Here is a 114,646-nt window from a genome sequence, read left to right on the forward strand (position 1 = left end):
CCGTATTCTCGAGCGCTTCTACGGGGTGTTGGGCACAACGTAGCTGACGCGCGAGACCTGCATGACCTCGTATGCGTCGATCAGCTTCGCCGTGCCGGGGAAGGAGGTCATGACGTTCAGCTGCGCAGGAGCGCCGGCACCGGTTCTGGCCTGCACGACGAACGTGAACGTCTTCGTCGCACCTGGGGCGAGAGACGGCACGCTGCAGTGTTCATCGAGGTTCGTGGCAAACGGGCAGCTGCCGTCAGACGGCATCGCTGCTACCGAGACCATCGAATACCCGGAGAGGTCAAGGTCCAGATCGGTCGGGAGGTCGACAGAGTTGGTATTCGTTGCGTCGACTCGCAGAAAATACTTTCCGCTCGAATAGGGAACGGGCGTCAGCGACCCTGTTGTCACGACTTCATTAGTCGTCGGGGTGGGGGAGGGAGTGCCGGGAAGCGCCATCGGACCGGCGGGGACAAGCTCGCTGGCCTTACTGGTTTGTGGCACGGCCTCGACGTTCCATCCCCCTGAACACGTGCCAGTCGAGATCAGACGCACGCCTGGGCCGCCACTCATGCCTCCAATCAACAACGTGCTGTCATTAAAGACGATCTTGTACACGATGCCGGACCTGTTCAGGATCACTTGTCTGGAGCCCACAAATGCACCATTGCGGTAAAACTCGGTGACTTGCATTGGCATACGGTATGAACCGCGAAACCAGTCGCTTTCGTAATATGAATACGAGGTTATGAGTCCGTGGTCGTAGAAGTCATCGGGAATGACCGGTGGGATTGCGCCCGCTGGACAATATCCGTCCGGCACGGTCTGCCCCGATCCTGGGGTCGTTACCGGGTGATACCCAATGCCTGATCCCATTCCTCCGCCGCCGATGCCTTGGCACGTGACACCGTCTCGCCCAGTTCCGATGTATGCGTACAGCCCCGGCCCGCCGTACGTGCAGTCGATCGCGAGCGCCGAGGCGCTCGTCGCCGGCAGCACGATGAGTGCTCCGATCGTGGCGACGAGGGCGAGAACGGCGGCGAGTCTGCCCTTACGTCGCCCTCGCCTCTCTGTGATCATTTCGGTCATTGTGATCTCCAATCGGTTGAGAGCGATGTCGCCAAGGCTCAAACGAAGCGTTCTTACACTTCGTAGAGACTCGAGAACGCGCTCTTCATTACGCGAGATCTGCAACACCGGTCGGCGCAGAGGCGGAGATCTGAGTTGCGCTAGCTCTGGCAGTGCGGGCACCAGTACGTGTCACGCAGCGACAGCTCGTTCGCGCCGAGCTTGCCGCTCTCGATGCGGCTTCCGCAGCGGCGGCAGGGCTGGCCTGCGCGGTTGTAGACCCAGACCTGCTTGCCCGGCCGGGTGTCGCCGGTTGTGGTGCGTTCGACGCGGTCCCGGTTCGCCGTGATGAGGCGGTGCGCCAGAGCCACGACCTTGTCGAGCTGGCCAACATCGCCCACGGGTCTGTCGGGGCGCACGCCGCGCAGAAAGCACAGTTCGTTCACGAAGACGTTTCCGAGGCCCGCGAGGTTGCGTTGGTCGAGCAGTGCGACGTCGATCTCGCGGGCCGGATCGACGGCGAGACGGCGCTCGGCCTCGGCGGCGGCTTCGGGCCCCCAGCCGGCGCCGAGCAGGTCGGGCCCCAGATACCCGACGACGTCGTCTTCGTCGTCGCGTCGCAGCACCTCGAGCAGGCCGAGTTCGAACCCGACAGCCGTGTGCTCCTGCGTCTTCAGCACCGCGCGCGCCTGCCAGGCCGGTTTGCGCCAGCGGGTTCCGGGCTTGTAGATGTGCCAGGTGCCCTCCATTTTGAGGTGCGAATGGATGCTGAACTCGCCGATTCGCATCAGAATGTGCTTGCCGCGGCTCACCACGTCATCGACGGTCTCGCCGCTGAGGTTGACCGTGGCGAACTTCGGCACCCGGATGTCGCACCCGGTCAGCTCCCGCCCCGCCAGCACGGCGTTGAGGTGCTCGGCGGCGCGGTAGACGGTGTCGCCTTCAGGCACTGCGCAACCTCAGCCCCCGGGGGGTGTTATTGAAGCCGGCGTCTTCGAGCATCCGCCCGACCGGCGTGCCTACCGAGAACTCGCCGTCGATCTTCTCGATGGTGAGCCGGTCGACCTGCGCGTTCGTCACAGCGTGGGCGAGGGATGCCGCTGCCGACTGCAGCACGTCGTCGTCGGTGCTGAACGACAGCACGGTTTTTCCGCCGCGCTCGACGTACAGCACGAGGTGCCCGTCGACGAGAACGACGAGCGCGCCCGCCTTACGGCCCGGACGATGCCCCTCGCCCTGCGGCCACGGCAGAGCGGCGCCGAACGGATTCGCCGGGTCGCTGGCCGCGAGCGTCAAGGTGCGAGGGCGGGCGTCGCGAGCCCCGCGCGCGTGCGAGTCGACCCGCGAGCTGGAGCTCCCGCTGCCCTCGGCGGCGCTGCCCCCGCGCCTGGTACCGCCCTCGCCCGAACGCCCCTCATTCCCGCCGCCCGTGCCACTCGTCCCGTCGTCGAGGATGTCGGCGGCGAACGAACGCAGCCGGTCGACGGTGCCGCCCGTGGCGAACTGCGCGGCGCCGAGCCCGTCGATGAAGTACCCGCGCCGGCACCGCCCGGTCTCTTCGAACTGGCTCAGCACGCGGTACGCGAGCGCGAACCCGCCGGGCTGGTGTTCGCTGACGACGGATCCGCGAGTGACGACGCCGTACCGGTCGAGCAAGAACTCGGCCATGGCGTGCGCCCGCAATGTCGGGTCGGATTCCGCGCGGGGCAAGAGCGACCAGCGCCCACCGACGGTCGGCGGCCCGACCCGTGTCGCCATCGTGGGTCGCGAATACGCTCGACCGCGGTAGAGCCGCGACCGCGGCGCTTGCCGCTTGGCGGAGTGTGCCGCGTGCCCACTGCCGCCGCCCGTCAACGTACGAAGCGGCGCGAGAGTGTCGTTCGTGATGCGGCCGGCCCACACCAGATCCCACAGCGCGGTGACGAGTTGCTCGTCAGTGAAGAACCCCGTGTTGTCGATGGTCGCGGGGGCGGCAGCCGGCGATGTGGATGCCCGGGAACCAGTGCCTCGGTCGGCATCGTCACCGCTCGAACCTGTCACCAGCGCCGCGATCGCGGAGGCGTGCATCCGCTCGCCCACCGTGTCGGCCAGGTTGCGAAAGAAGTACGCCCCGCCACCCGCCAAGGCGTCGAGTACGGCTGCCTGCAGCGACGTCGGCTCGAGCTCTACCTGCTCGGGCAGGGTGACGCGAACCGTGTCGGCGAGGTGCAGCGCGACCCAGCCGTCGCTGCCGGGGAGCGATCCGTTTCCCGACCAGACGATCTCGCCCGAGGCCGTGAGTTCGTCGAGCATGGCCGGGCTGTAGTCGCGTACGCGAGAGGGCAGCACGAGCGTCTCCCATGCCGAAGCCGGCGCAGGCACCCCGGCCAGCTGCTCGATCACGGTCAATACCCCGTCGACACCACGAAGCTGGCCGTCGACGTGCTGCCACACGGGCAAGAAGCGCGCGAAGGCGGCCTGATCGACGGGCTCGACCTCGTGCCGCAGAGCAGCAAGCGAACGAGCGCGCAGCCGGCGCAGAACCTCGGTGTCGCACCACTCGCTGGCCGCTGCCGCGTGGTCGAAGGGCGAGGCGTCGCCGGTCGGCCGGAACTCGCCCTCGACGACGCGCCGCACCCGCTCCAGGCGTTTGAGCGTCTCGTGCACGACCGCCGTGCCGAGTCCGAGCCGCACACCGACCTCAGCCGCGGTGAAAGGCCCATGTGTGCGCGCATAACGCCCGACGAGGTCGCCCAGCGGATCGTCGACGGGCTCGATGAAGGCGTCGGGCACACCGAAAGGAATCGGCACCCCGAGCGCGTCGCGCAGCCTGCTCGCGTCTTCGATGGCGGCCCAGCGCGGCTCACCGGCGATCGTGACCGCGAGCACTCGCTTCGCCCGCAACAGCTCGTCGAGGTACGCGGGTGCGCCCGACACTTCGGTGCCGACCGAGCCTTCGGTGCCGACCGAGCCTTCGGTGCCGACCGAGCCTTCGGCGCCGACCGAGCCGGCCGCGTCGCGGACCGCGGCAGCGACAGTGCCCGCTGCGTCTGCACTATCGGCGGTGCGCGCCGAGGCGGGGGCGCCGGTGGCCGCTGCGTCTGCACTATCGGCCGCTGCGTCTGCACTATCGGCAGTGCGCGCCACGGCACCGGCATCGGTGGCCGCAGTCGAAGCGCCCGCCGCATCCACGCCGGCCACTGCCCCCGCAGCCGGCCCGGCACCTGCCGCACCACCGTCGACGAGACGCTCAGCTACTTCGGCGGTCGACAGCGGGCCGAGCATCCGCACAAGATCGGCAACGCCCTCCAGACCGTGGGCCTGGCGGCCCGGCGCGAGGCGCTGCAGTTCGCGTTCGGTCTGGGCGATGACTCCGGGGTCGAGCAGTTCGCGCAATTCTGCGCGGCCGAGCAGCTCGGCCAGCAGGGTCGGGTCGAGCGACAGCGCCGCCGCCCGCCGCTCGGCGAGCGGGCTGTCACCCTCGTAGACGAACGACGCGACGTAACCGAAGAGCAGCGAGCGCGCGAACGGCGACGGCTCGGGCGTCTCGGTCTCGACGATGCGGATGCGTCGGCTCTCGATCTCGCCGGCCAGGGCTTTGAGTGAGGGCAGGTCGTAGACGTCTTGCAGGCACTCGCGAACCGTCTCGAGAATGATCGGAAACGTCGGATACCGCCGGGCAACCTCGAGCAGTTGCGCCGAACGCTGCCGTTGCTGCCAAAGCGGTGACCGTTTGCCGGGGTTCTGCCGCGGCAGCAGCAGCGCCCGGGCGGCGTTCTCACGAAAGCGCGACGCGAACAACGCCGACCCACCGACCTCGGTGGTCACGATGATCTCGAGTTCGTCGGCGCTGAACACGAACAGCTCGGCTCCGGGCGGGTCGATCTCGGTGTCGGGCAGGCGCACCACGATGCCGTCATCGCTGGCAACCACACCGCCGTCGACGCCGAAACGCTCGCGAATGCGAGCCCCGATGGCCAACGCCCACGGCGAATGCACTTGCATGCCGTACGGGGAATGCAAGATCACCCGCCAGTCGCCCAGTTCGTCGCGAAAGCGCTCGACCACGAGCGTCTGGTCGCTGGGTACGTGCCCGGTGGCCTCGCGCTGCTCGCCGATGAACGTGATGAGGTTACTGCTGGCGTTCTCGTCGAGCCCCGCACTCTCGGTCATCTGCAGCGCGCGAGCAGCGGATGCCCCACCGATCTGTCTCGTGAACGCACCGATCGCGCGCCCCAACTCGGCAGGTCGCCCCAGCCCGTCACCGCGCCAGAACGGCAGCCGCCCGGGCTCGCCGAACGCCGGAGTCACTCGCACCTGATCGTGGGTGATCTCTTGGATGCGCCAACTCGTGGCGCCGAGCGCGAACACGTCGCCCACGCGTGATTCGTAGACCATCTCTTCGTCGAGCTCACCGACTCGTGAGGCCGTTTCGCCGACCATGAACACGCCGAACAGTCCGCGATCGGGAATGGTTCCGCCGCTCGTGACGGCCAGGCGCTGAGCACCGGGACGCCCGGTGATGGTGCCGGCGTCGCGATCCCACACGATGCGCGGGCGCAGTTCGGCGAACTCGTCGGAGGGGTAACGCCCCGCGAGCAGGTCGAGCGTCGCCTCATATGCCGATCGAGGCATGCTCGAGAACGGCGCGCTGCGCTTGACCGTGTCGAACCACTCTTCGACGTCGATCGCCTCGAGTGCGCACGCTGCGACGGTCTGCTGGGCCAGAATGTCGAGCGGATTCTTCGGCACGGCAAGCGCCTCGATGAGCCCGTCGGTCATGCGCTGCGCGGCCACGGCCGAGTGGATGAGGTCGGCCCTGTGCTTCGGGTAGATGACGCCGCGCGACACCTCGCCGACCTGGTGCCCGGCGCGCCCGACACGCTGCAGCCCGCTCGCCACCGACGGCGGGGACTCGACCTGCACGACCAGGTCGACCGCGCCCATGTCGATGCCCAGCTCGAGGCTCGACGTGGCCACCACGCAGCGCAGCTTGCCCGTTTTGAGGTCGTCTTCGATGATGGCGCGCTGCTCTTTGCTCACCGAACCGTGGTGAGCCCGGGCCAGAAGCGGCTCTGCGCCCTCGGTCTGGCCGCTCTGCGCCATCACTTGCGCAGGTGGTCTGACGGTGTCGCGTTTCGACGGTGGCTGGCCCGTTCTCCCCAGCACGCTGCCGGAGCCGCTGCCGCGGGTCTCGCCAATGCCTGCGGCACCAGCGATCGTCGCGGCATCGTCCGCCGATCGCCTGCTGCCGCCCCGTGACTCGTCCGGCCGACTGCGGTCGCTGCCCGAGAGCCGCACCGCGTGCGCCAGAGCGGCTTCGGCGGAGTCGAACTCGCCACCCGATTCGGCGTTCAGCCGCTCGGCGTAGATCTCGTTGAGCCGCGCGGTCAGCCGCTCGGCCAGCCGCCGCGAGTTCGCGAATACAATCGATGACCGGTGCTGCAGTATTCGGTCGACGATGCTCTCTTCGACGTGCGGCCAGATCGACCCCTGCTGCGGTGTCGCCGCGGCGGCCGACCCTTCGAGCGGGGGAGCAGCTCCCAGGTCGGCCATGTCTTCGATGGGAACGACCACACGCAGGTCGAACTTCTTCGTCGAAACGGGAGCCACGATGGTGACGGCCGCCCCGCCGGCCAGAAACCGGGCCACCTCTTCGGGTGGGCGCACGGTAGCCGAGAGGCCGATTCGTTGCGCCGGGGTGTCGAGCAGGGCATCCAGTCGTTCGAGGCTCACCGCGAGGTGCGCGCCGCGCTTGGTGGCCGCGACCGCGTGCACCTCGTCGATGATAACCGTCTGCACCGAAGTGAGCGTTTCGCGGGCGGCAGAAGTGAGCATCAAGAACAGCGACTCAGGCGTCGTGATGAGAATGTCGGGTGGGTTCTTGATCATGGTGCGACGGTCGGTCTGCGTGGTGTCGCCCGAGCGCACGCCCACGCTGATGTTCGGCGGAATGGTGCCGAGCCGCTTGGCCGTCTGCGTGACACCGACGAGCGGCGCGCGCAGGTTGCGCTCGACATCGACGGCGAGAGCCTTCAGCGGTGAGATGTAGAGCACTCGGGTGCCGACCGGCCGGTCTTTACCGTTCTCGTCTTTCGTGGGCATGGGTTTGGGCGCCGTGATCAGCTGATCGATGGCCCAGAGAAACGCGGCGAGCGTCTTGCCGGAGCCGGTGGGCGCGACCACGAGAGCGTGTGACCCCTCGGAAACGGCCTGCCAGGCGCCCAACTGGGCCTCGGTGGGCGCGGCGAAGGCCCCGCCGAACCACTCGCGGGTGGCGGGAGAGAACTTGGTCAGAACGTCGGTTTCGATTCATCCATCCTCGCTCATGCCACCGACACTGCGGCGGGCCTTGCGCTCATCGCCGAACCTCTGCCAGATGTAGGTAAGAATGAAGCATGAGCGTTCGCACCCCTGACCCGAACCCCGGCTGGCTGAGTGACCAGGAGCTTGACGAGATCAGGAGGCGCCTGCCGCTGCTCTACGTGGAGGCAGTGCCCGTTCGGGTCGACGGTCTCGGCCAGGTCACCGAGGTCGGCGTGCTGCTGCGGGTTTCGCCGAGCGGCTCGATGACGCGCACCATCGTGTCGGGCCGCGTGATGTACGGCGAGACGCTGCGAGACGCCCTTTTTCGGCACCTCGAGAAAGACCTCGGGCCGATGGCCTTTCCGCAGCTGCCGACCAGCCCGATTCCGTTCTCGGTGGCCGAGTACTTTCCGCTGCCCGGTGTCAGCTCCTTCACGGATGATCGGCAACACGCGGTCTCGCTGGCGTACGTCATCCCGGTCACGGGTACGTGCGACCCGCGCCAAGACGCCCTCGAGCTCACCTGGATGACGCCGCAAGAGGCCGTGAGCGACAGCATCCACGCCGAGATGGAGGGTGGTCGCGGCGCTCTTCTGCGCGCCGCCCTCGCGTCGGTGGGCCGGCTGTACTGACCCGGCGTGCCGCGTCAGCCCGGGTGCTGCGTCAGCCCGGGTGCTGCGTCAGCCCGGCGGTCCGCGTCAGCCCGGCGGTCCGCGTCAGCCCGGCGGTCCCGCGCCAACCCGGCGTGCTGCGCCAGCCCGGCGTGCCGCGCCAGCCCGGGTGCTGGCGCTTCAGGGTCGTGCGGAAGTGATTTCGTAGGAGATTTCGTGCGCGAGAGGCCTATCCAGGGTCACCGTGCCGATTTTACCTACGTTTTCGCAGGATCCGGGCCGTTCGGGGTGGCTGCCGTCAGGCGAGGGTGGCGATCGTACTGAGGTAGAGGTCGACGTACCGCTGGGCATCCACTTCGAGGGCGACCTCGGTGAGGCCGGATCTTGCCACCAGCCCGTGCATCGAGTCTTCGCCCGGAAAACGGCGGCGGTCGACGACCGTCTGGCCGCGGGTGGCGCCCGCCAGCTCGACGAAAACAGGTACGAGCTCGGTTCGCAGGGCATCCGGGTCGACCAGGGCGCACAGCGCACCGGCATCGCCGATCAGCCCCGTGTACACCGGCTCTTTGCCGGCGCCCACACCCATGCGGTGAGAAATCAGCTGGCCGGCGAGCCTCTCGGCCCGCCTCGTGCTGGATTGCAGCGATACAGCCTTCTCGAGCTCAACAGCGACCCGGTTGAACACATCGAGCCCATACATGAAGGTCGCTACCCCCGAGTCAAGCACGATGGCCGCCGCTTCGGGGTCGTGCCACACGTTGAACTCGGCGACCGCAGTCGCGTTGCCGACGCTGGCCGACCCGCCCATGAAGAGCACACGCTCGATCTTCGAGACGACCTCGGGGTAGGCCCGCAGCAGCAGCGCGAGGTTTGTCTGCGGAGCGAGCGCCACGATCGTGACCGGCTCGTCGCTGGCCAGCAGCATCTGCCGCATCATCTCGATGGCGGCAACCGGATGCCCGTCGACCTCGTACGTCGCACGAGTGGTCGGTGCGAGCTCGATGCCGCCCAGGCCGTCGGCCCCGTGCACGTGTGAGGCGTCGCGGGCCGGGTTGATGAGGGGCCGATGTGCGCCCCCGGCCACAGGAACGGGTGCAGCGCCGGCGGCGTCGAGCACGCCGAGCGTGTTCTGCACCACCTGCGGCAGCGCTGCGTTGCCCGCGACGCAACTGATGCCGAGCAGACGGATGCCCGGGTGCGCCACAGCGAACAGAATCGCCAGCGCGTCGTCGACCCCCGTGTCGACGTCGAGCAGCACGGGAATCGGGTGAGGAGAAGGAGCCATGAGACAAAAATATCCGCTGGGCGACGGTGTCGGAGCCAGATCGAAGATCTGTGCACAACACCGCCACCGAGCGGACTGTGGAAACTACTCGCCAGCGTCGTGGCCACGGGCGCCACGGGCGCCGCGAAGCGAAAGCGATGTCTCCGGACGAGAGCGACCGCCGGGGCGGCTCATCTCGTCCGAAAAAGTCACACTCGCCGAAAAGCTGCGTGCGAGGCCGGCTGCGCCTAGCCCTGCGCGCGGCGCGGGCCCTGGCGACGGGCGCGAGGAGCCGACGCGGGAGCCGATCCGCCGGTGCTCGACCACGCGACGGTCGAACCGCCGCTGCGGCCGGCGCCACCCGACGAGTGACCACCCGTCGTGCTGCCGCCCGAGTTGCCGCCACGACGGGCTCCGCCCGAGGCGCCCGCGCCGGCACCCTGTGCCGAGCGGTCGCGACGGGGCCGGTCGGAACCGTAGCCGCCGCCGGTCGGACTTGAGGTGCCCGCCGACGAACCGCCGTCACGAACAGCGCGCTTGCGCTGGGCGTTGGCACCCTGCGATCCGCCCTGCGAACGCGAGCCCGAGCCCGAGCCCGAGCCCGAGCCGCCACCGTTGCCGCCGCGCGATCCGCGACCGCCGCCGTTGCCGCCACCGTTGCCGCGCGACGCGCCGCCTCCGGTCAACGTCACAGGAGCATCCGACGGCTTCACATACGCCGCAACTTCGCCGACGAGTGCGTCGACCGAGGGAGACGACAGGCTGACACGCTCGGGCGTGACCTGGATGGCCGCCTTACGCATGAGCTGATCGAGGTCTTTGCGCTGAGCGGGCAGGATGATCGTGACCACATCACCCGCGCTGCCGGCCCGCGCGGTGCGGCCTGAGCGGTGCAGGTACGCCTTGTGCTCGGCCGGCGGATCGACGTGGATGACGAGCTCGATGTCGTCGACGTGCACACCACGAGCCGCAACGTCGGTCGCGACGAGAACGCTCACGTCGCCGGCGCTGAAGGCGGCGAGGTTGCGGTCACGGGCGACCTGCGAGAGGTTGCCGTGCAGGTCGACGGCCGGGATGCCCGCGTCGATGAGCTGGCGAGCGAGCTTCTTGGCGTGGTGCTTGGTGCGCATGAACAGAATGCGGCGGCCGGTGCCCGAAGCGAGCTTCTTCACGAGGGCGGTCTTGGCCTCGGCGTCGTTGACCTCGAACACGTGGTGGGTCATCGCTGCGACGGGGGAGTTGGCCTCGTCGACCGAGTGCAGAACCTCGTTGTGCAAGAAGCGCTTGACGATCTTGTCGACGCCGTTGTCCAGCGTCGCCGAGAACAGCAGACGCTGCCCGTTCTCAGGGGTCTTCGCGAGAATGCGGGTCACGACGGGCAAGAAGCCCAGGTCGGCCATGTGATCGGCTTCGTCGAGAACAGTGATCTCCACCGCATCCAGCGACACGAAGCCCTGCTTCATGAGGTCTTCGAGACGGCCGGGGCAGGCCACGACGATGTCGACGCCGGCCTTGAGCGCGGCGACCTGGCGCTGCTGCGAGACGCCACCGAAGATGGTGGTCGACTTGAGGCCGTATGCGTCGGCGAGCGGCTGCAGCACGGCAGAGATCTGGGTGGCGAGCTCACGCGTCGGCGCGAGAATGAGGCCGAGCGGGCGGCCCGGGCGGCGCTTGCCGCCGGCGAGGGCTCCGCCGAGGCGGGCGACCATCGGCAGCGAGAAGGCCAGGGTCTTTCCCGAGCCCGTCTTGCCGCGGCCGAGCACGTCGCGCCCGGCGAGAGTGTCGGGCAGGGTGTCGACCTGGATCGGGAACGGCGAGTCGATGCCCGACGCGCTGAGCTTCGCGACGAGCGGCGCGGGAACACCGAGTGCGGCGAAGGTAGTGGTGGTTTCGAGTGTTGAATCGAGAGTCATGGAGGTTTCGGTGCCTTTCGGGGCATCGGTTCCACTCGAGAAAGACGCGCACGTGCTACAGCGGGGTGGCACGCGCTGCTGGCAGCACATGCCGGCGCACACGTGACCGTTCAGGCCCGGTGCGAACTGCGTCGGCGCAATCTCATTCCGTAGGCCTGCTGTGCGGCGGTGACGCTGCCGGGGCAGATACGGATTCCGGTGGAAATCTGGCGAAGGTGGCGGTGGCCACATCCGTTCGCCGTGAGAAAGTTTCGTGCTCGGCCGTTCTGATTCGGCTCGCACGATGTGCGTTCTACGACGCAGGGAGCGCGCGTTTGCGCTCGCAAGTACCCCAAGCCTATCACGGTGCGCCGCCGGGCGACCGAACACCCGGGTGCCCGTCAGCTTGCGGTGAGGTCGTAGACGGTCTGGGCGCCGACGGTGGTGGCGGTGTAGGTGGACTCGACCCAGGATTGGATGGCGCTCGCGGTGCTTGTGCTCCCGCCGGCGGCCCCGCCTGCGCCACCGCCCGCGCCGCCCTGACCGCTGACGATGTAGTAGCCGATGTCGCCGGCCGCGACATAGGCCTGAAACTCAGCCAACGTCGGGGTGGGGTCGTCGCTCCAGCCGCCGATCGCCATGACGGCGGCTCCCGAGCTGAGCTCGAGTGTCGCTGCCGACTGCGACCCGTCGACCGCCGCCGCCCACCGCGCCGGAGAGGCTGCGAGTAATGCGTCGAGGTCGGCACTCGAGGTCGTGCCCGCGGTGCCGGTTCCGGCGTCATCGGTGGTTCCGGATGCACTGCCGCCGCCACTCGTCGCGTCGCCCTGAGCCGTTCCGGTCGTGGCGGAGCCGCCGGTCGTGCCCGAGCCCGCGGTGGTGCCGGAGTCTGTGGTCGTGCCCGAGCCATCGGGAGGCGTGCCGCCCTGGCCGCCACTGCCATTCGGTGGAGTGCCGCCGTCGGCACCCGTCGTGCCGGTCGTGCCGGTCAATCCGCTGCCCGCAGCTCCTCCACCCTGTCCGCCTCCAGCGCCGTTACCGCCAGCTCCTCCGCCGCCGCCCGACGCACTGGCCGACCCGACCGTCGGGATCGATCCGCTGTGCGCTACCGACGCCGTCGCGACCGCATACGCGGCCGTGCCGTCAAGCCCGAACAGCGCTCCGCCGATGACGGCGACGGCCGTCAGGCGCCGCGCCCATGCGCCGACCCCGACCCGACCCGCCTCGGCTCCGCGGCGACCCGCCGTAGCCGACGCTCGCGGGGTGAGCGCGGTGCCCACCACGTACCCGGCGGCAGAGAGCACCGACCCGACCACGAGCATCCACCGCAGCCACGGCAGCCACGTGGCGTTCTCGCCCAGAAGCACAAACGCCCACACCCCGGCCGCGATCATCAGCGAAGCCAGCCCGAGCCGGCCGAGCCACGTGTGCCGTTCGCGCCAGAGCGCGACCGCTCCGAGCGCCACGAGCCCGCCGATGGCCGGCGCGAGGGCGACCGTGTAATACGGGTGGATCGTGCCGCTCATAGAGCTGAACACCAGCCCCGTCACGACGAGCCAGCCGCCCCAGAGCAGAAGGCCCGAGCGCAGCGGATTCGTGCGCCCGCCCCGCCGCGTCACGATGAGCCCGAGCACCAGCGCGATGATCGCCGCCGGCAGCAGCCAGGAGATCTCGAGCCCCATCTCGCTGCTGAACAGGCGCTGCAGTCCGGTTGCGCCGCCGAAACTCGATCCTGAGGCGCCGGTGCCGCCGCCCGCGCCACCTCCTCCGTTGCCCGAGCCCCCGAAGATGCGACCCAATCCGTTGTAGCCGAACACGAGGTCGAGCACGGTGTTGTTGGTGGATCCGCCGATGTACGGGCGAGCATCCACCGGCCACAGTGCCACCGCGAGCACCCACCACCCCGCTGTGACCACCAGAGCGCCCGCGGCGACGAGCAGATGCACGAAGCGCTTCCAGAGCGCGGTCGGCGCGGCGACGAGATAAACGAGGCCGAAGGCGGGCAGCACCAAGAGTCCCTGCAGCATCTTGGTCAAGAATGCGAATCCGAGGGCGACGCCGGCCAGGGCGAGCCATTTGTAGCTGGCGCGCGGCAGAGCGCGAACCACGAAATACGCGGCAGCCGTCATGAGCAACGTGAGCAGAGCATCCGGGTTGTCGAAGCGGAACATCAGCGCCGCCGCCGGAGTGAACGCGAGAATCGTGCCCGCCAGCAGGCCGCCGATGACGCTGGACTTCGGGCCGGCCGCCACCAGACTGCGTCGCACGGCACCGTACAGCAGGGCGACGGATGCCACGCCCATCAGCGCTTGCGGAACCAACAGGCTCCACGCCGAGAACCCGAAAAGCCGCGCCGACAGCCCCATCACCCAGAGCGAGGCGGGCGGCTTGTCGACGGTAATGAAGTTCGACGCATCGAGCGAGCCGAAGAACAGCGCTTTCCAGCTCTCGGAGCCGGCCTGCACTGCCGCCGCGTAGAACGTGTTCGCGAACCCGCTTGCGCCGAGATTCCAGAGGTAGAGCGCCGCGGTGACGACAAGTAGAGCGATCAGGCCGGGCCGCGCCCACACGGGGGAGGTGCGGTCGCCGACCAGCAGGCGCCGTGCGGCGCGGCCGCGACGTGAGGGCGGGTTCGCTGCGGTGCCTGAATTGAGCACGGGGGTCGTGGCCATGGGGCGCCTTTCGTCGAAGAGCCTTCAGTCTCTGCGTGTGCACTATGCGCGCACTTGGCACCTGCTCTGCGGTTTCTATGAATCGATCGAGGGGCGCCGAGCACGGTGGGGCGGGCCGCGCGGGGGTGTGGGCTCGGCCGGAGCGGAGCGGAGCGGGGTTGGGCTCGGCCGGAGCGGAGCGGAGCGGCTTGGGCTCGGCCGGGGCGGGGCGGGCTTGCCCCGAACACCCTCCGACCGTCAGGCTGAGCGGATGAACGAAGCCGACGTCAAAGCCACCCTCCTCACTTACCTGCAGAGCGGCCGCGATGCTCTGCTCTGGAAGCTCGAGGGCGTGTCAGAGTACGACGCCCGGCGGCCACTGGTGCCGACCGGAACCAACCTCCTCGGCCTCGTCAAACACGTCGCGGGCACCGAGGCCGGGTATCTCGGCGACGTGTTCGGCCGGCCGTTCGACGGAGCTTTGCCATGGATGTCCGACGACGCCGACGACAACGCCGACATGTGGGCCACCGTCGACGAGTCTCGCGACTCGGTCGTCGACCTGTACCGGCGCGTCTGGGCGCACTCCGACGCTACGGTTGCCGAACTGCCGCTCGATGCCGCGGGCACCGTGCCGTGGTGGCCGGAAGAGCGGCGTACTGTCACCCTTCAGCGCATCGTTGTGCACATGATCGCCGAGACGCACCGGCACGCGGGCCACGCCGACCTGGTGCGTGAACTCGTCGATGGTGCCGTCGGCCTGCGCGCAGGCAACGAGAACGTTCCACTCGGCGACGCCGCGTACTGGCGGCAGCACTACGACCGCGTAGAGAAAGCTGCCCGCGCCGTCGGCGGCGCCTGAGCTCCCGCTGCTCGCCCGCCGCCCCCTGCCTCGACGCCGCCCGCGGCTCGGCCGCCGCCCGCTGCCTCGACGCCGCCCGCTGCCTCGACGCCGCCCGCTGCCTCGACGCCGCCCGCTGCTCGCCGCCGCCCGCTGCTCGCCGCCGCCCGCTGCTCGCCGCCGCCCGCTGCTCGCCGCCGCCCGCTGCTCGCCGCCGCCCGCTGCTCGCCGCCGCCCGCTGCTCGCCGCCGCCCGCTGCCTCGACGCCGCCCGCTGCTCGCCGCCGCCCGCTCCTCGACGCGCCATAGTTTGGCTCATCCGCGGTAGTTCGAACCACCGCCGATGCGCCAAACCGCAGCGCGCACCCCGCCCGGCGCTAGCGACCCTGCGCCCTCGCGGCCCGGCGCCTTTCCTGCGACCGCGACACCTGCGGACGAGGGCGACCGGCGCGCCTCTCGCTCTCGTCCGCGACGGTCGCGGTCGCGCGGCCGGGCCAGCCGCCCGCGCCTCAGTGGTACAGCTCACCCACCGGAATCTCGGCCGCGACTCGATTGCCGAGCGGAGCCAGCGGGCACGCCCAGGCCGGGTCGTACGCGCACGACGGGTTGTAGGCGAAGTTGAAGTCGAGCACGAGGCTGCCCGGCTCCTGCCCCTCACCGAGATGCGCCCCCTTGATCGTGTCGAGCAGGTAGCGCCCGCCCCCGTAGGTGCGAGCACCGGATGCCCGGCCCCCGGCGCTCGCCAGGGCATCCCGAACCGGAACGAACAACCCGCCACCATACGATTGCAGCCGCCAGACGTCAAGCGACCCCACCCTCGGCACCCGCGCCCGCCCCACCAACTCGAACGGAACAACCCCGTCGGTACCCGTCTCGAAGTCGAACCGCGCGGGTTCGTCGGGAGCCTCCAGCACCACCTCGAACCGCCAGGCCTCGTCGTACTCGGCCACGGGCAGCCCCGCGAACCCGGCCCGGTCTTCGGGCAGCAGAGGCGTCTGCGGATGCGCCGCGAACAACTCGTCGCGCGCTTCGCGCCAATACCCGTGCGCTTCACGCGGGTCGTGGATGCTCATCCGCCGCACCCCGGAGTACATCCCGAACACCCGCTGTCGCCAGTCGGCCACCTCGATGGCCGTGCGGGCCGCCCCCTCGGCCATCACTCGGCCGCCAAGTCGGGCTCGGCGCGCCGCGCCGCCCGCGCCGCCGTCGCTTTCGCGTCTCCGCTGAACTCCGGATCGAACGCCCACGTCGGCGCCAGCTGCTGCAGCCGAACCCCGCGCAGCTGCCAGAACGCCCAGAGGCTCGCCCACAGCGCGGGTGTCAGCGCCCCCGCCTTCACGATCAGCCGGTCGCGGTACAGCGTCTTGCCTGTTCCTGCGGGGTCGGCCGCCACCGCCATCCGGTGATCCCATGTGGTCGCCACCTTCAGAGCCCCGCTGACCCCGCGCCCCTTGTCGTGCACGATGCGCACCCCCGCGTGCTGCGTTCGCGAGCGGTCGATGTCCACGATCTGGATGCCCAGCGGCACCAGCCCGAGAGCCTCGATCTCGACGCGATTCTCGCCTTCGGGCCAGACCGTCTGAAACCCGCCCGGCTCGCGCGAAGAAACCTTCAGCAGCGGGGCCGACACCTCCCGGAACACCGTCGGACTCTGCAGCGCGCGCCACGCTGCCTCGGGCTCACAGTCGAGAACGAACTTCAGCAGTACCTTCATGCTCCCATCCTCCCCGCTCGCGCGCCGTTTGTCGTCGCCTTGACGCCGCTCGCCTGTCGCTTTGCGAATTACTAAGGAAATGCTCGATGTCGAACCGATATATGGTTCGACATCGAGCATTTCCTTAGTAATCACGCGCGTCGACTGCGCCCGGCGCCCGAATACGATGAGTGGATGACCGAAATACCCCCGCCCGACGCCCAAACCCACTACCAGGTGCGGTTCGGCCGGGGCATCGACGGGTTGCGTAGTGTCGGCGGCCATGCCGACGTCGTCATCTGGGTCGACGCACTGCCGGAGCAGGGCACCGCGACCGGGCGCGCTACCGCTTCTGCGGGCAGGCAGCGAGCGGCGAGACGCGCCGAAGACGCGCACGCGCACGGCTGGCCGGAGTTCGTGGGGGCCCCGATCATCCACGCGGACCTCACGAATCGCAGCGACGCGGCGAGATGGATGCTCGAACAACAGGTCGAGGCCGGTGAACGTGTATCGGTTGCGGTTGTGGCCGCGAGCGACGGAGTTGAAGACACCCTCGCCGCGGGTGCCGTGATCGATGCCCTTGCGGCGCTCGGAATCGACTTCAGCTCGCCCGAAGCCGCGGTGGTCTGCGCCTCGTTCACCGGGCTGGAACGTGCCGTCGCGCATCTCTTCTCCGCCTCGATCGCGGGCCGAGCGCTGATCGCCGACGGGTACGCCGACGTTGTGTCGGGCGCAAGCGGTATCGATTCCGCCAGCGCGGTGGTTGCATAGAGAGTCGGCCGTTCGCCGCCGGCACTCGATCTCACTGGAGGACACCATGAAGGCTGTAGTGAATGGCACCGTCATCGCAGAGGCGCCGAAAGAAGACCTGATCGCCATTGAAGGCAACTGGTACTTTCCGCCCGAGAGCGTCAACAAGGACTACCTCGTCGCGAGCGCGACGCCCTACACCTGCCCGTGGAAGGGCGAATGCCAGTACTTCAGTGTGAAAGACGGCGACGCTACGCTGAAGGATCGCGCGTGGAGCTACCCGACGCCTTACCCGTCGGCCTTCGACCGGGTCGGCAAAGACTTCAGCAACTACGTCGCCTTCTGGAAAGAAGTGAACGTCACCGACTGATCGCTCGGGTCGCGCCGCGATAGGTCGGGCGGCAGCGGATCGGGCCACGGCGAGCCGCTCAGCCGGCGCCCGAAACCTCGTCTCACCGTGCGCCCGACCGTCGCGCAACCGCGCGCTGCCGCCACTCGATGACGAAGCGCGGGTCGAATCGGCGTGAGCACACGCCGCACGCCGACGGCCTCGTGGGTTTGCGGTAGCGGTAGTGCTGATGGCCGTTCGGGCAGACGCCGACCCAGGGAGCGAGTTCGCTCGCTGTCTCGCCGTGATGCAGGCGCCCGCCCTCATAACCGAGGTCGGCAGCGATCGTGCGCCATTTCGGCCCGTGGCCGGCCTTCACGCCGGCGATGGCGTGGGCGACCTCGTGCAGCAGAATCTGGTGGATCTCGTCGTCTTCATAGCGGGAGGCCAGGTATTTCGACACCGAGATGTGCTTCGTGGTGTGGTTGCAGAGCCCGGCCCGGGTCTTGGCATTGTCGAAGCCGAACGACCACACCGCAGGGTCGAGGTAGAGCGCGATGAGGGCGTTCGCCCAGCCGCGAACACGGAGTAGATCAGCCACCTTCGAAGCCTATTTCACAGGGCCGACAGCGGGCCGGAGTTATCCACAGGCGCGTCGTGAGCCCCGGGCATCCGGTCGCCGTGCGTCGCCCCGAACATGACGCCGCGCCGCCGCAGGGCACGCGCCTACGCGCCTGCGTACGCCTCGACCACGCCGATCGCGATCATCGAGCTCTCGAGCTGGTCGATGGATGCACCGCTCTTCTCCCACAAGAACACCGCCCCTTTAAAATCGGCCAGGGCTTCTTTGTACTCGTGCAGATCGAAGTGCACCTTGCCTCGGTTGTGCAGCGCGGTCGCCTCGAGCGATCCCCACTCGTGACCGCGCGCCTCTTCTACACAGATCGTGAGATCGGTGAGCGCTGGCTGCAGCTTTCCCTGGTATTGCTGCACCTGGGCACGACGGATGCGCGCGGCCAGCCCCGTCTCGCGGTCGCCGGAGAAGCGAGCCTGACGCAGGGCTTCGTTCGCGATATCGAAGGCCTCGTCGGCTCGGCCCAGCAGCCGAAGCAACTCGACCTTCTCGTTCAGGGCCGAGAGGCTGCGCAGAGTGCCGAGGTCGGCGAGCCGCTGCTCTGCGGCCTCGACATCGATGGTCTCGCGCAGCGTCTTCGGATCGTAGCCGGTGATGATGCTCAGGGGAACCGCTCCAGAACTCGAACTGACCGCAACCCTGAACAGGGTGTGCGAGGTGGTGCAGTAAGTTTACGTCTCGCGAGACTGAAGGCCCACGAGGCACGCCCGCGAATCGCGGCAGTATCAGCGGTCGGCTCCCGGCTTCACCTGAAAGATGCTGCGGGCCGGCGGCGGTGACGGTACGGCGGTCTGGTCGGTGACCACTGGGGCGTCTGCGATGAACTCGGCGAGCTCCGCCCCCGCGACCACCTTCGCCGGTACCGGATCGCTCGCCACCAACCGCGGCAGCCGGTCGAACGGCAGTAAATCGTCAGAAGCGAACATCACCACGTTGCCGAACCTCCTCGACTTCAGAACCTGCGGGTCGACCACAAGCGCCACATTCCCGAACACCGCAGAGAGCGTCGCAGCCTGGCGCCGGGCGAAAGCGAGCCCCGCTCCGTCGGCGACATTGGCCGCGAGGATGCCCGTGGGTTTCAGCAGCGCGGCGAGCTGCGTGTAGAACTCCATACTGGTCACGTGCGCCGGGGTCCGCGCGCCCGAGAACACGTCGACCACGACCACATCCACCGTGCCCTTCAACCCCAGCGGCAGCTTGGCGAGCACCGCGCGGGCGTCGCCGTGCCGAATGCGCACCTGGGCATCCTTCGGCAGCGGAAGGTGCTCGCGCACGAAGTCCACGAGGTCGGTCTCGAGTTCGACGACCTGCTGCCGGGAGCCGGGACGGGTCGCGGCGATGTACCGGGGCAGCGTGAATGCTCCACCGCCCAGATGCACGGCCGTGATCGGCTCGCGTTCGGGCGCTACGAGATCGATGCCGTGGCCGATGCGGCGCACGTATTCGAAAGACAGGTATTCGGGGCTCTCGAGTGACACATGCGATTGCGGCGTGCCGTCGACCACGAGGGTGAACGCTCCCGGCTGGTGCCGGTCGGCCTCGATGACGGCCCGGTACCCGTTGCTGAGCGTGACCGATGGATGCTCAGCGGCACCCTTTCGGTCGGCTGCGCTGCGGGCGTTTCCTGCGCCGTCTCGCCGCCGCCCCTTACTCTCGTTCACCCTCCGACCCTACCTCCGCGCTGATTTTCCACATCGGCGGGGCGGGAATGGCGGGAGAGCGGCGGGCGTTATACCGGAAGACGCAAAAATGGTCAAGAACAGACTAGACACAGGGGCAAAGAACGCATATAGTTGTTCTTTGCGCTCCCAGTACTCCTATGCCTTCATATTGCGGTTGGCTCGCGCTGCAGATTCTTCTTCGTCAGAAGTCTCCGCAGCATCACTCTAGAACGTCTCCGACATATTCCGGTCATTGACTTCTATTCGAGGGTCTGGCGAGTTCTCGACCAAATATAAACCCAGTACTGAGACCCGACGGGGTCCACGGAGGTTATTTCCTTGGCTGCTGCGAGCAACGCAACCACCACCACACCCAAGAACGGTCGCGGAGCATCGCGACTCTCGTTCGCCAAAATTACTGACAACCTGACGGTTCCCGATCTGCTTGCATTGCAGACCGAGAGCTTCCACTGGCTGGTCGGCGACGACGCGTGGAAGGCGCGTGTGGCCGAAGCCAAGCAGCAGGGTCGTCAAGACCTTCCTGAGCACTCCGGCCTCGATGAGATCTTCGAAGAGATCTCTCCGATCGAAGACCTCGGCGAGACCATGCAGCTCAGCTTCACGAGCCCGTTCCTCGAGCCCGAGAAGTACACCATCGACGAGTGTAAAGAGCGTGGCAAGACCTACGCTGCTCCGCTGTACGTCGAGGCCGAGTTCATGAACCACCTCACCGGTGAGATCAAGACCCAGACCGTGTTCATGGGCGACTTCCCGCTGATGACCGAAAAGGGCACGTTCATCATCAACGGCACCGAGCGTGTCGTCGTGTCGCAGCTCGTGCGTAGCCCCGGTGTGTACTTCGACCGCCAGCTCGAGAAGACTTCCGACAAAGACATCTACTCCGCGCGCATCATTCCGAGCCGCGGCGCCTGGCTCGAGTTCGAGATCGACAAGCGCGACCAGGTCGGCGTTCGCATCGACCGCAAGCGCAAGCAGAGCGTCACCGTCTTTCTCAAGGCCCTCGGCCTGACCAGCGAAGAGATCCTCGAGCAGTTCAAGGGCTACTCGTCGATCGAGGCCACTTTGGAGAAGGATTCGATCCTCACCAAAGAAGAGGCGCTCAAAGACATCTACCGCAAGCTCCGCCCGGGCGAGCAGGTCGCCGCTGAAGCCGCACGCGCGCTTCTCGACAACTTCTACTTCAACCCGAAGCGTTACGACCTCGCCAAGGTGGGTCGTTACAAGATCAACCGCAAGCTGGGCATCGAGAGCGAGCTGTCGAACTCCGTTCTGACGAACGAAGACATCATCGCCACCATCAAGTACCTGGTCGCTCTGCACGAGAACCAGACCACGCTGCCCGGTCGCCGTAACGGCAAGGCCGTCGACATCCGTCTCGACATCGACGACATCGACCACTTCGGCAACCGTCGCATCCGTGCCGTCGGCGAGCTCATTCAGAACCAGGTTCGTACGGGTCTCTCCCGTATGGAGCGCGTGGTTCGCGAGCGGATGACCACGCAAGACATCGAGGCCATCACCCCGCAGACCCTGATCAACGTGCGCCCCGTCGTCGCCGCGATCAAGGAGTTCTTCGGTACCTCGCAGCTGAGTCAGTTCATGGACCAGAACAACCCCCTCGCGGGTCTGACGCACAAGCGTCGACTTTCCGCGCTGGGCCCGGGTGGTCTGAGCCGTGAGCGTGCCGGTGTCGAGGTTCGAGACGTGCACCCCAGCCACTACGGCCGTATGTGCCCCATCGAGACTCCGGAGGGCCCGAACATCGGTCTGATCGGCTCGCTGGCGTCGTTCGCCCGCATCAACTCGTTCGGTTTCATCGAGACCCCGTACCGTCGCATCGTCGACGGCGTGGTCACCGAGATCATCGACTACCTGACCGCGAGCGAAGAAGACGAGTTCGTCGTCGCTCAGGCCAACGCGCCTCTGACGAAAGACAACCGCTTCGCCGAGCCCCGCGTGCTTGCACGTCAGAAGGGCAACGAGGTCGACCTGTTCCCGATCGAGCAGATCGGCTACATGGATGTCTCGCCGCGCCAGATGGTGTCGGTTGCTACGTCGCTCATTCCGTTCCTCGAGCACGACGACGCCAACCGCGCCCTCATGGGTGCGAACATGCAGCGCCAGGCTGTGCCGTTGCTCATGAGCGACAGCCCGCTGGTCGGCACCGGTATGGAGGGCTTCGCGGCCGTCGACGCCGGTGACGTGGTGACTGCACTCAAGGCCGGCGTAGTCCAGGAAGTCTCTGCAGACTTCGTGACCGTCGCGCTCGACGAGGGTGGCACGCAGGATTACTACCTGCGCAAGTTCGACCGCTCGAACCAGGGCACGAGCTACAACCACCGTGTCATCGTGAACGAGGGCGACCGCGTCGAGGTCGGAGAGGTCATCGCCGATGGCCCCGCCACCGAGAACGGCGAGCTCGCGCTCGGCAAGAACCTGCTCGTGGCGTTCATGCCGTGGGAGGGTCACAACTTCGAAGACGCCATCATCTTGAGCCAGAACCTGGTGAAAGACGACGTGCTGTCGAGCATCCACATCGAAGAATACGAAGTGGATGCCCGTGACACCAAGCTCGGCAAAGAGGAGATCACCCGTGACCTCCCCAACGTCAGCCCCGAGCTGCTCGCCGACCTCGACGAGCGCGGCATCATTCGCATCGGAGCCGAGGTTCGCCCCGGCGACATTCTCGTCGGAAAGGTCACGCCCAAGGGCGAGACCGAGCTGAGCGCCGAAGAGCGACTGCTGCGCGCCATCTTCAACGAGAAGAGCCGCGAGGTTCGTGACACGAGCCTCAAGGTTCCTCACGGTGAGCGCGGAACCATCATCGCCGTCAAGGAGTTCTCTGCCGAGAACGACGACGAACTGGGTTCGGGCGTCAACCAGCGCGTAGTCGTGTACATCGCCCAGAAGCGCAAGATCACCGAGGGTGACAAGCTCGCCGGCCGTCACGGCAACAAGGGTGTCATCGCGAAGATCCTTCCGGTCGAAGACATGCCGTTCCTTGCAGACGGTACTCCCGTCGACGTGGTGCTCAACCCGCTCGGTATTCCGGGCCGAATGAACTTCGGCCAGGTGCTCGAGATCCACTTGGGCTGGATCGCCAAGCAGGGCTGGCAGGTCGAGGGCAAGGGCAACAAGTGGGCCGGGCGACTGCCCGCAGAGGCTCACCAGGCCGCCCCGAACACCAAGGTGGCGACGCCGGTGTTCGACGGTGCGCTCGAAGAAGAGATCGGCGGGCTGCTCGATTCGACGCTGCCCACCCGTGACGGCGACCGCCTGGTCGACGGCACCGGTAAAGCCACGCTCTTCGACGGTCGCTCGGGTGAGCCGTTCCCGCGCCCCATCTCGGTGGGCTACATGTACATCTTGAAGCTGCACCACTTGGTCGACGACAAGATCCACGCACGCTCGACGGGCCCGTACTCGATGATCACGCAGCAGCCGCTGGGTGGTAAGGCGCAGTTCGGTGGCCAGCGCTTCGGTGAGATGGAAGTGTGGGCGCTCGAAGCCTACGGTGCCGCTTACGCGCTGCAGGAGCTTCTGACCATCAAGTCCGACGACATTCTCGGCCGCGTGAAGGTCTACGAGGCGATCGTCAAGGGTGAGAACATCCAGGAGCCCGGCATTCCCGAGAGCTTCAAGGTGCTCATCAAAGAGATGCAGTCGCTCTGCCTCAACGTCGAAGTTCTTTCGGCCGACGGCACCGCGGTCAGCCTGCGCGACACCGATGACGAGGTCTTCCGTGCCGCTGAAGAGCTGGGTATCAACATCTCCACGCGCTTCGAGAACTCGTCGATCGACGACATTTGATCGGATGCCCGGCCAGTTGACTCTGGCCGGGCGCCCCACAACGACAGAACTGTAACTTCCTAATTTCAGGAGAATATAAATTGCTCGACGTTACAACTTTTGACGAACTGCGAATCGGTCTGGCTACGGCCGACGACATTCGCAAGTGGTCACACGGTGAGGTCAAGAAGCCCGAAACGATCAACTACCGCACGCTCAAGCCCGAGAAAGACGGTCTCTTCGGAGAACAGATCTTCGGCCCGAGCCGTGACTGGGAGTGCTCGTGCGGCAAGTACAAGCGAGTGCGCTTCAAAGGCATCGTCTGTGAGCGCTGTGGTGTAGAGGTCACGAAGTCGTCGGTGCGCCGTGAGCGCATGGGCCACATCGAACTCGCCGCCCCGGTCACTCACATCTGGTACTTCAAGGGTGTTCCGAGCCGTCTGGGCTACCTGCTCGACATGGCTCCGAAAGACCTCGAGAAGGTCATCTACTTCGCTGCCTACATGATCATCTCGGTCGATGTGGATGCTCGTCACGAAGACCTTCCCGGCCTCGAGAACGAACTGCGTCTCGAGATCAAGGCCCTCAGCGACCAGCGTGACTCACGCATCGCAGACCGTCTCACCAAGCTCGAAGCCGACCTGGCTGCCCTCGAGGCAGAAGGCGCCAAGAGCGACCAGAAGCGTCGCACCAAAGACGGCGCCGAGAAGGAGATGGGGCAGGTTCGCAAGTCGTTCGACGAGCAGATCGCCCAGCTCGAGCGCGTGTGGGAAGACTTCCGCAGCCTCAAGGTCGGTGAGCTCAAGCCCGAAGACAGCGTCTTCCACGAGCTTCAGGATCGCTACGGACAGTACTTCGAGGCCTACATGGGCGCCGAGGCCATCAAGAAGCGCCTCGAGGCCTTCGACCTCGCTGCCGAGTCCGAGCTTCTGCACCTGCAGATCTCAGAGGGCAAGGGCCAGAAGAAGATCCGCGCCATCAAGCGGCTGCGCGTCGTCAACTCGTTCCTGATCACCGGCAACTCGCCGGCCGCGATGGTGCTCGACGTGGTCCCCGTGATCCCGCCGGAACTTCGCCCGATGGTGCAGCTCGACGGTGGCCGCTTCGCGACCTCCGACCTCAACGACCTGTACCGCCGCGTGATCAACCGCAACAACCGCCTTCGTCGTCTGCTCGACCTCGGTGCTCCCGAGATCATCGTGAACAACGAGAAGCGCATGCTGCAAGAGGCCGTGGATGCTCTGTTCGACAACGGTCGTCGTGGCCGCCCCGTCACGGGTACCGGCAACCGCGCCCTGAAGTCCCTGAGCGACATGCTCAAGGGCAAGCAGGGTCGGTTCCGCCAGAACCTGCTCGGCAAGCGCGTCGACTACTCGGGTCGTTCGGTCATCATCGTTGGCCCGCAGCTCAAGCTGCACCAGTGCGGTCTGCCCAAGCAGATGGCTCTGGAGCTGTTCAAGCCGTTCGTCATCAAGCGCCTCATCGATCTGAGCCACGCTCAGAACATCAAGGCCGCGAAGCGTATGGTCGAGCGCAGCCGTCCCCAGGTGTGGGATGTTCTCGAAGAGATCATTCGCGAGCGCCCGGTGATGCTCAACCGCGCACCGACGCTGCACCGTCTGGGCATCCAGGCGTTCGAGCCTCAGCTCGTCGAGGGTAAGGCCATCCAGCTGCACCCGCTCGTCTGCACCGCGTTCAACGCGGACTTCGACGGCGACCAGATGGCCGTTCACCTTCCGCTCTCGGTCGAGGCTCAGGCCGAGGCGCGCATCTTGATGCTCGCCTCGAACAACATCCTGAAGCCGTCGGATGGCCGCCCCGTGACCCTGCCTACTCAGGACATGATCATCGGTCTGCACCACCTCACGACGCTGAAGGAGGGTGAGGTCGGTGAAGGCCGCGCCTTCTCGAGCATCGCCGAGGCCATCCTGGCCATGGATCAGCACACGCTCGACCTGAACGCCAAGGTACGCATCCGCTTGGAGAACATCACGTTCGCCGAGGGTGAAGCGCCCGAGGGTGCCGTTCTCGACGAGAACAACCGCGCCGAAGGTGTGACCCTGGTCAACACCACGCTCGGTCGCGCGCTGTTCAACGAGACGCTGCCCGAGGACTACCCCTACGTGGAGGCCGTGGCCGACAAGGGCCAGATCTCGGCGATCGTCAACGACCTCGCCGAGCGCTACCCGAAGGTCGAAGTCGCTGCCGCGCTCGACCGCATCAAAGACGCCGGTTTCCACTGGGCTACCCGCTCCGGTGTGACCGTTGCTCTCTCTGACATCTTGACCCCGCCGAACAAGCGGGAGATCGTTGCTCAGTACGAGAAGCTCGCGGCCAAGGTGCAGTCGCAGTACGAGAAGGGTCTGACCACCGACGCCGAGCGTCGTCAGGAACTGATTCAGATCTGGACCAAGGCGACCGAAGATGTCGCCGAGGCGATGCAGGCGAACTTCCCTGCCGACAACACGATCAACCGCATGGTGACATCGGGTGCTCGTGGTAACTGGCTGCAGGTTCGTAACATCGCCGGTATGCGAGGGCTGGTGAACAACCCGAAGGGTGAGATCATCCCGCGCCCGATCATCTCGTCGTACCGTGAAGGTCTGTCGGTGGCCGAGTACTTCATCGCCACCCACGGTGCTCGTAAGGGTCTGGCCGACACGGCTCTGCGTACCGCAGACTCGGGTTACCTGACGCGTCGACTCGTCGACGTCTCGCAGGATGTCATCATTCGTGAAGACGACTGTGGCACGACCAAGGGTCTCGACCTGCCCATCGCTGCGCTCGACGCATCCGGTGTGCTCGTCAAAGACTCGAACGTCGAGAACTCGGTGTTCGCCCGGAGCCTCGCTGCAGACGCAGTGGATGCCTCGGGTACCGTCATCGCCGAAGCCGGCGAAGACATCGGTGACGTGCTGATCGACAAGCTGGTCGAGGCCGGTGTCGAGAACATCAAGGTGCGCTCGGTTCTGACCTGTGAGTCGGCCGTCGGTGTGTGTGCTGCCTGCTACGGCCGCTCGCTCGCCACCGGACTGCTCGTGGACATCGGAGAGGCCGTCGGCATCATCGCCGCACAGTCGATCGGTGAGCCCGGCACCCAGCTGACCATGCGTACCTTCCACACGGGTGGTTCTGCATCGGCTGACGACATCACGCAGGGTCTGCCCCGCGTTCAGGAGCTCTTCGAAGCGCGTACCCCCAAGGGTGCGTCGCCCATCGCTGAAGCTGCTGGCCGCATCACCATCGAAGACACCGACCGCAGCCGCAAGCTGATTCTCACGCCCGACAACGGCGACGAGCCCATCGCTTACCCGGTGCTCAAGCGTGCCAGCCTTCTCATCGAAGACGGCGACCACGTCGAGCTCGGTACGCAGCTGCATGTCGGCGCGATCGACCCGAAAGAGGTTCTGCGAGTGCGTGGCGTTCGCGCCGTGCAGGAGCACCTCGTCGGCGGTGTGCAGGGCGTCTACCGTTCGCAGGGTGTTCCGATCCACGACAAGCACATCGAGGTCATCGTTCGTCAGATGCTCCGCAAGGTGACTGTCGTCGACCACGGTGACACCGACCTGCTGCCCGGTGAGCTCGTCGACCGCCAGCGTTACAACATTCTCAACCGCGAGGCACTGACCGAGGGTCGCAAGACCGCTTCGGCCCGTCAAGAAGTCATGGGTATCACCAAGGCTTCGCTCGCGACCGAGTCGTGGCTGAGTGCCGCGTCGTTCCAGGAGACCACGCGTGTTCTCACGCAGGCCGCCATGGAGGGCAAGAGCGACCCGCTGGTCGGCCTGAAGGAGAACGTCATCATCGGTAAGCTCATCCCGGCCGGAACGGGCTTGCAGAAGTACCGTAACGTCACCGTCGAAGCGACCGAAGAGGCCAAGGCCGAGCGCTACCCGAACCGCATCTTCACCGATGACGCCGTGTTCAGCGAAGCCGACCTCTCGTTCGTCGACTTCGACAGCTTCTCGAGCGACGACTACACCCCGGGCACCTACAACTAAGCTCCGCTTGGTTCGAAGGTGACCCTCGAAAAGGGCTCCTCTGCTTCGGCAGAGGGGCCCCTTTTGTTGCGCGCGCGTGTCTCGTCGGTTTGTCTGCGCGCGTGTGTCTAGATTGTTATTTCCGTCGGGTAGAGCGTCACCGTCGTCCGCGGCCCGAGCCGGCCGAAAGCGGCTTCTTCGATCGGCCCCAGACGGCGACGGGTGCGCGCCTTGCCGAGCGCGACGACGGCCCCGGTGGCCGGTTCCTTGCCGCTCAACAGGGCTACGTCGAGCCCGGCAACGACCATGGCGTCGGCAACGGTGTGCACAAACTCATCGGTCAAGTGGCAAGGAAGCAGCACCGCGAGGTTTCCCGTCGTGCCGAGGAGAGGGCTGCAATCGGCAAAAAGATGCGCCAGTCGGGGAGTGTGGTAATCGTTGTGAACGGCGTCGGCCCGCGGAGCCGCATCGAGCATGAGCGGGCTGGCCTGTAGATCGATGACCACATAGTCATACCAGGCCCATTGTGCGACCGTATCGAGGGCAGAGCTGAGGTTGCCCCGTATCACGGTGAGTTGAGCATCCTGAGGCAGCGGGTACTGTGCCAATACGACCTCAGTCACCTCGGCGCGGTCGTCAATGGCAACCTGAATCGAATCCGGCCTCGTCGCGGCGATATGCCGCGCGAGTGTCAGGGCGCCAGCCCCGGCGTGCAAGACAGTAACCGGGTCGCCGACCGGTCGGCTTGCATCCAGGAGCGTCGCCAGCCGTCGCAACGAAGCTGACTTCATCCTGGACGGGTAGCGCGTAAAGAGGTGTGCGACGGGCAGATCGTCGACTATCAGCGTCATACCGGCGTCAGGGTTGCGCTCGGAGGATTCCGGAAAGTACTCATCATCGCCGTCATCGGGCCGGAACAGCACGCGAGGCGTCCCGCAATTTGGTTCCACAATAGGCACCGCACAAGTCTAGAACTGACTCGCTCTCAGTAATATGCAGCTTATCCGCTCGCTCGGCGAGCGGCGAGAGCGATGCTTGCGGACGAGAAGAGCCGCCGCGGCGGTCGCTCTCGACCGGAATGGTCGCACTCGGCCGCGGTCGAGCTGCGCGAGAGTGGATGCGGCGGCCGCCCTCCCGGCCGCCGCGCCCCATCCCGTCGAGACGCAGCTCGGGCGCTCTCATTTCGCGGGTAATCCCGCGTCGACGGGCAGCTATTTGGCCAGGAACCCCGCATCCACGGGCAGTGTGACACCGGTGACGTACCGCGCCTCGTCGCTGACGAGCCAGGCGATGGCGTTGCTGATGTCGATGGGCTGAACGAGCTCCACCGGCAGCAGGTTCTGCAGGGCTGCACCCATCTCCGGGTTCGCGTTCAAGAACGCCTGCATGGCGTCGTTGACGACCATCGGAGTGTTCACCCCGGTCGGGTGAACCGTGTTCACCCGGATGCTCTGCGGTGCCAGCCAGTTGGCGAACGTGCGCATGAGGCCCACGACGCCGTGCTTCGCGGCCGCATAACCCGACGTTGCTCCGGTGCCATCGCCGCCCGCACCGGAGAGGCCCTGCGTCGAGCTGGTCAGCACGATCGCGCCGCCCTGGCCCTTCTCGATCATCGACGGCACAGCGGCGATCACGGTGTTGTAGACGCCGAACAGATTCACCTCCACCACATCGCGAAAGGCCTGAGCGTCGACGGTCTTCGTGCCTTGCGGGGCGATGCCGGCGTTCGCCAGAATGATGTCGATCGGGCCGAGTTCTGCGACGCCCTTCTCGGCGGCGGCCACCAGAGCGTCAAGGTCACGCGTGTCGCCCTGAACGGCCACGATGCGGCGGTCGAGAGCTTCGATGCTCGAGACGGTCTCGGCCAGATCATCCGGCGTCGACATCGGATAGGGCACGCTATCGATCTGCCCGCACAGATCGACGGCGATGATGTCGGCGCCTTCTTGCGCAAGCCGGATCGCATGGCTGCGACCCTGTCCACGTGCCGCACCGGTGATGAAGGCGACTTTGCCCTCGAGTTTTCCCATTGTCTTGTTGTCCTTATCGCTCACGGAGCAGACCGACATCGGGGCGAGCGGTCATTGCTCCTATTCGGCACTCGGTGCCGAATACAGGCAGGCTAGTCCCGCGACCTGCGATGCACAAGAGCGAGCAGAAGGCGTGATGGGGAGGCAGAATGAGGGGAGGTGCGGTTCGGCGCAGCTCGTCAGACGGGCTCCGGATGCTCGATCTGCTGCAGAGCATCCAGTACCTGAACCGCCACCAGCCGGCCCGCCCTATTGGCGCCGATCGTCGACGCCTGAGGTCCGTATCCGGCGAGAAAGACGCGGCCGTTGCGCCCGGCGCGACCCTGCTCGACCCGAATGCCACCGGCCTGTTCGCGTAGCTTCAGCGGGGCGAGGTGCGCCAGATCGGCGCGAAAGCCGGTCGCCCAGATGATGGCGTCGGCCGGCTCGAACGATCCGTCGGCGAACCGCACGCCGCCGTGCTCGATCGAGGTGAACATCGGGTGCGCGACGAGTAAGCCGCGCTCGACTCCGGCGAGGTTCTTCGGGGTGGCCGGCAGACCGGTGCCGCTGATGATGCTCGGCAACACGCGCCCCGCTTTGGCGGCCTCGTCTTGCTGCGCCACTGCGGCGAGGCGCGACTCGAGGCCGACGGCGGCCTGAGCGTCGGCCGGCGGCACGGCGAGAACGGATGAACTGCCAGAGCCCGCACCGTCGGCGAACGTCGAGGCGCGAGCCTGCGCCCCCGGCTCGCCGAACTCGACGGGTCGGCGCGTGACCCAGAAGGTGGATGCGGCGACCCCTTCGAGCTCGAGCAGAAACCCGACGGCAGACGTGCCGCCGCCCACCACGATGACGCGCTTGCCCGCGAAATCGTGCGCCGAGCGGTATTCGGGAGTACTGATCTGCAGGCCGCGGAACGTCTCGCCGCCTTTGTAGAACGGCCGAAAGGGCGTCGCCCAGGTGCCGCTCGCGTTGACCACGACCTCGGCGCTGATGATCTCGATGCCGGTGCCGGTGCCGGTGCGAGTGCCTGTGCCTGTGCTGCCGCGCGTCGCGCTGACCAGGAGGTCGCCCCCGGGCATCCGTTCTCGTACCGCCGTCACGTCGACGGGCCGAAAAACCTGCAGCCCGAAGTGCTGCTCGTAGAGTTCGTAATACTCGGCCACCACGTCACGGGCGGCCCGGGTCTGGTCCGCGGTCTCGAAACTCAGACCGAGGTCGTGCAGGCCGGGCAGATCGCTCACGCGATGAGCGGTGCCGAGACGCAGCGATTCCCAGCGGAACTGCCAGGCTCCGCCCGTGGTCGGCCCACGATCGACGATGACAAGATCGCTGCCGGGCGTGAGTCCGCGGCGCTGCAGATGATAGGCGACCGATAGCCCGGCTTGGCCGGCGCCGACGATCACGACGCGGGCCGAGTGCGGGAGGGTGGTGGCTTCGTCAGGCGCCGACTCGGGCATCCGTCACCACCGTCGCGTCGCCGATGAACTCCGTCAGATGCTCGGGAGGCACCGTGCCGCTCGGGTGCGGGCCTTCGGCCGCGAGCCGGGGGAGCAGGCTCAGCATGCCGGGATTCCGCGAGCCGACGAGCACGGCGTTGCCCTCGGCGCGGCCCTCGACGAGGTCTTTGGAGCTGAGCACGACGACGTGCTCGAGCACCGCCGCAAGGGTCGCGGTCTGCGCCCGCACCAGCGCGAGGTCAGCGTCGTCGGCGACATTCACCACGAGCAGCCCGTCGGAGTCGAGCAGGGCAGCCAGTTCGGCGAAGTACTCGACAGTGGTCAGGTGAGGGGGAGTGGATGATCCCGAGTACACATCGACCACGATGAGGTCGAACGGGCCGAACGTGGCGGCCCAGGTGAGCCCGCGCCTGGCGTCGTCGGTGCGCACGGTGAACTCGGCGCCGGCCGGCAACGGGAGGTTGTCGGTGACGAAGTCGAGCAGATTGCCCTCGGATTCGAGCACGAACTGGTGCGACTCGGGCCGAGTGAGCGCGATGTAGCGCGGCAGGGTGAGGGCACCCGCGCCGAGGTGCAGAACCGCGATCGGTTCACCGGCGGGCGCGAACAGGTCGACGACATTCGCGATGCGCTGCACGTAGTCGAACAGCAGGTGCACCTGATGCTCGACGAACACGTGCGACTGCGGTTCGCCGCCGATGTAGAGCGTGAACCCGTCGTCGGAGTACTGGTCGGGCCTGATCTGCGCCACCAGACCGCTCGGGCCCAGAACGCAGGTCGGGAACGTGGTCACGCGGTCGATCCTACTGGCGGGCACTGGGCCGGCGCCGTGTGCGGTGGCGCAGGCGCCGAGAACGGCGCGCCGAGGGCATACCGGCCACGCGCGACGCGGGCGCGAGCATCCGTCAATTACCCGGGGATTCGGCCCCGGCGTTGTTAGAGTGTGCCTGCGGCGGACTCTCGTCGCAGCAGTGCGGCCGACGTGGTCGGTCGCCGTAGGTCGGGCCCGAAGCGTGGCCCGTGAAGGAGCAGCATCATGAGCGACGAGCGCACCACCGGCGACCCGAACGCGCCTCAGTACGATCCCGCGCCGACGAGCGAGACCGTCGCCGAGCATGAGGGTGCCGAGCAGGAGAGTGCTGCGCAGGGGAGTGCTGCGCAGCAGGGTTCCGAGCAGCAGAGTGCCGAGCAGCAGGCTGCCGCCGGCCCGGCGGTCGACTTCGGTGCGCCGGCCGAGCAGGCGGTGGATGCTCCGGCCGTTGTCGACCCGCAAACCGCAGTCGCTCCGAGCGAACTGGCTCCGGTCGACACGGCGGCTCCCGGTGAGGGCGCGGCCGTCGACGCCGAAACAGCGGCGCCCGCAGCCGAACTGCCGCCGGCCGCTCCGATCGCCGAGCCGCTCACGCCGGCATCTGCCGTGTATGACGTGCCCGAGACGCCCCAGCCCACGCCGACGTGGGCGGCTCCCGCCGCCGAGGCAGCTGCCGTCGCGCCGACGGTCGCAGAACCGGCTTCTGCTCCTATCGTGGCCGCCATCACTCCGGCCGAACTCGGCGCGCCCGCGAGCGAAGCTGTCGCATACCCAGCGGCGGCATTCCAGACGCCGACACCGTACACCGAGCCCGCCGCCCCCGCCGGCGATGCGGCTCCTGGCGTCGTGGCCGGAGCGGTGCTTGCGGCCCCTGGCGCCGCGGCCGTCGCCGCACCCGCGGCCTACCCGCCGGGCACCTACCCGCCTGCCGGGTACCAGCAGGCGCCCGGCGCCCCGGGCTACCAGGGTTATGGTGCGCCCGCGGCGGTCGTCGTGCCGGTGCTCACGCCGCCGAAGAAGCGCGGCAACCGAGGCATCGGAATACTCATCTCGCTCGTCGGAACGGTGATCTACGCGGTGTTGTTCGCGGTCGTCGCCGCGGTCATTCTGGCGTTCAACGTGCCTGCCTCCCGCCTGGGCGGGGTCGTCGGCGATTTCGTCTCCAGCCCCGCATATTACGTACCTGTCATCTTCTTTGCCATCGCTCTGATTCTGGTCGTGCTGATCGTGAATCGGGCCGGCTGGTGGGCGTACGTGCTCGGTGGCTTTCTGGTGGCCGTCGTCGTGTACGGCGCGGCCATTCTCGGGGCGCTTCTTGCGGTTCAGGCGTGGAACTTCTCTTCTGCAGACCTGACCACGTTCATCCGGAGCCTCGTGATGGACCCGCTGACGCTCGCCGCAGCGATCGTGGCACGCGAGGTACCGATTTGGATCGGTGCCTGGATCGCCTCGCGCGGCCGCAAGCTCAAGGCGAAGAACGCCGCCGATCGTGAGGAATACGAGCGTAAGCTCGCCGAGACGCCGGTGGCGACATACCCGGCAGCGCCAGCAGCACCCGCCATTTGACCGAAGGCGTTACACCGCGTAATATTCTCTGGGTGTGCGCTTTGTCGTGCTCGCGTGCCGTCAAGCATTCTTCTGAATAGTTTCGGGGCATCGGGCCGCGCCTGATCATACAAAGCAGGGTTTCACCGCTCACATCGAGCGGCTGGCCCCCACGGCATACCTGCCCCCGACGAGCCCCCTGCGGCTTGCAAGCAGGTCCGCGTTCGAATGCGAATATGCAACCAACTGTCACCGTGCAGTAAACACAAGGAGTTACGTTAGTGCCTACCATTCAGCAGCTGGTCCGTAAGGGCCGAACGCGCAAGGTCACGAAGACCAAAGCGCCTGCTCTCAAGTCCAACCCGCAGCAGCGCGGCGTGTGCACCCGTGTGTACACCACCACGCCCAAGAAGCCGAACTCGGCCCTGCGTAAGGTCGCCCGCGTCAAGCTGTCCAACGGCACTGAGGTGACCGCCTACATTCCCGGTGAAGGCCACAACCTGCAAGAGCACTCGATGGTGCTCGTGCGCGGCGGTCGTGTGAAAGACCTGCCCGGTGTTCGTTACAAGATCGTTCGCGGCGCCCTCGACACCCAGGCCGTCAAGAACCGCAAGCAGGCTCGCAGCCGCTACGGCGCGAAGATGGAGAAGAAGTAATGCCTCGTAAAGGTCCCGCTCCCAAGCGCCCCGTCGTCGCAGACCCCGTCTACGGCGCACCCATCGTCAGCCAGCTCGTCAACAAGATCCTGCTCGACGGCAAGAAGGGTCTCGCCGAGAAGATCGTCTATGACGCACTCGAAGGCGTATCGAATAAAAACGGCGCCGACGCTGTTGTAACTCTTAAGAAGGCGCTCGACAACGTGCGCCCGACCATCGAGGTCAAGAGCCGCCGTGTCGGTGGCTCGACGTACCAGGTGCCCGTCGAGGTCAAGCCTCACCGCGCCAACACCCTTGCACTGCGCTGGCTCACCACCTACGCAAAGGGTCGTCGCGAGAAGACCATGACCGAGCGTCTCACCAACGAGATCCTCGATGCATCGAACGGTCTGGGCGCCGCTGTGAAGCGTCGTGAAGACACTCACAAGATGGCCGAGTCGAACAAGGCCTTCGCGCACTACCGCTGGTAAAACCTGCAGTATTTATGAGTTCGGATGCGCCCGGCTGATGTTTGCACATCAGCCGGGCGCATCCGAACCCGTATAAAGCTCGATTGAGCTTGAACTCTTCTCGCAATACATATCGGAGGAAATCCGTGGCACAGGACGTGCTTACCGACCTGAACAAGGTCCGCAACATCGGCATCATGGCCCACATCGATGCCGGCAAGACCACCACCACCGAGCGCATCCTGTTCTACACGGGCATCACTCACAAGATCGGTGAAGTGCACGACGGCGCCGCCACGATGGACTGGATGGCGCAGGAGCAAGAGCGCGGCATCACCATCACGTCGGCCGCGACCACGTGTTTCTGGAACAACCACCAGATCAACATCATCGACACCCCCGGTCACGTCGACTTCACGGTCGAGGTGGAGCGTTCGCTCCGCGTGCTCGACGGTGCCGTCGCCGTCTTCGACGGTAAAGAGGGCGTCGAGCCCCAGTCGGAGACCGTTTGGCGCCAGGCCGACAAGTACGACGTTCCGCGTATCTGCTTCGTCAACAAGATGGACAAGCTGGGCGCCGACTTCTACTTCACCGTCGACACCATCGTGAAGCGCCTCGGCGCTCGCCCGCTGGTCATTCAGCTGCCCATCGGCGCCGAATCGAGCTTCGAGGGTGTTGTCGACCTGGTCGAGATGCGCGCGCTGACCTGGCGCGGCGACTCGAAGGGTGACGTCGAGCTCGGCGCGAAGTACGACATCGAGCCCATTCCCGCAGACCTGCAGGAACTGGCCGACGAGTACCGCGAGAAGCTCATCGAGGTCGTCGCCGAGACCAGCGACGAGCTGCTCGAGCGTTACCTCGTCGGTGACACCGACTTCTCTGTCGCAGAGATCAAGGCGGCCATCCGCAAGCTCACCGTCAACAGCGAGATCTACCCGGTGCTCTGTGGTTCTGCGTTCAAGAACCGCGGTGTGCAGCCGATGCTCGATGCTGTCGTCGACTACCTGCCGAGCCCGCTCGACGTTCCGAACGTCGAGGGCCACGACGTGCGCGACGAAGAGATCATCATCTCGCGCGGCGCCAACTCGACCGATCCGTTCGCCGCTCTGGCGTTCAAGGTCGCGGTTCACCCGTTCTTCGGTCGTCTGACCTACATCCGGGTCTACTCGGGTCACGTCGCCTCCGGTGCGCAGATCATCAACGCCACCAAGGGCAAAAAAGAGCGCATCGGCAAGATCTTCCAGATGCACGCCAACAAGGAGAACCCGGTCGACTCGGTGACCGCCGGTCACATCTACGCGGTCATCGGCCTGAAAGACACCACTACCGGTGACACCCTGGCCGACCCGGCGCACCCCGTCGTGCTGGAGTCGATGACGTTCCCCGAGCCCGTCATCGAGGTCGCCATCGAGCCGAAGACCAAGGCCGACCAGGAGAAGTTGGGCCTGGCCATCCAGAAGCTGGCTGAAGAAGACCCGACCTTCCGCACCGAGCAGAACCAAGACACCGGCCAGACGGTCATCAAGGGAATGGGCGAGCTTCACCTCGACATTCTCGTCGACCGTATGCGTCGTGAGTTCAACGTCGAGGCGAACGTCGGCAAGCCTCAGGTGGCTTACCGTGAGACGATTCGTCGCACGGTCGAGAAGCACGACTACACCCACAAGAAGCAGACGGGTGGATCCGGTCAGTTCGCGAAGATCCAGATCTCCATCGAGCCTCTTGAGGTCACCGCTGAGAAGATCTACGAGTTCGAGAACAAGGTGTCGGGTGGCCGCGTGCCGCGCGAGTACATCCCCTCGGTCGACCAGGGCTTCCAGGCGGCTATGGCCGTGGGCGTGCTGGCCGGGTATCCGATGGTCGGTGTGAAGGGCATCCTGCTCGACGGCGCGTCGCACGACGTCGACTCGTCAGAAATGGCGTTCAAGATTGCCGGCACCATGGCGTTCAAGGAGGCGGCTCGCAAAGCGCAGCCCGTTCTGCTCGAGCCGCTGATGGCCGTGGAGGTGCGCACCCCTGAGGATTACATGGGTGACGTCATCGGCGACCTGAACTCGCGTCGTGGCCAGATCCAGTCCATGGAAGACGCCACCGGCGTCAAGGTCATTCGCGCCAATGTTCCGCTGAGCGAGATGTTCGGCTACGTCGGCGACCTGCGGTCGAAGACCTCGGGCCGCGCGGTGTACTCGATGACTTTCGACAGCTACGCTGAGGTGCCGAAAGCCGTCGCAGACGAGATCATCCAGAAGAACAAGGGCGAGTAGCACGTAGCTGATCAGCGCGATGCTGATCAGCTACACTATTGCGGTTGCCCAAACACGTAAAATAAAGAAATCCCCCCGTAGAAATCTGAGAACTCAGGTGTCTACAACGAAGTCCTGAGGAGGACCCAGTGGCTAAGGCCAAGTTCGAGCGGACCAAGCCGCACGTAAACATCGGAACAATCGGTCACGTCGACCACGGAAAGACCACGCTCACCGCGGCCATTTCCAAGGTCCTTTCCGAGAAGTACCCCGAGTCCAACAAGACCTTCAACTTCGACCAGATCGACTCTGCGCCCGAAGAGAAGCAGCGTGGAATCACGATCAACATCTCGCACATCGAGTACGAGACCCCGAAGCGTCACTACGCTCACGTCGATGCCCCCGGCCACGCCGACTACATCAAGAACATGATCACCGGTGCCGCTCAGATGGATGGCGCGATCCTCGTGGTCGCCGCTACCGACGGCCCCATGGCCCAGACGCGTGAGCACGTTCTGCTCGCTCGCCAGGTCGGCGTTCCTTACCTGCTCGTCGCGCTGAACAAGAGCGACGCGGTCGACGACGAAGAGATCCTCGAGCTCGTCGAGCTCGAGGTTCGTGAGCTCCTCTCGAGCCAGAACTTCGACGGCGACAACGCCCCGGTCATCCGTGTTTCCGCTCTCAAGGCGCTCGAGGGCGACCCGGAGTGGACCGAGAAGATCGTCGAGCTGATGGACGCGGTTGACGAGTCGATCCCCGACCCGATCCGCGACAAGGACAAGCCGTTCCTCATGCCGATCGAAGACGTGTTCACGATCACCGGTCGTGGCACCGTCGTCACCGGCCGTGCAGAGCGTGGCACCCTCGCCATCAACTCCGAGGTCGAGATCGTCGGCATCCGCCCGACGCAGAAGACCACGGTCACGGGTATCGAGATGTTCCACAAGCAGCTCGACGAGGCATGGGCCGGCGAGAACTGTGGTCTGCTTCTTCGTGGCACCAAGCGCGAAGACGTCGAGCGCGGCCAGGTCGTCGTCAAGCCCGGTTCGGTCACCCCGCACACCGGCTTCGAGGGCACCGCGTACATCCTGTCGAAAGACGAGGGTGGACGTCACAACCCGTTCTACACGAACTACCGTCCGCAGTTCTACTTCCGCACCACCGACGTCACCGGCGTCATCACGCTGCCCGAGGGCACCGAGATGGTCATGCCCGGCGACACCACCGACATCAGCGTTGAGCTCATCCAGCCCATCGCTATGGAGGAGGGCCTCGGCTTCGCCATCCGTGAAGGTGGCCGCACCGTCGGCGCCGGAACGGTGACCAAGGTCACCAAGTAGCACGAGCTGTACACAGAAGGGCCGCACTCCTCCGGGGGTGCGGCCCTTCTTCGTTGTGCACGCGTTTCTCGTTCGCCACTGAGGTCGTTGTGACGCATCTGAGGTCGTCGCAGCTGCCTCAACGTGGGCGTCACCACCTCAATTCGCGTGAGAGGCCCGTGCCTGGGCAGAGGTGTGCACAGGCTGGGGGTGAGGCGCGTTGCGCACAGATGCGAAGCTTGAGCAATTGCGCGCGCGAGGTTGGCGCTGAGATAGAAACATGGAATTGTCTCAGAATGGCGCTGCAGGAATCCTCGATGTCGGCGAGCCCGCAGCGGTACACCTGGATGCGCGCGAGATACGAAACTCAGCGAAAACCGGGCAGCGGGTGAGGTTGCGGCGCGGCATTTACGTCGAGGCAACTGATTGGCACGATGCGTCCGCGGCCGATCGATACCTCTTGCGGGTACGAGCCGTGGCTCGAAGTCGATCGAGACGCCCGATCTTCAGCTATTCGTCGGCAGCGGCATTGTGGCGCTTTCCGCGTATCGGCCCGTGGCCGGCAGACGTGCACATCACCGATGCACCCGAATCGGGCGGTCACAGCCGATATGGAGTGCGCTACCATCGTGAGCGCCTCTGCGAGAGTGACATCACAGTGTCGAACGGATTCCTGGTGACGACACCAGCCCGCACAATCATCGATTTGGCTCGACGCGCGTCGTTCCGCGAGGCCGTTGTGGCTGCCGATGCCGCACTAAACGAACGACGCACGCCCGAGCGGGGCCGGGTGCTGAAGACAGAGCTGGTAGAGCAGGCGCAGAGCTCGCTCCGGGGGGCTTCGCGAGCAGGCAGCGTCGTCTCCTTCGCGGATGGGCGGTCTGCAAACCCTGGGGAGACGCTCAGCCGCCTGGTGATGCTCGAGACTGGCCTCATCGCACCCGAACTGCAGACCGAGCATCCGAATCCCGACGGTGGCAAATACTTCACCGACTTCGAATGGCCAGCGTATAAGATCATCGGCGAATTCGATGGTCGCGGAAAGTATCTGAAAGACGAGTTCTTGGGTGGCCGTGCTCCGGGTGAGGTGGTCTACGAAGAGAAGCGTCGTGAAGACCATCTACGAGCCGAGGGCAATACAGTCGCACGCTGGGGCTGGCGTGAGCTGCACGAGCCGGGCCGCCTGCTCGCCATGCTGTCTGCCGCGGGCGTGCCTTATCGTTCCTCGCGCCGTGCCCCCGGCTCCGCGAAGCCAGCCGGGCCGCTCCTGTTGAGGTAGTTGCGCCGATACTGAGGCGGTCATACCGCCCGCAGTAGCAGTACAACTACCTCAGATCGACGCGCGAGGCGCGATGGGCGATGGGCGAGGGGCGATGGGCGTGCGAGTGAGGGCAGAGCGGGCCGGCGTCAAGGGCCCTGGGCGCGTGACGCGGAGGGCGCGGCGCGGCGGTAACGTGATGGCATGGTGAGGCTCAGGCGCAGCAACGTTGCCGGCAAGGGGTACCGACGGGTTCGGGCCGGAACGGGGTTCACGTACAAAGACCTGAACGGCGACGTGCTCAGAGACGACGAACTGCGGGCGCGCATCCAGCACCTGGCCATACCGCCCGCCTGGAGCGACGTGTGGATCGCCCCGTACGCGAACGGCCACATTCAGGCCACGGGTATCGACGCCGCGGGCCGGCGCCAGTACATCTACCACCCGACCTGGCGCGAACAGAAAGACCGCATCAAGTTCGACCGCGCGCTGATGCTGGCCGAAGCGCTGCCGACGGCACGCGGAAAGGTCACGCGAGACTTGCGGCACGAGCATCCCGACCGTGAGCGGGCGTCGGCGGCGGCATTCCGGATGCTCGATCAGGGCTCTCTGCGGGTCGGAAGCGAGCGGTACGCAGAACAGCACGGCAGCTTCGGCCTCTCCACGCTGCTCTGCGCACACGTGAACGTCAGCGGGGACGACGTGCACCTGAAGTTCCCTGCCAAGAGCGGGCAGCCCTGGGAGTCGGACATCCGCGACGCCGAACTCGCCCAGGTCATTGCGGGGCTCAAGCGGCGAGGGCCGAACGCGCACCTGCTCGCGTTCCATACCGAGACGCACCCGCACACGACAGCCGAGCATCCGAAGCCCGCAACACGAGCCGTCTGGCACCCGCTCGACGCGACCGAGATCAACGCCTACGTGCGCGAGCAGACCGGGGGAGACTTCACCGCGAAAGACTTTCGCACCCTGCACGGCACCATCGCGGCGGCCGTGAGCCTGGCCAAGGCCGGGCCGCAGACCTCGGAGTACAAACGCAAGCGCGCCATCGCGCAGAGCATGCGCGATGCCGCAGCCGTGCTCAGCAACACCCCCACCATCGCCCGCACCAGTTACGTCGACCCGCGCATCGTCGACAAGTACACCGAAGGCATCACTATCGACCCCTCCCGCCTCGCCTCAGCCGAAACCGAGCTGCGAAACCTGCTCTACGAGTAGCAGCCCCCCGCAACCCGGCTTCTCTCGGCGGCGCGGGCGGCGTGTGACATATGTCATGGCGAATCCGTGACGAGAAGACACGACGCGAGACCCGAAACGCGCGATGATCGTTGCATGGCACATACAACGCTCAGCGCCCCCCGGGTCGACACCGATACGAAGAGCGAAGCCGTCGCTCTGCGCGGCCTCACCAAGAGCTTCGGCAGGGTGCAGGCCGTCAAGAACGTCGATCTGACCGTGAAACCCGGCGAGATCGTCGCCTTTCTGGGCCCGAACGGAGCCGGAAAGACCAGCACGGTCGACATGATCCTCGGCCTCAGCAAGCCCGACGCGGGCGAGGTCACCATCTACGGCATGGCCCCGCACATCGCAATCGCCCGCGGCCAGGTCGCCGCGGTCATGCAGACCGGCGGCCTGCTACGGGACCTCACTGTGCGAGAGACCATCGTGCTCACCGCCACGCTGTTCCCCGGTGCGAGACCCGTCGACGAGGTGCTCGACCGCGCGGGCATCCTCGATATCGGCGACCGCCGCGTCGGCAAGTGCTCCGGCGGGCAGCAGCAGCGCTTGCGCTTCGCCCTCGCCCTGCTGCCCGACCCCGACCTGCTCATTCTCGACGAGCCCACCACGGGCATGGATGTCGAGGGCCGCCGCGACTTCTGGAACGCCATCCGCGCCGACGCCGCCACCGGACGCACGGTCATCTTCGCCACCCACTACCTCGAAGAGGCCGACGCCTACGCCGACCGAATCGTGCTGATCCGCGAGGGCGAGATCGTCGCCGACGGAACGGCCGCCGAGATCAAGAACCTCGCCTCCGGCCGCACCGTGCGCGCGACCGTGAGCAACCTCGACCGGTCCGCACTCCGAGCGCTGCCGGGCGTGGACGACATCGAAGACCGCGGCGACGGCGTGCTCATCCACGCCAGCGATTCCGACGCCGTGGCGCGCTACCTGCTCACCGAGACGGATGCCCGTGACCTAGAAATCACGTCGCACAACCTCGAAGACGCCTTCCTGACGCTCACGTCATCACGAGCATCCAACCCGCCCGGCGGCGGCCGCAACAACCCTGCCGACCGCACCGATTCAAACGGGAGCACCTCATGACCACCGCCGTCACAACCCCCGAAGACCGCACGCGCATCGAACGCCGCATCCCACCGTTCGGCGGGTTCAACTTCACCTTTCTCGCCCTCGAGATTCGCCGCGTGCTGCGCAACCGCCGCACGCTCATCTTCACCATCGTCATGCCGGTCGTCTTCTTGGTACTCTTCGCGCTGCCGAACAAAGACCAGCCGCTCGGCAACACCGGCTACAGTTACGCCGCCTACGTGATGATCAGTTTTGCGGTCTACGGCGCGATGCTCGCTGCGACCAGCGGCGGCGGCATGGTCGCCGTCGAACGCGCCCAGGGCTGGAGCCGCCAGCTGCGCCTCACCCCGCTGCGCCCCGCCGCCTACATCACCATCAAGATGCTCTCGGCCATGTTCCTCGGCCTTATCGCGGTCGTGGCCGTGTTCATCGCCGGAGCCATCATGGGCATCACGATGCCCTGGCAGGTCTGGCTGCTCTCGGGTCTCGTCGCCTGGATCGGCTCCATGGTGTTCGCCACCCTCGGCCTCTTCGTGGGCTACCTCGTGCCGAGCGAGAACGTGATGCAGATTCTCGGCCCGCTGCTGGCGTTCCTGGCTCTGTTCGGCGGACTCTTCGTTCCGCTCGAGGTGCTGCCGCAGGTCTTACAAGACATCGCCAAGTGGACTCCCGCCTACGGCGTCGGCGCCATCGCGCGCACCCCGCTGCTCGGCAACGGCTTCGACTGGTGGGCGCTGGTGAACGTTCTCGCCTGGGGCACCATTTTCGGGCTGCTGGCGGCGCGCATGTTCCGGCGCGACACCAAGCGGGTCTGACCTGCATGTCAGCGGGCTCTGAGGCGACGCGAGACGGTGGGTTCGACGAGATGGATGCCCGGGCCGGCGGCCGGCGGTGGTACCTCGGCTCGACCGTGGGGCTCATCTGGCTGGCCTTTCCGATCTCGGTGCTGTGGACCAACGGGCTCCCACTTGCGCTCGAAATCGTCGGCCAGGTGCTGCTCGTGGCCTGGGCAGCGATCTACGTTCTGCTGCCGCCGCGATTGTGGGGCGCTCCACTGTCACGCAAGATTCTCTACACCGGTGCCTACTTCGTCACCACGCTGGTCTTCCTTCCCTTCATGGGGGTCGGTGTCACCTCGCTCTGGGTGTTCGTCGCAATCACGTTCGCCATGAGCGCCCCGCCCACCCGCATCGTCGCGCTCGTGGTCGGCGTGATCGCGGTGTTTTCCTTCGTGCTGATCTCGAGCGCCACTGGTGATCCGTCCAACGCATTCTGGCTGCCCCTCATCACCTTCTCGATCGCCATGATGATGTCGGCCTTCGCGCGTCAGCTCGAGCTGGTGCGGCGCCTTCGAGACGCGCAGGCCGAGACGGCGCGCCTCGCCGTCGAGCAGGAGCGCTCGCGGGTGGCGCGCGATCTGCACGACATTCTGGGCCACTCGCTGACCGTCATCACCGTCAAGGCAGAGTTGGCGGGACGACTCTTGCCCGAGCATCCGGAGCGCGCTGGCGTCGAGGTCGACGATATCGAACGGCTCGCCAGGGGCGCACTGGCCGATGTACGCTCGACGGTCACGGGATATCGCGGCGTGAACCTCGCCGCCGAACTCTCGGGTGCCAGAATCGCGCTGAACAGTGCTGGGATTCAGGCCGACCTGCCGAATACGGTCGATGCCGTACCGACCGACACCAGCCAGGTATTCGCCTGGGTGGTTCGAGAAGGAGTGACCAACGTGATCAGGCACTCGGGCGCCGCGCGCTGCACCATCGTGCTCGAGCCGCACTGCGTCGAGATCGTCGACGACGGGCGCGGCACCGGGTGCGATCCGGCCGCGGAACCTCTGTCGCGCGGCAACGGCCTCGCGGGCCTGCGTGAACGAGTCGCCGCGGTCGGCGGCTCGCTCTCTGCCGGCCCCGGAGCCGGCGGCGGCTTCGTCTTGCGGGTGACCGCGTGATCCGGCTGCTGCTCGCCGACGACCAGGCGCTCGTGCGCGGCGCTTTGGCCGCCCTGCTCGGCCTCGAACCCGACCTCGAGATCGTCGCAGAGGCTGAGCGCGGCGATGTCGTGGTCGAACTCGCCCGCGAAACCGATCCCGATGTCGCCCTGCTCGACGTCGAGATGCCGGGCCTCGACGGAATCGCCGTCACTGCCCGACTTCGCGAAGCGCTGCCCTCGTGCCGTGTGCTCGTGGTGACCACGTTCGGCCGCCCGGGCTACCTCAAGCGCGCCATGGCCGCCGGCGCCAGCGGATTCGTCGTCAAAGACACTCCCGCACGCCAGCTCGCCGATGCCGTACGCCGCGTGCACGCCGGCCAGCGCGTCGTCGACCCCGCACTCGCCGCGGAATCGCTCGCCTCGGGCGACAACCCGCTCTCCGCGCGCGAATCCGACATTCTGCGCGCCGCCCAGCGCGGCGGCAGCGTGGCCGACATCGCCGCGGCCCTCTTTCTCTCTGAGGGTACGGTGCGCAACTACCTCTCGAGCGCCATCGGCAAGACCGCCGCCCGCAGTCGTGCCGAGGCCGTGCGCATCGCTGAAGACAACGGCTGGCTGCTCAGCTGACTCCGGATGCCCGTGGCCCCGCCTGTCATCCGAAACCGGCATTCGTGGCCGAGACCGGCGGGTACACGTGACGCGCTCGGCCGCACGTGCCGGACTCGTGTTCGGTGCTACCAGGTAAACGTGGCCGCCGGACCGGGCACGAGCGCCACGTCGGCCGCGTCGAGCAGTGCACCGTCGTCACCCACGAACGCGAGCGAGGCGTGCTGCCCGGTCGCCCGATCGCGCGTCACCGAAACCCGCCCGCCCGGGTTGGGGTCGTACTCGTCGCCCCACTCCTGCAGTGCGATCAGCACAGTTTTGAGCGCGCGGCCCTCGTCGGTGAGGTGGTAACTGTAACGCTCGCGCGCCCCGGGCTCGCGGTAGGGGCGACGTTCGAGCACCCCAGCGTCGACGAGCGAGCTCAGTCGCGCCGTCAGTACATCGCTCGGAATTCCGAGGTTGTCGCGGAACTCCGAGAACCGGCTCTCACCGCGCAGCGCATTACGAACGATCAGCAGCGACCACTTTTCACCGATCAGGTCGAGGCTGCGATGAATGGAGCAGTGGTGTTCTGGCTTCACGCGGGAATTGTTTTCGGGGGGCACGGCTTAAGGCTAGAACCAGTGAGCTGCATTGGCAATTCAAATCTAGATGGATAGGCTACCGACATGACCACACCGAGTCACCGGTTCGCAAAGCGCGGGAGCTTCTGGGCATCCGCTGCGGTTCTCGCCCTCTGCCTGTGGTCGAGCGGCGCGCCCTCCGTGCTCTACCCGACCTACGCTGCCGAGTGGCACCTCTCGTCAACCGTGATAACGACGGTCTTCGCGACCTACCCCGTTGTCTTGCTGATCAGCCTGCTCGTCTTCGGCAACGTCTCCGACGCCATCGGCCGCCGCCGCGCCATGCTCGTCGGCATTGCCCTGATTCTGGTCTCCGGCGTGCTCTTCGCGTTCGCCCCCGACCTAACGTGGCTCTACATCGGCCGCGCCCTGCAGGGTGTCGGCACGGCGTTCGCCCTGGGAGCCGCGAGTGCATCGCTCGTCGAGAACAACACCTCGTCGAACCCGCGCCTGGCCAGCTCACTGACCACCGCATCCACCGCCCTCGGTCTCACGCTCGCCCTGCTCATCTCGGGAACCCTCGCCCAGTACGCGGCGTGGCCCGAAGGCCTCAGCTTCATCGTGCTCTCGGTCTTGAGCGCCCTCGTTTTCGTAGCCGTGTTCTTCATGCCCGAGGGGGCAGCGGATGCCCGCCCTGCCTGGCGCCCGCAGGCGATCCGTGTGCCCCGCGGCACTGTACGCGTGTTCATCGTGTCGACCCTGGCCGTGTCGCTGGCCTACTCTGTCGGCGCCGTCTTCCTCTCGCTCGGAGCCTCCATCGCGCGCGACCTCACCGGAACCACGAACCTGCTCGTCGTCGGCGCGCTGCTCGCCGTCTCGTCGATCATGATCGGCGGCACCGCGATCGTGCTGCAGCGCATCCACGCCCACGTCGCGGTGATCCTGGGCGCGGCGCTCTCGATCGTGGGGCTGCTGCTGCTCGAGGTGGTGGCGAGTTCCGGGTCACTCGGCCTCTTCTTGCTGTGGTGTGTCGTCGGTGGCGCCGGGTATTCGCTCGCCTTCATGGGCGGCCTGCAGCTGATCGGCCGGATGACCAAGCCCGAGCACCGCGGTGCGACGCTGTCGGCCGTGTACCTGTTCTCCTATCTCTTTCAGGCGCTCACGGCCGTGGGCGCGGGTATTCTGGCCACCGGCGTCGGTCTTGCGGCGTCGGTGGATATCGTGTCGCCGCTAGTAGGCGTTCTGGCCGTCGTGGTGGTCGTGCTCGCGCTCGTGGACTGGCGGCTGAGGGCCCGTGCTGCGGCGGTGCTGGTCTGATCCGACGGCGACACGCCGCCGCGACACGCCCGGGTTGCACGAACCCCCTCTCGTGTGGCAGAATCTTCTAGTTCAGTACTTCGGGTATTTCTGCGTTCACTCGCGGGTCACGCTCGATCACTACCAGGCAGTGCATAGCTATAGGTCCTTGATCTTGTAGGGCTAGGCCGCGGGTAGCAGAACGAAGCTTCAAAATCCCCTCTCGAAATGCGCGTACTTCTGTGCGTGTTTTTACAGTGTGCGTGCTCGCGGGTGGGGCTTTGACAGAAGAACAGTGTTCTAAGCGCGTCCAATGCAGGAGCGGCCCACCGGCCGGGATGGTACGACGCAAGACAAGAGAGATGAGTCAAACATGGCGGGACAAAAGATCCGCATTCGACTTAAGTCGTATGACCACGAGGTCATCGACAGCTCGGCGCGCAAGATCGTCGACACAGTCACGCGTGCGGGCGCAACCGTAGTCGGCCCCGTGCCGCTGCCGACCGAGAAGAACGTCATCGCGGTCATCCGTTCGCCTCACAAGTACAAAGACAGCTTCGAGCACTTCGAGAAGCGCACCCACAAGCGCCTGATCGACATCATCGACCCGACGCCCAAGGCTGTCGACTCGTTGATGCGTCTCGACCTTCCTGCCGATGTCAACATCGAGATCAAGCTGTAGGGAGCGACTGATGGCTACTACAACCAAGACCTCCAAGGGTCTGCTCGGCATCAAGCTCGGCATGACCCAGGTGTGGGACGAGAACAACCGTCTCATCCCCGTCACCGTCGTTCAGATCACCCCGAACGTCGTCACCCAGGTTCGTACCCCCGAGGTCGACGGCTACGAAGCCGTTCAGATCGCCGCGGGCCAGATCGACCCTCGCAAGGTGAACCAGCCGCTGACCGGTCACTTCGACAAGGCGGGCGTCACGCCTCGCCGTCACGTCACCGAGATCCGCACCGCTGACGCCGCCGAGTACACGCTCGGCCAGGAGCTGACCGTCGACGCCGTCTTCGAAGCCGGCAAGAAGGTCGACGTCGTCGGCACCAGCAAGGGCAAAGGCTTCGCCGGTGTCATGAAGCGTCACAACTTCAAGGGTGTCTCCTCATCGCACGGTTCGCACCGCAACCACCGCAAGCCCGGCTCGATCGGTGCCTCCTCGACTCCCAGCCGTGTCTTCAAGGGCATGCGCATGGCCGGTCGTATGGGTGGCGAGCGCGTCACCGTGCTCAACCTCGTCGTGCACTCGGTCGACGCGGAGAAGAACCTTCTCCTCGTCAAGGGCGCCGTTCCCGGCGGCCGTGGCCGTCTCGTTTTCGTTCGTACCGCAGTGAAGGGGGCGTAGCTCATGGCTGACGTTACCGTCGACATCATCGATGCTCAGGGCAAGAAGGCCGGCACAGTCGACCTTCCCGCCGAGCTCTTCGATGTACAGACCAACATCCCGCTCATCCACCAGGTCGTCGTCGCGCAGCTCGCTGCCGCACGCCAGGGCACTCACAAGACCAAGCGTCGTGGTGAGGTCTCCGGTGCCGGCCGCAAGCCGTTCAAGCAGAAGGGAACCGGTCGCGCTCGTCAGGGCTCGATCCGCGCTCCTCAGATGACCGGTGGTGGCATCGTGCACGGCCCGACCCCGCGCAGCTACGACCAGCGCACCCCCAAGAAGATGATCGCGGCAGCACTGCTGGGTTCACTCTCCGACCGGGCCCGCGGCAGCCGCGTGCACGTCGTCGACTCGCTGACCCTCGGGCCGGTTCCGTCGACCAAGACGGCCATCGCGCTGCTCGAGCAGATCGCCACCAGCAAGCACGTTCTCGTGGTTGTCGAGCGCGGCGACGACATCGCCGTGAAGAGCGTTCGCAACGTTCCCGAGGTGCACGTTCTGACCTACGACCAGCTGAACGCCTACGACGTTCTGGTGAGTGACGACATCGTCTTCACCAAGGGCGCCATCGACGGCTTCATCGCGTCAAAGACGAAGACTGAGGAGGTTGCAGCATGAGCGGCAACAACAAAGACCCCCGCGACATCATCATCTCGCCGGTCGTCTCCGAGAAGAGCTACAGCCTGATCGACGAGGGTAAGTACACCTTCATCGTGGCGCCCACCTCGAACAAGACCGAGATCAAGCTCGCTATCGAGAAGATCTTCGGCGTCGAGGTCAACTCGGTCAACACCATGAACAAGATCGGCAAGACCCGCCGTACCAAGTTCGGGCTGGGCAAGCGCAAAGACACCAAGCGTGCCATTGTCACCCTCAAGTCCGGCACCATCGACATCTTCACGGCTGTTGGCTGAGTCGGAATCCAGAGGATAAGAACATGGCTATTCGCAAATACAAGCCGACTACTCCCGGTCGTCGTGGCTCATCTGTTGCAGACTTTGCAGAGATCACCCGCACCACGCCCGAGAAGTCGCTGCTCCGCCCGCTGCCCAAGACCGGTGGCCGTAACAACGCCGGGCGCATCACGACCCGTCACATCGGTGGTGGCCACAAGCGCCAGTACCGCGTCATCGACTTCCGTCGTAATGACAAAGACGGCGTCAACGCCCGCGTTGCCGAGATCGAGTACGACCCGAACCGCACGGCTCGCATCGCGCTGCTGCACTTCGTCGACGGCACCAAGCGTTACATCATCGCGCCGAACAAGCTCAGCCAGGGCGACATCATCGAGTCCGGTGCCAGCGCCGACATCAAGCCGGGTAACAACCTGCCCTTGAAGAACATCCCCGTCGGTACCGTCATCCACGCGATCGAACTGAAGCCGGGGGGAGGCGCCAAGATGGCACGTTCAGCCGGTGCATCCGTTCGCCTCGTGGCGAAAGACGGCCCCTACGCCCAGCTTCGTCTGCCCAGTGGTGAGATCCGCAACGTGGATGCTCGCTGCCGCGCGACGATCGGCGAGGTCGGCAACGCCGAGCAGTCGAACATCAACTGGGGCAAGGCCGGCCGCAAGCGCTGGCTCGGCGTTCGCCCCACGGTTCGTGGTGTCGCGATGAACCCCGTCGACCACCCGCACGGTGGTGGTGAGGGCAAGACCTCCGGTGGTCGTCACCCGGTCAGCCCGTGGGGTCAGAAAGAGGGCCGCACCCGCCACCCCAACAAAGAGAGCGACAAGCTCATTGTTCGTCGCCGTAACGTCGGCAAGAAGCGTAAGTAGGAGTCGAGAAGATGCCACGCAGTCTCAAGAAGGGCCCCTTCGTTGACGACCACCTGCTCCGCAAGGTCGTCGTACAGAACGAAGCCGGTTCCAAGAACGTCATCAAGACCTGGTCACGCCGGTCGATGATCATCCCAGCCATGCTGGGCCACACGATCGCCGTTCACGACGGTCGCAAGCACATCCCCGTGTTCATCACGGAGACCATGGTCGGTCACAAGCTCGGCGAGTTCTCGCCGACGCGTACCTTCCGCGGACACGTGAAAGACGACAAGAAGGGTCGTCGCCGCTAACGCGGTGGCGTAAGGAGGAGAGAAATGGTGGAGTCGATCGCACGCGTGCGTCACATCCGCGTCACCCCCATGAAAGCTCGTCGCGTCGTCAACTTGATTCGCGGCAAGCAGGCCATGGAGGCCCTGGCAATTCTGAAGTTCGCCCCGCAGGGCGCAAGCGAGCCTGTCTACAAGCTCGTCGAGTCTGCGATCGCGAACGCGAAGGTCAAGGCCGACAAAGACAACAGCTACCTCGACGAGCAAGACCTGTTCGTCGCGACGGCATTCGTCGACGAGGGTACGACCCTCAAGCGCTTCCAGCCCCGTGCACAGGGACGCGCATTCCAGATTCTGAAGCGCACCAGCCACATCACGATCGTGCTCGCCACGCCCGATGAGGTCGGCGTTGCAACTCAGGGTTCCAAGAAGGCAGGAAAGAAGTAATGGGCCAGAAAGTAAACCCCTACGGTTTCCGTCTGGGCATCACGACCGACCACGTGTCGCGTTGGTTCTCTGACAGCACCAAGGTAGGGCAGCGTTACAGCGACTTCGTCGCCGAAGACGTGAAGATCCGCAGCCTGCTCACGAAGTCGCTCGACCGTGCAGGCGTCGCCCGCATCGAGATCGAGCGCACCCGTGACCGCGTTCGTGTCGACATTCACACTGCCCGCCCGGGCATCGTGATCGGTCGGCGCGGCGCCGAGGCCGAGCGCATTCGTGCCGACCTCGAGAAGCTCACCAAGAAGCAGATCCAGCTGAACATCCTCGAGGTGAAGAACCCCGAGGCCGAAGCTCAGCTCGTGGCGCAGGGCATCGCCGAGCAGCTCAGTGCACGTGTGGCGTTCCGCCGCGCGATGCGCAAGGGCCTGCAGGGCGCCCAGCGCACCCCGAGCGTCAAGGGTGTTCGCATCCAGGTCTCCGGCCGCCTCGGTGGCGCGGAGATGAGCCGTTCGGAGTTCTACCGCGAAGGCCGTGTGCCTCTGCACACCCTGCGCGCGAACATCGACTACGGCTTCTACGAGGCGAAGACCACGTTCGGCCGCATCGGTGTGAAGGTCTGGATCTACAAGGGCGACATCACCAACAAGGAGCTTGCTCGCGAGCAGGCGAACCAGAAGTCAACGCGCCCCGAGCGTCGTGACGACCGTCGTGACGGTGGCGACCGCCCCCGTCGCAACGCGGCTCCGACCAGTGCGCCCAAGGCAGACGCCGCCCCCGTGGCAGCTGTAGGAGTTGAGGCCTAACTATGTTGATTCCACGCAGAGTCAAGCACCGCAAGCAGCACCACCCCGGCCGTAGCGGCCAGGCAACCGGTGGCACCACCGTGTCATTCGGCGAGTGGGGCATTCAGGCCCTCACCCCGGCTTATGTGACCAACCGGCAGATCGAGTCCGCTCGTATCGCCATGACGCGTCACATCAAGCGTGGCGGAAAGGTGTGGATCAACATCTACCCCGACCGCCCGCTCACCAAGAAGCCGGCCGAAACCCGCATGGGTTCCGGTAAGGGTAGCCCCGAGTGGTGGATCGCGAACGTCAAGCCAGGTCGTGTACTTTTCGAGCTCTCCGGTGTCTCTGACGTCGTTGCTCGTGAGGCGCTCACCCGTGCAATTCACAAACTGCCTTTGAAGGCACGCATCATCAAGCGCGAGGAGGGCGACGCATAATGGCGATCGGCTCAAAAGAGCTCACCCCGGTCGAGCTCGACACATTCGAAGATTCACGTCTCGCAGAAGAGCTGCGCAAGGCTAAAGAAGAGCTGTTCAACCTGCGCTTCCAGTCGGCCACCGGCCAGCTCGAAAGCCACGGCCGCCTGCGCGCCGTGAAGCGCGACATCGCCCGCATCTACACGATCGTTCGTGAGCGCGAGCTGGGCATCCGTGCCACGCCCGCCCCCGTCGAGGTCGTGCCGGCTGCTGCGGCGCCCAAGAAGACCCGCAAGGCGAAGGCCGCTGACGTCGAAGAGACCGAAGCGCCCGCAGCCGAGGCTGAGGTCGTCACCGACACAACTGAGGAGGCCAAGTAATGGCTAAGACTGAAGCACCCGCTGCAGTTGAGACTGTTGCCGCGCCCGATCACGAGCGCGGTTACCGCAAGACCCGTCGTGGCTACGTCACCAGCGACAAGATGGAGAAGACCATCGTCGTCGAGGTCGAAGACCGCGTGAAGCACCCGCTGTATGGCAAGGTCATCCGCCGCACCTCCAAGGTGAAGGCGCACGACGAGAACGGCTCTGCCGGTATCGGCGACCTGGTGCTCATTTCCGAGACCCGTCCGCTGAGCGCTACCAAGCGCTGGCGCCTGGTCGAGATTCTCGAAAAGGCCAAGTAAGCGCCGCGCGCTTGCTTACCTCTCGATAGGAAGAGTAGAAAATGCTTCAGCAGGAATCCCGAGTCAAGGTTGCCGACAACACCGGTGCCAAAGAGCTCTTGACGATTCGCGTTCTCGGTGGCTCCGGCCGTCGGTACGCCGGCCTCGGTGACATCATCGTGGCGACCGTCAAAGACGCCATCCCCGGCGGCAATGTCAAGAAGGGTGACGTCGTCAAAGCCGTCATCGTTCGCACCAAGAAAGAGACCCGTCGTGTCGACGGCTCTTACATCAAGTTCGATGAGAACGCCGCTGTGATCTTGAAGACCGATGGTGACCCCCGTGGCACCCGCATCTTCGGCCCGGTCGGTCGCGAGCTTCGCGACAAGAAGTTCATGAAGATCATCTCGCTGGCACCGGAGGTTATCTAAATCATGGCGAACATCAAGAAGGGTGACCTGGTTCAGGTCATCTCGGGCGCTACCCAGGAACGCGGCGGAGACCGCGGCAAGCAGGGTCGTGTCATCGAAGTACAGGTCGAGAAGAACCGCGTGATCGTCGAAGGCGTGAACTACGTCAAGAAGCACGTGCGTGTCGGCCAGACCCAGCGCGGCACCAAGACCGGTGGCATCGAGACCGTCGAGGCCCCGATCCACGTGTCGAACGTCGCTCTCGTCGACCCCGAGACCAAGAAGCCGACCCGCGTCGGGTTCCGCGTCGAGCAGGTCACCAAAGACGGCGTCACCAAGAACGTTCGCGTTCGCTACGCCAAGAAAAGCGGCAAGGACATCTAATGACTGACACAGCAACTGCGCCCGCGGCTGGCGCTGAGTCTATTTCTCGGCCCCAACCGCGCCTGAAGCAGAAGTACAAGAACGAGATCGTTCCCCAGCTCACGAAAGACTTCAGCTTCACGAACATCCACCAGGTTCCCGGCCTCATCAAGGTCGTCGTGAACACCGGTGTCGGTGAGGCAGCCCGTGACGGCAAGATCATCGACGGCGCTGTGCGCGACCTGACTGCAATCACGGGTCAGAAGCCGCAGGTCACCAAGGCCCGCAAGTCGATCGCTCAGTTCAAGCTGCGCGAGGGCCAGCCCATCGGCGCCCACGTCACGCTTCGTGGCGACCGCGCCTGGGAGTTCCTCGACCGGCTGCTGTCGCTCGCGCTTCCCCGCATCCGCGACTTCCGCGGCCTCTCCGACCGCCAGTTCGACGGTCAGGGCAACTACACGTTCGGCCTCACGGAGCAGTCCATGTTCCACGAGATCGATCAAGACAAGATCGACCGCGTTCGCGGTTTCGACATCACTGTCGTGACCACGGCCAAGAACGACGACGAGGGTCGCGCGCTGCTCAAGGCGCTCGGCTTCCCGTTCCGTACCGCTGACAACGCCTAATACCCGTTCTCAGCACCAGCACCACCCGCAGTAAACCAGGGTCAGCAACTCGGCCGGCCCTGGCAGAGACCACAGGTCGGCATTCTCGCAAAGGGTGTCGAAACCAGGCCAGAAGGGCAACACTCCAATGACAATGACAGATCCGGTCGCAGACATGCTGACCAGACTGCGCAATGCCAACTCGGCATTCCACGACTCCGTGTCGATGCCGCACAGCAAGCTCAAGTCGCACATCGCCGACATCCTCAAGAGCGAGGGTTACATCTCCGCGTGGGATGTCAAAGACGCAGAGGTCGGCAAGACGCTGACCCTTTCGCTGAAGTTCGGTCCGAACCGTGAGCGCTCCATCGCGGGCATCAAGCGCGTTTCGAAGCCCGGGCTCCGCGTGTACGCGAAGTCGACCGAGATCCCCACCGTTCTCGGTGGCCTCGGTGTCGCTATCCTCTCTACTTCGTCGGGTCTTCTGACCGACCGCCAGGCCTCACAGAAAGGCGTGGGTGGGGAAGTCCTCGCCTACGTGTGGTGATCACTGATGTCACGTATTGGAAGACTGCCGATCGAGATTCCTGCCGGAGTCGACATCACCATCAACGGTCAAGATGTGAAGGTCAAGGGCCCGAAGGGTGAGCTCGCGCTCACCGTCAAGGCTCCCATCGAAGCGAAGATCGAAGACGGCCAAGTGCTCGTCACCCGTCCCGACGACGAGCGCGAGTCGCGTTCGCTGCACGGGCTGACCCGCACGCTCATCGCCAACCAGATCATCGGAGTCACCCAGGGTTACACCAAGGGCCTCGAGGTTGTCGGTACCGGTTACCGTGTCGCCGCCAAGGGCGCGAACATCGAGTTCGCACTCGGCTACTCCCACTCCATCACCGTCGAGCCGCCCGCGGGCATCAGCTTCACGGTCGAGGGTGTCAACAAGCTCACTGTCAGCGGTATCGACAAGCAGGCTGTCGGCGAAGTAGCTGCCAACATTCGTAAGTTGCGCAAGCCAGAGCCCTACAAGGGCAAGGGTGTGCGCTACGCCGGCGAGGTCGTTCGTCGCAAGGCCGGAAAGAGCGGTAAGTAATCATGGCTACTGGAACAAGAGGCAAGAGCAAGGCTGCTGCACGCGGCCGTCGCCACGACCGTCTTCGCAAGAAGGTCGAGGGTACCGAATTGCGCCCGCGCCTGGTCGTCACCCGTTCGGCCCGGCACGTCTTCGTGCAGGTCGTCGACGACAGCAAGGGTTTCACCCTGGCGTCGGCTTCGACTCTCGAACCAGACCTGCGCACCTTCGATGGTGACAAGTCGGCCAAGGCCCACAAGGTGGGCGAGCTCGTCGCCGAGCGCGCCAAGGCCGCCGGCGTCGAAGCAGTCGTCTTCGACCGCGGTGGTAACCGGTACGCCGGTCGCGTCGCGGCAGTCGCCGACGGCGCTCGAGAGGGCGGACTAGACCTGTGAGTGACGAAAAAGCAAAGGAAGCTGACGTGGCAGAAGCTACGACCGCTCTGGCCGTTACGGCCGAAGCGACAAGAACCGAAGCGCCTGCAGCCCAGAACGAGCCTCGTGAGGCTCGTCGCGGTGGCCGTGAGCGCAACCCGAACAAAGACCGCGGATCGCGTGACTCTGAGAAGAGCCAGTTCCTCGAGCGCGTCGTCACCATCAACCGCGTCTCCAAGGTGGTGAAGGGTGGTCGTCGCTTCAGCTTCACCGCTCTCGTCGTCGTCGGTGACGGCAACGGCCTGGTGGGCGTCGGCTACGGCAAGGCCCGTGAGGTGCCGACCGCTATCTCGAAGGGCGTCGAAGAGGCGAAGAAGAACTTCTTCCGCGTTCCCCGCGTCGGCAACACCATTCCGCACCCCGTTCAGGGTGAAGCGGCTGCCGGTGTTGTTCTGCTGCGCCCCGCCGCTGCAGGTACCGGTGTTATCGCCGGTGGTCCTGTGCGCGCGGTGCTGGAGTGCGCAGGCATCCACGACGTTCTGAGCAAGTCGCTCGGCTCGTCGAACACCATCAACATCGTTCACGCAACGGTCGAAGCCCTCAAGCAGCTCGAAGAGCCCCGCGCCGTGGCAGCACGCCGTGGCCTGCCGCTCGAGTCGGTTGTTCCTGCTCGCCTGCTGCGTGCGCAAGCTGAGGCCGACTCGGCCGCAGCTCTCGCAAAGGTAGGTGCGTAATGGCAACGAGCCTCAAGATCACGCAGATCAAGTCCAAGATCAGCGAAAAGCAAGACCAGCGCGACACCCTGCGTAGCCTCGGTCTTCACCGCATCGGCCAGTTCGTCGTGCGCGAAGACAACTCGCAGAACCGCGGCTATGTTCGCCACGTCGCTCACCTGGTGAAAGTCGAGGAGATTGACTAATGGCTGAAGAACAGAACGACGCTACCGAGGTAGCGCCCAAGAAGGCACCTGCCGCAAAGGCAGCGCCGAAGGCGAAGGCCGAACCCAAGACCGAGACTGCGACTGCTGCGAAGGCCCCCAAGGCCGCCGCAGCGAAGGCAGAGAAGTCGACCGACGAGGCTCCTAAGGCCGCGAAGGCGACCAAGGCTCCCGCAACCAAGGCCGCCGCTGCATCCACCACGGGTGCCGCAGCAACGGCTGAGACGGTCGCCGCGCCGAAGGCCGCTAAGGCTCAGGCTGCTCCCGTCGAGGCTCGCGATCAGGTACTGAAGGTTCACCACCTTCGCCCGGCCGCCGGCTCGAAGAAGGCACGCACGCGTGTCGGTCGTGGTGAAGGCTCGAAGGGTAAGACCGCGGGTCGTGGCACCAAGGGAACCAAGGCGCGCTACCAAGTGCGTGTCGGTTTCGAGGGTGGCCAGATGCCGCTTCACATGCGCACTCCGAAACTGCGCGGGTTCAAGAACCCGTTCAAGATCGAGTACCAGGTCGTGAACCTGGATCGTCTGGCCGAGCTGTACCCGACCGGTGGCGATGTCACCATTGCCGACCTCGTGTCGAAGGGTGCCGTTCGTAACAACGAGAAGGTCAAAGTTCTCGGCAATGGGGATATTGCAGTCAAGTTGAACGTCACCGTCGACAAGGTCTCCGGCTCTGCCGAGCAGAAGATCGTCGCGGCTGGTGGCTCCGTCAAGTAGAGCTGCATGCTCGTCGCGGGGGCGGCTGTCTTTCGGCAGCCGCCCTTTTTGGCCTTCTGGCCCGGCGAGTTCGAGTAGAGTCTTCGGTGGGATTCACTTCCTGCGTGACTCTGCCCGCGCACGTCTCGTTTTCACCTAGCAGGAGGCCGTTTTTTGTTTAGAGCCGTCGGCAGGATCTTCCGTACTCCGGATCTCCGCCGGAAAATTCTGTTCACGCTCGGCATCGTCGCGCTGTTCAGGCTGGGGTCGTTCATCCCCGCGCCGTTCGTCGACTTTCCGAACGTGCAAGCCTGTCTCTCCGCCAACCAGAACACGTCGGGCCTCTACGAGCTCGTCAACCTGTTCAGCGGCGGGGCACTGCTGCAGCTCTCCATCTTCGCGCTCGGCATCATGCCGTACATCACGGCGTCGATCATCGTGCAGTTGCTGCGCGTGGTCATCCCTCACTTCGAAACGCTCTACAAAGAGGGCCAGGCCGGCCAGAGCCGCCTGACCCAGTACACGCGTTACCTCACGATCGCCCTCGGCGTCCTTCAGTCGACGACGCTCATCACGGTGGCCCGAAGCGGCGCCCTGTTCGGTACGAGCACCACGACGCAGTGCACGCAGCTGATCACGAACGACGCCTGGTACGCCATTCTGCTCATGGTCATCACGATGACCGCCGGCACCGGCCTCATCATGTGGATGGGCGAGCTCGTCACCGAGCGCGGCATCGGCAACGGCATGTCGCTGCTGATCTTCACGTCGATCGCCGCTCGCTTCCCGGGCTCGCTCGTCGCCATTCAGCAGCAGCAGGGCATCGAGGTGCTGATCGTCGTGATTCTCATCGGTGTCGCCATCATGGCCGCCGTGGTGTTCGTCGAACAATCGCAGCGCCGAATACCCGTGCAATACGCCAAACGCATGGTCGGCAGGCGAACGTACGGCGGAAACAATACGTACATACCCATCAAGGTCAATATGGCCGGTGTGGTGCCCGTGATCTTCGCGTCGTCGCTGCTGTACCTGCCGGCGCTCATCGCACAGTTCAATCAGCCCAAGGCCGGCGAAGAGCCTGCTGCCTGGGTGACGTGGGTCACGAACTACCTCACGAGTGGCAACCATCCGCTCTACATGCTGCTGTACTTCTTGCTCATCGTCGGGTTCACGTACTTCTACGTCGCCATCACCTTCAACCCCGAAGAGGTGGCCGACAACATGAAGAAGTACGGCGGCTTCATTCCGGGCATCCGTGCCGGCCGGCCGACGGCTCAGTACCTCGACTACGTGCTCACGCGAATCACACTGGCCGGGGCCATCTATCTGGGCCTCATCGCTCTGATTCCGCTGATCGCCTTCGTGCTCGTGGGGGCCAACCAGAACTTCCCGTTCGGTGGCGCGTCGATTCTGATCATCGTGGGTGTCGGACTCGAGACCGTGAAGCAGATAGACTCTCAGCTCCAGCAACGCCACTACGAAGGGCTTCTGCGTTGACCCGACTCCTGCTGATAGGACCGCCCGGCTCGGGCAAAGGAACCCAGGCCGTGCGCTTGTCGCAGGCGTGTGCCGTACCCGCCATTTCGACCGGAGACATCTTTCGGTCGAATGTCGAGAAGGGCACCGAACTCGGAGTGAAGGCCGCGGAGTTCATGAACGCGGGCAAGTATGTGCCCGACAGTCTCACGAACGACCTCGTACGCAGCCGGCTCAACGACGCCGACGTCGAGGGCGGGTTTCTGCTCGACGGCTACCCGCGCACCGAAGCGCAGGTCGACGAACTCGACGACATTCTGGCTGCGACCGGGCATCCGCTCGACGTGGTGGTTCTGCTCACGGCTGACACCGATGAGATCGTGACCCGGCTGCTGAAGCGAGCCGGCGAGCAGGGGCGTGCCGACGACACCGAAGACGTCATTCGGCACCGCCTCGAGGTGTACGCCGAGCAGACGGCTCCGCTCATCGACATCTACAGCAAGCGCGGACTTGTGGTCGAGGTCGACGGTCTGGGTTCGGTCGACGACGTGACCGAACGCATCACCTCTGCACTGGATGCCCGGGGCATCACCCTGCTCGCCAGCTGACGTGGCTCGCCCTTCGATCTACAAGACCCCCGAAGAGCTGCGGCGCATGATCGCGCCGGGGTTGGCCACTCTCGCGTCGCTGGATGCAGCGCGGGCGGCCATCCGACCCGGTGTGACGACGCTCGAGGTGAACGATATCGCCGACGCGGCCATCCGCCGGCTCGGGGGAGTCTCGAACTTTCAGATGGTTCCGGGCTACCGGCACACGGTGTGTGCTTCGGTCAACGACGACGTCGTGCACGGCATCCCCGGTTCTCGGGTAATCGAGCCCGGCGACATCGTCTCCATCGACTCGGGTGCCGATGTGGGCGGCTGGAGCGGCGACTCGGCGATCACGGTCGTCGTGCCCGACCCGTCGCGGCCGGAGCTCGTGGCCGCTCGCCAGCGGCTGAGCGACGTCACCGAGGAGTCGATGTGGCGCGGCATCGCGCAGCTGGCGGTCGCCCGCCGGCTGAACGAGGTCGGCGCGGCCATCGAAGACTATGTCGAGTCGCAGGGTGACTACGGCATTCTGACGGACTACATCGGGCACGGCATCGGTCGCAGCATGCACGAAGATCCACCCGTGTTCAACTACCGGGTGCGCGCCAAAGGCCCCGAGGTGAAGCCGGGCCTGGTCGTCGCCATCGAGCCGATGATCACCGCGGGCGGCATCGAAACCTTCACGCGCGACGACGATTGGACCGTGGCGACCGTCGACGGCAGTATGGCGTCGCACTGGGAGCACTCCGTGGCTGTGCACCGTGACGGCATCTGGGTGCTGACCGCCGCCGACGGCGGACTTTCGCGCCTGGCCCCGCTCGGCATCACCCCCGTTCCCCTCGCCTGACGCCCGCCGCCGACGTCAGGAGTCCATCAGGTGCACGAGCTGCTCGATGAACGAGGCGAAGTCGTTCGAACCGCGGATGAGCTGCTGAACGTCGTCGTGCTCGGCGAATACCTCGACGAACTGGTCGAAGATGGTCTGAAACGAGCTGCGCCCATTGCCGCTGAAGGCGATCAGGGCAATGACGTTGACCCGGTTCTCGCCCCACGGCATCGGGGTGTCGTTCACCGCGATGGCGATGGCCGTCTTCGACGCCGTCATGAGCATCGAGTGCGGTACGGCGACCGAGTCGGTGAAGGCGGTCGACGACATCTGCTCGCGCTCGATGGCTCCGTCGATGTACGACTGGTCGATGATGCCGGCCCCGATCATCCGCTCGCCCAGTGCCCGGATCATGCCCGCCTCGTCGGCGGCGACCAGATTGCGAGCGAACAGGTCTTCGCTGAAGTACAGCAGCAGCTCGTCTTTCAGCTGGTGGCGACGCTGACTGCGGCGCACCCGGCTGACGGCCCTGCGGATGCTCTCGATGTCGCCATCCGTCAGAAACGGCTGCACGAGCACCACCTTGTCGCCGTAGGCGAGCGTCGGCACGGTCGTGATCACAAGGTCGGTGTCGAGCTGAGCCACGTCGACATCGGTGCGCGTCACGATGTTCGACACCCGAACGTCGTCGCCCAGCGCCCGTTCGAGGCGCCGCAGCATCATCAAATGGATGTCGTAGTAGTTCGGAAAAACGAGCGTCGCCGTGAGCATCTCTTCGCGCCGGGCCCGCCGTTCGAGATGCGACCCGACGTGCAGCGCAATGTAGGCGATCTCATCGTCGCTCACCACAATGCCCTCTTTGCGCTGGATCTCGCTGGCAATGAACACCGCGAGCTCGTACGTCATCGGGTACGACGTCTTGATCGACCGCGTCATCGGGTTTCGCGAGAACGAGCTGATGCGGGCCCGCGCCACCAGGTTGCGTACGTGCAGCGCCAGCCGCACCGCGAATTCGTCGTCGTCGAGGTCGATCAGGTACTGCTCGCTGGCGCGTCGGGCGACGTGGCGAATGAACTCCACGTCGTCGGTGAGGCCGAGTTCGTCGGTCTGCACTTCCACCGGCAGGTCGTGCCCGGGCGTGATGACCCGGGTCGTCAGCAGCAGCACGAGGTGGTCGAGGTCGGCGTCAGAGAGCGAGACGGCGAAGTGGTGGTCGACGAGCGCCAGGATGCCCGCGGAGATGTCTGCCGAATCAGAGACCGGTGCCGTGACCGACTCCAGTACCCGGTCTTTCGAGATGCGGTCGACAGCGATAGCCACGTGCAGCAGCACGCTGTCGAGCCCGTATTCGTTGACGAAGTAGCCCCGGGCATCGAGCAGGGCGAGCAGATCGGTCTTGAACGAACGCAGGTTCTCTGACTCGAACTCCTGCTGAATGCGATCGAGCTCGAGAAACCCGCGAGCACTCTCGTTGCGGAACATGCGGCTGATCAGCTTGCGCCGATTCTCTTCGCTGCCCTGAACGGTGACGCTGCTTGCGGCTCGCACGAGGGTGAGCTCCGACTCGTCGAGCAATGCCTTGACCTTGCGCAGGTCGGCCTCGATCGTCGACTCGCTCACGAACAGCGCCTCGGCGAGGTCGTAGACATCGAGGCCGCCCTGAGCATCCAGGAGTCGCTTGACCAGTTGATACAGCCGATCGCGCGGCGTCTCAGGCTCAGACCGCTTGCCCGAGCCGCGCACGTATTCGGCGTAGGCGTCGCGGTTCAGCCGGTAACCGCCGGCCGACGACGTAATGATGTCGAGGGGTTCCGCAGCCGCTTTCGCCGCCGTGACATAGCTGCGCACACTGCGTGTCGTGACGCCGAGCCGGTCGGCGAGCTGGCTCGAGGTGATCCAGCCGTCGTTCTGGGCCAGGTACTCGAGCAGCAGCGTTCGTCGGTCGGTCATTCGTGAAACTCTAGACACCTTTCCGCCGGGGCGGAAAGTTTCTTGCTGGAAGCGATGCACGATCCCCTCCACACTGACATGTGTACACGCACACGTTCTGCACAGCGGGCTCACCGAGTGAGGCTGCCGGGCAGAAGCACGATCCGCGCAAGGAGGCGAGAACCGTGAAGAAAATACTCGTGGTCTGCGGCGCCGGGGCGTCGAGCACGTTTCTCGCGCACCGCATGCGCAAGCTCGCCGCCGAACGCCGCCTCGAGCTGACCATCAAGGCCGCGAGCCAGCAAGGGCTCGACGAGCGCCTGCCGGAGTTCGATGCCCTTCTTGTCGGCCCGCATCTCGCCGCCGATTTCGACGAACTCGAACTTCTCGCGTCACGCTTCGGGGTCGAAGCCGCCCTGCTGCCCGACAGCGTCTTCTCCGATGGTGGCGACAGCGCTGCCCTCGAGCTGGCGCTCGGCCTTCTCATCCCTCAACAACCGAAAGAACTGTCATGACCGAACGCACCGCACAGATCGCTTCGTCTCACGGGCTGCACGCGCGCCCGGCCTCGCTGTTCACCCAGGCCGTCATGAAGTCGGGTGTCAAGGTGAACATCGCCAAGCCCGAGGGCAAGCAGGTGAACGCGGCGAGCATTCTCGGCGTCATCTCACTCGGAATCGAGAGCGGCGACACGGTCACCCTCACTGCCGAGGGCGACAATGTCGATACCGTGCTCGACGAGCTCGTCTCGATGCTGGAGCGCGACCTCGATGCCGAGTAACACTCTCGCCACGCGCATCCTGCACGGTGCCGGCATCGGTCGCGGCCTGGCCGTCGGCCGGGTGGTGCGGATGCCCGATCCGCTGCCCGAACCGGCGAACACCGCCTCGGCGCTCGCCCCCGCTGCCGAGCTGACCCGGGCATCCACCGCCCTCGCCGAGACGGCCGCCGACATTCGCGAGCGTGGCGCCCGTGCCGGTGGAACCGCCCACGACGTTCTCGAGGCCCAGGCGTTCATGGCCGAAGACCCGACGCTCGCCGACGATGTCGAGGCGCGCCTGCAGACCGGTCTCACCGCAGAACGGGCCGTGTTCGAGGCGCTCGCCGCATTCCGCGACCTGCTCATCAGCATGGGCGGCTACATGGCGGAGCGCGCGACCGACCTCGACGACGTGTCGCAGCGGGTCATCGCCCACCTGCAGGGCGTCGCGGCGCCGGGCATCCCCGACCCTGACTTCGCGTTTGTGCTCGTCGCCCGTGACCTGGCGCCCGCCGACACGGCCCTGCTCGACCTCACGAAGGTGCTCGCCCTCGTGACGGGGGAGGGCGGCCCCACCTCGCACACCGCCATCTTGGCGCGCGACAAGGCGATCGTCGCCGTCGTCGGGGCAACGGATGCCCTGCAGCTCTGTGAGGGTGAAACCGTCATCGTCGATGCGGCCGCAGGTACGGTGCGGGTCGCTCCGGCTGCCGACGAGATCGCGGCTGCAGAAGCCGAGCTCGCCGAGCGCCGGGCGCGCCCCGTCGCTGCGGTCGGGGCCGGTCTGCTGGCCGATGGAACCCGCATTCCGCTGCTCGCCAACCTCGGCTCGGCCGATGCTGCCGCCGACGCGGTGGCCAAGGGCGCCGAAGGTGTCGGGCTGTTCCGCACCGAGTTTCTCTTTCTCGACGCTCAATCGGCCCCGACGGTCCAGGCGCAGCAGGAGCAGTACACGAAGCTGCTCGCGGCCTTTCCCGGCAAGAAGGTGGTGGTGCGGGCGCTCGACGCCGGCGCCGACAAGCCGCTGAGCTTTCTCAACGATTCGCCCGAAGAGAACCCGGCCCTCGGCCTGCGCGGTCTGCGGGCTCTGCGAGCGAACGAGCAGATTCTGCGCGACCAGCTCACCGCCCTCGCCAACGCCGACGCGGTCACCGACGCCGACCTCTGGGTCATGGCCCCGATGGTGTCGACGGTCGAAGAGACACGGTATTTCACCGCTCTCGGCCGCGAGCTCGGCCTGAAGACGCTCGGCGTCATGGTGGAGGTGCCGTCGGCGGCTCTGCTGGCCGACCGGATTCTGGCCGATGCCGACTTCGCCAGCATCGGCACCAACGACCTCACCCAGTACACCCTCGCGGCCGACCGGCTGCTCGGCTCGGTCGCCGCCTTCCAAGACCCGTGGCATCCCGCGGTGCTGCGGCTCGTCGGTGAGGTAGGTCGGGCCGGCGCCGCGCTCGGCAAGCCTGTGGGGGTCTGCGGTGAGGCCGCGGCAGATCCCTTGCTCGCGGTGGTTCTGGTCGGGCTCGGTGTCACCACGCTGTCGATGTCGCCGGCGGCGCTGGCAGATGTTCGCACCGAACTCGCGCAGTTCACCCTTGAGCAGGCACAGCGGTTCGCCGACCTCGCGTTGGCGGCCAACTCAGCATTCGAGGCCCGCGCCGCGGTACTCGAAGTATCCCAACACCCATCACACCAAAACAAAGGAGCGGGGCAATGACAACGTTGTCACAACCACAGGTCGGCGGTGACGCCGCCAAGAAGGGCGGCGCGCGCGTCGTCGTACAGCGGTTCGGTACCTTTCTCAGCGGCATGGTCATGCCGAACATCGCGGCGTTCATCGCCTGGGGGCTGATCACGGCGCTGTTCATCCAGACCGGCTGGCTCGCCCAGTTCGGCATTCTGGTGCCCGTGATCGGCGGGTTCCCGAACGCCGACGGTACGGCGAACGTCGGTCTGGTCGGCCCGATGATCACGTATCTGCTTCCGCTGCTCATCGCGAACACGGGTGGGCGGATGATCTACAACACCCGAGGCGGTGTCGTCGCCGTCATCGCCACAATGGGTGTCATCGTGGGCAGCCCGGTTCCCATGTTCATCGGCGCCATGATCATGGGGCCGCTGGCCGCGTACATCATGAAGCAGGTCGACAAGCTGTGGGCGGGCAAGATCAAGCCCGGCTTCGAGATGCTCGTCGACAACTTCTCGGCCGGTATTCTCGGCGCGCTGTTGGCGATCGGCGGATTCTTTCTCGTCGCCCCGCTCATCACCGCACTGAGCAACGCGCTCGAGAGTGCGGTCAACTGGCTGGTATCGATGTCATTGCTGCCACTCGCGAGCATCTTGGTAGAGCCCGGCAAGGTGCTGTTCCTGAACAACGCGATCAACCACGGTGTGTTCACTCCGCTGGGTGTGCAGCAGGTCACCGAGAGCGGCAAGAGCGTGCTCTTCTTGATCGAAGCGAACCCTGGTCCCGGTGCGGGCATCCTGCTCGCCTTCGCCGTGTTCGGGGTGGGCCTGGCCAAGGCCAGCGCTCCCGGCGCCTTCATCATTCAGTTCTTCGGTGGAATCCACGAGATCTACTTTCCGTACGTGCTGATGAAGCCGCTGACGATCATCGCGGCGATTCTCGGTGGCATGACCGGCGTCTTCGTGAACGTGCTGTTCCAGACGGGTCTGCGGGCACCGGCCTCACCGGGCAGCATCATCGCGATCTTGCTCGAGGCCACACCCGACAGTTACGTCGGAGTGATTCTGTCGGTCATCCTCTCGGCCGCCGTGTCGTTCACGGTCACCGCGGTCATTCTGCGGGCGAGCCGAAAGCGTGACCTCGCCAACGAGAACGCCGGCGACCTGAGCGCCGCGATCGCCCAGACCGAGGCGAACAAGGGCAAGGCGAGCAGCGTGCTCGGCCACCTGCAGGCCGACGGACTGGCCAACGAAGCGGCCGCACTCGCCGACCTCGAGAGCCGTGACCCCGACTCGGCCGAGCTCGTGGAGCGTTCGCAGGAGTCGCAGAGCATCAGCGCCATTCACGACATCGTGTTCGCGTGCGACGCGGGCATGGGATCCAGCGCCATGGGCGCCTCGGTCTTGCGCAACAAGATCAAGAAGGCAGGCATCACTGACGTTACTGTGGTGAACAAGGCGATCAGCAATCTGACCGACGACGAAGACCTGGTGATCACTCACCAAGACCTCACCGCCCGGGCCCGGTTGCAGTCGCCGAGCGCAGAGCATGTCTCGGTCGACAACTTCATGTCGAGCCCGAGATACGACGAGATCGTCGGATTGCTGCAGCGTCAGAACGACAAAGAGAAGGCGTAATAGCGTCTGCTCCCGTAACGGCCGGGTGACCGGCGACCAATAAGCAAGAGGAGCCCAGAAGTCATGAGCGAGAACGTCTTGAGCCTGACATCGATCAAGGTCAACGGAAGCGCATCGACCAAAGAAGAGGCGATCGCCGAAGCGAACGACCTGCTCTTGGCCGCCGGTGCAGTGACGAACGAGTACCTGGCGTCGATGCTCGAGCGCGAGAAGTCGGTCTCGACCTACATGGGCAACTACCTGGCGATTCCGCACGGCACGAACGAGGGCAAAGACGCGATTCTCGCCTCTGCGCTCTCGTTCGTGCGGTACTCCAAGCCGATCGACTGGAACGGCGAAGAAGTGCGGTTCGTGGTCGGCATCGCCGGCAAAGAGGGCGGTCACCTCGACCTGCTCTCGAAAATCGCCATCATCTTCAGCGATGAAGACGAGGTCGAAAAACTGCTGAAGGCACCGAGCGATGAAGCGATCTTCGCGCTGCTCGGTGACGTGAACGAAGACTAGAAGAAACAGGAACCACATGAAAGCCGTACATTTCGGAGCAGGCAACATCGGGCGCGGGTTCGTCGGGTTGATTCTGCACAATGCCGGCTACGAAGTGGTTTTCGCCGACGTCAACGCGGAGTTGATCGATGCGCTGGCGTCGGCCCCCAGCTACAGGGTCTTCGAGGTCGGCATGACGCCGGCAACGCACACGGTCGACAACTTTCGCGCCGTGAACAGCGCGACCGACGAAGCCGCGGTGGTCGCCGAGATCGCCACGGCCGACATCGTGACCACGGCCGTCGGCCCGAACATCCTGCGCTTCGTGGCGCCGCTCATCGGGCGCGCGCTCGCTCAACGCTCTGCCGCGCTACCGCCGCTTCAGGTGATGGCCTGCGAAAACGCCATCAACGCAACGGATGCTCTGCGGGGGCACATCGAAACCTCGCTCGGCGCCGCGGTCTTCGCTTCGGTGTCGGCGGCTGCCGTGTTCGCGAACACCGCCGTCGACCGCATCGTGCCCGGCCAGGCAGCGGATGCCGGACTCGACGTCACCGTCGAGGACTTCTTCGAGTGGGCCATCGAGGCGCCGCCGTTCGGCGAGGCGCTGCCCACGATTGCCGAGGCGCACTTCGTCGCAGACCTGGCGCCGTACATCGAGCGCAAACTCTTCACCGTGAACACCGGCCACGCGGCGACGGCGTACCTCGGCTACAAAGACGGTGTGCGTTCGATTGCCGAGGCGATCGCCATTCCCGATATCTTCGCGGCGGTCAAGGCGGCGCTGCATGAGACAGCGACACTGTTGGTGGCCAAGCACGAATTCGAGCCGAACGTGCAAGAGGCGTACCTCGAGAAGAACCTCGCCCGGTTCGCCAACCCGTATCTGCCCGACACGGTCGATCGCGTCGGGCGTGCGCCGCTGCGCAAGCTGAGCCGGAATGAGCGATTCATCGGCCCCGCTGCACAACTGGCCGAGCGGGGAATCCAGCCGACCGCACTGCTGCACGTGATTCGCGCGGCGCTGGAGTTCGACTACGTCGATGACCCGGAGGCCGTCGAACTGCGGGCCCTGCTTACGAGCCGCAGCGCAGCGGGGGCCGTCGAGGCCGTCACCGGAATTTCTCACGGGCATCCACTGTTTGAATCATTGGTGGAAACGTTCGGATCGGTGCAAACCGAGCTCTGAGCGGTCGATGGTGCGGCACAATATACACCTGTATTTGTGCTAGGCTCGATCTTTGGTGTTTCGAGCGTGTTGAACGTGTAAAAACGTGCGCGCCAATCACACCGCAAAAACAACGCACGACCAGTTATCAATACTTTAAACGACAGTGAGTTATGGCCAAAAAAGACGGTGTCATCGAGATCGAGGGCGCAGTGGTCGAGGCTCTTCCCAACGCGATGTTTCGTGTTGAGTTGACCAACGGACACAAAGTTCTTGCCCACATTTCGGGCAAGATGCGACAGCACTACATCCGCATCCTTCCAGAGGACCGCGTGATCGTGGAGCTCAGCCCCTACGACCTCACCCGTGGTCGTATTGTCTACCGCTACAAGTAACGAGTATTGATCGCTGGAAAGTAACGGCCTGTCACATCTGACGGGTACGAAGACAGCGAAAAGGAAAATCATGAAGGTCAACCCCAGCGTCAAGCCGATCTGCGAGCACTGCCGCGTCATTCGCCGCAACGGCAACGTTATGGTCATCTGCAAGTCGAACCCGCGCCACAAGCAGCGCCAGGGCTGAATTTTGACCGCATAGCGGTCAAAATTCAATGCCAATGGTTTTGTCAGCGCACGCGCTCACAAAACGTATAAAGCTCTGCAGAACACATTCTTACAAGTGAATATCGAAGCTAGATAGCAAGGTCAGAACCCGGGCGACGAAAGTTTCCCGGGGGACACCTGCGGTTGGAGGCCGCAGCACCGCCCTTGCCCCACACCTCCACTCATCTACAGGAGACATGCCACCATGGCACGTATTGCAGGAGTAGACATTCCGCGCGACAAGCGCGTGGAGGTCGCACTGACTTACATCTACGGCGTCGGCCACACTCGGGCTCTTCAGACCCTTGCTGACACCGCAATCGACGGCGACACCCGCGTCAAAGACCTCACCGACGAGCAGCTGCTCGCTCTGCGTGAGCACATCGAAGGCACCTACAAGGTTGAAGGTGACCTTCGCCGTGAGGTCGCAGCCGACATTCGCCGCAAGGTCGAGATCGGCAGCTACCAGGGTATTCGTCACCGTCGCGGTCTTCCCGTTCACGGGCAGCGCACCAAGACCAACGCTCGTACCCGCAAGGGCCCGAAGCGCACCGTTGCAGGCAAGAAGAAGGCCCGATAGCCAACACTTCTGCCTCTGGGCTGCTCGCCCGGGGCACAAGTACGGCATCGCCATAAACGTTTTAGGAGAACACCATGGCAGCACCAAAATCGGCCGCTCGTAAGCCGCGTCGTAAAGAGAAGAAGAACGTTCCCGTGGGCCAGGCCCACATCAAGTCGACGTTCAACAACACCATCGTCACCATCACCGACCCCTCAGGCGCCGTTCTGAGCTGGGCTTCGTCAGGCACCGTCGGCTTCAAGGGTTCGCGCAAGTCGACCCCGTTCGCCGCGCAGCTGTCGGCTGAGTCCGCTGCTCGTCAGGCGCAGGAGCAGGGCGTCAAGAAGGTCGACGTTTTCGTCAAGGGCCCGGGTTCGGGCCGTGAGACCGCGATCCGCTCGCTTCAGGCCGCCGGCCTCGAGGTCGGTTCGATCAACGACGTCACCCCGCAGGCGCACAACGGTTGCCGCCCGCCCAAGCGCCGTCGCGTGTAGTCCTCTTCCTTTCTTGCCCCAGCGGCGTGACGCGTTTTCGTGTCGCGCCGCTGAGGCCGTTCACTTTGAAAATTCAATAACGTCGGGCTCGCCACCCGCATCGCAAACGCAAGTGTCATATAGCGGACACTTAGCCGAAAGGAATCCACAGTGCTTATTGCACAGCGTCCCACGCTCACCGAAGAGAACATCTCCGAGTTCCGTTCGCGGTTCGTCATCGAACCGCTCGAACCCGGCTTCGGTTACACCCTCGGTAACTCACTTCGTCGCACCCTGCTCTCGAGCATTCCGGGAGCGGCTGTCACGAGCATCCGTCTCGACGGCGTGCTGCACGAGTTCAGCACCATTCCCGGTGTGAAAGAAGACGTCACCGAGATCATTCTGAACATCAAGGGCCTCGTCGTCTCGAGCGAGCACGACGAGCCGATCACGGCCTACCTGCGCAAGCACGCGTCGGGCCAGGTCACCGCGGCCGACATCTCGGCTCCGGCCGGTGTCGAGATCCACAACCCTGAGCTGGTCATCGCCACCCTGAACGACAAGGCGAAGTTCGAGCTCGAGCTCATCATCGAGCGTGGCCGTGGCTACGTGTCGTCGACTCAGAACCGCAGCGAGTTCAGCGAAGCCGGCCAGATTCCGATCGACTCGATCTACTCGCCCGTGCTGAAGGTCACCTACCGCGTCGAGGCGACTCGTGCCGGTGAGCGTACCGACTTCGACCGCCTGGTCGTCGACGTCGAGACGAAGCCGGCCATCACGCCGCGCGACGCCATCGCCTCGGCCGGTCGTACGCTGACCGAGCTGTTCGGTCTCGCTCGCGAGCTGAACACCGCCGCAGAGGGCATCGAGATCGGCCCCGCGCCGGTCGACGCCGTGCTGTCGAGCGAACTCGCCGTGCCGATCGAAGACCTCGATCTGTCGGTTCGTTCGTACAACTGCCTCAAGCGTGAGGGCATCAACACCGTCAGTGAGCTCGTAGCGCTGTCGGAGACGCAGCTCATGAACATCCGCAACTTCGGCCAGAAGTCGGTCGATGAAGTCAAAGACAAGCTCGTCGAGCTTGGCCTGTCGCTGAAAGACACTGTTCCCGGTTTCGACGGGGCGCACTTCTACGGCGGCTACGACGACGAGAACATCTAACCTTTACGAGATTCGCGCGGGCCTCCCGCACTGATTTCACCGCACTCACTGGAGAAAAGAAATGCCAACCCCAACTAAAGGGCCCCGCCTCGGCGGCGGGCCGGCGCACGAGCGCCTGCTGCTCGCGAACCTCGCAGCACAGCTGTTCACGCACAAGAGCATCAAGACCACCGAGACGAAGGCCAAGCGCCTCCGCCCGGTAGCCGAGCGCCTCATCACGTTCGCGAAGAAGGGCGACCTGCACGCTCGTCGTCGTGTTCTCGCGACCATCGGCGACAAGACCGTCGTGCACGAGCTCTTCACCGAGATCGCGCCGCTGGTCGCTGAGCGTGATGGCGGTTACACCCGCATCACGAAGCTCGGCTTCCGCAAGGGCGACAACGCGTCGATGGTGCAGATCGAGCTCGTTCTCGAGCCCGTCACGCCGAAGGTGCGCTCGACCCGCGGCTCTGCTGCCGCGGTCGCCGAGCCCGTCGAAGAGCCTGCTGTCGACGAGGCCGCTGAGGCCGAGGTTGCCGACGCCGAGGTTCCCGCTGAAGAGACCGACGCGGTCGAGACCAGCGAGCCTGTTGCCGAAGAGGCGCCCACCGAGGCTGCCGCCGAGGTCGAGGCCGAAGCTGCCGAGAAGGCAGACGACAAGTAACACGTGACCTAGGTCGCGAAAGCCCCGAACGGCCGATTGCGCCGTTCGGGGCTTTTGTTTCGACGCACCCGATTCGATAGGCCTCTTGAATGACGACCCACCACCCCGACATACCAGCGGCAGACGACCCGGTACTCGACCGTTCGGTACTGTTCGATGATTCTGTGCTGTTCGACGGCCCCGTGGTGCGCATTCTGGATCGACGCGTTTTTCCGCAGACCGTGTCGTGGGTGACGGCGTCGTCTGCCGAAGAGGTGGCCACGGCCATCCGCGACATGGTGACGCAGAGCTCGGGACCGCTGTTCGCGGCCTACGCGGCCATGGAGTTGACCGCGCATCAGGTGGCAGGGTTGCCACGGGATGCCGCGCTCGAGCGTCTCGCGTACGCCGGCGGCGTCGTGGCGACCGCACGGCCCACGAACAACCATCCCCGCGAAGCGGTGAACCGCGTGCTCGACGCGGTGGCGGGCGAGCAGTCCACGGCCGCAGTGGTGAGCGCCGCGCTGGAAGCGGTGCGTTCGGGCCAGGAGTTGTATCGTGCCCGAAGCCGAACGCTCGGCCGGCAGACGGTGGCGCTGCTCGACGACGGAGCGAGCATCCTGACCCACTGTTGGATGGATACGTACCTCATCGAGCTCGTGCGTGCCGCCCGCGAGGTGGGTAAGTCGTTTCGCTGGATCGCCACCGAGACGCGGCCGTACCTGCAGGGCGCGCGGCTGACCGCGCATACCCTCGCTGAGATGGGGGAGCGCGTGACGCTGATCACCGACGGCATGGGTGCCGCTGCGCTGGCCGGAAACACCTCGCTCGGGCCGATCGACGCGCTTGTGACGGCTGCCGACCGGGTGAGTCTCGACGGCAGCGTGGTGAATAAGGTGGGCACGCTCGGCCTTGCGGTCGCTGCGGCGGCCTTCGAGGTGCCGTTCTACGCCCTGGTGCAGGCGCCCGACGAGAATGCCGCGACCGCGAGCGACATCGTGGTCGAGCAGCGTGATCCGGCCGACGTGTTGTCGACGCTGGGGCGCCGCACGGCATCCGAGTTGGTGACGGAGGCGTGGTATCCCGCGTTCGACGTGACTCCGCCGCGGTTCGTGACGGGCATCGTGACCGATCGGGGTGTGTTTGCACCCGGTGCGGTTAGCGACTATTTCGCCGAATCGTCTCGCCCGGTTTCGAGCGAACCGAATCACCGGGTTTCGAATACGGCGTCGACCGGAGCGCGCTCGTGACCGCCGAACCGCTGGAGTACGATCTGCTCGTTACTCGCGACGACGTGGTCGCCTACCTCGACTCGGTCGGCCTACTCGGCCTGGTGAGTGCGGATGCGGCCTCCGCCGAGGTGGTCGAAGTGACCGCCGGCAACATGAACCGCGTGTTCATCGCTCGCGGTTCGCTCGGCAGCGTCGCGATCAAGCAGGCGCCGCCGTGGGTTCAGGTGGCGGGGCCGGGGTGGCCGATCGATCCGGGGCGCATCGCGTCGGAAGCGCGCACGTATGAGCGGCTGCAGGCGCGGGTGCCGGAGTCGATTCCCACGATCATCCACTTCGACGAGGCTCGGTACGTGCTCGTGATGCAAGACCTGTCGCAGTTCAGCGTACTTCGCGACGTGCTGGTGGCTGAGCTCGCCGGCCGAACGGTGGGTGCGGATGCCCGTGCCGACGCCGAGCGCGACGGGCTGTTCGAGCGCTTCGACTGGGGGCTCGTCGGCGACGTGGTCGGCCGGTTCGTGGGCGAGCTGACCCGCTCGACGAGCCTGGAGGTGCTGGGGGCCGACGCGTTCGCTTCGCTTGTGGCCGAGGCAGCGAACCCCGAGCTGTGTGCGCTCACCATCGACGTGGTGTTCGACGAGCCGTATCGAGAGCATGAGCACAACCACTGGCACTCGGCTCTGGATGAGCGGGTGCGAGCCCTTTACGGCGACACAGCCGTGCGGGCATCCGTGGCGCGCTTGCGTGACACGTTCGAGAGCCGGCCGCAGGGGCTGCTGCACGGCGACCTGCACACCGGTTCCGTGATGGTCATGGCGGGTGCGGCTGGGAGCACCGGTGAGCAGCAGACCAAGATCTTCGACCCGGAGTTCAGTTTCGTCGGGCCGGTGGGCTTCGATCTCGGGCTGTTCTGGGCCAACATGCTGATCGCCGGCATTGCGGCTCGGGCGCTGGGAGATGTCGAGGTCGCACTGGCTCGCGAGGCCGCTCTTTCGCGCAGCCTCGACGCTTTTGCTACGAGCTGGGGCGACGACGCATCGCTCGCCAGCATCGAGGCCGACGCGTGGGGCTTCGCTGGCCTCGAGCTGATGCGCCGAGCCGCCGGCTACTCGCACGCGGCCGATCTCGAGACCTTGCCGCCCGAGGTGGCGGGTGCCGCGGCGGTCGAGCTGTTCGACCGCGCGCGGGCGCTCATCCTGGGTGCGGGCTCGGCCACGGGCATCCATCGCCGAGCGAAGACCCCCGCCATCCATCTCAAGAGGGATTGACAGAAGTGACCGAAAAAACCACTACCACGCCCAACGCCACCACGCCCGTGACCGTGACGGCGAAGTACGTCGTGCTCGACATCGAGGGCACCACGAGTGCCGCCGGGTTCATCCTCGGCGACCTCTACGATTACGCGCGGCCCCGGCTCGCGGGCTGGCTCGACGAGCACGCGGGCGACCCGGCGATCGCCGAGGCTCGAACCCAGGTCATCCAGGATGCCCGGCTCGCGCCTGACGCATCGACCGCCGAGATCGTGGCGGTCATGCACAACTGGATGGCGAACGACGTCAAGGCGACTCCGCTCAAGACCGTGCAGGGTCAGATCTGGGCCGACGGCTTCGCGCGCGACGAGATCAGCTCGGACTTCTTCGACGACGTGATTCCGAAGCTGGAGGCCTGGCACGCGGCCGGAGTCGGTCTCGCCGTGTTCTCATCGGGATCGGTGGCGTCGCAGGTGCCGTGGTTCCGGCACTCGCCGGGCGGCGACCTCACTCCGCTCATCACCGACTTCTTCGACACCGTGAGCGCGGGCCCGAAGAAGGTCGCCTCGTCGTACGACACGATCGCCGCCTCGCTGGGCGCGACGCCCGCCGAGCTGGTGTTCTTCACCGACAACCCGGGCGAGGTGACGGCGGCGCTCGAGGCCGGTTGGGCTGTGGTGGCGTTCTCGCGCGAAGGCGAACCGTTCTTCGGCGCCGACTTCGGCGCGGCACCCGTGGTGTCGTCGTTCGACGAGGTCGAGGTGCTGCCGGCATGAGCGGCCACATGTTCAGCGTGCTGCCCGTGTCTGAGCCGATCATCCGTGAGGCGGGTGCCGCGCTGGCTGCCGAGTCTGCGCGTTTCGCTGCACGCGGGTGGATGCCCGGCACCGCCGGTAATCTCTCTGTGACGCTCGCTCGTGAGCCGCTGCGCTTGGCCGTCACCGCGTCAGGACTCGACAAAGGCGAGCTGACGCCCGACGATGTCGTGGTCGTGGACGAATCCGGTTCGTGGGTCGCCGAGGCGGGCTGGCCCAAGCAGCGCCCCTCGGCAGAGGCCGGCCTGCACGCCCGCATAGCCGCCGTGACCGGCGCTGGAGCGGTCATTCACGTGCACGCGCTCGCGGCGGTTCGGGCGGGTCACGCCTGGCCCGCCGGGGTCGAGTTGCACGACCTCGAGATGCTCAAAGGCATCGGGCACAGCGCGCACGGCGAGCTCGTGACGATTCCGGTCGTGAACAATCACCAAGACATGCAGGTGCTCGGCGACGACTTCGAGCGCGTCTATCGGGCGCCCTCTGAGGGTGTGGCCGAGGTTCCTGCGCTGATCGTCGCGGCCCACGGCATCTACGCCTGGGGCGCCGACCTGCGCCAGGCGCGCTGGCACCTCGAGCTCACGGAGGCCCTGCTCCAGATCGCCCTCGCCACTCGCTGACCCTGGCCGCTCCCGCCCCCGACTTGGCTTTGCTCCGACTCGGTCCGCTCCCGCGCCGCCCTCCCGACGCGGCTTGCCCCGACTCGATCCGTCCTCGCCTCAGCCGCTTTGCGCAGAAGCACCCATAGCCGCGCTTTTGGGTGCTTGTGCGCAAAACGGAGGGGGGAGCGAGGGGAGCGAGGGCAGCGAGAGGGAGTGGGGAGGGTTGCGGAGGAGGGGAGGCCAGGCGGGGAGGGTTGCGGAGGAGGGGAGGCCAGGCGGGGAGGGTTGCGGAGGCGGGGAGCCTAGGCGGGGGTGGGCGTCGCGGCGGCGTGCAGGAGGGTCGCGGATTCGGACGAGAGCGCGGTCGCGGAGGCGGCGCGCAGGCGGCTGGTCGCCAGAGCGCGGCCGGCGTGCAGCACGCCGCGAACGGCGCCTTCACGGGCATCCGGTGGCAGCGTCTCGATGTCGCTCGCCTTGGCGAAGCCGACCATGCGGCGAATGGCCTTCGCGCCGGCGAACACGGCGGCGTCGGTGCGGATGCCCGCGAGCAGTTCGTCGAGAAAACCGTCGCCCCAGACGCGGGGGTCGGTGCGCCGCGGCCACAGCGCACGGTACTCGGCCTCGAACGCCGAGAGAAGCGCTGAGGGCAGGGTCAGCAGCACCGCGGCCCGATCGGGCGCGCCCAGCGCTTCGGCGCGAGCCGCCGCGATGACGAAGTTGGCCCACAGCGCTCCGAGGTCGAAACCGGTCGGGCCGACGAATCCGAATTCGCTGTCGAAGGCGCGCACCGAGGCCGGGGAGTCGGCGGTGGCCGGGCGCACGAACACCGATCCGGTGTGCAGATCGCCGTGGATGAGCGACTGTGCCGCCGTCATGAACCGGTACTTGGCCAGCCCCATCTCGTGCACCAGCTCGGTGTCGCCTTGGATCGCGTGCAGATCGGGCTGGTTGGCCGGCAGCACCGCGTTGTGCGGGTGATCGATGTAGGGCTCGGTGAACACGAGATCTTCGGTGATCTCGCACAGTTCGGGGTTCACAGCCTCGGCGAGCAGAAGCTTGTGCTCGATCCCCCCGAGTCCGATCGGCGACGTGGCGAAGGCCGTGCGGGCAACGTACCTGCCCAGCTCGGCGGCGGCGTACTCGTGCGTGCGCCCGCTGTTGAGTTCGTTGCGCCACACCTCGTGATCGCTGAGGTTCTCGATGGCCAGAACATAGTGCTCGGGGTCGAAGTCGTAGAGCGCCGGCACGTGCGAGGCATCGGCGGCTCCGTGCCGAGCGAGCACCGTCGCCTCACGCGCCGAGCGTTCGCGTGTCATCGGCCACGACGGATCGGTGCGCACATGGGGCAGCGACTGCTTGAGCACCAGCGAGGCGCCCGAGTCGTCTTCGATGATGAACACGAGGTTGAGGTTGCCGTCGCCCACCTCGCGAATCGACCGGATGCCCGCCGCATCGATGAGCGACGAAAGCGCCGGGCGGCTCGCCAGGTAGGCGACGACGCTGTCTGGGGTGAGTTGTGAGAAGTCGGTCATGGATGCAGTTTCAGCTCGAGGAGGTGGTCGATCCGGCCGTGACGACTGTACGCCGCCGTGAGAAGGTGAAGCTGAACAGCAGAGCGATCAACAGCACGATTCCCTTACCGAAGTCCTGAAAATAGTACGGCAGGCCGAGCATCGTGAACCCGGTCACCATCACCGCGATCAGCACCGCGCCGAGGGCGGTGCCCCACGCGTTCGGCCGGCCGATGCCGAGCACAGAGACACCGACGAGAGCGACGGCGACGGCATCCAGCAGCAGCGAGTTGCCCGCGGTGACGTCGCCCTGCCCGATGCGGGCCGCCAGCAGCAGCCCGGCGATCGAGGCGAGGAGCCCACAGCCCATGTAGGCGGCGGTGCGGTACCACTGCACCCGGATGCCGGCGAGCCGTGCGGCCTCGGAGTTCGTGCCGACGGCGAACAGGGCGCGCCCCCAGCGGGTGCGCTCGAGCAAGAACCACAGGGCGAGGGTGATCAGAAAGAAGATGATGACCGGCACCGGAACCGGCCCGACATCGCCGTGATCGAGCCAGAGAAAGTCGCTGGTGAACTTGCCCGGCGCGGTCTCGCCGTTCGAGAGGGTCATCTGCGACGAGATCGACTGCCCGTTCACGATGATGAGCTTGAGCCCGACGATCACGAACATCGTCGTCAGGGTGGCGAGCAGGTCGGGGATGCGCGCGACCACGATCAAGAACGCGTTGAAGGCACCGATCAGCAGCCCGCAGACCAGCACCACCGTGATGGCGACGCCGCCCTGCTGGTTCGCTACCACCATGGTCCAGGCGGCGATCGACACGGCGAACCCGGCGGAGGCACCCACAGAGAGGTCGATTCCGCCCACCGTCATGGCGAGCATCACGCCGAGCCCCGCGATGGCTGTCGGGGCGATGAACTTGAGCATTCCGAAGACGTTGTCGACGGTTCGAAAGCTCGGTTCGGTGATGGCGAAAAACACGATGAGTGCCACCGTCACGGCGACGAAGCCCCACTTGACCACGAACGCGGCCGTCTTCTCGCCGGCGCTCGAGGTGCGAGTGGCCGCGGGGGCGCTAGTCATTGGGAGGGTCCTTCCACAGCGGATGATCGGGGGTTCGTCTTGGTTTCGGGGCTCGTGCGCGGGCCAGGGCCGGTGCCGGTGCCCGACGCTCCGACGGGCCTTGCGGCTGCGCCCGCCGCGCCGGCGCTCGCGACAGGCTGAGCGGCCCCCAAGAACGCGGCGACGACCTGGTTACGATCGACTTCGTCGGCATAGGCGTCGAGTTCGATGACGCCGCCGACCAGAACGATGATGCGGTCTGCGACCTCGAAGATCTCGTCGACGTCGCTCGAGAGCACGACCGCCGCCGCGCCCGCAGCGGCGCTCTCGGCGAGCCGGGTGCCGATCTCGCGGCGTGCGGCGATGTCGACGCCGCGGAACGGTTCGTCGAGAATGGCCAGCCGGGGGTCGGCCGACAGCCAGCGGCCGACGACGGTCTTCTGCTGGTTTCCACCCGAGAGGTCGTCGATAAGAGCATCCGCACCGCCCGTGACCACGTGCAGGGTGGTGATCACCGAATCGGCGCGGTTCGTCTCGAGCCGCTTGCGAAGCACCCCGAACACGCTCGACTGCGACAAGAACGGCACGGTGATGTTCTGCACCACCGACCACCCGGGCAAAATGCCCTGGCGCTCGCGGTCTTCGGGCACGAGAACGACGCCCGCGCTAATGGCGTCGCCGGGGCGCCGCGGGGCGTACGGTTCGCCGCCGAGGCTGAGCGTGCCGCTGAGCGGAGTTGCGAGGCCGCCGAGCAACTCGGCTATTTCGCTCTTGCCCGCACCGATGAGCCCCAGCACGCCGACGACCTCGCCGGCCCTGATCTGCAGATCGATGGGCGCCGACTCGGCGAAGAGCGTGACGTTCGACAGTCGAGCGACTTCGACAGTGCCGCGATGGGTGTCGCCGCGATCGTGCTGAAGGTCGGCGGCGCGGCCGAGCATGTCGTGCAGAATCTCGGTCCAGGCGAAGGGTCTGACGGTGTCGCTCTGCACGATTCCGTCGCGCAAGACGACCACGCGGTCGGCCAGGGCCTCGATCTCGCCGAAGCGGTGCGAGACGTAGATGATCGAAAGTCCGGATGCCCGCAGCGCCCTCAAGACGGCGAACAGCCGTTCCGCCTCCGCCGCCGTCAGCGCAGAGGTGGGTTCATCGAGGATGAGCAGGCGGGGCGTGCCGCGCAGTGCGCGGGCGAGGATGAGCAGCTGGGCATCCGAGATGGCCAGGCGTGCGGCATCCTGATTCAGCAGCCGGTCGGGCCAGTCGAGGCCGAGCACAGCGAGGGCGGCTCGGGCATCGGCGAGCTGCTGTTTGCGGCCGCGCAGAATGTGCCGTGAGGCCTGTGCCAGGTCGTCGAGAGTGAGGTTCTCGGCCACGCTCAGCCCGGGCACGATTCCGTCGGCGACTTTCTGGTGCACCGCCGAGATGCCGCGCTGGCGCGCCAAAACGGGCGACGAGAGATGCACGGCGTCGCCGCCGATCGAGATGGTTCCCGAGTAGCGCGAGTTGGCGCCGGAGAGTGCCTTGATGAGCGTCGACTTGCCGGCCCCGTTCGCGCCGAGCAGAGCGGTGATCTCGCCGGGCGCGAAGTCGAGCGAGATATCGGTCAGCACCCGGTTCGAGCCGTACGCGACCGAGACTCCGCTCAGTGATACGACGGCGCCAGGGGATTCGACGGCACGGGGGGTTTCGACGGCACTGGGGGATTCGACGGCACCGAGGGGCGCGACGGAAGCGTCGCGCCCCTCGGGCGATGGTGCAGAATCAAACGTCATCCGGAGACCGCGGGCAGCCAATCTGCGACGAGGGTCGTGTCGAGTTTCAGCTTCGGTTCGGCCACACGCAGCTGCGACACGTTGGTGACCGAGTTGTCGGCGAGGAACTTCTGCGTGATGGTGACGGCCGGAAACTGCTCGCTCGTTGCGTTCAGCTGGCCAGCGAGTTGCAGCGCCAGGGTGCGTACGACGCCGGCGCCGACGGCGGCCGGGTCGGTGGCCGAGGTGGCGACCCAGGGGCTGCCGTCTGCGGTCATCACCTGCAGGTCGGCGTTGGAGATGTCGATGCCGTACACCTTCACTTTCGACTGCAGGTTGTTCTGGATGACGGCCTGAACCGCGCCCTTGGTGATTTCATCGTACGGGGCGAAGATCGCCTGCACGTCGGGGTTCTGCTTGAGCGCAGCGTCGACCAGGGGGATGTTGTCGGTCGCGGTCGATTCCGTGACCTCACCGGTCGAGAAGACGACGTCGAGCTTGTGATCGGCGACGACCTGGTTCCAGACCTTGGCGCGGGCATCCAGCGGAGCGAAGCCGGTAGCCGAGACGTAGCCGACCTTCGCGCCGTCGCCGACGTCGGAGATGAGCTGGTCGAGAACACCCTGGGCCATCGACGCGTCGGACTGGCTCGTGGTGATAACGCCGGTGGCGTCGGTGAGCGCGAGGTCGTAGGTGACGACGGGAATCTTGTCGGCGATGGCCTCGGTGATCAGCGGCTGCAGCGTGTCGGTCTGGCCGTGGTCGACGATGATGGCGTCGGGCTTCGAGGCGATGGCCTGCTCGAGGTCGCTGGCCTGCTTGGCGTTGTCGTTGCGTGCATCGGTAACGGTGAGGTCGATGTTCGCGGCCTTGGCCTGCGCGGCGGCGCCGGCGCCCCACGCCTCGAAGAAGTCGCCCGCACCGCTCTGGCGAACCAGGGCGACCTTGACGGGTGCGCCGTTGAACGGCGATGGCAACGGTGCCGTAGCGGTGGCGGCCGAGGTCGACGTGCTGGCGGCAGTGCTGGTGCCGCCCTGCGAGCACGCGGTGAGGGCGAGCAGCGCGGCGGCTGCCGCGGCGGCGACGAGCGGGGCTCGACGAATGATGGCCATGAAGGCTCCTTGAGGTGACTGCGGGATGCTGGGGCGCGGGAGTGCGGGTGCTGTGATGCGTTGACTATTCAACGTGCCCGCGAAGCCCTCGCCCAATTGTGTGTCGTTGTATTACTCGATTGCTTGTTTTTCGTCAGATGAGCGGAAATGTGAGCCATCGGCGCGGCAGTAGACCTTCGCAGCGGAATACGATTGATGCATGACCCTGCTGACTGTGTGGAGCACCACAGACCCCTCGACCCCCGAAATTCAGACTCGCGACGCAGACACGATTCGCGACATTCTCGCCGGCCTCGGCGCGCGCTTCAGCCGCTGGGAGGTCAAGCCGCTCTCCGACCATCCGACCCAAGACGAAGTGCTGTCGTTGTACGCCGACGAGATTGCCGCGGTGAACGCCGAACAGGGCTACTCGCTCGTCGACGTGCTCACGATCATCCGCGAAGACACCGACGAGTACCGCGAAACGGCGGCGACCGGGCGTCAGAAGTTTCTGAACGAGCACCAGCACGACGACGACGAAGACCGCTTCTTCGCCCACGGCAGCGGGGTCTTCTACCTCAATGTCGACGGCAAGGTGCACGCGGTGTTCTGTGAGGCGGGCGACGTCATCTCGGTGCCGGCGAACACGACGCACTGGTTCGACATGGGCACGAGCCCCGAGTACGTCTCGGTGCGCTTCTTTCACGACGACGACGGCTGGGTGGGCAACTTCACCGGCAGCGACGTCTCGTCGAGCTTCGCAACGTACGACGAACTCGCCAACGTGAGCGTGTGACTCGGCTGTAGCCGTCTGGCTCAGCTGTAGCCGCTGGGGGTCGGGAAGTCGCCGCGCAGGGCGCGGTCGCCGACCTCCTGCGCCTTGTACGCCACTGGGTCGTGCAGCGTGATGGTTCGAGCGTTACGCCAGAACCGATCGAAGCCGTACGAGGTCGAGGTCGCCCGGGCGCCGGTCAGCTCGAAGACGCGTGACGTCACCTCGAGCACGGCCTTGGTCGTGAAGACCTTGGCGGCCGCGATCTCGACGGCCGCTTCGCCGCGCTCGTCGTCGGTGAGCTGCCAGCCGCGTTCTGCCGCCTTCACGAAGGCATTCGTGGCCGACCAGGTGACGGCATCCGCTGCCCGCGTGAGCGACGTCAGTTCGCCGGTCAGCTCGCGGATGAACGGGTCGTCGACGGCCGTCTGCACCCCGCTCGTCGACCACGGTTTGGTGGTTGTTCGCACGTAGCCGGCCGCAGCGGCGAGAGCACCCTCCGCGAGGCCCACGTGCACGTGTTCGAGCGCCACCTGGAACAGCAGAATCGAGAGCGACGAATACGGGTGGTACCGCGGCCCCTCTTGGCCGCCGAAGCCGAGCACCTGCGACGACGGCACGAAGGCGCCGTCGAACGTCACTGACCCCGAGGCTGACAGGCGCTGGCCCATGCTGTTCCAGTCGTCGTGGTGCAGCACGCCCTCTGCTCGGCCGTCGACGACGATGGCGAGCTTCTCGCCGGTGTCGGTGCGCGTGCCACTCGCGGTGATCTTGTCGGCGACCTGGGCACCCGTGGCGAAGAACTTTCGCCCGCGTGCGAGAAAGCCGCCCTCGACGGGCTCGAGGGCGAGGTTCGAGTCTCGCGGGTTGCCGGCCCCACCCCAGAACCAGTGCTGCGTGGCGAGGCCGCGCTGCAGTTCGGCGATGGCCGACGTGTTCTCGTTCAGCTCGATGCGCCAGGAGTTCACGAAGTGGTAGGCGAAGACGTGCCCGAGGCCGCCGTCGGCGCGGATGATCGGTCGCAGCACCTCGAACACCGTCGGCCAGTCGAAGCCTCCGCCGCCCAGCTCGGCGGGCACGACCGCCGGCAGCAGGCCCGTCGCACGCACGGCTTCGACTTCGGCGAACGGCGCGCTGCCTTCACGGTCTCGTTCCGCGGCGACGGCAGAGAACTGCTCGGCCAACTCTGCGGTTGCCTGAGCGGCTGACGCGGCTGAGGTGATGACGAACGGCGGTGTTTCGGGCACGGCGAGGGACTCCAGATGAATTCGGGGTGAGAAGAGCATCTCCAGTTTCTCATCTCGATAGGAAAGCGACATATACTCAATCAATGGCAATTGGGGGTCGAACGGTGGAGGCAACGAACGTGCAGAGGGCAATGAACGCAAAGAACATCGGCAGCACGCCGAAAAAGACGAAACGAACCCCGTTTTCGTCGTACGTGGGGGCGCAGTTCGACGACTCGGAGGTGGAGCTCGACACGAAAGACGTCGCTTTGCTGCGCGAGCTGGCTTCAGACTCGCGGCAGTCGCAGCGTGCGTTGAGCCGAAAGGTGGGAATGTCGCCCCCGGCGGTCGCCGAGCGGCTCGCCCGCTTCGAGCGCACGGGCGTCGTCAAGCAGTACTCGGTGGCCATCGACTGGTCGAAGCTGGGGCTCGGTGTGGTTGCTGTTGTCAATCTCACGCTGCGGCCGGGGCAAGACCGGCAGACCGTGCTCGACGCGCTGACCGAGATGGTCGAGCTCGAGCAGCTCACCGTCGTTACCGGCCGCTTCGACCTGATGGCCCGCTTTCGAGTGTGCGACCAGGGTCATCTGCGCGAGCTGATTCTCGACCGGGTGCCCTCTCTGCCCGGTGTGCTCAGAACCGAGACCCTGCTCGGTCTTGGTACCCTCGACACCAGCGACTTCGCGTCACGAATGTTCGAGACGTTTCTCGACGAGCGGCCGGTCGCAGCGGCGAACTGAGTCGGCGGCCTGCCGGCGTGCCGCGAGGCCAGCTGGCAGAACGAACGACGGCAGACGAGCGAGGTGCGGGTGTGGCGGGTATCGAGGGTGCGCCCGTTCGGGTGCGATTCGATCTCGCCTACGACGGAACCGCCTTCTCGGGTTGGGCTCGTCAACCGGGCCTGCGCACCGTGCAGGGTGAACTCGAGCGGGCGCTGAGCGGGCTCTACTCGAGCCTCGGCTCGATGCCGAACCTAGTCGTGGCGGGCAGAACAGATGCGGGTGTGCACGCCCGTGGCCAGGTGGTGCATCTTGATCTGACCGCCGAGCAGGTGTCGAAGATCGAGGTGAGCCGCATCGCTCTCAGCGTGAACGGAATGCTGGGCTCATCCACCGACATCGTGGTGCGCAAGACGAGCCGGGCCGATCCGGGGTTCGATGCGCGGTTCTCGGCGCTCTGGCGTCGGTACGAGTACCGCATCGCCGACACCCTGCTCGCGCGCAATCCGCTCACCCGGTACAGCACGGCGTGGACCACCAAGCCGCTCGACCTGGTCGCTATGCAGATCGCGTCGAACGAGCTGGTCGGCCTGCACGACTGGGGGGCCTTCTGCAAGCCGCGACCGTTCGCCACGACCATCCGCACTCTGCAGCACTTCGTGTGGCGGCGCGACGACGAAGGCGTCGTCTCGGCCTCGGTTCGGGCAGACGCGTTCTGCCACAGCATGGTGCGTGCGCTGGTCGGGGCCGTCGTCGCCGTCGGGGAGGGCAGGCTGAGCGTGGCGGAGGTCATCGAGCTGCGCGAGGCGCTCGAGCGCACCAGCGCCTTCAAGGTGATGCCGGCACGGGGTCTGACGCTGATGGAGGTCGGGTATCCGGATGCCGCGGGCCTCGCCCGCCGCGCAGAAGAGACCCGCGCGCGACGGTCACGGGCCCAACTGGCGGCAGGGCCCGAAATAGGCTAGTCTCGTTCTTTGGTGTGCATCAGCTTATCTGTGCCACCCGAAGTTGAGCCCTCCACGGGTGCGTTCTCGATCATCGATCGCGTAGAACAGCCACGGAGCGGGATTCACGAACACCTCATTTCGACAAGAAAGCACTATTACTGTGACGCGTACCTATTCCCCTAAGGCGAGCGAACTCGTTCGCAACTGGGTCATCATCGATGCGACTGACGTCGTGCTGGGCCGTCTGGCCAGCCACGCCGCAATCATTCTGCGTGGCAAGAACAAGCCCACGTTCAGCCCGCACCTCGACGGTGGCGACTTCGTCGTCATCATCAACGCCGAGAAGGTCGCCCTGACCGGCTCGAAGGCCCTGCAGAAGAAGGCCTACCGCCACTCCGGTTACCCGGGAGGCCTGTCGGCCGTCACGTACGCCGAGCTGCTGGAGAAGAACCCGACCCGCGCCGTCGAAAAGGCGATCCGCGGCATGCTGCCCAAGAACTCGATCGGCCGTGCTCAGCTGACCAAGCTCAAGGTGTACGCCGGTGCCGAGCACCCGCACGCTGCGCAGCAGCCCGTTCCTTACACCTTCGACCAGGTCGCGCAGTAGCGCCCGCCGGTCAAACCTTCTACAGACTTTAGAAAAGGATTCGTAACCAAAGTGGCGAAGATCGCAGATCAGATTGACGTGGCTCCCGAGAGCTACTCGACCGAAACCCCCACCGTCGAGACCCCGAAGGCTGCTCGCCCCGTGCTGAGCGTCGGCGGTGCGGCCGTCGGCCGTCGCAAGCAGGCCATCGCCCGCGTGCGCCTCGTTCCCGGCGCCGGCACCATCGTGGTGAACGGCCGCGAGTTCGAGAACTTCTTTCCGAACAAGCTGCACCAGCAGCTCATCAACGACCCGTTCAAGCTGCTCGACCTGCTCGGCAGCTACGACGTCATCGCCAAGATCTCGGGTGGCGGCCCCTCGGGCCAGGCCGGTGCGCTTCGCCTCGGCATCGCCCGTGCGCTGAACGAGATCGACGAAGAGAACAACCGCGCGACGCTGAAGAAGGCCGGCTTCCTGAGCCGCGACGCCCGCGTGAAAGAGCGTAAGAAGGCCGGTCTCAAGAAGGCCCGTAAGGCTCCTCAGTTCTCCAAGCGCTAATCGCCTCGCGCGTTTAGACTCCACGTATGGCTCGCCTTTTCGGCACCGACGGCGTGCGTGGGCTCGCGAACAGGGATGTGACTGCAGACCTGGCTCTTCGTGTAGCCCAAGCCGCCGCTGTGGTGCTCGGTGCCCCGGCACGTGCAGCCGGCCGCCGACCGATCGCGGTTCTCGCCAGAGACCCGCGTACCTCCGGAGACTTCATCTCCGCAGCGGTCGCGGCCGGCTTCGCCAGTTCCGGGGTCGATGTTTATGACGCGGGTGTCATCCCGACTCCCGCGGCCGCGTATCTCGTGGCCGATTTCGGTGCCGACTTCGGCTGCATGATCTCGGCCTCGCACAACCCTGCGCCCGATAACGGCATCAAGTTCTTCGCGCGCGCCGGCAAGAAGCTCGACGACGAGATCGAAGAGCAGATCGAAGCCGCACTCGAAGAGCCGTTCTTGGTTCCACTCGGCGCGGAGGTGGGGCGCATCCGTCGTTTCTCCGACGCCGAAGACCGGTACGTCGTGCACCTGCTCGGCACGCTGCCGCATTCGCTCGAGGGCATTCACGTCGTGCTCGACTGCGCTCACGGTGCTGCGGCGGGCGTTTCGCCCGAGGTCTTCACGGTCGCCGGCGCCACCGTCACGGTGATGGGCAACGACCCCGACGGCGCGAACATCAATGACGGCGTGGGCTCGACGCACATGCAGACCCTCATCGACACGGTCGTCGAACTCGGTGCCGACGTGGGTATCGCGCACGATGGCGATGCCGATCGGTGCCTCGCAGTCGATCACACGGGTACCGTCGTCGACGGCGACCAGATCATGGCGATTCTCGCCACGGCACTGGATGCCCGGGGTGAACTCAAAGACCGTACGCTCGTCGCCACGGTGATGAGCAATCTCGGCCTGCATGTTGCCATGGCTGCGCAGGGCATCCGCATGCTCGAAACGCGCGTTGGAGACCGCTACGTGCTCGAGGCGATCAACGCCCACGGCTACAATCTCGGCGGCGAACAGTCCGGTCACATCATCTTCGGCGACTACGCCACCACGGGTGACGGCATTCTGACCGGCCTGCAGCTCGTGAGTCACATGGCCGCCACGGGCAAGTCGCTCGCCGAGCTCGCCTCGGTGATGACGGTGTATCCGCAGATTCTGATCAACGTCGCCGGGGTCGACCGAGAGGCCGTCGCCACCGACACGGTGCTCGCCGAAGCCGTCGCGGCTGCCGAAGAAGAACTCGGTGAAAGCGGGCGGGTTCTGCTCAGACCATCCGGAACCGAGCCGTTGGTTCGCGTCATGGTCGAGGCAGCAGACCAGCACACCGCCGACCGCATCGCCGAGCGCCTCGCCGATGTCGTGCGCTCGCGCCTCGCCCTCACTCCCGCCGCGGGCTAGAGTTTGCGCAGCAAGACGCGTTTGACCGCGTGGTTGGAGCCTTTGCGCAGCACGAGAGTGGCGCGCGAACGGGTCGGCAAGATGTTCTCGACCAGGTTCGGCTGGTTGATGGATGCCCAGATCGAGGCCGCGGTCGACCGGGCTTCTTCTTCGGTCAGGCTTGCATAGCGGTGAAAGTACGAGCTGGGGTTTGCGAACGCGCCGCGCTGCAGCTTCAAGAAGCGTTCCTGGTACCAGTGCGCGATGTCGCTGGTGCGGGCGTCGACATAGACCGTGAAGTCGAAGAGGTCGCTCACGGCCAGTCGGTGCCCGGGTGCCGGCGGCTGCAGCACGTTCAGGCCTTCGACGATGAGAATGTCGGGCTGGCGCACCACGATCTGGGCGTCTCTGATGATGTCGTAACTGAGGTGTGAGTAAAAAGGTGCCCGCACTTCTGGCGCACCGCTCTTCACCTCGCTCACGAAACGCAGGAGCGCCCTGCGGTCGTAACTCTCCGGAAAACCTTTGCGGTCCATGAGGCCGCGCCGCGCCAGTTCGGCGTTCGGCAGCAGAAAGCCGTCGGTCGTGACGAGTTCGACGCGGGGAGTGTCTTCCCAGCGCGCGAGCAGCTCACGCAGCAGACGGGCGATGGTCGACTTGCCCACGGCGACGGATCCGGCGACCCCGATGACGAACGGCGTGCTGCGGGCCTTCTCACCCAGAAAGTCGCTGGTCGAGCGGTGCAGGTTCTGGTACCCCGCGGCGTAGAGGTTGAGCAGCCGGCTCAGCGGCAGGTAGACCTCGGCGACCTCGGTCATATCGAGCGGCTCGCCGAGCCCGCGAAGTTGTACGATTTCGGTTTCGAGGAGGGGATGCGGCGTGGCGGGCGCAAGAGCGGCCCACTCCGCGCGGTCGATTTCGACAAAAGGGGTGGTCTGGCCCCCCGACGCCGTCGCCCCCGAATCACTCATTGCGTACCATTCTGCCGTACCCGCGAGGGCTCCTACGCCGCGCCGTGCGCCGGTCGTTCAGGTTGGCCCCTGTAAAATCGCTGGTATGTGCGGAATTGTGGGCTATGTCGGACGACCCCAGAGCCTGGAGGTTCTGCTGGGCGGCCTACGCCGCCTCGAGTACCGCGGGTACGACTCGGCGGGAGTCGCCATCATCACCGAAGAGGGTGAACTGGTGACGCGTAAGCGTGCCGGCAAGCTCGCGGTGCTGGTCGACGACCTCAAGAACGAAGCGTTGCAGAACGGCTCCACGGGCATCGGGCACACCCGCTGGGCTACGCACGGTGGCCCGACCGACGGAAACGCGCATCCGCATCTCAGCCGTGACGGCAAGCTCGCGGTCATCCACAACGGCATTATCGAGAACTTCGCCGAGCTGAAGAACGAGCTGCTGGCCAAGGGTTACACCTTCGAGAGCGAGACCGACACCGAGGTCGCCGCGAAGCTGATGGGCGAAGAGTATGACGTGGGCGACGGGCTCAGCGCGGCGCTCGCCCGAGTGGTGGTGCGCCTCGAGGGTGCGTTCACCTTGCTCGCGCTGCACAAAGACGAGCCCGGCATCGTGGTCGGCGCCCGCCGCAACTCGCCGCTGGTGATCGGCCTCGGCGACGGCGAGAACTTTCTCGGCTCCGACGTCGCGGCGTTCGTCGAGCACACCCAACGGGCCATGGCCATCGGGCAAGACCAGATCGTCACGATCACCCCCGATTCGGTCACCGTGACCGACTTCTTCGGCACCGAGGTGCCGACCAGCGAATTCCATGTGTCGTGGGATGCGAAGGCCGCCGAAAAGGGCGGGTGGTCGAGCTTCATGGCCAAAGAGATCAGCGAGCAGCCCGAGGCCGTGGCCAACACACTTCGCACTCGCATCGTGGAGGGTTCGGTGTCGCTGCCCGATCTCGGCGATCTCGGTCAGCACCTGGCCGACGTCGATCGGGTCATCATCATCGCCTGCGGCACCGCGAGTTACTCGGGAATGCTCGGCAAGTACGCCATCGAGAAGTGGGCGCGTATTCCGGTCGAGGTGCAGTTGTCGCACGAGTTCCGGTACAGCGATCCGATTCTCGACGCGAAGACGCTCGTCGTCTCGATCAGCCAGTCGGGCGAGACCATGGATACCCTGATGGCCGTCAAGTACGCCATCGAGGCCGGCGCCAAGACGCTGTCGATCTGCAACACCCAGGGTGCGACCATCGCCCGAGAGTCGGATGCGGTGATCTACACGCACGCCGGCCCCGAGGTCGCGGTTGCGTCGACCAAGGCGTTCGTCGCGCAGATCGCGGCGCTCTACCTCTTCGGGCTGCACCTCGCTGCAGTGCGCGAAACGCTGTCGCCCGCAGAGATTCGCGGTGCGCTCGCCGAGCTCAGTGCGATTCCGGCCAAGATCGAGAAGGTCTTGAAGACCTCCACCCGCATTCGCGAGCTGGCGAAGTGGATGAGCGATACCCGCGCCGTGCTCTTCTTGGGCCGGCACGTGGGGTACCCGGTTGCGCTCGAGGGAGCGTTGAAGCTCAAAGAGCTGGCGTACATCCACGCCGAAGGCTTTGCGGCAGGGGAGCTCAAGCACGGCCCGATCGCGCTGATCGAGCCGGGGCAGCCCGTTTTCGTGGTGGTGCCGAGCCCCCGCGACCCGAACTCGCTGCACGCGAAGGTGGTGTCGAACATCCAGGAGATCCGGGCCCGCGGAGCGCGCATTCTGGCCGTCGCCGAGCAGGGTGACGCGGCTGTGCTGCCGTTCGCCGACGAGGTGATTCCGATTCCGCTGGCCGGGCCGTTGTTCGAGCCGCTTCTCGCAGTGGTGCCGTTGCAGATCTTCGCCATGGAGTTGGCGACCGCGAAGGGCCTCGACGTCGACCAGCCGCGCAACCTGGCCAAATCGGTGACGGTCGAGTAGTGCCGAGCGAGAAGTGGCCGCTGCCGCGTCGTGCGGAGCGACCGTGATCGTGGGGGTGGGCGTCGACATTGTCGACGTGCCGCGTTTTCAGCGTGTCGTGAAGCGCACGCCCGCACTCGTCGAGCGCCTGTTCGCTGTGGGCGAACGCGGGCTTTCGCTGCGTTCTCTAGCCGCCCGATTCGCTGCAAAAGAGGCGCTCATCAAGGCTGTCGGTGACTCCACGGGGTTTCGCTGGCACGACATGGAGATCGTCACAAACGAGCACGGACGCCCGTCGTTCTTGCTGGTCGGCGCGGCGGCGGAGAGCGTGGCCGCCCACGGAATCACGATCTTGCACCTCTCGCTGAGCCACGACGGTGATTCGGCGTGCGCCTTCGTGGTCGCCGAGGGCCCCGGCGAGGTGCATCGGCACGCCGGTGGCGCGGATGCGGCTGCGGATGCTCGTGCGGATGCCCGGGGTGACGCGTGACGAATCAGCCGTTCCGCTCGGCCACCATCGACCTCGCGGCCATTCGCAACAACGTCGGAGTGGTGAAGAAACTCGTCGGCGAGACCGAAGTGATGGCCGTCGTGAAGGCCAACGGGTACGGGCACGGCGCGGTCGAAGTGGCGCGCGCGGCGCTCGAAGCCGGCGCGACGTGGCTCGGAGTGGCCGATGTTGATGAGGCTCTAGCGCTGCGGTCCGCCGGTCTGCAGGCTCCGATTCTGGCGTGGCTGCACGACCCGACCGCGTCGTTCGACGCCGCCGTGCGCAACGGCATCGACGTCGGGGTCAGCAGCGTGGCCCAACTCGAGGCCGTCGCGGTGGCGGCCGACGCGCTGAACCGTGCGGGGCGCGTGCACATCAAGGTCGACACGGGGCTCGGGCGCAACGGCGCCGAGCCTTCAGCCTGGCGCGCTGTGTTCGAGCGCGCCGCCGAGCTACAGGGAGAGGGTCGCCTCGAGGTGGTCGGGCTCTTCAGCCACCTCTCGAACGCGAACGACGACGAAGACCGCGCGCAACTGCAGCAGTTCGACGAGGCGGTCGACCTGGCGGCGTCGGTCGGGGTGGTGCCGCCGATCATCCATCTCGCCGCGACGGCCGCCACGTTCAGGCTGCCCGAGACGAGGCTCTCGATGGTGCGCCTCGGAATAGGGATGTACGGGCTGTCGCCGTTCGACGACGTGACGTCGGCCGAGCTGGGGCTGATTCCGGCGATGCGGCTCGAGGGTCGCGTCATCGCGGTGAAGCGAGTGCCGGCCGACAGCGCTGTGTCGTACGGGTACACCTATCGCACCGCAGGCGCGAGCACGCTCGCGTTGGTGGGGCTGGGCTACGCCGACGGAATTCCGCGGCTCGGGTCGAACCGCGCGCCGGTGCTGATCAATGGTCAGCGCTATCGGGTGTCGGGGCGCATCGCGATGGATCAGTTCGTGGCCGATGTGCACGACGGCGAGGTGGCGGTGGGCGATCAGGTGGTGTTGTTCGGTGACCCTGCTGCCGGGCATCCGGCCGTCGAGGAGTGGGCCGAGGCCGCCGAGACGATCAACTACGAGGTCGTCACGCGCATCGGGCAGCGGTTCAAGCGGCGGTACACCTCGTGAGCGACAAAATCTTCGCCGCGAGTTCTGGCGCCGCGCCGCCGCGGCAGGCGCTGATCAACCTCGACGCTTTTCGGCATAACGTGCGGGTGCTGAGCTCGCTCGCGGCCCCTGCGGAGACCATGCTCGCGGTCAAGGCCGACGCCTATGGGCACGGCATGGTGCGGTTGGCCTACGCCGCGCTCGAGGCGGGCGCGACATCGCTGGCCGTGCTCGATATTCCGGCGGCGCTGGTGCTGCGGAAGGCGGGCGTCACAGCCCCGATCTTCGCGTGGATGCACGCGCCCGACGCCGATTTCGGCGCCGCCGCGGAGTCCGACATCGACCTCGGCATCTCGGCGGAATGGCAGATCGAGGCCATCGCTGCAGCCCGGGACGTGGATGGCCGGGCATCCGGTGCCCGTGCCTTCACTCCGCCGCGCATCCACCTGAAGATCGACACCGGGCTGCACCGCAACGGAGCCAGCGTCGAGCAGTGGCCGGGGCTCGTGCGTGCGGCTCTCGCGGCAGACGCGGCCGGCTCGGTTCGGCTGTATGCGGCGTGGTCGCACCTTGCCGACGCCTCGCCCGCCGACGACGCGGTCGCCCTGGGCGAACTGCACGCGGCGGTTGCCGTCGCCGAGGGGCTCGGCGCCCGGTTCGAGCGGGTGCATCTAGCGGCGAGCTCGGCGGGGATCCGCATGCCTGAAGCGCGCCTCGGCATGGTGCGATTCGGTATCGCGGCCTACGGGGTGACGCCCTTCGACGACGAGAGCGCGCTCGAGTTGGGTCTGCGACCGGTGATGACGCTCGTCGCGCCGGTCGTCTCGGTCAAGCGCGTGCCGGCCGGGCACGGCGTGTCATACGGGTTCGACTACCGCACCTCGCGGCCGTCGACCCTCGTGCTGGTGCCGCTCGGCTACGCCGACGGGATACCGCGTGCCGCAAATGGGCACGGCGCCCAGGTGTGGATCGGCGGCCGTCGATACCCCGTCGCGGGGCGCATCGCCATGGATCAGTTCATCGTCGACGTCGGTGACGCCGACGTTCAGCTGGGCGACGAGGTCGTCGTCTTCGGCGAGGGGCGGATGCCCGGGGGGCCGCTGCCCGGAGGGTCGCTCGTCGACAGCGGTGCCAGTGCTGCCTCAGTTGAGCAGGCCCCGAGCACCGCCGAGCCGGCGACGGTGGTGCCCGGGTCGCGGCAGAGCATCCCGACCGCCGAAGAATGGGCGGGCTGGGCTCGCACTATCGGCGACGAGATCGTCTCGCGGGTCGGGCCACGTGTGCCTCGCGTCTACGTCACCGACGAGTCGCTCGCCGCGTCGGCCACCGATGGGAGCGGTGGCAACCGCATCGTTTCGGCACATCCGCGCCCGTTCGAAGGGGTGCACATCGGGCAATCAGGCGCGGATGCTCCCGGCGGTGCCGATGCCGACGGCATAGGAGCGGAAGTCGCGGGCGGCACCGTTTCGGGCGTGCTCGGTGACGCGCAGGGCGCAGTTCACGGCGACGTGCACGGCGCAGACGACGGCCCCGTTGAGACGTGGGTCATCGGCGACCCCGAGGCGATGGGCGCGCTCGGCGAGCAGTTCGCGGGGCGGCTGGGCGCGGGCGACGTGCTGGTGCTGACCGGCGAACTCGGGGCGGGAAAGACGACGTTCACGCGGGGGCTGGGCGCCGGGCTCGGGGTGCGCGGCTCGGTGACGAGCCCGACGTTCGTGCTGGCGCGAACACATCCGAATGCCGCGACCGGCGTTCCGCTCGTGCACGTCGACGCCTATCGGCTCGACGGTGCCGCCCAACTCGACGATCTCGATATCGACTTCGCCTCCTCGATCGTGGTGGTCGAGTGGGGCGCCGGAATGATCGAGGCGATCGTCGACGACTACCTCGAGCTGGTGATCGAGCGCCCGCGTGGCGCCGGCGGGAGTACCGACGCCGTCTCGCTGGGCGACGGCGCTGCGGAGGGCGAAGAAACCCCCGCTGCGACGATCAGCGAGGGCGCGTCAACCGATGCCGCTGCCGACGCCGATGTGGCCGGCGCCGACTCCGAATCATCCGCCGACTCCGCCGAAGACCTCGACGAGCCCGTCGAGCCGCGTCTCGTGTCGCTCTACCGGCGTTCTCGGCGTTCGCGACGCGCCGACGCAGAAGGAGCGACAGATGTCTGATCGCCGCGAACTCTTTCTCGCCATCGACACATCGGCCGGCACGAGTGTCGCCGTCGTCGACGCCGAGCACGGTGTGCTCAGTGAAGCGAACGGCTACGACACGATGAAACACGCCGAAGTCATCGGCCGGCTGATCGAGCAGGCTCTCGCCGAGGCATCCGTCTCGGCCGGCGACATCACCGCGGTGGTTGCCGGTATGGGCCCGGGGCCGTTCACCGGCCTGCGGGTCGGTATCGCCGCCGCCCATGCCTTCGCGACCGGCCGCGGCATCGAGGTGCTGCCTGTGGTCAGCCACGACGCCGTGGCGCGCGTGGCGCAGCACGACGGTCACCGCGGCGAGCTGCTGGTCGTCTCGGATGCCCGCCGCCGCGAGGTCTACTGGTCGCTCTACACGCTGCCCGAGGCCACCGAGGCCACCGAGGCCACCGCGTCCGCCGCGGCCACCGCGGCTTCGGTGCCCGATTCCACCCCCGCACAGCCCGCCATCGCGCCTTCCGCCCCCGTGCGCCTCGACGGCCCCGGCCTCGCGAAACCGGATGCCCTGCCGCACCCGCACGCCGCGAAACTCGACGCGGCGCACGTCTCGGCTGCCGCACTCGGCCTCGTGGCGGCCGACCTGCGCCGCAGCGGAGCCGCCTTCGCCGACGACCGTGCGCTCTACCTCCGCTCGCCCGACGTCACCCTCTCGACCGGAGCCAAGCGGGTGACCCAGCGATGACCGACGCTCTGGACTGCGTCATGCGCGTCGCCGGGCCGGCTGATCTCGACGCCATCATGGCGCTCGAGACGGCTACCTTCGAAAACGACGCCTGGAGCCCGGCGATGATGCGCTCCGATCTGGAGCTGCGCCACACCTACTACCTCGTGGCCGAGCGGGCCGAGCATCCATCGGCCGCCCTGCTGGGTTACGCGGGGCTGCTCAGCCCGCGGGGCGCGGCCGATGCTGACATTCAGACGATCGCTGTGGCTCCGGATGCCCGGGGGCAGGGCCTCGGCCGAAAGCTCATGCAGGCGCTCATCGCCGAGGCCGCCCGGCGCGGCGCACGGCGCGTTTTTCTCGAGGTTCGGGCCGACAACCCCGGGGCGCAGCACCTCTACCGAACGCTCGGATTCACCGACATCGGCGTGCGGCGCGGCTACTACCAGCCCGACAACGTCGACGCAGTAGTGATGCGCCTCGACCTGGCCGGCTCGAACGCCGCCGGTTCGAACGCCGCCGGCTCGAACGCAGCCGGCTCGAACACTTTGGGCCTGACCCGCCACCCGAACCAGCCGGAGGCCGGCGCATGAACGTGAACGCTCCCGTGGTGCTCGGCATCGAAACATCCTGCGACGAGACGGGCATCGGCATCGTGCGCGGCAGCACGCTGCTGGCCAACGCCATCGCTTCGTCGATGGACGAGCATGCGCGGTACGGGGGAGTGGTGCCCGAAATCGCGGCGCGTGCGCACCTCGAGGCGCTGACCCCGACCATCCACGCCGCCCTCGCCGAGGCTCAGCTCACGTTCGACGACATCGACGCGATCGCCGTGACGAGCGGGCCGGGTCTCTCGGGAGCGCTGATGGTGGGTGTCGCGGCGGCGAAAGGGCTGGCGCTCGCGACCGGCAAGCCGCTGTACGCGGTCAATCACCTCGTCGGGCATGTCGGGGTCGACCTCGTGACGCCCGACTCCGAGCCGCTGGAGTACCCGACCATCGCGCTGCTCGTGTCGGGCGGGCACACCTCGCTGTTGTACGTGCGTGACCTCGTCGGCGACGTCGAGCTGCTCGGCGAGACGATCGACGACGCCGCGGGGGAGGCCTTCGACAAGGTGGCGCGGGTGCTCGGCCTGCCCTACCCGGGCGGTCCGCACATCGATCGGGTCGCCGTGGGAGGCAATCCGAAGGCCATTCGGTTTCCGCGCGGGCTCAGCCAGCCGAAAGACATGGCCGCGCACCGCTACGACTTCTCGTTCTCGGGGCTGAAGACCTCTGTCGCGCGCTGGGTCGAGGCGCGCAGCGATCGGGGCGAAGAGATTCCGCTCGCCGATGTCGCGGCCAGCTTTCGTGAGGCCGTCGCCGACGTGCTCATCACCAAGGCGCTGGCGGCGTGTTCCGACTTCGGGGTGCCACGGCTGCTGTTCGGCGGGGGAGTCGTCGCGAACGCGCGCATCCGGTCGCTGGCCGAAGAACGCGCGGCGCTCGCCGGGGTGACGCTGCGCATTCCGCCGCTTTCGCTCTGCACCGACAACGGGGCGATGATCGCGGCACTCGGCGCGCAGCTGATCATGCGCGGTCACGGGCCATCGACGCTCGATTTCGGGGCGGACTCGACGCTGCCCGTCACGCAGATACAGGCCTGACGTTGACACCTCGTCATTGACACTGCCACTATGGGCACGACCTGAAGGAGCATCACAATGACCAGTCCTGCCCCGTACGGAGCCTCCACCGGCCCCGTCGCACCCCGCACCAATGTGCTCGCCATCGTTTCGCTGGTGGTGTCGATCGTCGGGTTCACCATCATCGGAATCATCCTCGGTTTCGTCGCGCTGAGCCAGATCAAGCGCACGGGCGAGAGCGGTCGCGGCCTGGCGCTCGCGGGCATCATCATCGGATTCGTCGAGCTCGTGCTCGGCATCATCCTCTTCGTTGTGATCATCGCGATTGCGGCGAACTCGGCGACCGTCACCACGTACTGATTCACGGCTCCCTACTGATTCACGGGTCGCTGCGCAAGTGGATGCCCGAAAAAGCCCGTTTCAGTAGGCTCGCCACAGGGAGCAGCACACCGAAGCATCGAAGCGCTCACCCACGTAACGAGGGCGCTCACGCACCGAACTAGCGGAAGGAAGGTCACCATGACCGATCCCAACACACCCACCGGAGACGGAACTCCCGAGCAAGTGCCCCTGGTGGCACCCACACCACCGGCTCCGCCCGCCGCGCCACCGGTCGCGCCCGCTCCGCCCGCGTACACGGCTCCGCCTGTGGCAGCGCCCGCTCCGCCGACGCCGCCTGCCCCGAACTACGGCGCGCCCGCCGCGCCTCAGTACGGTGCCCCGCCCGCCGCACCCGGATACGGCGCGCCCGGATACGGCGCGCCGCAATACGGTGCACCCCCCGCAGGCTATGCAGCACCGGGCACCAGGTCGCCGATTCTCAGCATCATCGGTATGGTCGCGGGCATTCTGGGCCTGCTCATCTCGCTGTTCAGCTGGGGCATCGGCGGTTTCATCTTCTCGGTAGCCGGTGTTGTGCTCGGTTTCATCGGCCGACGCAGAGAGCCGGCGGCCCGCGGATTCTGGCTCACGGCCATCATCACCGGCTTCGCCGGAATTCTGTTGTCGATCATTCTGATCATTCTGTTCGTCGTTTTCATCGTCGTCAGCGCGAATTCTTCGAACAGCTACAGCTACTGATCTGACCACTGACCACTAACACCGGCGAATGGCGCGGCGCTTCGGCTCCGCGCCATTCGCCGTCTCTGCCGATGAATTGTGTCGTGATGTGCCGCTCGGCGCGAGTGGGGCTGACGGATGTCTGCTGCCTCTCGATAGGCTCGATGAAGAGCCAGAGACCGAATACGCAGAAGGAAGGGTCATCATGACCGATCCACAGAGCCCAGCCGCCGAGGGAACCCCCGAGCAGGCGCCTCCAGCGGCCACGGTGCCGCCCGCTGCATCCGACACGCCCCCGGCGCAGCCGGCCCCCGATGTGCCGCCTACCGCCCCGCCCGCGGCACCTCCGGCGCCAACTCCTCCGGTCGCGCCGCCCGCCCCGTCGTACACCGCGCCGGTGGCGCCCGTCGCGCCGGAATACATCGCCCCCGCCACTCCCGCTGCGCCCGAGTACATCGCCCCCGCCGCTCCCGAGTACGCCGCGCCCGCTGCGCCGAGCGCCCCACCGGCTTACGCTCCGCCTGCCGCGCCGCCCGCCTACACGGCCCCTCCGGTGCCGCCCGCCCCGAACTACGCGGCCCCCGCGGCCCCATCGGCGCCCAATTACGGCGCGCCGGCTGCGCCTCCCGCCCCCGGCTACGGGGCCCCGCAGGCGCCCGGCTATGCCGCGCCACAGGCTCCGTACCCCGGCGCCCCGGCCGCACCACCCGCCCCCGGCTACGGCGCCCCGGCCGCGCCTCCCGCCCCCGGCTACGGCGCCCCGCAGGCACCGGGGTACGGAGCGCCCGCCGCGCCCGGCTACGGCGGCCCGCAGTACGGCGCACCGCCGGCCGGCTATGCGGCCCCATCTGCCGCGCGCGCACCCATCCTCAGCATCATCGGAATGGTGGCCGGCATCCTCGGCATTCTGATCTCGATCTTCAGCATCGGCGTCGGCGGGTTCATCTTCTCGATCGCCGCCATCGTGCTCGGCTTCTTCGGCCGCAGCCGAGAGGCGGCCTCGCGCGGCTTCTGGATCACCGCCATCATCACGGGCTTCGCCGGCATCGCAGTGTCGCTCATCTGGTGGATCTTCATCATCATCGCGATCGCGTCGAACGACCGCTACTCATACTGACCGCTCTCACTGACCCGCTCTCACGGGCTGCGCTCGCCGGCCGCTCTGCTCAGGGCAGGCGGTCGGCGAGAATCGCCACGTGACGGCCCTCGGCGCGCGTCACGAAGAGGGTCGCCTGCTCGGGGCCCTGCAGCGCGAGCCTCGGGCGCAGGGCGGCCGGGTCGACATCGACGCCGCGCTTCTTGATCTCGAGGCTGCCGATGCGCCGCGCGCGCAGTTCACGCTTCAGGCTGCTGACGTTGTAGGGGAACACCTCGCGCACGCGGAACGCCGAGGCGAACGGCGTCTCGACCAGCGCGTCGGCGGTGAGATAGGCGATCTGGCTCGACACCAGGTGCGCCCCGATCGTGCGCGCGAGGTCGCCGATCAGCCGCGCCCGAATCACGCTGCCGTCTGGTTCGTAGAGGTACCCGCCGAGCGGGCCCTGCTCGACGTCGTCGCTATCGGCGGCGGCGGTCAATTCGTGGCGCGTGTCGCCTCGAATCACCAGCGCGGCGCGACGGATGCCCGGGCGGGCCACCGAACCGAACCACAGGCCGGTCTCGACGACCTGCCCGTCGACCGAGATCCACTGCGCCTCGCCCGTCTCGGGCAGCAGCGCCCGGTCGAGCCCCGGACCCAGTTTCACACCCGTGGGCCGCGACCGAGCGGCCTCGAACACGAAATCCAGTGACGGGCTGAAGTCGGCGGGATCGGTGAGTCGCGCGGTGTTCGTGTGCCCCGAGGTTCGGCGGGCGGGGTCGAAGTAGAGAGCATCCACACTTTCGAGATCGAACGTCTCGGCGTCACCGTGCACAACCGTCGCCGAGGGGAACGGCGCGAGGTTGTAGGCGGCGATTGCCGCCGTGATCTCATCGCGCTCGACGGCCGTCACCTCGAGGTCGAGGGCGGCGAAGGCGAGTGCGTCAGCACCGATTCCGCAGCCGAGATCGGCGACCCGGGTGAGCCCGGCGGCCTGGAAGCGGCCAGCGTGCGCCGCCGCCACACTCAACCGCGTGGCTTGTTCGAGCCCCGACTCGGTGAAGAGCATCCGCTCGGCGAACGGGCCGAACTTCACCTTCGCTTTGGCGCGCAACCGGGCCTGGGTCATCACCGCGCCGACGAGCGCGGCCGAGTGGCCCTGCTTGCGCAGGTCTGCTACGGAGCGAAGGATGCTCGATCCGTTCGTATACGGCGGCAGCGAGTCGAGCAATCGCAGGCCCTCTGCCGTCATCAGCTGTTCGAGGTCGGTGCGCTGCATGCGGTCAGTCTACGCTGGCACTCAGGTTGACCGACTGCTAACGAAACCCCTAAACTCGAGTTAGCACTCTCAGTGTGAGTGTGCCAAAAATTTGACTTTGAACTGAAGAAAGAAGAGGTCAACAGTGTCGGTCTCCATCAAGCCGCTCGAGGATCGCATCGTTATCAAGCAGGTCGAGGCAGAAACGACCACCGCATCTGGTCTGGTCATTCCTGACACGGCGAAAGAGAAGCCGCAGGAAGGCGTCGTCGAGGCTGTCGGCCCCGGTCGTATCGACGACAACGGCAACCGCGTGCCGCTCGACGTTGCCGTCGGCGACAAGGTGCTGTACTCGAAGTACGGCGGAACCGAGGTCAAGTACGCCGGCGAAGACTACCTGGTGCTTTCGGCTCGCGACGTGCTGGCTGTTATCGTTCGATAGTGAATAGTAGAAGAAGACCCGGGCCCTCGACGCCCGGGTCTCCTTCGGTTAACGCGGCTCCTTCTAACGCAGTGCCCGGCAGCGAGAGCACGAAGATGAGGGGCACGACCGTCGGTGCGCTCTTCGCCATCGGCGCTTATCTCATCTGGGGAATTCTTCCCCTGTACTTTCTGGCTCTCGCCCCCGCTTCGGCCTTCGAGATCGTGGGCTGGCGTGTCGTGTTCTCGCTCGCCTTCTGCATCGTGCTGATCACCGTGACACGGGGCTGGCCGAGCTTGTTCGCGGTGCTGCGGCAGCCCCGACTGGTTCTCACCATGGGCGTCGCCGGCGTGCTGATCTACATCAACTGGCAGACGTACGTACTGGCCACGACCAGCGGACACGTGGTCGAAGCGTCGCTCGGCTACTTCATCAACCCCATCGTCACCATTCTGCTGGGCGTCTTTCTGCTGCACGAGCGACTGCGCCGCATGCAGTGGGTCGCCCTCGGGCTGAGCGGCATCGCTGTGGTGGTGCTCGCTGTGGGATACGGCGCAGTGCCCTGGATCTCGCTCGTGCTCGCCTTTTCGTTCGGGCTCTACGGGCTGCTGAAGAAGCAGGTCGGGCCGCGCATCGACGCGGTGAACGGGCTCACCCTCGAGTCGATGTGGCTGGTGCCGATCGTGGTGGTGCAACTCTGTGTCGTCGGAGCGACCACGGGGCTCACCTTCGGCAATATCAACGGCTGGCACACGACGGCGATGGTGGGCGCGGGTGTCATCACCGCTATTCCGTTGCTGATGTTCGCCGCGGCCGCGAAGCGACTTCCGCTGAGTTCGATGGGCTTCATCCAGTACCTCACCCCGGTGCTGCAGTTCATCATCGGAGTCGTGGTTCTGGGCGAGCCGATGCCGCCGGAACGCCTCGCGGGATTCGCGCTGGTGTGGGTCGCGCTGATCATCCTGTCGGTCGATGTGGTGCGAAACAGCCGTCACACCCGACGCTCAGCTGGATTACAAATTGCTAACGATATTCGCACGGCACACACAGAAAACACACTCGAAACATAGAAACCATAGGTTGGACCCTAATGAACGCGAGGGTGCCTCCGCCCGGGGGCTCCATGCTCGCGAGCACAATGAAAGGGTTCACAGGATGATCAAATCCAAGTATGCCCTCCGGACATCGATTCTGGCCGGAGCAGGCATCATTGCCATCATGCTTTCCGGCTGTGCCTCCGGGGGCAGCTCAACTCCATCTTCTTCGGCGTCTTCGTCGGCGTCGGCCACTGAGACCGACTGCGCGAGCGATGCCACAACGGCCAACAACCTGGTCGTCGGTACCATCCTCCCCATCACCGGTAGCCTCGCTTACCTGAACCCGCCGGAGCAGGCCGGTGTCGGCCTCGCGGTCTCAGACATCAACGCTGCGGGCGGCGTCGATGGCAAGCAGGCTTGTATCCTCCCCACCGACTCGGGTGACTCGACCGACCTCAGCGTCTCGACCGCTTCGGCTCAGAAGCTCATCACGGCCAAGCCGTCGGTGGCCATCGGTGCCGCGTCGTCGAGCGTTTCGCTGAACGTCGTCGACGCGTTCGCTTCGGCCAAGATCACGCAGATCTCGCCGGCGAACACCTCGGCCAAGCTCAGCGGTTACGGTCCGTTCTACTACCGCACCGCTCCGCCGGACTCGGTTCAGGGTTCAGCCCTCGGCTCGCTCATCACGGGTGACGGCAACTCGAAGGTCGCCTTCCTGGTCTTCAACGACTCGTACGGCACCGGTCTTCGTGACTTCACGCAGAAGAGCATCGAGTCTGCAGGCGGCACCGTCGTCTACGGCGCTACCGGCGCCGGCCAGGAGTTCCCTCCCGGCCAGACCACGTTCTCGGCTGAAGTGACCGCGGCGCTTGCCAGCAAGCCCGACGCGATCGTCATCCTGGCGTTCGACGAGACCAAGTCGATCATCCCTGAGCTCGTCGCTCAGGGCTGGAACATGTCCAAGACCTACCTGTCAGACGGCAACACCGCCGACTACAGCAAGGACTTCCAGGCGGGCACCCTCACCGGCGCCCAGGGCACCATCCCCGGTGCTCAGCCGAACGACACGTTCAAGGCTCAGCTCGTCTCCTGGTACAAGGGTGCAGAGAACGCAGACCTCAAGGACTTCTCCTACGCTCCTGAGGCCTACGACGCGACCACCCTCACCGCCCTCGCGGCGCTGAAGGCCAAGTCGAACGTCTCGGCAGACCTGAACAAGGAACTCGCGGCTGTCTCCGGTGCGAACGGCGGCACCAAGTGTGCCTCGTACGCCGAGTGTGCTCCGCTGGTTTCGGCCGGTACCGAGATCCAGTACACGGGTCAGTCGGGCATCGGTCCGTTCAACTCGCACAACGAGCCGTCGAGCGCGTTCATCGGCATCTACAAGTACAACGCCGACAACACCTACACGTTCCAGTCGGCCATCGAAGGCGAGACCTCCTACTAAGGAGTTCGAACCCTCGTAGCACGAGAAGCCCTCGCCCCGTTCATCCGGTGCGGGGGCTTCTTCGTGCCTGCCCGCCACCGCCCCGTCCGGTCGCGCTCCGGCTTCGAGAGCGATGGATGCGGACGAGAGCGACCAGCGGGGCGGTTGCTCTCGTCCGCATCCATCGCTCTCGCGGGAGAGAGCGGGGCGGTGGGGAGCGGGGCGGGGGAGGGAGAGGGCGAGCGCGAAAGGCCCCGCTGCCGGATGAACCGGGGCGGGGCCTTGCGAACGAGCAGGTGGGGCAGCGAGAGCCGCGGGCGGGGAGAGCGGGGCTAGATGGCGCCGGGGGCGTTGTGGCCCGACTCCTCTTCGACGTCTTTGGCGAGGGTGCCGAGGTAGAGCTCGATGACCTTGGGGTCGTCGGCCAGCTCGCGGCCGGTGCCGGTGTAGGCGTTGCGGCCTTGGTCGAGCACGTAGCCGCGGTCGCAGATCTGCAGGCAGCGGCGAGCGTTCTGCTCCACCATGATGATCGACACGCCCGTCTTGTTGATGCGGCGGGTGCGGATGAACGTCTCATCCTGTCGCACAGGGGAGAGGCCGGCGGAGGGCTCGTCGAGCAGCAGCACCGAGGGATCCATCATGAGCGCACGCGCCATGGCGACCGACTGACGCTCACCACCCGAGAGGGAACCCGCGCGCTGCGTGCGGCGGTCACGAAGCACGGGAAAGAGGTCGAAGATGGCCTCGAGGCGCTCCTTGAGCAGCTTGGGGCGCAAGAAGAGCCCCATCTGCAGGTTCTCTTCGATGGTGAGCGACGGAAAGACGTTGTTGTTCTGCGGAACGAACCCCACACCGGCCTGGACGAGCTTGTTGGCCTTGTGGCCGGTGATGTTCTCACCCTTCAGCGTCACCGAGCCTGAGCGCACGTTCACGAGCCCGAAGAGGGCCTTCAGTAGCGTGGACTTGCCGGCGCCGTTCGGGCCGATGATGCCGATCAGTTCGCCGGGGTACACGTCGAGGTTGCAGCCGTTGAGAATGTTGATACCGGGCAGGTAGCCGGCAACCAGATCGGTCGCCTGCATCACCGGAACCCGGGTTTCGGTGCCGCCGGTGGCGGAGAGTGTGTCGGTCATGCTTTGGTCTCACCTTCCGTGAGCTCTTCGTTCTGAACTTCGGCGGCGAGTTCTTCGGCGACCTCATCGGTCAGCAGCGAATCGTCACCGAGATCGGTGTTGTGGTGCGCGCCGAGGTACGCGTCGATGACGGCGGGATCGTCCATGACGGTGCCCGAGGGGCCCTCTGCCACGACCTTGCCCTCGGCCATCACGACCACCCAGTCGGAGATGTGCCGCACCATGTGCATGTCGTGCTCGACGAAGAGCACGGTCATCCCCTCGTCGCGCAGCGCCTGGATGTGCCCCAGCAGCGATTGGGTGAGCGCCGGGTTGACGCCGGCCATGGGCTCATCGAGCATGATCATGACAGGATCGCTCATGAGCGCCCGCGCCATTTCGAGCAGCTTCTTCTGGCCGCCCGACAGGCTGCCGGCCATGTCGTCGCGTTTCTCGAGCAGCTTGAAGCGAGAAAGCAGTTCTTCGGCCTTCGCCGTGATCTCGGCCTCGCGTTTGACCCACAGCGGCTTGATGACCGACACGAACAAGTTCTCGCCGGGCTGGTCTTTGGCGCCCAGGCGCATGTTCTCGATGACCGTGAGCTTCGACAGCGCTTTGGTGAGCTGAAAGGTGCGCACCATGCCCATCTTGGCGACCTTGGTGGCGCCGGTGTTGCCCACGTCGCGACCGTTGAAGGTCGACTTCGCGGCCTCTCCGGCCTTCGGGCCGCCGATGAGCTTGGCGGCCGAGCTGGGCTTGTCGAACCCGGTGATGAGGTTGAAGAAAGTGGTCTTGCCGGCACCGTTGGGGCCGATCAGGGCCGTGATGATTCCGCGCTGCACCTCGAGGTGCTTCACGTCGACCGCCGTCATGCCGCCGAACCGGCGCGTGACGTTGTCGACGGTGAGAATCGGATCGGGTTTCGAGACACCGGGCACCGCCTCGACACCGGAGACGCTTTGTTTCGCCGCCGCACCGGCAGCCGTTATCGTGCTGGTGGTGGTGGGCACGTCACTTGACATCGAAGCTCAGCTCCTTCTTGTTGCCGAGAATACCTTGCGGCCTGAAGATCACCACGAGCATCAACATGACGCCGATGACGATCCAGGCGAACTGTTCGGTCTGCTGGCCGTTCATGATGGCCGAGGGAATGAACTGGTTTGCGATGCCCTGAACGAACAACCGGATGGCGAAGAACACGATGGCGCCGAGCACCGGGCCGAAGACCGTCGCAGCACCACCCAGCAGCAGCGCGGTGAAGATGAAGTAGGTCATCGAGCGCCCCATGCTGTCGGCCTGCAGCGAGGCCGGCAGAATGTAGACGATTCCCGCGATGGCACCGATGACACCACCGAGGATGAGCGCCTGCATCTTGTAGCTGTAGACGTTCTTGCCGAGGGCGCGCACGGCGTCTTCGTCTTCACGGATGCCTCGCAGCACACGACCCCAGGGGCTGCGCATGATCGCCCAGACGAACAGGCACAGCAGGCCGACCACGAACCACGCCGTGGCGATGAACCACCAGCCGTTCGAGCCGGTCAGGTCGTATTTGAAGGGCCCGATGTCGAGGGATCCGCTGCCGAAGAACGACAGATCGGTGAAAGGGCTGCGGTATTCGTTGCCGGTGATGCCGTTCGACCCGCCGGTGAGGTTGGTCAGAAGCGACGATCGCCCGACCATCCGCACGATCTCGGCGGCCGAGAGCGTCACGATGGCCAGGTAATCACCGCGCAGCTTCAGAGTCGGAATACCCAGAATCAGCGCGAAGATCAGAGCGCACACGAGAGCGATGATGATCGCCAAGACGATGGGCAAGCCCGCGATGATCGAGATGGCGAAGCCATATGCCCCGATGAGCATGAACCCGGCCTGACCGAAGTTGAGCAATCCGGTGTAGCCGAAGTGGATGTTCAGGCCGATGGCAGCGATGGCGAGAGCCGCGGTCTGCGGCGAGATCGCCGAGTTCAGAATCGCGTACAGAGTCTGCAGAAGTTGATCCATGAGTGAGCCCTTCTAACCGATGCGCTCTCGGCGCCCGAAGATACCCTGCGGCCTGACCAGCAGCACCAGAATCAGGATGATGAGTGCCGTTGCGTACTTGAAGTCGCCCGGCAGCACGAGGTTCGTCAGCTCGACGACCAGACCGATGATCATGGCGCCGGCGAGAGCACCGAACGCGGTGCCGAGACCACCCAAGGTGATGGCGGCGAACATGAGCAGCAGCAGTTGCAGGCCGGTCTGCCAGTTGACTCCGTTGAGCACCAGGCCGAGCAGCACACCCGAGAGCCCGGCCAGCGCGGTGGCCGACGTCCAGACGATACGGATGATGCGGTCGACGTCGATGCCCGACGCGGCCGCAAGCGAGGGGTTGTCTGACACGGCGCGGGTCGCGCGGCCGATTCTGGTCTTCACCAGTACCCAGCCGACCGCCGCGATGATCACCACGGCGATACCCATCGAGATGAGCGACTGCGCCGAGAGCGTCACCGGCCCCAGGTCGACCGTGACCGGGTTGGCCTGGTCGATGCGAACAGTGGATGCCCCCAAGAAGTACTGGAACGTGTACTGCAGCGCGATCGAGAGCCCGATGGTCACGATCATCAGCTGCGTCGTGCCGATGCCCCGCCTTCGCAGCGGTTTCCAGATCCACGCGTCTTGGAAATAGCCGGTCGCAGCACAGATGACCACCGAGATGATCGCCGCCAGAATCAGGTTCAGCCCGAGAACGTTCGCGAAGAGGTAGGCCAGCAGACCACCGAGGGTCACCTGCTCACCGTGTGCGAAGTTCGACAGGCCCGTCGTGCCGAAGATCAGCGAGAGACCCACGGCGGCGAGGGCCAGCAGCAGGCCGAGGCGGATGCCCGAGACGAACTGCTGGGCGAAGCGGTCGAACGTGATTCCGGTGGTCGCGTCGTCGGGCGTCTGGGTCGTGGTTCCGTCGGACGAGGTGGTGCCGCCGACGATCTTGAAGACGTATCCGGTGTTCTTGTTCAGCGCGCCAGTGACGGTTGCGGGGTTCTTCGCGCCCGAGTCGAGCACCGCGCCATCCGGAATCGAGGTGGTGTCGACCGTGATCGTGTACGGGCCCGCGACCGTGATCGCCTGGCTCCACTTGCCGTCGCTGCCGGTCGTGATCGTGGTGTCGAGATCGCCGCCCTTGATGCCGAGCTTGATTCCGACCGCCGGGTCACCGCTGGGCAGCTTGATGGTGCCCTGCAGACAGCCCGTCGTGGCATTCGAAGCGCACGCGGCTGCAGCGGCACTACTGGGCGAGGGGGTTGTCGCGGCTTCTGCCGACGATGCGCTGAGGCTCACCATGGTGATGATCGCCACGATAGCCAGCATGATCGTGGCAGCGAGGCGCCACAGTCTGGCGCGGCCGTCGGGCCTTCGCGGCACTACGAGTGTCGTCAAGTTCTAACCTCCGGGAACGAGCGCACATCATTGGGCTCTTCGAGTTGCAAGTGAGCTTACGTTATAAGTTCTTTGTGTCGGTCGTGTTTCCAGCGGGTACGGAATAGCAGCCCCCTTGACTTCGTTAGAATCAGCACAGTAGTTAAGATGTCGCTCGCGCCGGCAGACGAGGGAAGAAAACATATGGAACAGAACGACCCGTTCGGATTCATCGGGCTCACCTACGACGACGTGATGCTGCTTCCCGGCCACACCGACGTGATCCCGAGCGAGGCCGACACGACGTCGCGTCTGACCAAGAAGATCTCGCTCGCAGCCCCCCTGCTCTCGTCGGCGATGGATACGGTCACCGAGTCGCGCATGGCCATCGCTATGGCGCGCCAGGGCGGGTTCGGCGTCATTCACCGCAACCTCTCGATCGACGACCAGGCCGCCAACGTCGACAAGGTGAAGCGCAGCGAGTCGGGCATGATCACGAACCCGGTGACCACCACCCCCGACGCCACTGTCGCCGACGCAGACCTGCTGTGCGGTCAGTTCCGCGTCTCCGGTCTGCCCGTGGTCGACGAGTCCGGTGTGCTGGTGGGCATCATCACCAACCGCGACATGCGCTTCGTCTCGGCCTGGGAGAAGAGCACCACTCTCGTGCGCGACGTCATGACGAAGGCGCCGCTCATCACCGCTCCGGTGGGTATCGACCCCGACGATGCTGTGGCGATTTTCGCCCAGTACAAGATCGAGAAGCTTCCGTTGATCGATGCCGACGGCAAGCTGCGCGGGCTCATCACCGTCAAAGACTTCGACAAGAGCGAGAAATACCCCAACGCCACCAAAGACGACGAGGGCCGCCTGCGTGTCGGCGCCGCCATCGGCTTCTTCGGCGACGCCTGGCAGCGTGCCATGACGCTGGTGGATGCCGGTGTCGACGTTCTGGTGGTCGACACCGCCAACGGCGACAGCGCCGGTGTGCTCGACATCATTCGCCGGCTGAAGGCCGAGCCCGCTGCTTCCGGTGTCGAGATCATCGGCGGCAACGTGGCCACCCGCTCGGGAGCCCAAGCGCTCATCGACGCCGGGGCCGACGCTATCAAGGTCGGCGTGGGGCCGGGCTCGATCTGTACGACCCGCGTGGTCGCCGGGGTCGGCGTGCCGCAGGTCACCGCGGTGTACGAAGCATCGCTCGCGGCTCGCGAGTCGGGCACTCCCGTCATCGCCGACGGCGGGTTGCAGTACTCGGGCGACATCGCCAAAGCGCTGGTCGCCGGTGCGGACACCGTGATGCTCGGGTCGCTGCTGGCCGGCTGCGACGAGAGCCCGGGCGACCTGGTGTTCGTCAACGGCAAGCAGTTCAAGAGCTACCGGGGCATGGGCTCGCTCGGTGCGCTGCAGACCCGCGGCGAGAAGACCTCGTACTCGAAAGACCGTTACTTTCAGGCCGATGTGCCAAGCGACGACAAGCTCATTCCCGAGGGCATCGAGGGTCAGGTGCCGTATCGCGGTGCCCTCTCGAACGTGGCGTACCAGCTGCTCGGGGGGCTTCGCCAGTCGATGTTCTACGTGGGAGCCCGTTCGGTCGACGAGCTGAAGGCGCGCGGCAAATTCGTACGCATCACCGCCGCCGGCCTCAAGGAGTCGCACCCTCACGACATCCAGATGGTGGTCGAAGCGCCCAACTACCGCCGCTGATCGGGTGTCGGTGGCTCGCCGGTAGTATTGGCGGGTGAGTATGGAAATCGAAATCGGCCGCTCCAAGCGCGGTCGCCGGGTCTACGCGTTCGACGACATCGCGGTCGTTCCCTCGCGACGCACCCGCGACCCCCAAGACGTTTCGGTGGGGTGGTCGATCGACGCCTACCATTTCGACATTCCCGTGATGGCGGCGCCCATGGACTCGGTCGTGTCGCCCGCGACCGCCATCGCCATGGGCCGCCTCGGCGGTCTGGGCGTGCTCGACCTCGAGGGTCTGTGGACCCGGTATGAGAACCCCGAGCCGCTGCTGCAGGAGATCAGGGAGCTGCCCGTCGGCGGTGCCACCGTGCGCATGCAGCAGATCTATGCCGAGCCCATCAAGCCCGAGCTGGTGACCGCGCGTCTGGCAGAGATCCGGGCATCCGGTGTCACCGTGGCCGGCGCCCTCTCGCCCCAGCGCACGCAAGAGCTCTACGAGACTGTCGTGGCCGCCGGCGTAGACTTGTTCTTCATCCGCGGCACCACGGTGTCGGCCGAGCACGTGTCGAAGACCGTCGAGCCGCTCAACCTCAAGAAGTTCATCTACGAGCTCGATGTTCCCGTCATTGTGGGCGGCGCGGCCACCTACACCGCGGCACTGCACCTGATGCGCACCGGTGCTGCCGGTGTACTGGTCGGGTTCGGCGGAGGGGCTGCTTCGACGACCAGGGCCACCCTGGGCATCCACGCGCCCATGGCCACCGCGGTGGCCGACGTCGCCGGTGCGCGCCGCGACTACCTCGACGAGTCGGGCGGACGGTACGTGCACGTCATCGCCGACGGCGGCCTCGGCACCTCTGGCGACATCGTGAAGGCCATCTCGGTCGGCGCCGACGCCGTGATGCTCGGCACCGCGCTGGCACGGGCGACGGATGCCCCGGGTGGTGGCTACCACTGGGGCCCCGAGGCACACCACTCGCAGCTGCCACGCGGCAACCGCGTGCACGTCGGCGCGGTTGCTCCGCTCGAGCAGATTCTGTTCGGGCCGTCACCGGTCGCCGATGGCACCGCGAACCTCATCGGCGCCTTGCGGCGCTCGATGGCGACGACCGGGTACTCCGACCTCAAAGAGTTCCAGCGCATCGAGGTCGTCGTCGCGCCCTACGCCTCGCACTAGCTGTACTGCTCAGGGAGGTTGGTTAACCGGCTGATGGGTGGGTGGCTTCCGATGGCGGTGTGGGGTCTGTGGTGATTGTATTCATGGAGCCATGCGGGGAGGGCGTTTCGGCGCGCGGTTTCGGTGGGGTAGAACCGTTTGTAGGCCCACCCGTCGGCGAGGGTGCGGTGGAATCGTTCGATCTTCCCGTTCGTTTGGGGCCGGTACGGCCGGGTCTTTTTCGGTGTGATCCCGAGTTCCGCGCAGGTATCGCGCCAGAGATGCGACTTGTACGCTGACCCGTTGTCGGAGAGCACTCGTTGCACAGTGACGCCGCGGACGGCGAACCAGGACACCGCCCGCTGCAGCACGGCCACGGCGGTGGCGGCGGTTTCATCGGCGTGGATCTCGGCGTACGCGACCCGGGAGTGGTCATCGATCACGGTGTGCACGAACTCTTTCCCCGGCCGGGGTTCATAACGAGCATCTCTGACAATCCCGACGGTAGCGGCCCGGTTCCGGCGACCTTGCTGCCGGCCAACGTATCGGTGCCCGCCCCCGTCAGGAATGTTGCCGAACTTCGTGACATCGACGTGGATCAACGAGCCCGGAGTGTCATGTTCGTAGCGGCGGACGACCTCACCGGTGTGTTTATCGATGTAGCCGAGCCGGTTCAGCCGACACCGCACGAGAACGGCGTGCACTGTTGATGCTGGCATCCCGAGCTTCGCGCCGATCGCGACCGGGCCCAGGCGCTGCTTCCACCGCAGATGCCCAATTTTCCGCACGAGCTGCTGCCGGGTCCTGGTTGGGCTGTAGTGCGGGCGAGAAGAACGATCCACGACACCCGCTGCGCCCATCGCCGCGTATCTGTCGGCCCAACGCTTCGCCGTAGGCCAGGAAACATTGAATTGCGCCGCGGCATGAGCGACGGGCCAGCCGTCACCGATTATCAGGCGCGCGATGCGGAGACGGTGACGTGGGGTGAGAGCTGCGTTAGCGTGAGACACGAGGGCCCTTTCAGGTCGGTAAGTGGTTGACTGAGCAACTCCACTTTCGCCCCGGGGGCCCTCACCCCATTCCAACAACTACAGCGAGTCGTCACACCGAATCAACCAACCTCCCTGAGCAGTACAGCTAGCCCGCGCTGACAGCCCGCTTGCGGCGTCGTCGCGTGTCAGCGGCTGTAACGGCCGAGGGCGAACAGCGACGCAACGGCGGCGAAGAGCACGAGCGACACGACGGGGGCGAGCGCCCCGACGGCGATGGCGATGAGGTAGGCCGCCAGGGCGCACAGGCAGAAGACGATTGCTCGGCCGGCCGCCGGTACTGCCGCCGCGGGGTTTTTCAGGCTGCCCGTTGCCCGGCGAACGTGCATCCAGAGCAGAAGAAAAAAGCCGCTCACGCCGATCATGGTCACACCGTAGAGAGTTGCGGCTGCAAAGAGTTGCTGCTGGTCGCCGTCGACGAGGTATTCGGCGAGAACTCCCGTCGGAAACGGAATGAACGCGATCACCGCGAGCAGCCCGAGGTTGAGAAACAGCAGCGGCCGGTCGACTCGAGCGAACAGCCCGATCAGGTAGTGGTGGTTGATCCACATCAGCCCGATGGTCACGAAGCTCACCGCATACGACACATACGACGGCCAGAGGTCGAAGAGTGCGCGGAACAGGTCGCCTTTCTCGCCGACATGCGGCACGGCGATCTCGAGAATGAGCAAGGTGGTCGCGATGGCGAAGACGCCGTCGCTGAAGGCCTCGACTCGGCTCGTCGAAACTGCGCCTAAGGGTTGCGTCGCGGGCGCCCCCGTTGTGTTGTCGTCTGTCACAGGCCGATTGAATCACACGTCTGGCTCGCTTCGCCGTCAGCGCAGCGCGGATGATCGGCCACCGTCGGCTCCGGGAAACCCCTCGGGTAGAATCGGTGGGCAGGAAATCACACGCACCATCACGGTAGGGAGATCAGTCATGGTTGATGTACGACGGGTCAAGCTACCGGGGGTCGGGGTGCTGCACACCTTTGTCACCGACGACGGGGGCAAGATCGGCGTCATCGCCCATCGTTCGGGTCACAACGACCTCATCACGTTCGCCGACGAAGAAGACGGCGCCGAAGGCACCAAAGTATCGCTGCGGTTGAGCGAAGACGAGGCGCGCACCCTCGCCGAGTTGCTCGGCGGCACCCAGATCACCGAGTCGCTGACGGCACTCGACCAGATTCCGGGGCTCAGCATCGACTGGTTCACGGTCGACTACGAAGACCACATTGCCGGGCTCGAGCTCGGCGATCCGGCCGACCGCGGAGTCGTCGGGGTGACCGTGGTGGCCGTGGTGCGCGGTGAGTCCGCCAATCCGGCCCCGGCCAGCGACTTCAAGGTCTTTCCCGGTGACACTCTCGTGGTCGCCGGCAGCCCCGAAAAGGTTGCGAAGGTGTTCAACTTCTTTCGCACCGGCCAGTACAAGACCAAGAGCGCTGTCGACGCGCCGCCCGGGGGGTAGGCGATGCTGACCGCTATCGGCGCGGCCGCTACTGACACGGGCGGGGTGATACACCTCGGGCCCGACTTGCTCATTCTGGGCATCCTGTTCGTCATCGCCTACGTACTCGGGCGCCTCGGCAAGATGATCGGGCTGCCGGCGATTCCGATCTACATGGTGGTCGGGCTGCTGGCGAGCCCGCACTTCGACCTTTTTCCGCTCGACTTCAACAACAATTCCTACATCGCGCTCATCGCGGTGTTCGGGCTCATCATGCTGCTCTTCAGCCTGGGGCTCGAATTCGATCAAGACGAGTTCTTCTCCAACGCCGGCAAACTGATCATCTCGGGTGGCTCGTACATCGCCATCAACATGGTGGCCGGCTTCGCCTTCGGCTTCATGGTGGGGTGGGGCACCCGTGAGGCCCTGATCATTGCGGGAATCACGGCGACTTCGTCGAGCGCCATCGTCACCAAGCTGCTCATCGAGCTGAACCGGCTGGCCAACCCCGAGACCCCCATGATCCTGGGTGTCACGGTGGTCGAAGACATCTTCATCGCCATCTACCTGGCCATCGTGTCGGTGGTACTGAGCGGTGAGACGGCGATCTGGCCGGTCATCCTGAAGCTCGGAATAGCGTTCTTGTTCCTCGTGGTGATGTTCGCCGTGGCCCGGTTCGGCGGCCGTGTCGTGTCGCGGTTCTTCCGCACGAAAGACGACGAGCTCTTCACGATTCTGTTTTTCGGCCTGGCCATCATGTTCGGCGGCATCGGCGAGATTCTGGGCGTCACCGACGCCATCGGCGCCTTCTTGATCGGTCTCGTTCTGGGCGCGACCCGCTACCGAAACAAGATCGAACAGATCGCGATTCCGCTGCGTGACGTGTTCGGTGCCTTCTTCTTCTTGAACTTCGGGCTGAGCCTGAACCCGTCGACCTTTCCCGAGGTCATCTGGCCAGTGCTCGGGGCGGTCGTGATGACCATGGTGCTGAACGCGGGCGCGGGTCAGCTGGTGGCGAAACTGAACGGAGTCGGGGTGCGGGGCGGTATCAACGCCTCGGTGATTCTGCAGAACCGAGGTGAGTTTGCTCTCATCTTGGCGACGCTTGCGCTCGCGGCCGGTCTGGATGAGCGAATACAGTCGTTCGCCGGCCTCTACGTGCTCGTGATGGCGGTCGCCGGCCCCATCATCGCCTCGAATTCCGACAAAATCGCCAATACTCTGCTCGGAACCAAGCGCAAGAAGGCCGCCTCCGCTGCCTCCGCCGCGAAAAAACCTCGCGATGCGATGCGCGCCGAAGAGATCGCGCTGGTCGAGGCGGCTACGGCGGGCCTCGAGCCCGGCGAGAATCCAGCTACGCAGGAGTATGTTGATCGGGTTGTGGAGCAGGCGAACAGCCAATCCGACCAAGTCGACCGAGCCTCGAAAGACGACGAGTATTGACCATCTTCAGTGTCATGCGGCGCCCGAAGTGGATCTGGGCGCTCGTTTTCGCTCTCTTCCTCGCCGCGATCTTCGCAGCCCTCGGGCAGTGGCAGCTGTCGCGCGCGGTCACGTCGAACGGGCCGAACCCGAATGCGACCACCGAGGTGGTTCAGCAGCTCACTGACATCTCGGCGGCCGGGCAGCCGGTGCTCGAGACACAAGACGGCCAGATGGTGACCGTGACGGGCTCGCTGGCGCCCGGTGACTTCTCTCTCGTGTCGTCGCGCCTGAACGGCGGAACGCTCGGCTATTGGGTGATCGGGCGACTCGACCTCGATCATCCGCAGGGCTCTGCGTCGACGACGAGCGTGGCGGTGGCCCTCGGATGGTCGGCAGAGCAGTCGCTGGCCGAATCGGTCGCCGACCAGCTCAACTCGACCGAGTCGTTCCCGACCGATGCGCTGGTCGGGCGGTACGTGGGCACCGACGGGCCGGTCGTGGCCGACGCGCAAGGCAAGACGGCGGCGTCGTACATTCCGTCGACCATGGCGCTCTCGTCGATCATCAATACCTGGAAAGACTTCGACGACACCGCGAACGTGTTCGGCGGCTACATCGTGGCGCACACTCCGGTCGACGGGCTCACCGCCATCGACTCACCGATTCCGCAGCGCACCACCGAGCTGAACTGGCTGAACATCTTCTATGCCATCGAGTGGGTCATCTTCGCCGGATTCGCCGTGTTCTTCTGGTACCGGCTGGTGAAAGACGCGTGGGAACGCGAACAAGAAGAAGCAGAGCTCGAAGAGGCTTTCAGTGCCCCCGCGTCGAGCCGAAAGGTAGAATGACTCCATGCCACTCGAGCCCAAGCTGAAGGACTTTCCGCGCGTTCGCTCGGCCCTGAAGTTCTACCAGGTCTGCGCCATCATCACCGGTGTGCTGCTGTTGCTGCTGTGTGTCGAGATGATTCTGAAGTACACGCCCATCGGCCTCGAAGTCGAAATGGGCGGCCCGCAGGGCTTTCTGGCGCTGGTGCCCGACGGCACCGTGACGAGCATCAACCTGAGCACGGGCATCCTCATCGTGCACGGCTGGTTCTACGTGGTGTACCTGTTCTCGTGCTTCCAGCTCTGGACGCGCATGCGCTGGCGTCTTGGCCGCTTCTTGCTGCTGGCGCTCGGGGGCGTCATTCCCTTCTTGTCGTTCTTCGTCGAGACCCGTACTGCCCATGAAGTTCGCGGCTACCTCGCCGAGCGCGAGGCGGCCGTCGTCGCTCAACCCACGGAGGCCGCTCATCAGTAACGTGATCCCCGACAACGTGATCCCCGACAACGTGATCCCCGACAACGTGATCCCCGCCGCGGCGGCCCCCGACGAGGCGGTCGCCTCGACGTCACGACCCGTGCTCGTCGTCGACTTCGGCGCGCAGTACGCGCAGCTCATCGCCCGCCGCGTGCGCGAGGCGAGCGTCTACAGCGAGATCGTGCCGAGCAACATCACCGCGGCCGAGGTTGCTGCGAAGTCGCCGGTGGGCATCGTGCTGAGCGGTGGCCCATCGAGCGTGTACGAAGAAGGCGCGCCGGCGCTCGATCCGGCTATCTTCGACCTCGGCGTGCCCGTGCTCGGCATCTGTTACGGATTCCAGGTCATGGCTCAGACGCTCGGCGGCGAGGTCGCGCACAGCGGGCTGCGCGAGTACGGTGCCACGGACATGCAGGTCACGGGCGACGGGGGAGTGCTGCTCGACGGCCAACCCGTCGACCAGACGGTGTGGATGAGCCACGGCGACCAGGTCTCGAAGGCACCGGAGGGCTTCACGGTGGTGGCGAGCAGTGCATCCACCCCCGTCGCCGCGTTCGCGAACGACGCGAAGCAGCAGTACGGCGTGCAGTGGCACCCCGAGGTGAAGCACACCCAGTACGGGCAAGATGTGCTCGAGAACTTCTTGCACCGCGCCGCCGGAATTCCGGCCGACTGGAACAGCGGCAACGTCATCGCCGACCAGATCGCTCTGATCCGCGCGCAGGTCGGCGACGGCAAGGTGATCTGCGGGCTCTCGGGCGGGGTCGACTCGGCCGTCGCGGCCGCGCTCGTTCACGCGGCCGTGGGCGACCAGCTGACCTGCGTGTTCGTCGACCACGGGCTGCTGCGCGCCGACGAGCGCCGTCAGGTCGAAGTCGACTACGTGGCGTCGACCGGTGTTCGTCTGGTGACAGTGGATGCCCAGCAGCAGTTTCTCGACGCTCTCGCCGGGGTCACCGACCCCGAGCAGAAGCGCAAGATCATCGGGCGGGAGTTCATCCGGAGCTTCGAAGGCGCCGCAGAGGCCCTTGTGCTCGCGGCGGCCGCGACCGACGGTGAGCCGGTCAAGTTTCTCGTGCAGGGAACGCTCTACCCCGACGTGGTCGAGTCGGGCGGCGGAACCGGCACGGCGAACATCAAGAGCCACCACAACGTGGGCGGCCTTCCCGAAGACTTGCAGTTCGCTCTGGTCGAGCCGCTGCGCACCCTGTTCAAAGACGAGGTGCGTGCCATCGGCCGTCAGCTCGGGTTGCCCGAGGTCATCGTGGGGCGCCAGCCGT

Annotated in this window: 113 protein-coding genes (1 of these 113 running past the window's edge); 83 read left to right on the top strand and 30 right to left on the bottom strand. The window is 66.0% G+C overall.

Translation table 11 applies throughout. The features are described from left to right. Positions 1–18: 18 nt before the first annotated feature. From LQ955_RS00305 to LQ955_RS00315, 3 genes are all read right to left on the bottom strand, one after another. A complete protein-coding gene (locus LQ955_RS00305) occupies positions 19–1,077 on the bottom strand; it encodes a hypothetical protein (protein ID WP_231026272.1) in 1,059 nt (352 codons plus the stop codon). Between the two features lie 140 nt (positions 1,078–1,217). Next, entirely contained in the window at positions 1,218–2,006 is a 789-nt protein-coding gene (locus LQ955_RS00310; RefSeq protein ID WP_231026273.1) for a DNA-formamidopyrimidine glycosylase family protein, read from the bottom strand. Next, positions 1,999–7,347 carry an Lhr family ATP-dependent helicase gene (locus LQ955_RS00315; protein WP_231028210.1) on the bottom strand — a complete coding sequence of 1,783 codons (5,349 nt, stop codon included), beginning with the start codon at positions 7,345–7,347 and terminating at the stop codon, positions 1,999–2,001. The genes LQ955_RS00310 and LQ955_RS00315 overlap by 8 nt, the downstream gene beginning before the upstream one ends. Positions 7,348–7,433: 86 nt before the next feature. Between LQ955_RS00315 and LQ955_RS00320 the strand changes: the two genes are divergently transcribed. Next, on the top strand, positions 7,434–7,973 hold the full coding sequence (locus LQ955_RS00320) for an NUDIX hydrolase family protein (RefSeq protein WP_231026274.1): 540 nt from the start codon (positions 7,434–7,436) through the stop codon (positions 7,971–7,973). Between the two features lie 277 nt (positions 7,974–8,250). Here LQ955_RS00320 and LQ955_RS00325 read toward each other — a convergent pair whose 3' ends face one another. The 3 genes from LQ955_RS00325 to LQ955_RS00335 form a co-directional block, all read right to left on the bottom strand. After that, positions 8,251–9,237 (bottom strand): nucleoside hydrolase, encoded by a 987-nt coding sequence (locus LQ955_RS00325; RefSeq protein WP_231026275.1) that lies wholly within the window; start codon positions 9,235–9,237, stop codon positions 8,251–8,253. Positions 9,238–9,464: 227 nt separating this feature from the next. Next, positions 9,465–11,129, bottom strand: coding sequence for a DEAD/DEAH box helicase (locus LQ955_RS00330; protein ID WP_231026276.1), 1,665 nt, complete (start codon positions 11,127–11,129; stop codon positions 9,465–9,467). Positions 11,130–11,509: 380 nt separating this feature from the next. Continuing rightward, positions 11,510–13,780, bottom strand: a complete 2,271-nt coding sequence (locus LQ955_RS00335; RefSeq protein ID WP_231026277.1) for an ArnT family glycosyltransferase — start codon at positions 13,778–13,780, stop codon at positions 11,510–11,512. 250 nt (positions 13,781–14,030) lie between these two features. Between LQ955_RS00335 and LQ955_RS00340 the strand changes: the two genes are divergently transcribed. Beyond that, positions 14,031–14,621, top strand: coding sequence for a DinB family protein (locus tag LQ955_RS00340; RefSeq protein WP_231026278.1), 591 nt, complete (start codon positions 14,031–14,033; stop codon positions 14,619–14,621). A gap of 487 nt (positions 14,622–15,108) precedes the next feature. Here LQ955_RS00340 and LQ955_RS00345 read toward each other — a convergent pair whose 3' ends face one another. Together LQ955_RS00345 and LQ955_RS00350 are read right to left on the bottom strand one after the other, a co-directional pair. After that, positions 15,109–15,756, bottom strand: a complete 648-nt coding sequence (locus LQ955_RS00345; protein ID WP_231026279.1) for a DUF1684 domain-containing protein — start codon at positions 15,754–15,756, stop codon at positions 15,109–15,111. After that, entirely contained in the window at positions 15,756–16,313 is a 558-nt protein-coding gene (locus tag LQ955_RS00350) for a hypothetical protein (RefSeq protein WP_231026280.1), read from the bottom strand. Before LQ955_RS00350 ends, LQ955_RS00345 begins: the two co-directional genes overlap by 1 nt. A gap of 174 nt (positions 16,314–16,487) precedes the next feature. Between LQ955_RS00350 and LQ955_RS00355 the strand changes: the two genes are divergently transcribed. Continuing rightward, the gene (locus LQ955_RS00355; RefSeq protein WP_231026281.1) at positions 16,488–17,063 is read left to right on the top strand and encodes a 2-phosphosulfolactate phosphatase; all 576 of its coding nucleotides are present in this window, start codon (positions 16,488–16,490) and stop codon (positions 17,061–17,063) included. A gap of 46 nt (positions 17,064–17,109) precedes the next feature. Beyond that, the gene (locus LQ955_RS00360) at positions 17,110–17,412 is read left to right on the top strand and encodes a DUF427 domain-containing protein (RefSeq protein WP_231026282.1); all 303 of its coding nucleotides are present in this window, start codon (positions 17,110–17,112) and stop codon (positions 17,410–17,412) included. A gap of 82 nt (positions 17,413–17,494) precedes the next feature. Here LQ955_RS00360 and LQ955_RS00365 read toward each other — a convergent pair whose 3' ends face one another. The 3 genes from LQ955_RS00365 to LQ955_RS00375 form a co-directional block, all read right to left on the bottom strand. Beyond that, positions 17,495–17,971 carry a SprT-like domain-containing protein gene (locus tag LQ955_RS00365; RefSeq protein WP_231026283.1) on the bottom strand — a complete coding sequence of 159 codons (477 nt, stop codon included), beginning with the start codon at positions 17,969–17,971 and terminating at the stop codon, positions 17,495–17,497. Positions 17,972–18,096: 125 nt separating this feature from the next. Beyond that, the gene (locus LQ955_RS00370; RefSeq protein ID WP_231026284.1) at positions 18,097–18,483 is read right to left on the bottom strand and encodes a hypothetical protein; all 387 of its coding nucleotides are present in this window, start codon (positions 18,481–18,483) and stop codon (positions 18,097–18,099) included. Positions 18,484–18,729: 246 nt separating this feature from the next. Next, positions 18,730–19,548: a spermidine synthase gene (locus LQ955_RS00375; protein ID WP_231028211.1), complete on the bottom strand. Its 819-nt coding sequence runs from the start codon at positions 19,546–19,548 to the stop codon at positions 18,730–18,732. A gap of 456 nt (positions 19,549–20,004) precedes the next feature. Between LQ955_RS00375 and rpoB the strand changes: the two genes are divergently transcribed. Beyond that, positions 20,005–23,496 carry a DNA-directed RNA polymerase subunit beta gene (gene rpoB, locus LQ955_RS00380; protein WP_231026285.1) on the top strand — a complete coding sequence of 1,164 codons (3,492 nt, stop codon included), beginning with the start codon at positions 20,005–20,007 and terminating at the stop codon, positions 23,494–23,496. An 80-nt stretch (positions 23,497–23,576) separates the two neighbouring features. Continuing rightward, positions 23,577–27,476, top strand: coding sequence for a DNA-directed RNA polymerase subunit beta' (locus LQ955_RS00385; protein ID WP_231026286.1), 3,900 nt, complete (start codon positions 23,577–23,579; stop codon positions 27,474–27,476). A 107-nt stretch (positions 27,477–27,583) separates the two neighbouring features. Here LQ955_RS00385 and LQ955_RS00390 read toward each other — a convergent pair whose 3' ends face one another. The 4 genes from LQ955_RS00390 to LQ955_RS00405 form a co-directional block, all read right to left on the bottom strand. Next, on the bottom strand, positions 27,584–28,414 hold the full coding sequence (locus tag LQ955_RS00390) for a polyamine aminopropyltransferase (protein ID WP_231026287.1): 831 nt from the start codon (positions 28,412–28,414) through the stop codon (positions 27,584–27,586). Between the two features lie 252 nt (positions 28,415–28,666). Next, positions 28,667–29,485: a mycofactocin-coupled SDR family oxidoreductase gene (locus tag LQ955_RS00395; RefSeq protein ID WP_231026288.1), complete on the bottom strand. Its 819-nt coding sequence runs from the start codon at positions 29,483–29,485 to the stop codon at positions 28,667–28,669. Between the two features lie 179 nt (positions 29,486–29,664). Beyond that, entirely contained in the window at positions 29,665–30,927 is a 1,263-nt protein-coding gene (locus LQ955_RS00400) for an FAD-dependent oxidoreductase (protein WP_231026289.1), read from the bottom strand. After that, the gene (locus LQ955_RS00405; RefSeq protein ID WP_231026290.1) at positions 30,908–31,720 is read right to left on the bottom strand and encodes a spermidine synthase; all 813 of its coding nucleotides are present in this window, start codon (positions 31,718–31,720) and stop codon (positions 30,908–30,910) included. Before LQ955_RS00405 ends, LQ955_RS00400 begins: the two co-directional genes overlap by 20 nt. Positions 31,721–31,963: 243 nt before the next feature. Between LQ955_RS00405 and LQ955_RS00410 the strand changes: the two genes are divergently transcribed. The 11 genes from LQ955_RS00410 (at position 31,964) to LQ955_RS00460 (ending at position 44,083) form a co-directional block, all read left to right on the top strand. Further along, the gene (locus LQ955_RS00410; RefSeq protein WP_231026291.1) at positions 31,964–33,304 is read left to right on the top strand and encodes a hypothetical protein; all 1,341 of its coding nucleotides are present in this window, start codon (positions 31,964–31,966) and stop codon (positions 33,302–33,304) included. 260 nt (positions 33,305–33,564) lie between these two features. After that, on the top strand, positions 33,565–33,939 hold the full coding sequence (rpsL, locus tag LQ955_RS00415; protein ID WP_104242432.1) for a 30S ribosomal protein S12: 375 nt from the start codon (positions 33,565–33,567) through the stop codon (positions 33,937–33,939). Beyond that, entirely contained in the window at positions 33,939–34,409 is a 471-nt protein-coding gene (gene rpsG / locus LQ955_RS00420; RefSeq protein ID WP_231026292.1) for a 30S ribosomal protein S7, read from the top strand. Before rpsL ends, rpsG begins: the two co-directional genes overlap by 1 nt. A gap of 125 nt (positions 34,410–34,534) precedes the next feature. After that, positions 34,535–36,652: an elongation factor G gene (fusA, locus tag LQ955_RS00425; protein WP_304961258.1), complete on the top strand. Its 2,118-nt coding sequence runs from the start codon at positions 34,535–34,537 to the stop codon at positions 36,650–36,652. Between the two features lie 128 nt (positions 36,653–36,780). Then, on the top strand, positions 36,781–37,971 hold the full coding sequence (gene tuf / locus LQ955_RS00430; RefSeq protein ID WP_188675408.1) for an elongation factor Tu: 1,191 nt from the start codon (positions 36,781–36,783) through the stop codon (positions 37,969–37,971). A 454-nt stretch (positions 37,972–38,425) separates the two neighbouring features. Next, a complete protein-coding gene (locus LQ955_RS00435; RefSeq protein ID WP_231026293.1) occupies positions 38,426–39,229 on the top strand; it encodes a hypothetical protein in 804 nt (267 codons plus the stop codon). 183 nt (positions 39,230–39,412) lie between these two features. Continuing rightward, positions 39,413–40,426, top strand: coding sequence for a DNA topoisomerase IB (locus tag LQ955_RS00440; protein WP_231026294.1), 1,014 nt, complete (start codon positions 39,413–39,415; stop codon positions 40,424–40,426). A 114-nt stretch (positions 40,427–40,540) separates the two neighbouring features. Beyond that, the gene (locus tag LQ955_RS00445; protein WP_231026295.1) at positions 40,541–41,536 is read left to right on the top strand and encodes an ABC transporter ATP-binding protein; all 996 of its coding nucleotides are present in this window, start codon (positions 40,541–40,543) and stop codon (positions 41,534–41,536) included. Then, on the top strand, positions 41,533–42,336 hold the full coding sequence (locus LQ955_RS00450; protein ID WP_231026296.1) for an ABC transporter permease: 804 nt from the start codon (positions 41,533–41,535) through the stop codon (positions 42,334–42,336). Before LQ955_RS00445 ends, LQ955_RS00450 begins: the two co-directional genes overlap by 4 nt. 5 nt (positions 42,337–42,341) lie before the next feature. Beyond that, positions 42,342–43,475, top strand: coding sequence for a sensor histidine kinase (locus tag LQ955_RS00455; RefSeq protein WP_231026297.1), 1,134 nt, complete (start codon positions 42,342–42,344; stop codon positions 43,473–43,475). Next, positions 43,472–44,083 carry a response regulator transcription factor gene (locus tag LQ955_RS00460; protein WP_231026298.1) on the top strand — a complete coding sequence of 204 codons (612 nt, stop codon included), beginning with the start codon at positions 43,472–43,474 and terminating at the stop codon, positions 44,081–44,083. Before LQ955_RS00455 ends, LQ955_RS00460 begins: the two co-directional genes overlap by 4 nt. Positions 44,084–44,190: 107 nt before the next feature. Here LQ955_RS00460 and LQ955_RS00465 read toward each other — a convergent pair whose 3' ends face one another. Continuing rightward, a complete protein-coding gene (locus LQ955_RS00465; RefSeq protein WP_231026299.1) occupies positions 44,191–44,667 on the bottom strand; it encodes a winged helix-turn-helix transcriptional regulator in 477 nt (158 codons plus the stop codon). A 63-nt stretch (positions 44,668–44,730) separates the two neighbouring features. On the opposite strand from LQ955_RS00465, the gene LQ955_RS00470 reads away from it, so the two are divergent. From LQ955_RS00470 to map, 24 genes are all read left to right on the top strand, one after another. Further along, on the top strand, positions 44,731–45,942 hold the full coding sequence (locus tag LQ955_RS00470; protein WP_231026300.1) for an MFS transporter: 1,212 nt from the start codon (positions 44,731–44,733) through the stop codon (positions 45,940–45,942). Positions 45,943–46,294: 352 nt separating this feature from the next. After that, on the top strand, positions 46,295–46,603 hold the full coding sequence (gene rpsJ / locus LQ955_RS00475; protein ID WP_104242452.1) for a 30S ribosomal protein S10: 309 nt from the start codon (positions 46,295–46,297) through the stop codon (positions 46,601–46,603). A gap of 10 nt (positions 46,604–46,613) precedes the next feature. Then, positions 46,614–47,270 carry a 50S ribosomal protein L3 gene (rplC, locus tag LQ955_RS00480; protein WP_231026301.1) on the top strand — a complete coding sequence of 219 codons (657 nt, stop codon included), beginning with the start codon at positions 46,614–46,616 and terminating at the stop codon, positions 47,268–47,270. A 3-nt stretch (positions 47,271–47,273) separates the two neighbouring features. After that, positions 47,274–47,927: a 50S ribosomal protein L4 gene (gene rplD / locus LQ955_RS00485; protein ID WP_231026302.1), complete on the top strand. Its 654-nt coding sequence runs from the start codon at positions 47,274–47,276 to the stop codon at positions 47,925–47,927. After that, complete coding sequence (rplW, locus tag LQ955_RS00490) at positions 47,924–48,223, top strand: 50S ribosomal protein L23 (protein WP_231026303.1); 300 nt, start codon at positions 47,924–47,926, stop codon at positions 48,221–48,223. Before rplD ends, rplW begins: the two co-directional genes overlap by 4 nt. Before the next feature lie 23 nt (positions 48,224–48,246). Then, entirely contained in the window at positions 48,247–49,086 is an 840-nt protein-coding gene (rplB, locus tag LQ955_RS00495) for a 50S ribosomal protein L2 (RefSeq protein WP_231026304.1), read from the top strand. An 11-nt stretch (positions 49,087–49,097) separates the two neighbouring features. Then, on the top strand, positions 49,098–49,379 hold the full coding sequence (rpsS, locus tag LQ955_RS00500) for a 30S ribosomal protein S19 (RefSeq protein ID WP_104242462.1): 282 nt from the start codon (positions 49,098–49,100) through the stop codon (positions 49,377–49,379). Between the two features lie 24 nt (positions 49,380–49,403). Further along, entirely contained in the window at positions 49,404–49,802 is a 399-nt protein-coding gene (rplV, locus tag LQ955_RS00505) for a 50S ribosomal protein L22 (protein WP_231026305.1), read from the top strand. Next, the gene (rpsC, locus tag LQ955_RS00510; RefSeq protein WP_231026306.1) at positions 49,802–50,602 is read left to right on the top strand and encodes a 30S ribosomal protein S3; all 801 of its coding nucleotides are present in this window, start codon (positions 49,802–49,804) and stop codon (positions 50,600–50,602) included. The genes rplV and rpsC overlap by 1 nt, the downstream gene beginning before the upstream one ends. 2 nt (positions 50,603–50,604) lie before the next feature. Beyond that, the gene (rplP, locus tag LQ955_RS00515) at positions 50,605–51,024 is read left to right on the top strand and encodes a 50S ribosomal protein L16 (protein WP_136641104.1); all 420 of its coding nucleotides are present in this window, start codon (positions 50,605–50,607) and stop codon (positions 51,022–51,024) included. Beyond that, positions 51,024–51,383 carry a 50S ribosomal protein L29 gene (gene rpmC, locus LQ955_RS00520; RefSeq protein ID WP_231026307.1) on the top strand — a complete coding sequence of 120 codons (360 nt, stop codon included), beginning with the start codon at positions 51,024–51,026 and terminating at the stop codon, positions 51,381–51,383. Before rplP ends, rpmC begins: the two co-directional genes overlap by 1 nt. Continuing rightward, positions 51,383–51,688 carry a 30S ribosomal protein S17 gene (rpsQ, locus tag LQ955_RS00525; RefSeq protein ID WP_231026308.1) on the top strand — a complete coding sequence of 102 codons (306 nt, stop codon included), beginning with the start codon at positions 51,383–51,385 and terminating at the stop codon, positions 51,686–51,688. The genes rpmC and rpsQ overlap by 1 nt, the downstream gene beginning before the upstream one ends. A gap of 41 nt (positions 51,689–51,729) precedes the next feature. Further along, the gene (gene rplN, locus LQ955_RS00530) at positions 51,730–52,098 is read left to right on the top strand and encodes a 50S ribosomal protein L14 (RefSeq protein ID WP_231026309.1); all 369 of its coding nucleotides are present in this window, start codon (positions 51,730–51,732) and stop codon (positions 52,096–52,098) included. A 3-nt stretch (positions 52,099–52,101) separates the two neighbouring features. Further along, positions 52,102–52,461 carry a 50S ribosomal protein L24 gene (gene rplX / locus LQ955_RS00535; protein ID WP_231026310.1) on the top strand — a complete coding sequence of 120 codons (360 nt, stop codon included), beginning with the start codon at positions 52,102–52,104 and terminating at the stop codon, positions 52,459–52,461. Beyond that, positions 52,461–53,066, top strand: a complete 606-nt coding sequence (gene rplE / locus LQ955_RS00540) for a 50S ribosomal protein L5 (RefSeq protein WP_231026311.1) — start codon at positions 52,461–52,463, stop codon at positions 53,064–53,066. The genes rplX and rplE overlap by 1 nt, the downstream gene beginning before the upstream one ends. Before the next feature lie 127 nt (positions 53,067–53,193). Next, complete coding sequence (gene rpsH, locus LQ955_RS00545) at positions 53,194–53,592, top strand: 30S ribosomal protein S8 (protein ID WP_231026312.1); 399 nt, start codon at positions 53,194–53,196, stop codon at positions 53,590–53,592. Between the two features lie 6 nt (positions 53,593–53,598). Continuing rightward, entirely contained in the window at positions 53,599–54,135 is a 537-nt protein-coding gene (gene rplF / locus LQ955_RS00550) for a 50S ribosomal protein L6 (RefSeq protein ID WP_231026313.1), read from the top strand. Between the two features lie 2 nt (positions 54,136–54,137). Beyond that, positions 54,138–54,509, top strand: a complete 372-nt coding sequence (rplR, locus tag LQ955_RS00555; RefSeq protein ID WP_231026314.1) for a 50S ribosomal protein L18 — start codon at positions 54,138–54,140, stop codon at positions 54,507–54,509. A 26-nt stretch (positions 54,510–54,535) separates the two neighbouring features. Further along, on the top strand, positions 54,536–55,222 hold the full coding sequence (rpsE, locus tag LQ955_RS00560) for a 30S ribosomal protein S5 (protein ID WP_390623410.1): 687 nt from the start codon (positions 54,536–54,538) through the stop codon (positions 55,220–55,222). Continuing rightward, positions 55,222–55,407, top strand: a complete 186-nt coding sequence (gene rpmD / locus LQ955_RS00565) for a 50S ribosomal protein L30 (protein ID WP_104242488.1) — start codon at positions 55,222–55,224, stop codon at positions 55,405–55,407. Before rpsE ends, rpmD begins: the two co-directional genes overlap by 1 nt. Next, on the top strand, positions 55,407–56,141 hold the full coding sequence (gene rplO / locus LQ955_RS00570; RefSeq protein WP_231026315.1) for a 50S ribosomal protein L15: 735 nt from the start codon (positions 55,407–55,409) through the stop codon (positions 56,139–56,141). Before rpmD ends, rplO begins: the two co-directional genes overlap by 1 nt. A gap of 153 nt (positions 56,142–56,294) precedes the next feature. Further along, positions 56,295–57,617, top strand: a complete 1,323-nt coding sequence (gene secY, locus LQ955_RS00575) for a preprotein translocase subunit SecY (protein WP_231026316.1) — start codon at positions 56,295–56,297, stop codon at positions 57,615–57,617. Further along, a complete protein-coding gene (locus LQ955_RS00580; RefSeq protein WP_231026317.1) occupies positions 57,614–58,204 on the top strand; it encodes an adenylate kinase in 591 nt (196 codons plus the stop codon). Before secY ends, LQ955_RS00580 begins: the two co-directional genes overlap by 4 nt. Further along, positions 58,173–59,033 carry a type I methionyl aminopeptidase gene (gene map, locus LQ955_RS00585; RefSeq protein WP_255713668.1) on the top strand — a complete coding sequence of 287 codons (861 nt, stop codon included), beginning with the start codon at positions 58,173–58,175 and terminating at the stop codon, positions 59,031–59,033. Before LQ955_RS00580 ends, map begins: the two co-directional genes overlap by 32 nt. A 15-nt stretch (positions 59,034–59,048) precedes the next feature. On the opposite strand, the gene LQ955_RS00590 is transcribed toward map, so the two are convergent. Then, positions 59,049–60,962, bottom strand: a complete 1,914-nt coding sequence (locus LQ955_RS00590) for a BglG family transcription antiterminator (protein ID WP_231026318.1) — start codon at positions 60,960–60,962, stop codon at positions 59,049–59,051. 164 nt (positions 60,963–61,126) lie between these two features. Here LQ955_RS00590 and LQ955_RS00595 point away from each other — a divergent pair, with 164 nt between their 5' ends. The 16 genes from LQ955_RS00595 to mtnB all read left to right on the top strand — a co-directional run bounded on the left by LQ955_RS00595 (position 61,127) and on the right by mtnB (position 74,004). Beyond that, entirely contained in the window at positions 61,127–61,456 is a 330-nt protein-coding gene (locus tag LQ955_RS00595) for a PTS sugar transporter subunit IIB (protein ID WP_231026319.1), read from the top strand. After that, positions 61,453–61,722: an HPr family phosphocarrier protein gene (locus LQ955_RS00600; RefSeq protein WP_231026320.1), complete on the top strand. Its 270-nt coding sequence runs from the start codon at positions 61,453–61,455 to the stop codon at positions 61,720–61,722. The genes LQ955_RS00595 and LQ955_RS00600 overlap by 4 nt, the downstream gene beginning before the upstream one ends. A gap of 70 nt (positions 61,723–61,792) precedes the next feature. Then, on the top strand, positions 61,793–63,418 hold the full coding sequence (ptsP, locus tag LQ955_RS00605; RefSeq protein ID WP_231028215.1) for a phosphoenolpyruvate--protein phosphotransferase: 1,626 nt from the start codon (positions 61,793–61,795) through the stop codon (positions 63,416–63,418). Next, positions 63,415–65,025, top strand: coding sequence for a PTS mannitol transporter subunit IICB (locus tag LQ955_RS00610; RefSeq protein ID WP_231026321.1), 1,611 nt, complete (start codon positions 63,415–63,417; stop codon positions 65,023–65,025). The genes ptsP and LQ955_RS00610 overlap by 4 nt, the downstream gene beginning before the upstream one ends. 63 nt (positions 65,026–65,088) lie before the next feature. Further along, positions 65,089–65,529, top strand: a complete 441-nt coding sequence (locus tag LQ955_RS00615; protein WP_231026322.1) for a PTS sugar transporter subunit IIA — start codon at positions 65,089–65,091, stop codon at positions 65,527–65,529. Between the two features lie 16 nt (positions 65,530–65,545). Beyond that, positions 65,546–66,697, top strand: a complete 1,152-nt coding sequence (locus LQ955_RS00620; protein WP_231026323.1) for a mannitol-1-phosphate 5-dehydrogenase — start codon at positions 65,546–65,548, stop codon at positions 66,695–66,697. A 152-nt stretch (positions 66,698–66,849) separates the two neighbouring features. Then, positions 66,850–67,071, top strand: coding sequence for a translation initiation factor IF-1 (infA, locus tag LQ955_RS00625; protein WP_022883252.1), 222 nt, complete (start codon positions 66,850–66,852; stop codon positions 67,069–67,071). Positions 67,072–67,141: 70 nt separating this feature from the next. Beyond that, positions 67,142–67,258 carry a 50S ribosomal protein L36 gene (rpmJ, locus tag LQ955_RS00630; RefSeq protein ID WP_104242511.1) on the top strand — a complete coding sequence of 39 codons (117 nt, stop codon included), beginning with the start codon at positions 67,142–67,144 and terminating at the stop codon, positions 67,256–67,258. A 225-nt stretch (positions 67,259–67,483) separates the two neighbouring features. Next, positions 67,484–67,858, top strand: a complete 375-nt coding sequence (gene rpsM, locus LQ955_RS00635; protein WP_188675332.1) for a 30S ribosomal protein S13 — start codon at positions 67,484–67,486, stop codon at positions 67,856–67,858. Between the two features lie 74 nt (positions 67,859–67,932). After that, complete coding sequence (gene rpsK, locus LQ955_RS00640) at positions 67,933–68,331, top strand: 30S ribosomal protein S11 (RefSeq protein ID WP_136641125.1); 399 nt, start codon at positions 67,933–67,935, stop codon at positions 68,329–68,331. A 150-nt stretch (positions 68,332–68,481) separates the two neighbouring features. After that, positions 68,482–69,471: a DNA-directed RNA polymerase subunit alpha gene (locus tag LQ955_RS00645; RefSeq protein WP_116283869.1), complete on the top strand. Its 990-nt coding sequence runs from the start codon at positions 68,482–68,484 to the stop codon at positions 69,469–69,471. A 61-nt stretch (positions 69,472–69,532) separates the two neighbouring features. Further along, positions 69,533–70,114, top strand: coding sequence for a 50S ribosomal protein L17 (rplQ, locus tag LQ955_RS00650; protein ID WP_231026324.1), 582 nt, complete (start codon positions 69,533–69,535; stop codon positions 70,112–70,114). A gap of 89 nt (positions 70,115–70,203) precedes the next feature. Next, complete coding sequence (locus tag LQ955_RS00655; RefSeq protein ID WP_231026325.1) at positions 70,204–71,343, top strand: translation initiation factor eIF-2B alpha/beta/delta subunit family protein; 1,140 nt, start codon at positions 70,204–70,206, stop codon at positions 71,341–71,343. Next, complete coding sequence (locus tag LQ955_RS00660) at positions 71,340–72,590, top strand: phosphotransferase (RefSeq protein WP_231026326.1); 1,251 nt, start codon at positions 71,340–71,342, stop codon at positions 72,588–72,590. Before LQ955_RS00655 ends, LQ955_RS00660 begins: the two co-directional genes overlap by 4 nt. A 5-nt stretch (positions 72,591–72,595) precedes the next feature. Continuing rightward, the gene (gene mtnC / locus LQ955_RS00665) at positions 72,596–73,348 is read left to right on the top strand and encodes an acireductone synthase (RefSeq protein ID WP_231026327.1); all 753 of its coding nucleotides are present in this window, start codon (positions 72,596–72,598) and stop codon (positions 73,346–73,348) included. Further along, positions 73,345–74,004 (top strand): methylthioribulose 1-phosphate dehydratase, encoded by a 660-nt coding sequence (gene mtnB, locus LQ955_RS00670; RefSeq protein WP_231026328.1) that lies wholly within the window; start codon positions 73,345–73,347, stop codon positions 74,002–74,004. The genes mtnC and mtnB overlap by 4 nt, the downstream gene beginning before the upstream one ends. A 284-nt stretch (positions 74,005–74,288) precedes the next feature. Here the strand turns inward: mtnB and mtnK are convergent, their stop codons facing one another. Genes mtnK through LQ955_RS00690 form a run of 4 tightly spaced genes read right to left on the bottom strand, consistent with a single transcriptional unit; the run spans position 74,289 to position 79,423 of the window. Then, the gene (gene mtnK, locus LQ955_RS00675; protein ID WP_231026329.1) at positions 74,289–75,518 is read right to left on the bottom strand and encodes an S-methyl-5-thioribose kinase; all 1,230 of its coding nucleotides are present in this window, start codon (positions 75,516–75,518) and stop codon (positions 74,289–74,291) included. A gap of 10 nt (positions 75,519–75,528) precedes the next feature. After that, positions 75,529–76,581, bottom strand: a complete 1,053-nt coding sequence (locus LQ955_RS00680; RefSeq protein WP_231026330.1) for an ABC transporter permease — start codon at positions 76,579–76,581, stop codon at positions 75,529–75,531. Next, on the bottom strand, positions 76,578–78,332 hold the full coding sequence (locus LQ955_RS00685; protein WP_231026331.1) for a sugar ABC transporter ATP-binding protein: 1,755 nt from the start codon (positions 78,330–78,332) through the stop codon (positions 76,578–76,580). Before LQ955_RS00685 ends, LQ955_RS00680 begins: the two co-directional genes overlap by 4 nt. Next, positions 78,329–79,423: a substrate-binding domain-containing protein gene (locus LQ955_RS00690; RefSeq protein WP_231026332.1), complete on the bottom strand. Its 1,095-nt coding sequence runs from the start codon at positions 79,421–79,423 to the stop codon at positions 78,329–78,331. The genes LQ955_RS00685 and LQ955_RS00690 overlap by 4 nt, the downstream gene beginning before the upstream one ends. 199 nt (positions 79,424–79,622) lie before the next feature. On the opposite strand from LQ955_RS00690, the gene LQ955_RS00695 reads away from it, so the two are divergent. After that, positions 79,623–80,198, top strand: coding sequence for a 1,2-dihydroxy-3-keto-5-methylthiopentene dioxygenase (locus tag LQ955_RS00695; protein WP_231026333.1), 576 nt, complete (start codon positions 79,623–79,625; stop codon positions 80,196–80,198). A gap of 20 nt (positions 80,199–80,218) precedes the next feature. Here LQ955_RS00695 and LQ955_RS00700 read toward each other — a convergent pair whose 3' ends face one another. After that, positions 80,219–81,421, bottom strand: a complete 1,203-nt coding sequence (locus LQ955_RS00700; protein WP_231026334.1) for an acyl-CoA dehydrogenase family protein — start codon at positions 81,419–81,421, stop codon at positions 80,219–80,221. Between the two features lie 131 nt (positions 81,422–81,552). On the opposite strand from LQ955_RS00700, the gene LQ955_RS00705 reads away from it, so the two are divergent. The 5 genes from LQ955_RS00705 (at position 81,553) to glmM (ending at position 85,598) form a co-directional block, all read left to right on the top strand. Beyond that, positions 81,553–82,140 (top strand): Lrp/AsnC family transcriptional regulator, encoded by a 588-nt coding sequence (locus LQ955_RS00705; RefSeq protein WP_231026335.1) that lies wholly within the window; start codon positions 81,553–81,555, stop codon positions 82,138–82,140. A gap of 71 nt (positions 82,141–82,211) precedes the next feature. After that, entirely contained in the window at positions 82,212–83,084 is an 873-nt protein-coding gene (truA, locus tag LQ955_RS00710) for a tRNA pseudouridine(38-40) synthase TruA (RefSeq protein ID WP_231026336.1), read from the top strand. 142 nt (positions 83,085–83,226) lie between these two features. Next, entirely contained in the window at positions 83,227–83,673 is a 447-nt protein-coding gene (gene rplM / locus LQ955_RS00715; protein WP_231026337.1) for a 50S ribosomal protein L13, read from the top strand. A 51-nt stretch (positions 83,674–83,724) separates the two neighbouring features. Continuing rightward, entirely contained in the window at positions 83,725–84,210 is a 486-nt protein-coding gene (gene rpsI, locus LQ955_RS00720; RefSeq protein ID WP_231026338.1) for a 30S ribosomal protein S9, read from the top strand. 26 nt (positions 84,211–84,236) lie between these two features. Next, entirely contained in the window at positions 84,237–85,598 is a 1,362-nt protein-coding gene (gene glmM, locus LQ955_RS00725; RefSeq protein ID WP_231026339.1) for a phosphoglucosamine mutase, read from the top strand. On the opposite strand, the gene coaA is transcribed toward glmM, so the two are convergent. Then, complete coding sequence (coaA, locus tag LQ955_RS00730; RefSeq protein ID WP_231026340.1) at positions 85,595–86,548, bottom strand: type I pantothenate kinase; 954 nt, start codon at positions 86,546–86,548, stop codon at positions 85,595–85,597. The two genes, glmM and coaA, sit on opposite strands and share 4 nt — an antisense overlap. Before the next feature lie 85 nt (positions 86,549–86,633). Between coaA and glmS the strand changes: the two genes are divergently transcribed. From glmS to LQ955_RS00780, 10 genes are all read left to right on the top strand, one after another. Continuing rightward, the gene (gene glmS / locus LQ955_RS00735; protein WP_231026341.1) at positions 86,634–88,481 is read left to right on the top strand and encodes a glutamine--fructose-6-phosphate transaminase (isomerizing); all 1,848 of its coding nucleotides are present in this window, start codon (positions 86,634–86,636) and stop codon (positions 88,479–88,481) included. A 13-nt stretch (positions 88,482–88,494) separates the two neighbouring features. Then, entirely contained in the window at positions 88,495–88,950 is a 456-nt protein-coding gene (locus LQ955_RS00740; protein ID WP_313788371.1) for a holo-ACP synthase, read from the top strand. Further along, on the top strand, positions 88,947–90,065 hold the full coding sequence (gene alr / locus LQ955_RS00745) for an alanine racemase (protein WP_231026342.1): 1,119 nt from the start codon (positions 88,947–88,949) through the stop codon (positions 90,063–90,065). The genes LQ955_RS00740 and alr (LQ955_RS00745) overlap by 4 nt, the downstream gene beginning before the upstream one ends. Next, positions 90,062–92,212, top strand: a complete 2,151-nt coding sequence (gene alr / locus LQ955_RS00750; RefSeq protein WP_231026343.1) for an alanine racemase — start codon at positions 90,062–90,064, stop codon at positions 92,210–92,212. The genes alr (LQ955_RS00745) and alr (LQ955_RS00750) overlap by 4 nt, the downstream gene beginning before the upstream one ends. Then, positions 92,205–92,930, top strand: coding sequence for a tRNA (adenosine(37)-N6)-threonylcarbamoyltransferase complex dimerization subunit type 1 TsaB (gene tsaB, locus LQ955_RS00755; RefSeq protein ID WP_231026344.1), 726 nt, complete (start codon positions 92,205–92,207; stop codon positions 92,928–92,930). Before alr (LQ955_RS00750) ends, tsaB begins: the two co-directional genes overlap by 8 nt. Next, positions 92,927–93,502 carry a ribosomal protein S18-alanine N-acetyltransferase gene (rimI, locus tag LQ955_RS00760; RefSeq protein WP_231026345.1) on the top strand — a complete coding sequence of 192 codons (576 nt, stop codon included), beginning with the start codon at positions 92,927–92,929 and terminating at the stop codon, positions 93,500–93,502. The genes tsaB and rimI overlap by 4 nt, the downstream gene beginning before the upstream one ends. Continuing rightward, on the top strand, positions 93,499–94,554 hold the full coding sequence (tsaD, locus tag LQ955_RS00765; protein WP_231026346.1) for a tRNA (adenosine(37)-N6)-threonylcarbamoyltransferase complex transferase subunit TsaD: 1,056 nt from the start codon (positions 93,499–93,501) through the stop codon (positions 94,552–94,554). Before rimI ends, tsaD begins: the two co-directional genes overlap by 4 nt. A 57-nt stretch (positions 94,555–94,611) precedes the next feature. Next, positions 94,612–94,893, top strand: coding sequence for a DUF4190 domain-containing protein (locus tag LQ955_RS00770; protein WP_231026347.1), 282 nt, complete (start codon positions 94,612–94,614; stop codon positions 94,891–94,893). Between the two features lie 159 nt (positions 94,894–95,052). Then, positions 95,053–95,613: a hypothetical protein gene (locus LQ955_RS00775; RefSeq protein ID WP_231026348.1), complete on the top strand. Its 561-nt coding sequence runs from the start codon at positions 95,053–95,055 to the stop codon at positions 95,611–95,613. Positions 95,614–95,797: 184 nt separating this feature from the next. Beyond that, positions 95,798–96,709: a DUF4190 domain-containing protein gene (locus LQ955_RS00780; protein ID WP_231026349.1), complete on the top strand. Its 912-nt coding sequence runs from the start codon at positions 95,798–95,800 to the stop codon at positions 96,707–96,709. Between the two features lie 49 nt (positions 96,710–96,758). Here LQ955_RS00780 and LQ955_RS00785 read toward each other — a convergent pair whose 3' ends face one another. Beyond that, a complete protein-coding gene (locus tag LQ955_RS00785) occupies positions 96,759–97,949 on the bottom strand; it encodes a class I SAM-dependent methyltransferase (RefSeq protein ID WP_231026350.1) in 1,191 nt (396 codons plus the stop codon). Between the two features lie 124 nt (positions 97,950–98,073). On the opposite strand from LQ955_RS00785, the gene groES reads away from it, so the two are divergent. The 3 genes from groES (at position 98,074) to LQ955_RS00800 (ending at position 100,833) form a co-directional block, all read left to right on the top strand. After that, entirely contained in the window at positions 98,074–98,370 is a 297-nt protein-coding gene (gene groES / locus LQ955_RS00790; RefSeq protein ID WP_231026351.1) for a co-chaperone GroES, read from the top strand. A gap of 95 nt (positions 98,371–98,465) precedes the next feature. Then, the gene (rarD, locus tag LQ955_RS00795) at positions 98,466–99,419 is read left to right on the top strand and encodes an EamA family transporter RarD (RefSeq protein ID WP_231026352.1); all 954 of its coding nucleotides are present in this window, start codon (positions 98,466–98,468) and stop codon (positions 99,417–99,419) included. A gap of 85 nt (positions 99,420–99,504) precedes the next feature. Beyond that, positions 99,505–100,833 carry an ABC transporter substrate-binding protein gene (locus LQ955_RS00800; protein WP_231026353.1) on the top strand — a complete coding sequence of 443 codons (1,329 nt, stop codon included), beginning with the start codon at positions 99,505–99,507 and terminating at the stop codon, positions 100,831–100,833. Positions 100,834–101,144: 311 nt separating this feature from the next. Here the strand turns inward: LQ955_RS00800 and LQ955_RS00805 are convergent, their stop codons facing one another. The 4 genes from LQ955_RS00805 to LQ955_RS00820 are packed head-to-tail and all read right to left on the bottom strand — an operon-like array spanning position 101,145 to position 105,338. Beyond that, the gene (locus LQ955_RS00805) at positions 101,145–101,945 is read right to left on the bottom strand and encodes an ABC transporter ATP-binding protein (protein WP_231026354.1); all 801 of its coding nucleotides are present in this window, start codon (positions 101,943–101,945) and stop codon (positions 101,145–101,147) included. Further along, complete coding sequence (locus tag LQ955_RS00810) at positions 101,942–102,946, bottom strand: ABC transporter ATP-binding protein (protein WP_231026355.1); 1,005 nt, start codon at positions 102,944–102,946, stop codon at positions 101,942–101,944. The genes LQ955_RS00805 and LQ955_RS00810 overlap by 4 nt, the downstream gene beginning before the upstream one ends. Further along, entirely contained in the window at positions 102,936–103,925 is a 990-nt protein-coding gene (locus LQ955_RS00815) for a branched-chain amino acid ABC transporter permease (protein WP_231026356.1), read from the bottom strand. The genes LQ955_RS00810 and LQ955_RS00815 overlap by 11 nt, the downstream gene beginning before the upstream one ends. Before the next feature lie 12 nt (positions 103,926–103,937). Further along, on the bottom strand, positions 103,938–105,338 hold the full coding sequence (locus LQ955_RS00820) for a branched-chain amino acid ABC transporter permease (RefSeq protein ID WP_231026357.1): 1,401 nt from the start codon (positions 105,336–105,338) through the stop codon (positions 103,938–103,940). 183 nt (positions 105,339–105,521) lie between these two features. On the opposite strand from LQ955_RS00820, the gene guaB reads away from it, so the two are divergent. After that, positions 105,522–107,024 (top strand): IMP dehydrogenase, encoded by a 1,503-nt coding sequence (gene guaB, locus LQ955_RS00825; RefSeq protein ID WP_231026358.1) that lies wholly within the window; start codon positions 105,522–105,524, stop codon positions 107,022–107,024. Positions 107,025–107,064: 40 nt separating this feature from the next. Beyond that, positions 107,065–108,183, top strand: coding sequence for a GuaB3 family IMP dehydrogenase-related protein (locus LQ955_RS00830; protein ID WP_231028217.1), 1,119 nt, complete (start codon positions 107,065–107,067; stop codon positions 108,181–108,183). Here LQ955_RS00830 and LQ955_RS00835 read toward each other — a convergent pair. Both LQ955_RS00835 and LQ955_RS00840 read right to left on the bottom strand, forming a co-directional pair. Beyond that, positions 108,180–109,172 carry an IS481 family transposase gene (locus LQ955_RS00835; RefSeq protein ID WP_231026359.1) on the bottom strand — a complete coding sequence of 331 codons (993 nt, stop codon included), beginning with the start codon at positions 109,170–109,172 and terminating at the stop codon, positions 108,180–108,182. The two genes, LQ955_RS00830 and LQ955_RS00835, sit on opposite strands and share 4 nt — an antisense overlap. A gap of 167 nt (positions 109,173–109,339) precedes the next feature. After that, positions 109,340–109,990 (bottom strand): TMEM175 family protein, encoded by a 651-nt coding sequence (locus LQ955_RS00840; protein WP_231026360.1) that lies wholly within the window; start codon positions 109,988–109,990, stop codon positions 109,340–109,342. Between the two features lie 139 nt (positions 109,991–110,129). Here LQ955_RS00840 and LQ955_RS00845 point away from each other — a divergent pair, with 139 nt between their 5' ends. The 5 genes in view from LQ955_RS00845 to guaA are tightly spaced (at most 48 nt apart) and all read left to right on the top strand, a layout consistent with a single transcriptional unit that may run on beyond the window. Beyond that, a complete protein-coding gene (locus LQ955_RS00845) occupies positions 110,130–110,660 on the top strand; it encodes a TrkA C-terminal domain-containing protein (protein ID WP_231026361.1) in 531 nt (176 codons plus the stop codon). Positions 110,661–110,708: 48 nt separating this feature from the next. Beyond that, entirely contained in the window at positions 110,709–112,082 is a 1,374-nt protein-coding gene (locus LQ955_RS00850; protein ID WP_231028218.1) for a cation:proton antiporter, read from the top strand. Then, positions 112,079–112,912: an SURF1 family cytochrome oxidase biogenesis protein gene (locus LQ955_RS00855; RefSeq protein WP_231026362.1), complete on the top strand. Its 834-nt coding sequence runs from the start codon at positions 112,079–112,081 to the stop codon at positions 112,910–112,912. The genes LQ955_RS00850 and LQ955_RS00855 overlap by 4 nt, the downstream gene beginning before the upstream one ends. A gap of 4 nt (positions 112,913–112,916) precedes the next feature. Then, a complete protein-coding gene (locus tag LQ955_RS00860) occupies positions 112,917–113,366 on the top strand; it encodes a DUF3817 domain-containing protein (RefSeq protein WP_231026363.1) in 450 nt (149 codons plus the stop codon). A gap of 46 nt (positions 113,367–113,412) precedes the next feature. Then, positions 113,413–114,646: the 5' portion of a glutamine-hydrolyzing GMP synthase gene (gene guaA, locus LQ955_RS00865; protein ID WP_449342980.1), read on the top strand. Its footprint extends 374 nt past the window's final position; 1,234 of the gene's 1,608 nt are visible here — the first part of the coding sequence; the start codon lies at positions 113,413–113,415; its stop codon lies beyond the right edge, outside the window.

Source organism: Subtercola endophyticus (genome assembly GCF_021044565.1).
GTDB classification, from domain to species: Bacteria; Actinomycetota; Actinomycetes; order Actinomycetales; family Microbacteriaceae; genus Subtercola; species Subtercola endophyticus.

Bases quoted from the DNA above. Each gene is read 5' to 3' on its own strand.
- rplD (WP_231026302.1), top strand. From the start codon at position 47,274: ATGGCTGACGTTACCGTCGACATCATCGATGCTCAGGGCAAGAAGGCC.
- tsaD (WP_231026346.1), top strand. From the start codon at position 93,499: ATGAACGTGAACGCTCCCGTGGTGCTCGGCATCGAAACATCCTGCGAC.
- LQ955_RS00815 (WP_231026356.1), bottom strand. From the start codon at position 103,925: ATGGATCAACTTCTGCAGACTCTGTACGCGATTCTGAACTCGGCGATC.
- LQ955_RS00770 (WP_231026347.1), top strand. From the start codon at position 94,612: ATGACCAGTCCTGCCCCGTACGGAGCCTCCACCGGCCCCGTCGCACCC.
- rpsG (WP_231026292.1), top strand. From the start codon at position 33,939: ATGCCTCGTAAAGGTCCCGCTCCCAAGCGCCCCGTCGTCGCAGACCCC.
- LQ955_RS00445 (WP_231026295.1), top strand. From the start codon at position 40,541: ATGGCACATACAACGCTCAGCGCCCCCCGGGTCGACACCGATACGAAG.
- rplQ (WP_231026324.1), top strand. From the start codon at position 69,533: ATGCCAACCCCAACTAAAGGGCCCCGCCTCGGCGGCGGGCCGGCGCAC.
- LQ955_RS00775 (WP_231026348.1), top strand. From the start codon at position 95,053: ATGACCGATCCCAACACACCCACCGGAGACGGAACTCCCGAGCAAGTG.
- mtnK (WP_231026329.1), bottom strand. From the start codon at position 75,518: ATGACCGACTTCTCACAACTCACCCCAGACAGCGTCGTCGCCTACCTG.
- rpsS (WP_104242462.1), top strand. From the start codon at position 49,098: ATGCCACGCAGTCTCAAGAAGGGCCCCTTCGTTGACGACCACCTGCTC.
- rplO (WP_231026315.1), top strand. From the start codon at position 55,407: ATGGCTGAAGAACAGAACGACGCTACCGAGGTAGCGCCCAAGAAGGCA.
- LQ955_RS00335 (WP_231026277.1), bottom strand. From the start codon at position 13,780: ATGGCCACGACCCCCGTGCTCAATTCAGGCACCGCAGCGAACCCGCCC.
- LQ955_RS00350 (WP_231026280.1), bottom strand. From the start codon at position 16,313: ATGAAGGTACTGCTGAAGTTCGTTCTCGACTGTGAGCCCGAGGCAGCG.
- LQ955_RS00410 (WP_231026291.1), top strand. From the start codon at position 31,964: ATGAGCGACGAGCGCACCACCGGCGACCCGAACGCGCCTCAGTACGAT.
- LQ955_RS00680 (WP_231026330.1), bottom strand. From the start codon at position 76,581: ATGACTAGCGCCCCCGCGGCCACTCGCACCTCGAGCGCCGGCGAGAAG.
- LQ955_RS00690 (WP_231026332.1), bottom strand. From the start codon at position 79,423: ATGGCCATCATTCGTCGAGCCCCGCTCGTCGCCGCCGCGGCAGCCGCC.
- LQ955_RS00590 (WP_231026318.1), bottom strand. From the start codon at position 60,962: ATGACCGACCGACGAACGCTGCTGCTCGAGTACCTGGCCCAGAACGAC.
- LQ955_RS00780 (WP_231026349.1), top strand. From the start codon at position 95,798: ATGACCGATCCACAGAGCCCAGCCGCCGAGGGAACCCCCGAGCAGGCG.
- rpmD (WP_104242488.1), top strand. From the start codon at position 55,222: ATGGCAACGAGCCTCAAGATCACGCAGATCAAGTCCAAGATCAGCGAA.
- LQ955_RS00440 (WP_231026294.1), top strand. From the start codon at position 39,413: ATGGTGAGGCTCAGGCGCAGCAACGTTGCCGGCAAGGGGTACCGACGG.
- LQ955_RS00860 (WP_231026363.1), top strand. From the start codon at position 112,917: ATGCCACTCGAGCCCAAGCTGAAGGACTTTCCGCGCGTTCGCTCGGCC.
- LQ955_RS00325 (WP_231026275.1), bottom strand. From the start codon at position 9,237: ATGGCTCCTTCTCCTCACCCGATTCCCGTGCTGCTCGACGTCGACACG.
- rpsC (WP_231026306.1), top strand. From the start codon at position 49,802: ATGGGCCAGAAAGTAAACCCCTACGGTTTCCGTCTGGGCATCACGACC.
- LQ955_RS00345 (WP_231026279.1), bottom strand. From the start codon at position 15,756: ATGGCCGAGGGGGCGGCCCGCACGGCCATCGAGGTGGCCGACTGGCGA.
- LQ955_RS00620 (WP_231026323.1), top strand. From the start codon at position 65,546: ATGAAAGCCGTACATTTCGGAGCAGGCAACATCGGGCGCGGGTTCGTC.
- rpsM (WP_188675332.1), top strand. From the start codon at position 67,484: ATGGCACGTATTGCAGGAGTAGACATTCCGCGCGACAAGCGCGTGGAG.
- LQ955_RS00705 (WP_231026335.1), top strand. From the start codon at position 81,553: ATGAACGCAAAGAACATCGGCAGCACGCCGAAAAAGACGAAACGAACC.
- LQ955_RS00800 (WP_231026353.1), top strand. From the start codon at position 99,505: ATGATCAAATCCAAGTATGCCCTCCGGACATCGATTCTGGCCGGAGCA.
- rplR (WP_231026314.1), top strand. From the start codon at position 54,138: ATGGCTACTGGAACAAGAGGCAAGAGCAAGGCTGCTGCACGCGGCCGT.
- LQ955_RS00685 (WP_231026331.1), bottom strand. From the start codon at position 78,332: ATGACGTTTGATTCTGCACCATCGCCCGAGGGGCGCGACGCTTCCGTC.
- infA (WP_022883252.1), top strand. From the start codon at position 66,850: ATGGCCAAAAAAGACGGTGTCATCGAGATCGAGGGCGCAGTGGTCGAG.
- coaA (WP_231026340.1), bottom strand. From the start codon at position 86,548: ATGAGTGATTCGGGGGCGACGGCGTCGGGGGGCCAGACCACCCCTTTT.
- guaB (WP_231026358.1), top strand. From the start codon at position 105,522: ATGGAACAGAACGACCCGTTCGGATTCATCGGGCTCACCTACGACGAC.
- rplC (WP_231026301.1), top strand. From the start codon at position 46,614: ATGGCTACTACAACCAAGACCTCCAAGGGTCTGCTCGGCATCAAGCTC.
- LQ955_RS00785 (WP_231026350.1), bottom strand. From the start codon at position 97,949: ATGCAGCGCACCGACCTCGAACAGCTGATGACGGCAGAGGGCCTGCGA.
- LQ955_RS00470 (WP_231026300.1), top strand. From the start codon at position 44,731: ATGACCACACCGAGTCACCGGTTCGCAAAGCGCGGGAGCTTCTGGGCA.
- rplW (WP_231026303.1), top strand. From the start codon at position 47,924: ATGAGCGGCAACAACAAAGACCCCCGCGACATCATCATCTCGCCGGTC.
- rplX (WP_231026310.1), top strand. From the start codon at position 52,102: ATGGCGAACATCAAGAAGGGTGACCTGGTTCAGGTCATCTCGGGCGCT.
- LQ955_RS00305 (WP_231026272.1), bottom strand. From the start codon at position 1,077: ATGACCGAAATGATCACAGAGAGGCGAGGGCGACGTAAGGGCAGACTC.
- rpmJ (WP_104242511.1), top strand. From the start codon at position 67,142: ATGAAGGTCAACCCCAGCGTCAAGCCGATCTGCGAGCACTGCCGCGTC.
- LQ955_RS00615 (WP_231026322.1), top strand. From the start codon at position 65,089: ATGAGCGAGAACGTCTTGAGCCTGACATCGATCAAGGTCAACGGAAGC.
- glmS (WP_231026341.1), top strand. From the start codon at position 86,634: ATGTGCGGAATTGTGGGCTATGTCGGACGACCCCAGAGCCTGGAGGTT.
- rarD (WP_231026352.1), top strand. From the start codon at position 98,466: ATGAGGGGCACGACCGTCGGTGCGCTCTTCGCCATCGGCGCTTATCTC.
- rpsQ (WP_231026308.1), top strand. From the start codon at position 51,383: ATGGCTAAGACTGAAGCACCCGCTGCAGTTGAGACTGTTGCCGCGCCC.
- mtnB (WP_231026328.1), top strand. From the start codon at position 73,345: ATGAGCGGCCACATGTTCAGCGTGCTGCCCGTGTCTGAGCCGATCATC.
- glmM (WP_231026339.1), top strand. From the start codon at position 84,237: ATGGCTCGCCTTTTCGGCACCGACGGCGTGCGTGGGCTCGCGAACAGG.
- map (WP_255713668.1), top strand. From the start codon at position 58,173: ATGCCCGGGGCATCACCCTGCTCGCCAGCTGACGTGGCTCGCCCTTCG.
- LQ955_RS00340 (WP_231026278.1), top strand. From the start codon at position 14,031: ATGAACGAAGCCGACGTCAAAGCCACCCTCCTCACTTACCTGCAGAGC.
- ptsP (WP_231028215.1), top strand. From the start codon at position 61,793: ATGCCCGATCCGCTGCCCGAACCGGCGAACACCGCCTCGGCGCTCGCC.
- rplE (WP_231026311.1), top strand. From the start codon at position 52,461: ATGACTGACACAGCAACTGCGCCCGCGGCTGGCGCTGAGTCTATTTCT.
- rpsK (WP_136641125.1), top strand. From the start codon at position 67,933: ATGGCAGCACCAAAATCGGCCGCTCGTAAGCCGCGTCGTAAAGAGAAG.
- LQ955_RS00400 (WP_231026289.1), bottom strand. From the start codon at position 30,927: ATGCCCGAGTCGGCGCCTGACGAAGCCACCACCCTCCCGCACTCGGCC.
- LQ955_RS00395 (WP_231026288.1), bottom strand. From the start codon at position 29,485: ATGGGAAAACTCGAGGGCAAAGTCGCCTTCATCACCGGTGCGGCACGT.
- LQ955_RS00805 (WP_231026354.1), bottom strand. From the start codon at position 101,945: ATGACCGACACACTCTCCGCCACCGGCGGCACCGAAACCCGGGTTCCG.
- LQ955_RS00455 (WP_231026297.1), top strand. From the start codon at position 42,342: ATGTCAGCGGGCTCTGAGGCGACGCGAGACGGTGGGTTCGACGAGATG.
- LQ955_RS00610 (WP_231026321.1), top strand. From the start codon at position 63,415: ATGACAACGTTGTCACAACCACAGGTCGGCGGTGACGCCGCCAAGAAG.
- LQ955_RS00355 (WP_231026281.1), top strand. From the start codon at position 16,488: ATGACCGAAATACCCCCGCCCGACGCCCAAACCCACTACCAGGTGCGG.
- LQ955_RS00655 (WP_231026325.1), top strand. From the start codon at position 70,204: ATGACGACCCACCACCCCGACATACCAGCGGCAGACGACCCGGTACTC.
- LQ955_RS00360 (WP_231026282.1), top strand. From the start codon at position 17,110: ATGAAGGCTGTAGTGAATGGCACCGTCATCGCAGAGGCGCCGAAAGAA.
- LQ955_RS00320 (WP_231026274.1), top strand. From the start codon at position 7,434: ATGAGCGTTCGCACCCCTGACCCGAACCCCGGCTGGCTGAGTGACCAG.
- rplP (WP_136641104.1), top strand. From the start codon at position 50,605: ATGTTGATTCCACGCAGAGTCAAGCACCGCAAGCAGCACCACCCCGGC.
- LQ955_RS00810 (WP_231026355.1), bottom strand. From the start codon at position 102,946: ATGTCAAGTGACGTGCCCACCACCACCAGCACGATAACGGCTGCCGGT.
- rimI (WP_231026345.1), top strand. From the start codon at position 92,927: ATGACCGACGCTCTGGACTGCGTCATGCGCGTCGCCGGGCCGGCTGAT.
- rplB (WP_231026304.1), top strand. From the start codon at position 48,247: ATGGCTATTCGCAAATACAAGCCGACTACTCCCGGTCGTCGTGGCTCA.
- LQ955_RS00600 (WP_231026320.1), top strand. From the start codon at position 61,453: ATGACCGAACGCACCGCACAGATCGCTTCGTCTCACGGGCTGCACGCG.
- LQ955_RS00330 (WP_231026276.1), bottom strand. From the start codon at position 11,129: ATGACTCTCGATTCAACACTCGAAACCACCACTACCTTCGCCGCACTC.
- rplV (WP_231026305.1), top strand. From the start codon at position 49,404: ATGGTGGAGTCGATCGCACGCGTGCGTCACATCCGCGTCACCCCCATG.
- tsaB (WP_231026344.1), top strand. From the start codon at position 92,205: ATGTCTGATCGCCGCGAACTCTTTCTCGCCATCGACACATCGGCCGGC.
- rpsJ (WP_104242452.1), top strand. From the start codon at position 46,295: ATGGCGGGACAAAAGATCCGCATTCGACTTAAGTCGTATGACCACGAG.
- LQ955_RS00450 (WP_231026296.1), top strand. From the start codon at position 41,533: ATGACCACCGCCGTCACAACCCCCGAAGACCGCACGCGCATCGAACGC.
- rplF (WP_231026313.1), top strand. From the start codon at position 53,599: ATGTCACGTATTGGAAGACTGCCGATCGAGATTCCTGCCGGAGTCGAC.
- LQ955_RS00830 (WP_231028217.1), top strand. From the start codon at position 107,065: ATGGAAATCGAAATCGGCCGCTCCAAGCGCGGTCGCCGGGTCTACGCG.
- LQ955_RS00695 (WP_231026333.1), top strand. From the start codon at position 79,623: ATGACCCTGCTGACTGTGTGGAGCACCACAGACCCCTCGACCCCCGAA.
- LQ955_RS00845 (WP_231026361.1), top strand. From the start codon at position 110,130: ATGGTTGATGTACGACGGGTCAAGCTACCGGGGGTCGGGGTGCTGCAC.
- rpsH (WP_231026312.1), top strand. From the start codon at position 53,194: ATGACAATGACAGATCCGGTCGCAGACATGCTGACCAGACTGCGCAAT.
- rplN (WP_231026309.1), top strand. From the start codon at position 51,730: ATGCTTCAGCAGGAATCCCGAGTCAAGGTTGCCGACAACACCGGTGCC.
- rpmC (WP_231026307.1), top strand. From the start codon at position 51,024: ATGGCGATCGGCTCAAAAGAGCTCACCCCGGTCGAGCTCGACACATTC.